The 112,995-nt window shown below is 56.3% G+C and carries 113 protein-coding genes, 1 other RNA gene, 2 pseudogenes and 1 other annotated feature (1 of these 117 only partly in view); of the genes and pseudogenes, 52 read left to right on the top strand and 64 right to left on the bottom strand.

Features of this window, described 5'->3' with window-relative positions:
• A protein-coding gene (gene fdhF / locus AC0TNG_RS16130) for a formate dehydrogenase subunit alpha (protein WP_463726838.1) crosses the window boundary here: on the top strand, positions 1-444 show its 3' end. The gene continues 1,707 nt to the left of window position 1, outside the view; only the last 444 of its 2,151 coding nucleotides appear in the window; its start codon lies beyond the left edge, outside the window; the stop codon is at positions 442-444.
• Between the two features lie 66 nt (positions 445-510).
• Here fdhF and AC0TNG_RS16125 read toward each other — a convergent pair whose 3' ends face one another.
• The 6 genes from AC0TNG_RS16125 to AC0TNG_RS16100 all read right to left on the bottom strand — a co-directional run bounded on the left by AC0TNG_RS16125 (position 511) and on the right by AC0TNG_RS16100 (position 6,547).
• Positions 511-1,152 (bottom strand): helix-turn-helix transcriptional regulator, encoded by a 642-nt coding sequence (locus AC0TNG_RS16125; protein ID WP_473712936.1) that lies wholly within the window; start codon positions 1,150-1,152, stop codon positions 511-513.
• Positions 1,153-1,203: 51 nt separating this feature from the next.
• Positions 1,204-1,722, bottom strand: coding sequence for a fimbrial protein (locus tag AC0TNG_RS16120; protein ID WP_473702398.1), 519 nt, complete (start codon positions 1,720-1,722; stop codon positions 1,204-1,206).
• A gap of 5 nt (positions 1,723-1,727) precedes the next feature.
• Positions 1,728-2,675 carry a fimbrial protein gene (locus tag AC0TNG_RS16115; RefSeq protein WP_048991562.1) on the bottom strand — a complete coding sequence of 316 codons (948 nt, stop codon included), beginning with the start codon at positions 2,673-2,675 and terminating at the stop codon, positions 1,728-1,730.
• Between the two features lie 11 nt (positions 2,676-2,686).
• Positions 2,687-5,215: a fimbria/pilus outer membrane usher protein gene (locus AC0TNG_RS16110; RefSeq protein WP_473712935.1), complete on the bottom strand. Its 2,529-nt coding sequence runs from the start codon at positions 5,213-5,215 to the stop codon at positions 2,687-2,689.
• Between the two features lie 44 nt (positions 5,216-5,259).
• A complete protein-coding gene (locus AC0TNG_RS16105) occupies positions 5,260-5,937 on the bottom strand; it encodes a fimbrial biogenesis chaperone (protein ID WP_032650975.1) in 678 nt (225 codons plus the stop codon).
• A 79-nt stretch (positions 5,938-6,016) separates the two neighbouring features.
• A complete protein-coding gene (locus AC0TNG_RS16100; RefSeq protein WP_024909406.1) occupies positions 6,017-6,547 on the bottom strand; it encodes a fimbrial protein in 531 nt (176 codons plus the stop codon).
• Between the two features lie 417 nt (positions 6,548-6,964).
• On the opposite strand from AC0TNG_RS16100, the gene AC0TNG_RS16095 reads away from it, so the two are divergent.
• A complete protein-coding gene (locus AC0TNG_RS16095; protein WP_090417276.1) occupies positions 6,965-7,624 on the top strand; it encodes a winged helix-turn-helix transcriptional regulator in 660 nt (219 codons plus the stop codon).
• A 69-nt stretch (positions 7,625-7,693) separates the two neighbouring features.
• Positions 7,694-8,323 carry a helix-turn-helix domain-containing protein gene (locus AC0TNG_RS16090; RefSeq protein ID WP_473712755.1) on the top strand — a complete coding sequence of 210 codons (630 nt, stop codon included), beginning with the start codon at positions 7,694-7,696 and terminating at the stop codon, positions 8,321-8,323.
• Between the two features lie 50 nt (positions 8,324-8,373).
• Here the strand turns inward: AC0TNG_RS16090 and AC0TNG_RS16085 are convergent, their stop codons facing one another.
• The 3 genes from AC0TNG_RS16085 to ydiJ all read right to left on the bottom strand — a co-directional run bounded on the left by AC0TNG_RS16085 (position 8,374) and on the right by ydiJ (position 12,117).
• Positions 8,374-8,568 (bottom strand): YdiH family protein, encoded by a 195-nt coding sequence (locus AC0TNG_RS16085; RefSeq protein ID WP_003857766.1) that lies wholly within the window; start codon positions 8,566-8,568, stop codon positions 8,374-8,376.
• Between the two features lie 85 nt (positions 8,569-8,653).
• Positions 8,654-9,064: a 1,4-dihydroxy-2-naphthoyl-CoA hydrolase gene (gene menI, locus AC0TNG_RS16080; RefSeq protein WP_023311321.1), complete on the bottom strand. Its 411-nt coding sequence runs from the start codon at positions 9,062-9,064 to the stop codon at positions 8,654-8,656.
• Positions 9,061-12,117, bottom strand: a complete 3,057-nt coding sequence (gene ydiJ, locus AC0TNG_RS16075; protein WP_473712754.1) for a D-2-hydroxyglutarate dehydrogenase YdiJ — start codon at positions 12,115-12,117, stop codon at positions 9,061-9,063. Before ydiJ ends, menI begins: the two co-directional genes overlap by 4 nt.
• Positions 12,118-12,316: 199 nt before the next feature.
• Here ydiJ and ydiK point away from each other — a divergent pair, with 199 nt between their 5' ends.
• Both ydiK and rprA read left to right on the top strand, forming a co-directional pair.
• Positions 12,317-13,432, top strand: a complete 1,116-nt coding sequence (gene ydiK, locus AC0TNG_RS16070; RefSeq protein ID WP_061715441.1) for an AI-2E family transporter YdiK — start codon at positions 12,317-12,319, stop codon at positions 13,430-13,432.
• Between the two features lie 208 nt (positions 13,433-13,640).
• An RNA gene (gene rprA, locus AC0TNG_RS16065) (antisense sRNA RprA) lies at positions 13,641-13,748 on the top strand.
• A gap of 5 nt (positions 13,749-13,753) precedes the next feature.
• Here the strand turns inward: rprA and AC0TNG_RS16060 are convergent.
• The 3 genes from AC0TNG_RS16060 to ppsA all read right to left on the bottom strand — a co-directional run bounded on the left by AC0TNG_RS16060 (position 13,754) and on the right by ppsA (position 20,147).
• Positions 13,754-16,129: a glycoside hydrolase family 3 N-terminal domain-containing protein gene (locus AC0TNG_RS16060; RefSeq protein ID WP_473712753.1), complete on the bottom strand. Its 2,376-nt coding sequence runs from the start codon at positions 16,127-16,129 to the stop codon at positions 13,754-13,756.
• Positions 16,130-16,132: 3 nt separating this feature from the next.
• On the bottom strand, positions 16,133-17,533 hold the full coding sequence (locus tag AC0TNG_RS16055; protein WP_024909412.1) for an MFS transporter: 1,401 nt from the start codon (positions 17,531-17,533) through the stop codon (positions 16,133-16,135).
• Between the two features lie 235 nt (positions 17,534-17,768).
• Entirely contained in the window at positions 17,769-20,147 is a 2,379-nt protein-coding gene (ppsA, locus tag AC0TNG_RS16050; RefSeq protein ID WP_473712752.1) for a phosphoenolpyruvate synthase, read from the bottom strand.
• A gap of 335 nt (positions 20,148-20,482) precedes the next feature.
• Here ppsA and ppsR point away from each other — a divergent pair, with 335 nt between their 5' ends.
• The 8 genes from ppsR (at position 20,483) to AC0TNG_RS16010 (ending at position 28,575) form a co-directional block, all read left to right on the top strand.
• Positions 20,483-21,316: a posphoenolpyruvate synthetase regulatory kinase/phosphorylase PpsR gene (ppsR, locus tag AC0TNG_RS16045; RefSeq protein ID WP_023311315.1), complete on the top strand. Its 834-nt coding sequence runs from the start codon at positions 20,483-20,485 to the stop codon at positions 21,314-21,316.
• Between the two features lie 152 nt (positions 21,317-21,468).
• Positions 21,469-22,515 (top strand): 3-deoxy-7-phosphoheptulonate synthase AroH, encoded by a 1,047-nt coding sequence (aroH, locus tag AC0TNG_RS16040; RefSeq protein WP_473712751.1) that lies wholly within the window; start codon positions 21,469-21,471, stop codon positions 22,513-22,515.
• Positions 22,516-22,686: 171 nt separating this feature from the next.
• Complete coding sequence (hemP, locus tag AC0TNG_RS16035) at positions 22,687-22,869, top strand: hemin uptake protein HemP (protein WP_024909414.1); 183 nt, start codon at positions 22,687-22,689, stop codon at positions 22,867-22,869.
• 77 nt (positions 22,870-22,946) lie between these two features.
• The gene (locus tag AC0TNG_RS16030; RefSeq protein WP_473712750.1) at positions 22,947-24,929 is read left to right on the top strand and encodes a TonB-dependent hemoglobin/transferrin/lactoferrin family receptor; all 1,983 of its coding nucleotides are present in this window, start codon (positions 22,947-22,949) and stop codon (positions 24,927-24,929) included.
• Between the two features lie 35 nt (positions 24,930-24,964).
• The gene (gene chuS / locus AC0TNG_RS16025) at positions 24,965-25,993 is read left to right on the top strand and encodes a hematinate-forming heme oxygenase ChuS (protein WP_473712749.1); all 1,029 of its coding nucleotides are present in this window, start codon (positions 24,965-24,967) and stop codon (positions 25,991-25,993) included.
• Positions 25,990-26,811, top strand: coding sequence for a heme/hemin ABC transporter substrate-binding protein (locus tag AC0TNG_RS16020; RefSeq protein ID WP_473712748.1), 822 nt, complete (start codon positions 25,990-25,992; stop codon positions 26,809-26,811). Before chuS ends, AC0TNG_RS16020 begins: the two co-directional genes overlap by 4 nt.
• The gene (locus tag AC0TNG_RS16015; protein WP_048991572.1) at positions 26,811-27,803 is read left to right on the top strand and encodes a FecCD family ABC transporter permease; all 993 of its coding nucleotides are present in this window, start codon (positions 26,811-26,813) and stop codon (positions 27,801-27,803) included. The genes AC0TNG_RS16020 and AC0TNG_RS16015 overlap by 1 nt, the downstream gene beginning before the upstream one ends.
• A complete protein-coding gene (locus AC0TNG_RS16010; protein WP_290094787.1) occupies positions 27,796-28,575 on the top strand; it encodes a heme ABC transporter ATP-binding protein in 780 nt (259 codons plus the stop codon). Before AC0TNG_RS16015 ends, AC0TNG_RS16010 begins: the two co-directional genes overlap by 8 nt.
• On the opposite strand, the gene AC0TNG_RS16005 is transcribed toward AC0TNG_RS16010, so the two are convergent.
• Positions 28,572-29,465 (bottom strand): LysR family transcriptional regulator, encoded by an 894-nt coding sequence (locus tag AC0TNG_RS16005; protein ID WP_194266105.1) that lies wholly within the window; start codon positions 29,463-29,465, stop codon positions 28,572-28,574. The two genes, AC0TNG_RS16010 and AC0TNG_RS16005, sit on opposite strands and share 4 nt — an antisense overlap.
• Before the next feature lie 140 nt (positions 29,466-29,605).
• Between AC0TNG_RS16005 and AC0TNG_RS16000 the strand changes: the two genes are divergently transcribed.
• From AC0TNG_RS16000 to AC0TNG_RS15980, 5 genes are read left to right on the top strand one after another with little or no spacing between them, the layout of a single operon-like run.
• The gene (locus AC0TNG_RS16000) at positions 29,606-30,313 is read left to right on the top strand and encodes a CoA transferase subunit A (RefSeq protein ID WP_048991574.1); all 708 of its coding nucleotides are present in this window, start codon (positions 29,606-29,608) and stop codon (positions 30,311-30,313) included.
• Between the two features lie 2 nt (positions 30,314-30,315).
• Positions 30,316-30,972 (top strand): CoA transferase subunit B, encoded by a 657-nt coding sequence (locus tag AC0TNG_RS15995; RefSeq protein WP_048991575.1) that lies wholly within the window; start codon positions 30,316-30,318, stop codon positions 30,970-30,972.
• A 9-nt stretch (positions 30,973-30,981) separates the two neighbouring features.
• Complete coding sequence (locus AC0TNG_RS15990) at positions 30,982-32,163, top strand: acetyl-CoA C-acetyltransferase (RefSeq protein WP_473712747.1); 1,182 nt, start codon at positions 30,982-30,984, stop codon at positions 32,161-32,163.
• 41 nt (positions 32,164-32,204) lie between these two features.
• The gene (locus AC0TNG_RS15985; protein WP_198313996.1) at positions 32,205-33,599 is read left to right on the top strand and encodes a GntP family permease; all 1,395 of its coding nucleotides are present in this window, start codon (positions 32,205-32,207) and stop codon (positions 33,597-33,599) included.
• A 10-nt stretch (positions 33,600-33,609) separates the two neighbouring features.
• Complete coding sequence (locus tag AC0TNG_RS15980; RefSeq protein ID WP_024909425.1) at positions 33,610-34,380, top strand: 3-hydroxybutyrate dehydrogenase; 771 nt, start codon at positions 33,610-33,612, stop codon at positions 34,378-34,380.
• Between the two features lie 43 nt (positions 34,381-34,423).
• On the opposite strand, the gene selO is transcribed toward AC0TNG_RS15980, so the two are convergent.
• From selO to thrS, 14 genes are all read right to left on the bottom strand, one after another.
• Positions 34,424-35,866 (bottom strand): protein adenylyltransferase SelO, encoded by a 1,443-nt coding sequence (gene selO, locus AC0TNG_RS15975; protein ID WP_473712746.1) that lies wholly within the window; start codon positions 35,864-35,866, stop codon positions 34,424-34,426.
• Between the two features lie 61 nt (positions 35,867-35,927).
• Positions 35,928-36,644: an EAL domain-containing protein gene (locus AC0TNG_RS15970; protein ID WP_024909427.1), complete on the bottom strand. Its 717-nt coding sequence runs from the start codon at positions 36,642-36,644 to the stop codon at positions 35,928-35,930.
• 293 nt (positions 36,645-36,937) lie between these two features.
• Positions 36,938-37,402 carry a C40 family peptidase gene (locus AC0TNG_RS15965; protein WP_023335377.1) on the bottom strand — a complete coding sequence of 155 codons (465 nt, stop codon included), beginning with the start codon at positions 37,400-37,402 and terminating at the stop codon, positions 36,938-36,940.
• 74 nt (positions 37,403-37,476) lie between these two features.
• Positions 37,477-38,232 carry a vitamin B12 ABC transporter ATP-binding protein BtuD gene (gene btuD / locus AC0TNG_RS15960; protein ID WP_024909428.1) on the bottom strand — a complete coding sequence of 252 codons (756 nt, stop codon included), beginning with the start codon at positions 38,230-38,232 and terminating at the stop codon, positions 37,477-37,479.
• Positions 38,232-38,783 carry a glutathione peroxidase gene (locus AC0TNG_RS15955; protein WP_024909429.1) on the bottom strand — a complete coding sequence of 184 codons (552 nt, stop codon included), beginning with the start codon at positions 38,781-38,783 and terminating at the stop codon, positions 38,232-38,234. Before AC0TNG_RS15955 ends, btuD begins: the two co-directional genes overlap by 1 nt.
• Before the next feature lie 34 nt (positions 38,784-38,817).
• Positions 38,818-39,798, bottom strand: a complete 981-nt coding sequence (gene btuC / locus AC0TNG_RS15950) for a vitamin B12 ABC transporter permease BtuC (RefSeq protein ID WP_024909430.1) — start codon at positions 39,796-39,798, stop codon at positions 38,818-38,820.
• A gap of 103 nt (positions 39,799-39,901) precedes the next feature.
• Positions 39,902-40,201 carry an integration host factor subunit alpha gene (gene ihfA, locus AC0TNG_RS15945; RefSeq protein ID WP_003857805.1) on the bottom strand — a complete coding sequence of 100 codons (300 nt, stop codon included), beginning with the start codon at positions 40,199-40,201 and terminating at the stop codon, positions 39,902-39,904.
• 4 nt (positions 40,202-40,205) lie between these two features.
• Positions 40,206-42,593 carry a phenylalanine--tRNA ligase subunit beta gene (gene pheT / locus AC0TNG_RS15940; protein WP_473712745.1) on the bottom strand — a complete coding sequence of 796 codons (2,388 nt, stop codon included), beginning with the start codon at positions 42,591-42,593 and terminating at the stop codon, positions 40,206-40,208.
• Positions 42,594-42,608: 15 nt separating this feature from the next.
• Positions 42,609-43,592 carry a phenylalanine--tRNA ligase subunit alpha gene (gene pheS / locus AC0TNG_RS15935; protein ID WP_032650942.1) on the bottom strand — a complete coding sequence of 328 codons (984 nt, stop codon included), beginning with the start codon at positions 43,590-43,592 and terminating at the stop codon, positions 42,609-42,611.
• 62 nt (positions 43,593-43,654) lie between these two features.
• Positions 43,655-43,779, bottom strand: a sequence feature (Phe leader region).
• Positions 43,730-43,774 carry a pheST operon leader peptide PheM gene (gene pheM, locus AC0TNG_RS15930; protein WP_001386830.1) on the bottom strand — a complete coding sequence of 15 codons (45 nt, stop codon included), beginning with the start codon at positions 43,772-43,774 and terminating at the stop codon, positions 43,730-43,732. Its footprint overlaps the feature before it by 45 nt.
• Before the next feature lie 117 nt (positions 43,780-43,896).
• Positions 43,897-44,253, bottom strand: a complete 357-nt coding sequence (gene rplT / locus AC0TNG_RS15925; RefSeq protein WP_000124850.1) for a 50S ribosomal protein L20 — start codon at positions 44,251-44,253, stop codon at positions 43,897-43,899.
• Positions 44,254-44,302: 49 nt separating this feature from the next.
• Entirely contained in the window at positions 44,303-44,500 is a 198-nt protein-coding gene (rpmI, locus tag AC0TNG_RS15920; RefSeq protein ID WP_001124225.1) for a 50S ribosomal protein L35, read from the bottom strand.
• A gap of 97 nt (positions 44,501-44,597) precedes the next feature.
• A complete protein-coding gene (infC, locus tag AC0TNG_RS15915) occupies positions 44,598-45,140 on the bottom strand; it encodes a translation initiation factor IF-3 (protein WP_023616141.1) in 543 nt (180 codons plus the stop codon).
• A gap of 3 nt (positions 45,141-45,143) precedes the next feature.
• The gene (thrS, locus tag AC0TNG_RS15910; protein ID WP_008500657.1) at positions 45,144-47,072 is read right to left on the bottom strand and encodes a threonine--tRNA ligase; all 1,929 of its coding nucleotides are present in this window, start codon (positions 47,070-47,072) and stop codon (positions 45,144-45,146) included.
• A 142-nt stretch (positions 47,073-47,214) separates the two neighbouring features.
• On the opposite strand from thrS, the gene yncL reads away from it, so the two are divergent.
• Both yncL and yniD read left to right on the top strand, forming a co-directional pair.
• Positions 47,215-47,487, top strand: coding sequence for a stress response membrane protein YncL (gene yncL, locus AC0TNG_RS15905; protein ID WP_080350507.1), 273 nt, complete (start codon positions 47,215-47,217; stop codon positions 47,485-47,487).
• Positions 47,488-47,585: 98 nt separating this feature from the next.
• Complete coding sequence (gene yniD / locus AC0TNG_RS15900) at positions 47,586-47,693, top strand: small membrane protein YniD (RefSeq protein WP_008500658.1); 108 nt, start codon at positions 47,586-47,588, stop codon at positions 47,691-47,693.
• Between the two features lie 80 nt (positions 47,694-47,773).
• Here the strand turns inward: yniD and AC0TNG_RS15895 are convergent, their stop codons facing one another.
• Entirely contained in the window at positions 47,774-48,532 is a 759-nt protein-coding gene (locus tag AC0TNG_RS15895) for a DUF481 domain-containing protein (RefSeq protein ID WP_024909432.1), read from the bottom strand.
• 295 nt (positions 48,533-48,827) lie between these two features.
• Here AC0TNG_RS15895 and pfkB point away from each other — a divergent pair, with 295 nt between their 5' ends.
• From pfkB to AC0TNG_RS15880, 3 genes are all read left to right on the top strand, one after another.
• On the top strand, positions 48,828-49,760 hold the full coding sequence (gene pfkB, locus AC0TNG_RS15890; RefSeq protein ID WP_024909433.1) for a 6-phosphofructokinase II: 933 nt from the start codon (positions 48,828-48,830) through the stop codon (positions 49,758-49,760).
• Between the two features lie 105 nt (positions 49,761-49,865).
• Positions 49,866-50,156 (top strand): type V toxin-antitoxin system endoribonuclease antitoxin GhoS, encoded by a 291-nt coding sequence (gene ghoS / locus AC0TNG_RS15885; protein WP_047648044.1) that lies wholly within the window; start codon positions 49,866-49,868, stop codon positions 50,154-50,156.
• A gap of 105 nt (positions 50,157-50,261) precedes the next feature.
• Positions 50,262-51,122, top strand: a complete 861-nt coding sequence (locus tag AC0TNG_RS15880; protein WP_024909435.1) for a fructosamine kinase family protein — start codon at positions 50,262-50,264, stop codon at positions 51,120-51,122.
• 36 nt (positions 51,123-51,158) lie between these two features.
• On the opposite strand, the gene AC0TNG_RS15875 is transcribed toward AC0TNG_RS15880, so the two are convergent.
• On the bottom strand, positions 51,159-51,695 hold the full coding sequence (locus AC0TNG_RS15875) for a YniB family protein (protein WP_023311291.1): 537 nt from the start codon (positions 51,693-51,695) through the stop codon (positions 51,159-51,161).
• Between the two features lie 148 nt (positions 51,696-51,843).
• Between AC0TNG_RS15875 and hxpB the strand changes: the two genes are divergently transcribed.
• The 3 genes from hxpB (at position 51,844) to AC0TNG_RS15860 (ending at position 54,726) form a co-directional block, all read left to right on the top strand.
• The gene (hxpB, locus tag AC0TNG_RS15870) at positions 51,844-52,515 is read left to right on the top strand and encodes a hexitol phosphatase HxpB (RefSeq protein ID WP_032650939.1); all 672 of its coding nucleotides are present in this window, start codon (positions 51,844-51,846) and stop codon (positions 52,513-52,515) included.
• 101 nt (positions 52,516-52,616) lie between these two features.
• On the top strand, positions 52,617-53,207 hold the full coding sequence (locus tag AC0TNG_RS15865) for a metal-dependent hydrolase (RefSeq protein WP_014883483.1): 591 nt from the start codon (positions 52,617-52,619) through the stop codon (positions 53,205-53,207).
• Positions 53,208-53,334: 127 nt separating this feature from the next.
• Positions 53,335-54,726, top strand: coding sequence for an L-cystine transporter (locus AC0TNG_RS15860; RefSeq protein ID WP_267214674.1), 1,392 nt, complete (start codon positions 53,335-53,337; stop codon positions 54,724-54,726).
• Positions 54,727-54,774: 48 nt separating this feature from the next.
• On the opposite strand, the gene cedA is transcribed toward AC0TNG_RS15860, so the two are convergent.
• On the bottom strand, positions 54,775-55,062 hold the full coding sequence (gene cedA / locus AC0TNG_RS15855) for a cell division activator CedA (protein ID WP_370884122.1): 288 nt from the start codon (positions 55,060-55,062) through the stop codon (positions 54,775-54,777).
• 156 nt (positions 55,063-55,218) lie between these two features.
• Between cedA and katE the strand changes: the two genes are divergently transcribed.
• Positions 55,219-57,468: a catalase HPII gene (gene katE, locus AC0TNG_RS15850; RefSeq protein WP_473702386.1), complete on the top strand. Its 2,250-nt coding sequence runs from the start codon at positions 55,219-55,221 to the stop codon at positions 57,466-57,468.
• 88 nt (positions 57,469-57,556) lie between these two features.
• Here the strand turns inward: katE and chbG are convergent, their stop codons facing one another.
• From chbG to osmE, 7 genes and pseudogenes are all read right to left on the bottom strand, one after another.
• Entirely contained in the window at positions 57,557-58,306 is a 750-nt protein-coding gene (gene chbG, locus AC0TNG_RS15845) for a chitin disaccharide deacetylase (protein ID WP_473702385.1), read from the bottom strand.
• Between the two features lie 11 nt (positions 58,307-58,317).
• Positions 58,318-59,673 (bottom strand): 6-phospho-beta-glucosidase, encoded by a 1,356-nt coding sequence (locus AC0TNG_RS15840; protein ID WP_024909441.1) that lies wholly within the window; start codon positions 59,671-59,673, stop codon positions 58,318-58,320.
• Positions 59,674-59,782: 109 nt separating this feature from the next.
• Positions 59,783-60,619 (bottom strand): annotated as a pseudogene (gene chbR, locus AC0TNG_RS15835) (transcriptional regulator ChbR); the annotation flags it as partial.
• An 11-nt stretch (positions 60,620-60,630) separates the two neighbouring features.
• The gene (gene chbA / locus AC0TNG_RS15830) at positions 60,631-60,978 is read right to left on the bottom strand and encodes a PTS N,N'-diacetylchitobiose transporter subunit IIA (protein WP_024909443.1); all 348 of its coding nucleotides are present in this window, start codon (positions 60,976-60,978) and stop codon (positions 60,631-60,633) included.
• Between the two features lie 47 nt (positions 60,979-61,025).
• Positions 61,026-62,384 (bottom strand): PTS N,N'-diacetylchitobiose transporter subunit IIC, encoded by a 1,359-nt coding sequence (chbC, locus tag AC0TNG_RS15825; RefSeq protein ID WP_028017210.1) that lies wholly within the window; start codon positions 62,382-62,384, stop codon positions 61,026-61,028.
• Between the two features lie 79 nt (positions 62,385-62,463).
• Positions 62,464-62,781: a PTS N,N'-diacetylchitobiose transporter subunit IIB gene (gene chbB / locus AC0TNG_RS15820; RefSeq protein ID WP_008500676.1), complete on the bottom strand. Its 318-nt coding sequence runs from the start codon at positions 62,779-62,781 to the stop codon at positions 62,464-62,466.
• A gap of 281 nt (positions 62,782-63,062) precedes the next feature.
• The gene (gene osmE / locus AC0TNG_RS15815; RefSeq protein ID WP_010430142.1) at positions 63,063-63,407 is read right to left on the bottom strand and encodes an osmotically-inducible lipoprotein OsmE; all 345 of its coding nucleotides are present in this window, start codon (positions 63,405-63,407) and stop codon (positions 63,063-63,065) included.
• 232 nt (positions 63,408-63,639) lie between these two features.
• On the opposite strand from osmE, the gene nadE reads away from it, so the two are divergent.
• Together nadE and cho are read left to right on the top strand one after the other, a co-directional pair.
• A complete protein-coding gene (nadE, locus tag AC0TNG_RS15810; RefSeq protein ID WP_473712743.1) occupies positions 63,640-64,464 on the top strand; it encodes an ammonia-dependent NAD(+) synthetase in 825 nt (274 codons plus the stop codon).
• Positions 64,465-64,612: 148 nt separating this feature from the next.
• Entirely contained in the window at positions 64,613-65,491 is an 879-nt protein-coding gene (gene cho, locus AC0TNG_RS15805) for an excinuclease Cho (protein WP_032651203.1), read from the top strand.
• On the opposite strand, the gene ves is transcribed toward cho, so the two are convergent.
• The 7 genes from ves to astC form a co-directional block, all read right to left on the bottom strand.
• Positions 65,469-66,026, bottom strand: coding sequence for an environmental stress-induced protein Ves (ves, locus tag AC0TNG_RS15800; protein ID WP_032650935.1), 558 nt, complete (start codon positions 66,024-66,026; stop codon positions 65,469-65,471). The two genes, cho and ves, sit on opposite strands and share 23 nt — an antisense overlap.
• Positions 66,027-66,323: 297 nt before the next feature.
• On the bottom strand, positions 66,324-66,818 hold the full coding sequence (gene spy, locus AC0TNG_RS15795; protein WP_023311279.1) for an ATP-independent periplasmic protein-refolding chaperone Spy: 495 nt from the start codon (positions 66,816-66,818) through the stop codon (positions 66,324-66,326).
• Positions 66,819-67,156: 338 nt separating this feature from the next.
• Positions 67,157-68,122, bottom strand: coding sequence for a succinylglutamate desuccinylase (gene astE / locus AC0TNG_RS15790; protein ID WP_463726850.1), 966 nt, complete (start codon positions 68,120-68,122; stop codon positions 67,157-67,159).
• Positions 68,123-68,132: 10 nt separating this feature from the next.
• Positions 68,133-69,458 (bottom strand): N-succinylarginine dihydrolase, encoded by a 1,326-nt coding sequence (gene astB, locus AC0TNG_RS15785; protein ID WP_032650932.1) that lies wholly within the window; start codon positions 69,456-69,458, stop codon positions 68,133-68,135.
• Positions 69,445-70,932, bottom strand: a complete 1,488-nt coding sequence (astD, locus tag AC0TNG_RS15780; protein ID WP_248272214.1) for a succinylglutamate-semialdehyde dehydrogenase — start codon at positions 70,930-70,932, stop codon at positions 69,445-69,447. Before astD ends, astB begins: the two co-directional genes overlap by 14 nt.
• On the bottom strand, positions 70,929-71,963 hold the full coding sequence (astA, locus tag AC0TNG_RS15775) for an arginine N-succinyltransferase (RefSeq protein ID WP_061715461.1): 1,035 nt from the start codon (positions 71,961-71,963) through the stop codon (positions 70,929-70,931). The genes astD and astA overlap by 4 nt, the downstream gene beginning before the upstream one ends.
• Positions 71,960-73,180 carry a succinylornithine/acetylornithine transaminase gene (gene astC / locus AC0TNG_RS15770; protein ID WP_048991592.1) on the bottom strand — a complete coding sequence of 407 codons (1,221 nt, stop codon included), beginning with the start codon at positions 73,178-73,180 and terminating at the stop codon, positions 71,960-71,962. The genes astA and astC overlap by 4 nt, the downstream gene beginning before the upstream one ends.
• A gap of 433 nt (positions 73,181-73,613) precedes the next feature.
• On the opposite strand from astC, the gene xthA reads away from it, so the two are divergent.
• The 6 genes from xthA (at position 73,614) to AC0TNG_RS15740 (ending at position 79,789) form a co-directional block, all read left to right on the top strand.
• A complete protein-coding gene (gene xthA, locus AC0TNG_RS15765) occupies positions 73,614-74,420 on the top strand; it encodes an exodeoxyribonuclease III (RefSeq protein ID WP_473712741.1) in 807 nt (268 codons plus the stop codon).
• Between the two features lie 6 nt (positions 74,421-74,426).
• The gene (locus tag AC0TNG_RS15760) at positions 74,427-75,110 is read left to right on the top strand and encodes a TVP38/TMEM64 family protein (RefSeq protein ID WP_090417315.1); all 684 of its coding nucleotides are present in this window, start codon (positions 74,427-74,429) and stop codon (positions 75,108-75,110) included.
• Positions 75,111-75,125: 15 nt separating this feature from the next.
• Positions 75,126-76,286, top strand: coding sequence for an ABC transporter substrate-binding protein (locus tag AC0TNG_RS15755; RefSeq protein WP_473712934.1), 1,161 nt, complete (start codon positions 75,126-75,128; stop codon positions 76,284-76,286).
• The gene (locus tag AC0TNG_RS15750) at positions 76,259-77,788 is read left to right on the top strand and encodes an ABC transporter permease family protein (RefSeq protein WP_473712740.1); all 1,530 of its coding nucleotides are present in this window, start codon (positions 76,259-76,261) and stop codon (positions 77,786-77,788) included. The genes AC0TNG_RS15755 and AC0TNG_RS15750 overlap by 28 nt, the downstream gene beginning before the upstream one ends.
• A complete protein-coding gene (locus AC0TNG_RS15745; RefSeq protein ID WP_024908559.1) occupies positions 77,788-78,408 on the top strand; it encodes an ATP-binding cassette domain-containing protein in 621 nt (206 codons plus the stop codon). Before AC0TNG_RS15750 ends, AC0TNG_RS15745 begins: the two co-directional genes overlap by 1 nt.
• 73 nt (positions 78,409-78,481) lie before the next feature.
• Positions 78,482-79,789: a sulfurtransferase gene (locus AC0TNG_RS15740; protein ID WP_473712739.1), complete on the top strand. Its 1,308-nt coding sequence runs from the start codon at positions 78,482-78,484 to the stop codon at positions 79,787-79,789.
• Here AC0TNG_RS15740 and AC0TNG_RS15735 read toward each other — a convergent pair.
• Together AC0TNG_RS15735 and AC0TNG_RS15730 are read right to left on the bottom strand one after the other, a co-directional pair.
• The gene (locus AC0TNG_RS15735; protein ID WP_024908561.1) at positions 79,786-80,403 is read right to left on the bottom strand and encodes a CDP-alcohol phosphatidyltransferase family protein; all 618 of its coding nucleotides are present in this window, start codon (positions 80,401-80,403) and stop codon (positions 79,786-79,788) included. The two genes, AC0TNG_RS15740 and AC0TNG_RS15735, sit on opposite strands and share 4 nt — an antisense overlap.
• Positions 80,396-80,965 carry a carboxymuconolactone decarboxylase family protein gene (locus AC0TNG_RS15730; protein WP_024908562.1) on the bottom strand — a complete coding sequence of 190 codons (570 nt, stop codon included), beginning with the start codon at positions 80,963-80,965 and terminating at the stop codon, positions 80,396-80,398. The genes AC0TNG_RS15735 and AC0TNG_RS15730 overlap by 8 nt, the downstream gene beginning before the upstream one ends.
• A 75-nt stretch (positions 80,966-81,040) precedes the next feature.
• Here AC0TNG_RS15730 and AC0TNG_RS15725 point away from each other — a divergent pair, with 75 nt between their 5' ends.
• The gene (locus AC0TNG_RS15725; RefSeq protein ID WP_024908563.1) at positions 81,041-81,460 is read left to right on the top strand and encodes a pyrimidine (deoxy)nucleoside triphosphate diphosphatase; all 420 of its coding nucleotides are present in this window, start codon (positions 81,041-81,043) and stop codon (positions 81,458-81,460) included.
• Here the strand turns inward: AC0TNG_RS15725 and AC0TNG_RS15720 are convergent.
• Positions 81,417-81,695 carry a YnjH family protein gene (locus tag AC0TNG_RS15720; RefSeq protein ID WP_024908564.1) on the bottom strand — a complete coding sequence of 93 codons (279 nt, stop codon included), beginning with the start codon at positions 81,693-81,695 and terminating at the stop codon, positions 81,417-81,419. The two genes, AC0TNG_RS15725 and AC0TNG_RS15720, sit on opposite strands and share 44 nt — an antisense overlap.
• Positions 81,696-81,923: 228 nt before the next feature.
• Here AC0TNG_RS15720 and gdhA point away from each other — a divergent pair, with 228 nt between their 5' ends.
• Positions 81,924-83,267 (top strand): NADP-specific glutamate dehydrogenase, encoded by a 1,344-nt coding sequence (gdhA, locus tag AC0TNG_RS15715; RefSeq protein WP_024908565.1) that lies wholly within the window; start codon positions 81,924-81,926, stop codon positions 83,265-83,267.
• Between the two features lie 71 nt (positions 83,268-83,338).
• On the opposite strand, the gene AC0TNG_RS15710 is transcribed toward gdhA, so the two are convergent.
• The 3 genes from AC0TNG_RS15710 to AC0TNG_RS15700 all read right to left on the bottom strand — a co-directional run bounded on the left by AC0TNG_RS15710 (position 83,339) and on the right by AC0TNG_RS15700 (position 86,962).
• Complete coding sequence (locus AC0TNG_RS15710; protein ID WP_024908566.1) at positions 83,339-85,246, bottom strand: DNA topoisomerase III; 1,908 nt, start codon at positions 85,244-85,246, stop codon at positions 83,339-83,341.
• 4 nt (positions 85,247-85,250) lie between these two features.
• On the bottom strand, positions 85,251-86,294 hold the full coding sequence (selD, locus tag AC0TNG_RS15705; RefSeq protein WP_024908567.1) for a selenide, water dikinase SelD: 1,044 nt from the start codon (positions 86,292-86,294) through the stop codon (positions 85,251-85,253).
• A gap of 116 nt (positions 86,295-86,410) precedes the next feature.
• Positions 86,411-86,962 carry an NAD(P)H nitroreductase gene (locus AC0TNG_RS15700; RefSeq protein ID WP_024908568.1) on the bottom strand — a complete coding sequence of 184 codons (552 nt, stop codon included), beginning with the start codon at positions 86,960-86,962 and terminating at the stop codon, positions 86,411-86,413.
• Between the two features lie 167 nt (positions 86,963-87,129).
• Here AC0TNG_RS15700 and sppA point away from each other — a divergent pair, with 167 nt between their 5' ends.
• From sppA to chiD, 4 genes are all read left to right on the top strand, one after another.
• Positions 87,130-88,986 (top strand): signal peptide peptidase SppA, encoded by a 1,857-nt coding sequence (gene sppA, locus AC0TNG_RS15695; RefSeq protein WP_024908569.1) that lies wholly within the window; start codon positions 87,130-87,132, stop codon positions 88,984-88,986.
• Positions 88,987-89,049: 63 nt separating this feature from the next.
• A complete protein-coding gene (ansA, locus tag AC0TNG_RS15690; protein WP_008500705.1) occupies positions 89,050-90,066 on the top strand; it encodes an asparaginase in 1,017 nt (338 codons plus the stop codon).
• 9 nt (positions 90,067-90,075) lie between these two features.
• Positions 90,076-90,717: a bifunctional nicotinamidase/pyrazinamidase gene (gene pncA / locus AC0TNG_RS15685; protein ID WP_061715469.1), complete on the top strand. Its 642-nt coding sequence runs from the start codon at positions 90,076-90,078 to the stop codon at positions 90,715-90,717.
• A 175-nt stretch (positions 90,718-90,892) separates the two neighbouring features.
• On the top strand, positions 90,893-92,149 hold the full coding sequence (chiD, locus tag AC0TNG_RS15680; protein WP_417927230.1) for a chitinase ChiD: 1,257 nt from the start codon (positions 90,893-90,895) through the stop codon (positions 92,147-92,149).
• Positions 92,150-92,209: 60 nt separating this feature from the next.
• On the opposite strand, the gene AC0TNG_RS15675 is transcribed toward chiD, so the two are convergent.
• Together AC0TNG_RS15675 and msrB are read right to left on the bottom strand one after the other, a co-directional pair.
• On the bottom strand, positions 92,210-92,473 hold the full coding sequence (locus tag AC0TNG_RS15675; protein WP_463727032.1) for a YeaC family protein: 264 nt from the start codon (positions 92,471-92,473) through the stop codon (positions 92,210-92,212).
• Between the two features lie 56 nt (positions 92,474-92,529).
• The gene (msrB, locus tag AC0TNG_RS15670; protein ID WP_024908573.1) at positions 92,530-92,943 is read right to left on the bottom strand and encodes a peptide-methionine (R)-S-oxide reductase MsrB; all 414 of its coding nucleotides are present in this window, start codon (positions 92,941-92,943) and stop codon (positions 92,530-92,532) included.
• Between the two features lie 340 nt (positions 92,944-93,283).
• Here msrB and gapA point away from each other — a divergent pair, with 340 nt between their 5' ends.
• Positions 93,284-94,279 carry a glyceraldehyde-3-phosphate dehydrogenase gene (gene gapA / locus AC0TNG_RS15665; protein ID WP_014831506.1) on the top strand — a complete coding sequence of 332 codons (996 nt, stop codon included), beginning with the start codon at positions 93,284-93,286 and terminating at the stop codon, positions 94,277-94,279.
• A gap of 72 nt (positions 94,280-94,351) precedes the next feature.
• On the top strand, positions 94,352-95,236 hold the full coding sequence (locus tag AC0TNG_RS15660) for a D-hexose-6-phosphate mutarotase (protein ID WP_024908574.1): 885 nt from the start codon (positions 94,352-94,354) through the stop codon (positions 95,234-95,236).
• Positions 95,237-95,314: 78 nt separating this feature from the next.
• Here the strand turns inward: AC0TNG_RS15660 and AC0TNG_RS15655 are convergent, their stop codons facing one another.
• Positions 95,315-96,061: a MipA/OmpV family protein gene (locus AC0TNG_RS15655; RefSeq protein WP_024908575.1), complete on the bottom strand. Its 747-nt coding sequence runs from the start codon at positions 96,059-96,061 to the stop codon at positions 95,315-95,317.
• A 430-nt stretch (positions 96,062-96,491) separates the two neighbouring features.
• Here AC0TNG_RS15655 and yeaG point away from each other — a divergent pair, with 430 nt between their 5' ends.
• From yeaG to AC0TNG_RS15640, 3 genes are all read left to right on the top strand, one after another.
• Entirely contained in the window at positions 96,492-98,426 is a 1,935-nt protein-coding gene (gene yeaG, locus AC0TNG_RS15650; protein WP_008500713.1) for a protein kinase YeaG, read from the top strand.
• A gap of 74 nt (positions 98,427-98,500) precedes the next feature.
• Positions 98,501-99,784: a YeaH/YhbH family protein gene (locus tag AC0TNG_RS15645; RefSeq protein WP_024908577.1), complete on the top strand. Its 1,284-nt coding sequence runs from the start codon at positions 98,501-98,503 to the stop codon at positions 99,782-99,784.
• A 97-nt stretch (positions 99,785-99,881) separates the two neighbouring features.
• Positions 99,882-100,382, top strand: coding sequence for a YbaK/prolyl-tRNA synthetase associated domain-containing protein (locus AC0TNG_RS15640; protein WP_047651996.1), 501 nt, complete (start codon positions 99,882-99,884; stop codon positions 100,380-100,382).
• Positions 100,383-100,402: 20 nt separating this feature from the next.
• Here AC0TNG_RS15640 and yoaI read toward each other — a convergent pair whose 3' ends face one another.
• Positions 100,403-100,507 (bottom strand): small membrane protein YoaI, encoded by a 105-nt coding sequence (gene yoaI / locus AC0TNG_RS15635; protein ID WP_010430055.1) that lies wholly within the window; start codon positions 100,505-100,507, stop codon positions 100,403-100,405.
• A 145-nt stretch (positions 100,508-100,652) separates the two neighbouring features.
• Here yoaI and AC0TNG_RS15630 point away from each other — a divergent pair, with 145 nt between their 5' ends.
• The gene (locus tag AC0TNG_RS15630) at positions 100,653-101,099 is read left to right on the top strand and encodes a DUF441 domain-containing protein (protein ID WP_024908579.1); all 447 of its coding nucleotides are present in this window, start codon (positions 100,653-100,655) and stop codon (positions 101,097-101,099) included.
• On the opposite strand, the gene AC0TNG_RS15625 is transcribed toward AC0TNG_RS15630, so the two are convergent.
• Positions 101,083-101,874 carry an AraC family transcriptional regulator gene (locus AC0TNG_RS15625; protein WP_473702374.1) on the bottom strand — a complete coding sequence of 264 codons (792 nt, stop codon included), beginning with the start codon at positions 101,872-101,874 and terminating at the stop codon, positions 101,083-101,085. The genes AC0TNG_RS15630 and AC0TNG_RS15625 overlap by 17 nt on opposite strands.
• 99 nt (positions 101,875-101,973) lie before the next feature.
• Here AC0TNG_RS15625 and AC0TNG_RS15620 point away from each other — a divergent pair, with 99 nt between their 5' ends.
• Entirely contained in the window at positions 101,974-103,161 is a 1,188-nt protein-coding gene (locus tag AC0TNG_RS15620) for a CynX/NimT family MFS transporter (RefSeq protein WP_061715517.1), read from the top strand.
• Between the two features lie 31 nt (positions 103,162-103,192).
• Here the strand turns inward: AC0TNG_RS15620 and AC0TNG_RS15615 are convergent, their stop codons facing one another.
• Entirely contained in the window at positions 103,193-103,900 is a 708-nt protein-coding gene (locus tag AC0TNG_RS15615; RefSeq protein WP_473712738.1) for a CTP synthase C-terminal region-related (seleno)protein, read from the bottom strand.
• Positions 103,901-104,001: 101 nt separating this feature from the next.
• Between AC0TNG_RS15615 and AC0TNG_RS15610 the strand changes: the two genes are divergently transcribed.
• Positions 104,002-104,346, top strand: a complete 345-nt coding sequence (locus AC0TNG_RS15610; RefSeq protein ID WP_248164093.1) for a DUF488 domain-containing protein — start codon at positions 104,002-104,004, stop codon at positions 104,344-104,346.
• Here AC0TNG_RS15610 and AC0TNG_RS15605 read toward each other — a convergent pair whose 3' ends face one another.
• Together AC0TNG_RS15605 and AC0TNG_RS15600 are read right to left on the bottom strand one after the other, a co-directional pair.
• Positions 104,347-104,652, bottom strand: coding sequence for a nuclear transport factor 2 family protein (locus AC0TNG_RS15605; protein WP_024908584.1), 306 nt, complete (start codon positions 104,650-104,652; stop codon positions 104,347-104,349). It lies immediately after the preceding gene.
• Between the two features lie 80 nt (positions 104,653-104,732).
• Positions 104,733-104,987: a putative hemolysin gene (locus AC0TNG_RS15600; protein WP_024908585.1), complete on the bottom strand. Its 255-nt coding sequence runs from the start codon at positions 104,985-104,987 to the stop codon at positions 104,733-104,735.
• Between the two features lie 309 nt (positions 104,988-105,296).
• Between AC0TNG_RS15600 and AC0TNG_RS15595 the strand changes: the two genes are divergently transcribed.
• A complete protein-coding gene (locus AC0TNG_RS15595) occupies positions 105,297-106,325 on the top strand; it encodes a sensor domain-containing diguanylate cyclase (RefSeq protein WP_048990801.1) in 1,029 nt (342 codons plus the stop codon).
• A gap of 45 nt (positions 106,326-106,370) precedes the next feature.
• Positions 106,371-106,469, top strand: coding sequence for a YoaK family small membrane protein (locus tag AC0TNG_RS15590; RefSeq protein ID WP_014883431.1), 99 nt, complete (start codon positions 106,371-106,373; stop codon positions 106,467-106,469).
• 129 nt (positions 106,470-106,598) lie between these two features.
• Here the strand turns inward: AC0TNG_RS15590 and AC0TNG_RS15585 are convergent, their stop codons facing one another.
• The 3 genes from AC0TNG_RS15585 to AC0TNG_RS15575 all read right to left on the bottom strand — a co-directional run bounded on the left by AC0TNG_RS15585 (position 106,599) and on the right by AC0TNG_RS15575 (position 110,079).
• Positions 106,599-106,847, bottom strand: coding sequence for a GlsB/YeaQ/YmgE family stress response membrane protein (locus tag AC0TNG_RS15585; protein ID WP_008500746.1), 249 nt, complete (start codon positions 106,845-106,847; stop codon positions 106,599-106,601).
• 113 nt (positions 106,848-106,960) lie between these two features.
• On the bottom strand, positions 106,961-108,445 hold the full coding sequence (locus AC0TNG_RS15580) for a sensor domain-containing diguanylate cyclase (protein WP_370883857.1): 1,485 nt from the start codon (positions 108,443-108,445) through the stop codon (positions 106,961-106,963).
• A gap of 113 nt (positions 108,446-108,558) precedes the next feature.
• On the bottom strand, positions 108,559-110,079 hold the full coding sequence (locus tag AC0TNG_RS15575; RefSeq protein ID WP_417927228.1) for an EAL domain-containing protein: 1,521 nt from the start codon (positions 110,077-110,079) through the stop codon (positions 108,559-108,561).
• Between the two features lie 235 nt (positions 110,080-110,314).
• Between AC0TNG_RS15575 and AC0TNG_RS15570 the strand changes: the two genes are divergently transcribed.
• Positions 110,315-111,814: an EAL domain-containing protein gene (locus AC0TNG_RS15570; RefSeq protein ID WP_024908589.1), complete on the top strand. Its 1,500-nt coding sequence runs from the start codon at positions 110,315-110,317 to the stop codon at positions 111,812-111,814.
• A 288-nt stretch (positions 111,815-112,102) separates the two neighbouring features.
• Here the strand turns inward: AC0TNG_RS15570 and AC0TNG_RS15565 are convergent, their stop codons facing one another.
• The 3 genes and pseudogenes from AC0TNG_RS15565 to AC0TNG_RS15555 all read right to left on the bottom strand — a co-directional run.
• Positions 112,103-112,348 (bottom strand): DUF2543 family protein, encoded by a 246-nt coding sequence (locus AC0TNG_RS15565; RefSeq protein WP_024908590.1) that lies wholly within the window; start codon positions 112,346-112,348, stop codon positions 112,103-112,105.
• Between the two features lie 74 nt (positions 112,349-112,422).
• Positions 112,423-112,770 (bottom strand): DUF1304 domain-containing protein, encoded by a 348-nt coding sequence (locus tag AC0TNG_RS15560; protein ID WP_032650890.1) that lies wholly within the window; start codon positions 112,768-112,770, stop codon positions 112,423-112,425.
• A 77-nt stretch (positions 112,771-112,847) separates the two neighbouring features.
• Positions 112,848-112,995, bottom strand: a pseudogene (locus tag AC0TNG_RS15555) (NADP-dependent isocitrate dehydrogenase); the annotation flags it as partial.

Genomic DNA, 112,995 nt, shown 5'->3' with positions numbered 1-112,995 from the left:
CCGGATGAAGATTTCCCGCTGGTGCTGTGTACGGTACGCGAGGTGGGACACTACTCCTGCCGCTCGATGACCGGGAACTGCGCTGCGCTGCAGAGCCTGGCCGACGAGCCGGGCCGGGTGCAAATGCACCCTGCCGATGCGGAAAAACTGGGCATCAAGGAGGGTCAACTGGTCTGGGTACGTTCACGTCGCGGCAAAGTGATTACCCGCGCCAGCATCAGCGAGCGTATCAACAAGGGCGCGGTTTATATGACCTATCAGTGGTGGATTGGCGCCTGCAACGAGCTGACCCAGGATAATCTCGATCCCATCTCCAAAACGCCGGAAACGAAGTACTGCGCGGTACAGCTGGAGGCGATTGAGGACCAGCGCTGGGCGGAGGATTTTGCAGCGTCGGCGTATCAGTCCATGAAGTCGCGGCTGATTAGTGCGGTGAATGTCTGAAGAAATGTCGGGTGGCGTCACTGCCACCCGGCAACTAAACGACTACAGTCCCACCGTCTCTTCCGCTCATCCGTCGAAACCGATCAGATGGTCACGCAATTTGTTCGGGTAGGCATTTTTTTCGACCATCCTGTGAATGAGCGCCATAAGCTCATAATCACTGCGCAGATCGAATTTTTGCATCAGCAAATACTTATGCGTAAATATCGTTTTATCACTCGTCCTGAGTACATCAGCAATCTGCCCTACCGAGAATCCTCTGTAAAAATTCACCGTGACGCGGATCTGCTGCGGCGAAAGTATTTTATGCTGGCACTCGAAACAGCCGTTATGCTGCCAGCGATATCCCGGCAGTTGCGTCCGGTACCATGCAATAAAAAGCATCTCGCTAACCTGACCAAGCGGGGCGCGGCGGGAGATAAAAATGATATCCTGAAAACAGGATGTAAAAGCGGAAAAACGCCGCTCATCGTCCACCAGCCCAATCACAATCCCTTTTTTTCGCGCTTTCAATTCAGGAACACTGGTCAGCGTTTCCCCGGGGCATAGAGCGAGAATAATAATATCCGCGGCACTGACGCTGTCATAAGTAAGCTCAGTGTCAAAATGAATGTGATGCCTGAAATTATGCAGGAAAAAATCCACAAGAAAATATTGCAGGCCATTTTTAAAAAAAGAATCCGGTTCTTTAATCAGGATATTCAACATATCAATTACCAACATCTGCATATCAATAAGGACAACCAACGCGCGTGCCGATCAGTTGTATTGCATCGTCATGACCACGACGGCACTGATGCTCCCCGGCGTCGCACCGCCGGTGACAGATTTGACTGATGCCTGCATGACCATCGTCGCGGTTCTGTCTGACGCAATAGTCTGCGTAATGCTTGTCCCTGTGCCCTTTAACGCACCGGTTGCGCCCTCGCTCATCGCAATCGCGACGTTCGTGGCCGAACCGCTGTTCATGTAGTAACTCGCCCCCGAGACGGGATCGGGGTTGCCGGTAAAGGAGACCGTAACGCTGCGCGTGCCTGCCGGACACTGGGTAAACGGCAGGCTAAAAAACACAGGATCGGATGTCGCCCCCGGCGTGGCCATATTGGATGCCTGAATATTGCCGAGGTTAATATCCAGACTGGTATTGCCCCCATTGAATACGCAGGGAGAGGCGATAATATTGCCGGCGACGCTGACGTTAACGCTATCCGCTGCAATAACATTGCCGCTTATTACTGCCGCGATGAACGCTGCCGTGCGCATTATATGCATCGTCATCCCCTTTACTGGTAGGTCAAATTTAAGGTTGCTGACGCATTTGCGGTACCGGGTTCTACCGTTGTTTGCGTCTGGTAATAACGCGCCGTTAATGGGAACGCTTCCTGCCCCCCTGCCGCAAGCTTCAGCGGCAAACGCGCATTGAGGGTGAGCGGTGTACCGTTATAGAGCAACTGAACGCCAACCCCTTTCGCCGTACCGGTATTACCCTGCCCCGTAAGCGCGAGCACGCTGGGTGTTGCAACGTCAGGATTCTGAATGCCGCTGAGTGATACGTTGACGTTAGCCCCCGCATCGCAGTTAAGCCCGAGATTTTGCGTATTTTGAGCGCCAGCCGGTGTGGTGCCTATCGTTGAGCCAAAAAGCGCGGCAGAAATATCGCCTATCGGAAATGTCAGTTGCGGTGTTGTAATATTGCAGGCCAGTACATTAATGGTTCCGCCCAGCAGGGTGGTCGTCAGGCCATCACGGTAAACGCCGTCACTGCCCTGCAGCATCACTACCCCCAGCACGCCCGGCGTCAGCGACCCCGACGAGACCGGTCCGGTAACGATAAGTTCTATTTTACCGCCCCACCATTCGACATAACTTGCCTGAGCATTATAGGAAAAGGTATTGGCCGGGTTTTCAAAATAATTACCCGACGAAAAACGCACGCCTATACCGTTTACATTCGTGTCATAAACATGATTACCGTAAGCACTCGGTGTCGCATTCAAATACCGCATGCTAAAACCCAGCATTAATGGATTGGCACACCCCGTTAAATAGGAACCGGTTATTGTCGCGTTTCGCGAAAATAATACGGTTCCAACTGCCACGTCACGTTGAACCGTAATTGTGCCGATGGACAAAGTTGATTCCTGCGGCGTAATCGTCGTGCAGGTTCCTGCATGAGCACTGTTCCAGCCTGCTGCGATACACAGCAGGAATATGATGTTAATTAAGCGCATGTTAAAAAACCCTAAAGACAATTGACGTTAATTTCGGTAATTCCCCCCGCCGACGGCTGCGGGGAAAGCACGTAAAGTGCGCGGCATTGCCGTTCGCTTTCCGCTCCCCACGTGACGAAGACGGTTCCCTGAGTATCCAGGCCGGTGAGATAAGCCTGGCCTTTATCGCCAACAATAACGCTGCTGCCGTCGGCGCCCTTCAGGCTTGCCATCGCGCCAAAGGGAACAAACTGGCCGTTATGCAGTAAATTAAATAACACCCGCCGCCCCACCTTCGCCTTATAGTCGGCCAAAACGATCGCGCCACGCGTCGGCGTCACCGTCCGGGTATTAATATCCAGCTCAACATCATCCGGCAGACTTTCCGGGGCAAGGGTGATGTCATTTTTACGGTATACGGAGAGATTGCTGACCACCGTATATCCGCGGTAATCCGTTTTAACGCCCGCCTGATTGCGGATATCGACACCGTGTGCGCCCGGCGCGCTAATCAAAACATTGGTCTCGCCCAGGGGTTGCGAAAGCGTGATCCCCTCTCTGTGAGCAAGAATGCCCCCTTGCAGGCCGTAGTTAAGGCGCTCGCTGTTTTTATCGTAGCTGTAGCCCGCCGTCGCTTCGCCGTAGGTTCCCTTATAATCACCGTTCAGATTGCCCGTGTAGCCGACGCCGTCCGACCCAAAGCCTTGCTGCACGTTCCAGTTCAGGGCGTGGTTTTCCAGCGCTACGCCGTTCAGGCCGATGTTGTGGGTGGTGCCGTTATTCTTGCTGGCGCTCACGCCATAGTTAGCCCAGGTCTGCGGTAAAAACTTCTCCAGCGGGATACTGACGTTAAAGGCCAGCAGCTGATCTTTGTCATACCGTTTATTGTTATCATATGAACCCGCACTGCCATTTTTACTGTAGGTCCAGGTGAGTCCGTAACTGATGTTGTGCCAGTAGTTGTTGTAGCCCAGGCTGTATGACGCCATCGTTTTACCCGAATTCCAGTAGTCTTCACGGGCCGCGCTCAGCGTCAGCGAGCCAAGATTACCGCCCAGCGTCTGGCTCATCGTGAGTTCGGCCCGGTTGCGGCGTCGGTCCTGAAGCGCGGAGCTGTCACCGTACGAATCAAGGATCTCCTGCATGCCGTAGTAACCGCTGGTCGAGTAGCGGTAACCCGCAATCGAGAAATGGGTTCCGGTCCCCACAATGTTTTTGCTGTATCGCGCACGCCAGGACTGGCCGTTGGATTTCTCACCGCCCTGCGGGGTGGACCAGGCCTGGGTTATGTCCGCAGAAATGGCGCCGAAATCACCCATGTTTTTTCCAAGCCCGGTGGCGATCGACTGATATTTACTCGACTCCTGCAGCCCGCCATACAGCGTTAGCCCATACGGCAGACCATAGATCCCGGTGATTTGCCCGAAAGGTGTCTTATCGACGCTGCCGTTATAAGAACGGTATTGCCCTCCGGTCACTGCATACTTGAGCCGTCCTTCGCGCTGTAAAACCGGTAATGACGCGTACGGGAGGGTGAAATGTTGCTCACTGCCATCAGCCTCTTTAACGGTGACGTCCAGATCCCCGGCGCCGCCCGTGGGGTACATATCGGTAATCTCAAAAGCGCCTGGCGCCACGTAGGTCTGATAAATCTGATAGCCGTTCTGCCGCACCACCACCTGGGCATTGGTGCGCGCGATCCCCCGCACCACGGGTGCATAGCCTTTCAGCGAATCCGGGAGCATGTCATCATCCGAAGCCAGCTGTCCGCCGCGAAACGGCATACTGTCGAACACGTCGGCTGGCGCGGAGCTATCCCCCAGGGTGAGCTGCGCTTTGAGCGGAATAATGGCCCGCTGCGCATAGGTGTAGACGGTATCCCATTTGTCCTGACCGGTTTCATCCCGCGACCAGGTGGTATAATTTCGCAGTCGCCACGGTCCAACGTTGAGACCCGGGCGCAGGTTGGCATATTGACTGTTGCTGTTTTTACTGCCGTTTTGTTTTGCCCGGCTGTTTGCGCCACTCAGGCTGTAATTCAACATGGCGGCGGCGATCCCTTCATCCCATAGCGCTGGCGAGACATACCCGCGTGCCGGCATATCAATGGCGGCCTGAGGAATGCTGACGATCAGTCGCTGCGCGGCAAACTGAAAATCCGTGCTGGCGTGAGGAATAGCCTGAAGGTTGACACAGGACGCGTCCTTACTGGCTAAGTCGGGAAAAAGCGCGGTTTTGACGCCCCATCTGTTGAGCTGTTCAATACTCAGACAAGGCTTAAGGCTATCGCCCTCTTCCCCACTTTTTACTGCGGTAAAATCAATATCGCTGGTCTCGATGAGTTGGTCGTCAAGGATGATGTCAACGTGGTATTTCCCTGGTGCCTGCGAACCTGATTCAAAAGCAGATAAATCAGCTTTACCCGTGCCCGGGTTGTCCAGTTCAACCAGTTCGGCGTTGAACGAATCACGGGCATAAACAGTCTGCATTGCATTTACCAGCGCAAAGGCGATACAGATCGCCAGACGCGCAGGCTGCATTTTTTTAGTTTTCGTTGCCATCATCATTAACCTGACCTGATATGAGGATCGCCGCTTTTGATGAATTAAAAGCTGGCCTGATACATTCTTCCGGGGCTGCCGTAATCATTAATGACTTTGAATGTAATGTGGTTACCATTGGCACCTGCGGGTAAGCTAAATACCGCCGTTGCACCAGGTGCCACCCAGGAGACCTCATCCAGTTTTTTATCACCGACGCTTATTTCATTAAAGTTGATGACATATTGCGTTGGATTGGTGACCATGAGCTTATTCCCGCTACGCGACCAGGTTAATTTATTCGCTTGTTCTTCCGGCGTTGATCCCTTCAGACCTGACGGGCGATAAATAAGCTTGATGCGCGTTTTGACAGCAATTTGCAGTGAGTTTTCCTGTTTTGAGGCAGACGGTATGGCTTTAATATTCAGCCAGAAAAGACTTTCTTTATCCTGGGGTAGTGAACCAGAGAGTAAAATACGTTCAATGTTTTGCTGCCCGCCATCCAGTCGATATAAAGGCGGTGTTACAATAAAAGGTGCTTTATTAGCATTACCCTCTGGCATGTCAACCCAGGACTGGATTAAATAAGGCACGCTATCAGCATTATTGATACTGATTGATGCCTCTTTTTTCCCACCATCAAAAATAACGCGGGTACCGCCAATAATGACCCCGGCATAAGCGTTCGAAAACGATGCTGTCAGGGCGGCCGATATGAGCAGGGCCTTGCTAATAAAATGCATGTTACACCTCTTGAAACACGGGGGCAGAGACTGCCCCCACGCAGAACGTCATGGAACCGACTCGTGTTCTGCTTAATGACTAGTTATAAACAACGGAGAAATTTGCCACGGAGTTTGCAGGACCGGCCGTCACCGATGCAGCCGTTGAAATATACTGCGCGTAGAAATTCAGCGTATTATCGGCGGTGCTGCTTAACACATAGCTATAGCTGTTACTGCCGTGCAACGGCAGATCCGCTTTATCAGCGGTCATCAAATTAATAGCAACACCCGTTGCCGCACCGGCGACGGAGGTATCAATAGCAAGCAGATCGGCGTTAGTCAGATCGGGCGTACCGTCAAAACGGACTTTGGCACTGTTGACCGTAACCGGGCAGTTCTTCAGGACGATGTCGAATTTCGTTGCCGCAGTACGGGAGCCTGTTGCCGGAAATTCTGTTTTATTGTAATCGCCTAATACCACCACCTGATTTTGAGAAGCAACCGCGACATCGCAGGCAGAATCCAGGATGTTACCGTTAAAATTAACGGTTCCTGCAGCAGCGAGTGCATTGCTCATCATTAAGGCAGAACCTGTCGCAACCATCGCTAAAATAATGTTCTTTTTCATAAGCTTCATTTTCCTGTTTACGGGATAACTTTATTTATTATTAAAACGTACGCAGCAGAAAGTTGATAAATAAATCTCAGTGGATTCATCTTCTTTTTAATTAACGCTATAAGGTCTTTCTGACTGGCTGATTAAAATTTATATAATCATTTTGGTGAATACAACTTTTTGATGGTCTAGCTGTAGACTCTGATTTAACGTAATTTCAACATTTCTTTCAGGATACGCTTACGTCTTATTTCCTGGTCTATTAGTAGACTTGATCGTCTTTATGTTTTCATTCAAGGGGTTAGATATCAGATGCTCAACGGTCTACTTTTGGACCTTGCCGAAATATTCCCTGACTCCTTCATTTTTAAGATAATTCTCCAGGCAGATCAAAAAACGATCAGACCCGTAGTCGCTGTGAGGTATCTTATGAATACGCGTTTAACCACGCCATTGAATAACCACGAATCAACCGTTCTGGGTTTAAAACCGTTTATCCATATAGATACCCTGATTAAATCAGTGCTACCTGCTGCGGACAGAATGGTCATCTGTCGGGGAGAAACCGTACATTATTATAAAGATGATGTGCGCCAGTGTTTTTTACTTCTCCAGGGAAGCGTGGCGCTTCATCGTCGCGGCGACGGCATTGTTTTAAACTCTGAATCAGCGCCTTTTATTCTTGGCGTCAGCAGTCAATTTTCTTCGGAGCATCTCTATGTCAGGGCCCTGGAGACGGCAGAAATCGCCCGCGTGTCGCTGGAGACGTTTAATCAGATTGTTGCGCAGCAGGATTTATGGGAGCACTTTTCAAAGCTGCTGATTTATACGGCCTCACGGGTGTATGAGCACTGCGCGCAAATATCGCAAATGTCTGCCTACGACATCATTCGCTTCCAGCTTGTTGAACTCATGCAGGAGCCCGATGCCATACGGAAAAATACGACGGCCGCCGCGTACATCAAAAGCAGGACCTATCTTTCACGTAGCGGAATTATGCGTATTCTGGCAGAACTGCGGACCGGGAAGTACATCACCATGGAACGTGGGGTGCTGCTTGACATTCATCATCTGCCGCGAAAATATTGATAGCCAGCGTGCCTGTACCCGGGAGAAGCGCTATAATTAGCCAGGTTATTTTTAAGGTTGTCGGCTGCCATGTCCCTTCCAGAAAAGTCTCAACGGGGTTCTCCCTACGCGCAAGAGCTTATTTCACACCTGTTGCCTGATTGCACAACGCGACATACCGCCCGCGGCGTACGACTGGACCTGCAAATTAACGGTCAGGGCATGTGCTATTTAATTCTCGAAGGAACCATCGCCATCTACAGAAGAAGCGATGACATGATGCTGTCTACGGCTCGCAGTCCGGCCGTGTTCGGCCTCGCCAACCTGACCGACATCTATTTCAATGATTATATTAAGACCGTCAGCCCTTGTCTGATAGGGACGCTCACCACCGAGCGGGTGAATGAAATTATCAAAGAGAAGGCGCTATGGGGACTGCTTTCTAAACAGCTCATCTTTGTGTATAGCCGTCTTTATAACAACGTGATGCCGCAGGGCGCGCCGACGGCGTATGAGATGATTCGCCAGCAGCTGGTCAAGCTGATGGAGGAAGATGAGAGTTATCGGCTCAGCGTGACGGCGGAAAGGTATATCAGAGAGAAAACTCAGCTCTCCCGCAGCGGCGTGATGCGCATTCTGGCGGATTTAAAAACCGGCGGATTCATCGAAATGGAAGAAGGCAGGCTCATCAAAATCAATAAACTCCCCGCCCGATACTGAACGTCAGACACAAAAAAGGCCGCATTCGCGGCCCTTTTATTCTCATGTACTCAATGGACGTGAACGCCCAACCGCCAGGCAAAGTAGATCTCTTCTTTCAGCTCATTTGAAGAGAGCGCCAGCAAATCTGTAAATTCCAGCTCAAGCTGTTTCAGCTTTTTCAGGTACTGCGCCGGAGACAGGTTGCTCTTATCGCGACGTAAATATTCAATTGCCAGCTGTGTTGGGGTTATTTCAGTATCCATGATGTCCTCGCTTATGTACAAAACCTGACCAGTATACCACAACGCGCTGGCTAGTTTTTGACCAAAGGCAAGACATCTGAAAACTTTACACAACCGCCGTGGTCAGCCGCGACGAGCAGCACAGGCGATCCTGCTCATCGAGAATATCTATTTGCCACACCTGATGGCGGCTTCCGGCGTGCAGCGCGCGGCAAACACCGCGCACGCGTCCGCTGCGCACCGAGCGAATATGGTTAGCATTCACCTCAAGTCCGACAACCTTCTGCTCCCCTTCGGTGCAGAGATACCCCGCCACCGAGCCCAGCGTTTCGGCCAGCACGACGGACGCTCCGCCGTGCAATAAACCAAACGGCTGGTGGGTGCGGCTATCGACGGGCATGGTGGCCTCAATCTCATCGTCGCCAATGCGGATAAACTGGATATCCAGCAGTCCCACCATATTCCCCTCGCCCATGGCGTTCAGCGCCTGCAGCGTCACGGCACGTTTCCAGATCATCCAATTATCTCCAGTAAAGCCTGCAATGGGTGACGTACACCGTTGCCTTCTACCCGTTTTACCTGGCTGCGGCAGGAGTAACCCGTCGCCAGACAGCGGTTTCGCGGCAAGCGCTGCATCGCCTGATGCCAGGACAGCTCATAGATGCCGAGCGAGTTGGCGTGGTTTTTCACTTCGTGTCCGTAGGTGCCGGCCATCCCGCAGCAGCCTACGTTGACGCTCTCCAGCTTCGCACCGAAGCGGGCAAAAACAGACGCCCACTGCGCGGGGGCACCCGGCAGCGCGGTCACTTCCGTACAGTGACCGAACAGATACCACGGTTCACCGCTGACATCCTGAACAGCCTTATCTTCCAGCGCCATCGGCAGCCACTCGTGCACCAGCATCACGTTGAAGTCGCCGCGCTTATCGCCCAGGGTCTGCTTGTATTCATCGCGATAGCACAGCACCAGCGCCGGATCGACGCCGACCATCGGTATCCCGAGTTGCGCCACGCGATTCAGGAAGTCAGACGTTTTCTGCGCGGTCTTCGCAAAGCGGTTCAGGAAACCTTTAATATGCTGCGCCTTGCCATTCGGGGAGAACGGCAGCACAACCGGCTGGTAACCCACTTTCTCCGCCAGACGGACGAAATCGGCCACAACCTGCGCATCGTAGTAGCTGGTAAACGGATCCTGCACCACCAGCACCACCTTCGCTTTTTGCTCAGGCGTGAGTGCCTCCAGCTGCTCCAGGGTCATGTTCGCCGAGCGATGCCCGACGAGCTGGCGCTGCAGAGACGGCACCGACAGCAGCGGCAGATCGACCATGCCGATATGTTTTTCGGAGAGCTTGCGCACCAGCGGCTGGTTGATAAAGAAGTTGAACGTCTTCGGCGCGCGCGCCATCAGCGGCGCGTAGCTTTCCACCGTCGCCACCAGATGGTCGCGCACCGGGCGGAGGTAGCGGGTGTGATACAGCTGCAGGAAGCGCGAGCGGAATTCCGGCACGTCGATTTTAATCGGGCACTGGGTGGAGCAGGCTTTACAGGCCAGACAGCCGGACATCGCCTCTTTCACCTCATGGGAGAAATCATACTCGCCCTTGTTGGCATGCCAGCTGTTGCGGGTGCGCTCAATCAGCGAGCGCAGGCTGGCCCGTTTTTCCGGCAGCTCCTGCTCCAGCCTGAGCGGATCCACCCCGCGGTCGGCCAGCAGCCGCAGCCACTCGCGCACCAGCGTCGCCCGCCCTTTTGGCGAGTGGATACGGTTGCTGGTGATTTTCATCGACGGGCACATCGGGCTTTTCACATCAAAGTTAAAGCACAGGCCGTTGCCGTTGCACTCCATCGCGCCGCGCCAGGAGGAGCGCACCGCAATCGGGATCTGTCTGTCGTAGGTGCCGCGCTTGACGGCATCCACCTGCAGCATTGGCGCGTCCACGCCTTCAGGCGGGCAGATTTTACCCGGGTTGAGGCGGTTATGCGGGTCGAAAGCCGCTTTCACCTTGCGCAGCTCCGCGTAGAGCTGTTCGCCGAAGAATGCCGGGCTGTATTCCGCGCGGAACCCTTTCCCGTGCTCTCCCCAGAGCAGACCGCCGTATTTGGCGGTTAAGGCCACCACGTCGTCGGAGATCTGCTTCATCAGGATCTCCTGCTGCGGGTCGCACATATCCAGCGCAGGACGCACGTGCAGTACCCCGGCATCGACATGGCCGAACATGCCATAGCTCAGGCCGTGGCTGTCCAGCAGGGCGCGAAACTCGACGATATAATCCGCCAGATGTTCAGGCGGCACGCAGGTATCTTCGGCAAAGGGAATGGGCTTCGCCGCCCCTTTTGCATTGCCGAGCAGGCCCACGGCTTTTTTACGCATCGCATAGATACGCTCAATCCCGGCCAGATCGTTACAGAGCTGCCAGCCGATCACGCCGCCCAGGCCCTGCGCAATCAGCTCATCCAGACGCTGGCAGAGCGTGGTGACCTGGCGCTCAATCAGCTCCGCATCATCGCCGGCAAACTCCACGATATTGAGACCGAGCATCTCTTTATCCGGCACGTCGGTAATCAGCTCGCTGACGGAGTGCCAGACAATGTCTTCCCTGGCCAGATTAAGCACTTTGGAGTCGACCGTTTCCACCGACAGCGCTTTCGCTTCCACCATAAACGGTGCATTGCGCAGCGCGGAGTCGAAGGAGTCATATTTCACGTTCACCAGACGACGCACTTTCGGCAAGCGGGTGATATCCAGCCGCGCCTCGGTGATAAACGCCAGCGTCCCTTCGGAACCGGTCAGCACGCGGGTTAAATCAAACTGAGTCAGGTCGTCGTTAAAGACGTGACGCAGGTCGTACCCGGTCAGGAAGCGGTTTAGTTTGGGGAACTTATCGAGAATAAGCTGGCGGTTGTCGCGGCAGCGCTCCAGTACGGTACGATAAATGCGTCCGCTGGCGGTGTTATCTTTACCCAGCGTTTCCGCCAGTTCGACCGGCATCGGCTGGGTATCGAGGATATCACCGCCCAGCAGAACGGCGCGCACGCCCAGCACGTGATCGGAGGTTTTACCATAGACCAGCGAGCCCTGACCGGAGGCATCCGTGTTGATCATCCCGCCAAGGGTCGCACGGTTACTGGTGGAAAGCTCCGGGGCAAAAAAGTAGCCGTAAGGCTTGAGATACTGATTAAGCTGATCTTTGATAACGCCCGCTTCGACCCGCACCCACCCCTCTTCCGGGTTGATCTCAATGATGCGGTTCATATAGCGCGACATATCAACAATGATGCCCTGGTTCAGCGCCTGACCATTGGTCCCGGTGCCGCCGCCGCGCGGCGTAAAGACCAGTGAAGCAAAGCGCTCCTGCGTCGCCAGCCGGGCGATAAGCGCCACGTCGGCCGTTGAACGAGGGAAAACCACGGCATCGGGAAGAAGCTGGTAAATACTGTTATCGGTCGCCATCGTCAGCCTGTCGGCATAGTTCGTGGCGGTATCACCTGTAAAACCCTGTTGCTCCAGTGCTTGCAAAAAATTAAGCACCAGCTGAACGACGCCAGGTGCCTGAGAAATCTGTGGGATCATGACTGTCGACCCTAATTAGAGTTGTATGAAATCGTTTGCGTGTATCTTAAAAGTTTTATCACATTTTTTTCTTATAATCTCTGCTGAATTACAGGCAAAATCCGCCTGTCAAAAACCGCCGAGATCATCAATGATTAGAGAGACGCGGTTTTCCGTTCCCGCCAGTCGTACTGGCGTTCTTTTAAGGAAAGTTTCATTTATGGTCAATCTTCGCCAGCCCAGGGATGTTGCGCAAATTTTACTGTCGGTGCTGTTTCTGGCCCTCATGATTATTGCGTGTCTGTGGATTGTTCAACCCTTTATTCTCGGCTTCGCCTGGGCCGCGACCGTGGTCGTGGCCACGTGGCCTCTGCTGCTGCGCTTGCAGAAGCTGCTGTTCGGCCGTCGCGGGTTAGCCGTGCTGGTCATGACGCTCCTGCTGTTCCTGCTGTTTATTATTCCGATTGCCCTGCTGGTGAATAGCCTGGTGGATTCCAGTGGCCCGGTTATTCGTGCCATTAGCAGCGGTGACCTGACGCTGCCGGATCTGGCCTGGCTGAACAGCATTCCGGTGGTGGGCGCCAAGCTCTACAGCGGCTGGCATAGCCTGCTGGAGATGGGCGGCAGCGCGCTGATGGCAAAAGTCCGCCCGTACATTGGCACCACAACCACCTGGTTTGTCGGTCAGGCGGCACATATCGGCCGGTTTATGATGCACTGTACCCTGATGCTGCTCTTCAGCGCCCTGCTCTACTGGCGCGGCGAGCAGGTCGCTTTAGGCGTTCGTCACTTTGCCACCCGCCTGGCGGGCAAGCGCGGTGATGCTGCGGTACTGCTGGCTGCGCAGGCCGTGCGCGCGGTTGCGCTGGGCGTGGTGGTCACCGCGCTGGTGCAGGCGGTGCTGGGCGGTATCGGTCTGGCGATTTCCGGCGTACCGTACGCCACCGTATTTACCGTTGTCATGCTGATGACCTGTCTTGCGCAACTGGGGCCGCTGCTGGTGCTGGTTCCCTGCATTATCTGGCTGTACTGGACGGGTGACACCACGTGGGGAACGGTGCTGCTGGTCTGGAGCTGCGTAGTCGGCACCATGGATAACGTCATTCGTCCGATCCTCATCCGTATGGGTGCTGACCTGCCGCTGATCCTGATCCTCTCCGGCGTCATTGGCGGTCTGATTGCCTTTGGCATGATTGGCCTGTTTATTGGCCCGGTGCTGCTCGCCGTTACCTGGCGCCTGTTCTCCGCCTGGGTGCATGAAATTCCACCTCCGGGAACAGACCCGGACGTGATTCTGAGCGAACTGGAAGAGCTGGAAGAGAAGAACACGCATTAAGTTTTTTGCCGGGTGGCGCTAACGCTTACCCGGCCTACATTCCCCCTCACAATACTTTAATGCTGCTAAAGTATTTATTCGTTGCACACTGGTCAGACCCGCCGTTTCTGCATTAAACCCGCGATTAACCTCAAGAAATCTTTACGCCTCTTTAACTATTGAGACGAATCTGATCGACGCTAAAGATCACAATGCCTACTATTAGCTCACGGTTATAAATCAACACCTTGATTTATAAGCATGGAAATCCCCTGAGTGAAACAACGAATTGCTGTGTGTAGTCTTTGCCCATCTCCCACGATGGGCTTTTTTTTATCCTGACTACGCGCGTGTCACCTTACAGGTACTGAGCATCCGCCACTCGGCGGGCAGCACGCGGGTTTCCCCGGTCACCCTGACCGTCACCCTCTCGCGGATATCCGCCGACGATGCGCCAACCTGCAGTTCAAACTCGCCCGGCTCAACGATGCGTTTCCCGTCCCGGCGGGTAAAGTTGAACATCTCAACCGGTAGCGTAAAGCTGAGCGCGGCGGTTTCGCCCGGCGAGAGCGTGACGCGCTGGAAGGCCTTCAGCTCCTGGAGCGGCCGAACCTGGGTGGCGACCTTATCCCTGACGTAAACCTGCACCACCTCGCTGCCGCTGCGCTCTCCGGTATTGGTGATATCCACGCTCAGCGTCACCTCGCCTTCAACCGGCACGCTGGTTTCAGCTACGCGGACAGCCCCCCAGCTAAACGTCGTCCAGCCGAGGCCGAAGCCAAACGGGTAACGCGAACCAAAGTGGAACGCAAACGGCGTGCCGCCGCTTTTGAGCTTGTGATTGTAGTAATACGGCATTGCCCCGGCGCTTTTCGGCACGCTCACCACCAGACGCCCCTGCGGCTCCGCACGCCCGGTTAACACATCCGCAATCGCCCAGCCCCCTTCCTGCCCCGGCGCCCACGCCATTATTAGCGCCGCGACCTTACCTTCCAGCCCCTGAAGGTTGTACGGACGGCCGCCGGTCATCACGACAATCACCGGTTTGCCCGTCGCTACAAGCGCCTCCAGCAGCTGTTGCTGCACGCCCGGCAGATTCAGGGAGTCGGTGTCGGAACCTTCCCCCACGGTACCGCTCTGGAACAGCCCGGCGAGATCGCCCACGCAGGCGACCACCACGTCACTCTCCTGCGCCGCGTTCACGGCCTCGGGGATCAATGCGGTGCTTTGCGAGACCGGCGACTGCTGCATCGGTTTGCTGCCGCTGTCGCCAGGGAAGACCGGCGCGCCCGCCATCCGTTTTTCGATGATGTGACACCCTTTGGCATAGCGGACGTTCGATGCCCCGAGATACTGCTCCAGCGCCGCGCGCGGGGTCGTGACCTGCGAGGTCTCTTCCACCATATCGCTGATGATCAGATGCACCGGGAAGCTGTAGCCGCTGAGTAACGCCAGCGGATCGTCTGCCGTCGGCCCCACTACCGCCACGCGGGGTTTGCCGCCGAGCGGTAAAATGCCGTTGTTTTCCAGCAGCGTGACCGATTTTGTCGCCACTTCCCGCGCGGCCTGGCGGGTCAAATCATTTTGCAGATCGATACCGTTTTCATCCGCGTACGGCTTTTCAAACAGCCCCAGGCGGAATTTTTCCGTCAGCACGCGCGCCACGATCTCATCGACTTTCGCCATAGAGATCAGCCCGCGCTCTACCGCTTCCGCCAGATGGCGCGCGCAGTCGTCTTTCGGCAGCTCAACGTCTAGCCCGGCGTTGAACGCCAGCGCGGCGGATTCGGCCGCATCGTGAGACACACCGTGATGCTGGTGCAGCAGGCTGACGCCGCCGTAGTCCGCCACAATAATCCCGTCGAATCCCCACTGTTCGCGCAGGACGGTAGTCAGCAGGAAGCTGTCGCTGTGCCCCGGCTGATTGTCGATATCGTGATAGGCCGGCATGACCGACCCGGCGTTTGCCAGCTTGACCGCCATTTCAAACGGCAGCAGGAAGGTATCGTTCAGCTCGCTGAACCCAAGGTGCACCGGTGCGTGGTTGCGCGCCCCTTCGCTAAACGAGTGGCCAACGTAATGCTTCAGGGTCGCCAGCAGGTCGCGTTTATCGCCCTGTAAGCCCTTCACGTAGGCGGTCGCCATCACGCCCACCAGCCACGGATCCTCGCCGAAAGTCTCTTCGGTCCGCCCCCAGCGCACGTCGCGGGACACGTCCAGCACCGGGGCCAGCCCCTGCTGGCAGCCGACGGACCGTGCCTCTTTACCGATCTGCTCTGCCGCGCGCTGCACCAGTTCCGGATCCCAGGTAGAGCCGTAGTTCAGCGATGACGGGAACAGGGTGGCGTCTTTACACAGCAGCCCCACCAGACACTCCTCATGGAACAGCGCCGGGATGCCGAGGCGCGTCTCTTCCATCATCATGCGCTGCAGGCGGTTCGCGGCACGCACGCCGGTTTTCGCATCAACGATGTGGGTGCCCAGCGGACGGGTGATCTGCCCGACGCCCAGCTTCAGCCGTTCGCTCAGCGCGGCCTGCTCGCTCACGCCGGCGAATTCATCGCTGAGGTCGCTGCGCTCGCGGTGGTTGCCGTTTTCATCGAGGATCAGCCAGTACGCATGCATCTGGGCGAACTTCTCTTCCGGGGTCATACGCGCCAGTAAATCGGCGACGCGCTCGTGCACGGGACGTCCCGCGTCCTTATAGATAGCAGTCATATTTTACTCCTGTAGTGCGGAAGGGGTTGCCGGGCTGAGCTGCCCCGCGTCGGGTCTCACCTCACGCTTGCTGGCCAGCTCCCGGGCGATGGAATCCACCAGCCGGCTGTTGAGCTTGTAGATGGCAAGCAGCGCGACCATGCAGAGGAACAGCGCGCACGGGATAAGGGTGAACAGCGCGTTAATCGTTGAGAGTACGTGGGGTGCCTGAGTTGCCTGTCCCGGGGCGTAATCCACCATGCCAAGCACCCAGCCGACCACTGCCCCACCCAGCGCCAGGCCGAATTTGATGGCAAACAGCGCGGTGGAGAAGACCAGCCCGTCCAGACGGCGGCCACTGCGGTGCTCTTCGTAGTCGACCACATCGGAGAACATGGTCCACTGCAGCGGCGTGGTCAGGTTTTGCACAAAGCTAAAGACGATGTTGAGGCCAAAAATCAGCCACACCTGTGAAGGCGGCAGGAAGAAAATCAGCGCGCCGAAAATGACGAAGGAAATAATGGTCCACTGATAGGCGCGTACGCGATCAAATTTCCCCAGCAGCCGTTCAGATAATAAAGCGCCGCTTAAGGAGGCGACCATTCCGGAAACAATAAAGGCAAAAACCAGATCCGGACGCAACAGCACATAGTTCACGTAATACATCGTGGCGGAACCGCGCGTTACCACCGCCGTTAACAGCAAAATATTAAACAGGAAAACAATGCGCCACTGGCTGTTACCGGCCAGCAGTTTTAAATCGGTCAGCATGGAGCCGGAGGTATCATTGCGCGGCGAATAGCGCTCTCGGGTCATCAGGAAACAGCAGAAAAAGAGCACAATGCCCAGCAGCCCCATCAGGCTCATGGCATAGAAATAGCCTTTCTGCACGTTGCCCTGGCCTAACAATGAAACCAGCGGCAGGGCGATGACCGTCACAATCAACCCGCCGATAAACGACAGGCCAAAGCGCCACGACTGCAGGGAGTGACGCTCGCGCGGGTCTAATGTCAACGCGCCGGGCATAGCGCAGTAAGGCACGTTAATGGCGGAGTAAATCAGGCTTAAGATCGCGTAGGTCAGGCAGGCATAAACGATTTTCGCCGTCGGTCCCACGTCCGGTACATAGAATGTGATAAGGCAGCTTACGCCAAACGGAATGGCGAACCACAGCAGCCAGGGACGGAAACGACCGTGACGCGTCTGGGTGCGATCCACCAGTGCGCCAATGCACGGGTCGACAAACGCATCAACCACGCGCACCACTAAAAACATGGTGCCCATAATCGCGGCGGGCAGCCCAAAAACGTCCGTATAGAAATAGGCGAGAAATAACGTTGCCGTTTGCCAGACCAGCGCGCTGGCCATATCACCTAAGCCATAACCTATTTTATCTTTGGTACGCAATACAGAGGAGAGTGTCATTGTTATTTGCCTTTTTATCAGGTTAAAACGTATTTCAACCAGTTGCGCATCATCTGAAGGGAAATGCGCATGTAAGGCTCAAGTATTAGCAACGGTTTGCGCGCTAACAATTGTCTAAATTGACAGGCAAATTATGATATTTGGTTTTTTACTTTATTTGTGATGGGGAGCAAATAAGAGGGGGAAATAAAAAAGGCGAGGAATAATATCCTCGCCTTTTCGGGTCAGCGCGGCGTTACTTGTTCAGTTCCGCCAGGCTCAGCCAGGTTTGCACCACGGTGTCCGGGTTCAGGGACAGGCTATCAATCCCCTCTTCCATCAGCCATGCGGCAAAGTCATCATGGTCGGATGGACCCTGACCACAAATCCCAACGTATTTACCCTGCTTCTTCGCCGCGCGGATGGACATGGAGAGCAGCGCTTTCACCGCCTCGTTACGCTCGTCGAACAGCTCGGAGACCACGCCGGAATCGCGGTCCAGACCCAGCGTCAGCTGCGTCATGTCGTTCGAACCGATAGAGAAGCCGTCGAAGTGCTCCAGGAACTGCTCGGCCAGCAGGGCGTTGGACGGAATTTCACACATCATGATGATCTTCAGCCCGTTCTCGCCGCGCTTCAGCCCCTGACGCGCCAGCTCGTCCACAACCGCTTTCGCCTGATCTACGGTACGTACGAACGGGATCATGATCTCCACGTTGGTCAGCCCCATGTCGTTGCGCACGCGCTTCACTGCCTCACACTCCAGCGCGAAGCAGTCGCGGAAGCTGTCGGACACGTAGCGTCCGGCCCCGCGGAAGCCCAGCATCGGGTTCTCTTCTTCCGGCTCGTAGCGCTCGCCGCCGACCAGGTTGGCGTATTCGTTAGACTTAAAGTCAGACAGACGCACGATCACGCGTTTCGGATAGAAGGCGGCGCCCAGCGTCGCGATCCCTTCGGTCAGACGGCCGACGTAGAACTCTTTCGGCGAGTCGTAGCCTTTCATCATCTCGCGGATTTCGTTCTGCAGCTTCGGATCCTGATCGTCAAACTCCAGCAGCGCACGCGGGTGAACGCCGATCATACGGTTGATGATAAATTCCAGACGCGCCAGACCAACGCCTTCGTTCGGCAGGCAGGCGAAGTCAAACGCGCGGTCCGGGTTACCGACGTTCATCATGATCTTCAGCGGCAGGTCCGGCATGGTATCCACGCTTGAGCTCTTCACGCTGAAGTCGAGGATATCGGCGTACACGTAGCCGGTATCGCCCTCGGCACAGGAGACGGTCACGTTCTGTCCGTCCTTCATGCGCTCGGTGGCGTCACCGCAGCCGACAACCGCAGGGATACCCAGCTCGCGGGCAATGATCGCCGCGTGACAGGTACGACCGCCGCGGTTGGTGACGATAGCCGCCGCTTTCTTCATGATCGGTTCCCAGTCCGGGTCGGTCATGTCGGTCACCAGCACGTCGCCTGGCTCAATACGGTTCATCTCACTGATGTCGTGGATCACTTTGACCGGACCGGCACCGATGCGGTGACCGATGGCACGGCCTTCCGCCACGATTTTGCCCTGGGCGTGCAGCGTATAACGCTCCATCACCTGACCGCGTGAGCGGACGGTTTCCGGACGCGCCTGCACGATAAACAGCTTGCCGGTGTTCCCGTCTTTCGCCCATTCGATATCCATCGGACGGCCGTAGTGTTTTTCAATCTGCACCGCCTGCTTCGCCAGCTCCTGCACTTCGGCGTCGGTCAGGGAGAAGCGGTCGCGCTGCTCCTGCGGTACATCTTCAATTTTAACCTGCTTGCCATGCTCCTGGGTCGGGGCATAGATCATGCGGATTTTTTTCGAGCCCATGGTGCGGCGCACCACCGACGGACGGCCAGCGGCCAGCGTAGGCTTGTGGACATAGAATTCGTCAGGGTTTACCGCGCCCTGCACGACCATCTCACCCAGACCCCACGCGGAGGTGATAAACACCACCTGGTCGAAGCCGGATTCGGTATCAATGGAGAACATCACGCCGGATGAGCCCACGTCCGAGCGCACCATGCGCTGCACGCCAGCGGAGAGCGCGACGCCGCGATGGTCGTAGCCCTGGTGCACGCGATAGGAGATGGCGCGGTCGTTGAACAGGGAAGCAAACACGTGCTTCACCGCCACCAGCACCGCATCGTAACCCTGGACGTTCAGGAAGGTTTCCTGCTGCCCGGCAAACGAGGCGTCCGGCATATCTTCTGCGGTTGCAGAGGAACGCACGGCAAAGGAGGCCTGCGCATCGTCAGCAGAGAGCTGGTTGTACGCGTCGTGAATGGCTTTTTCCAGTTCCGGCTGGAAAGGTGTGTCGATGATCCACTGGCGGATCTGCGCCCCGGCCTTGGCAAGCTCGGTAACGTCATCAATATCCGTTTTATCCAGCAGGTCGTAAATGCGCTGGTTAACACCGCTCTGGTCTAAAAACAGGTTAAAGGCATCGGCGGTGGTGGCAAACCCGTTCGGTACGGAGACACCCATACCCGACAGATTTGTAATCATTTCACCCAGGGAGGCATTTTTGCCCCCAACTCTGTCTACATCATTCATGCCGAGTTGGTTATACCAAAGCACCAGCGGTGACGAGCCATTGTTGGACATCGAAACAATCCTTTTGTGATATTTGATCGGAGTAAGTAACACCTGACTACGTATTTATACTGGCATATTTATTAGCGCTAAAAAAACGGTGAATCGTGTAAGCAATTTAAAATTTCAACTTTTCGGATACTTTCCCACCAGGCATTAACCCGATGATTCCTATATTTTCAGCCAGAAACCCCAAAAATAAAGTCGCTATTTGAAAAATGAAATCCACTTTTCAGGAAAATCAAAAACGCCGTTTCATTTATAATTAAGATAAGTTCTTTGCTGTGTAATTTACTTTTTTAATTTATGCTTTCAGACAATTAGGTCTGATATTCAGGGTGAGTAAAATGGATAGTGCTGTCGATCGCCACGTTTTTTATATTTCTGATGGTACGGCGATCACCGCCGAGGTCCTGGGCCACGCGGTGATGTCGCAGTTTCCCGTTTCGATAAACAGCATCACGCTGCCGTTTGTCGAAAACGAGAGCCGCGCCAAAGCGGTGAAGGACCAGATTGACGCCATCTACCAGCAGACCGGCGTCCGCCCGCTGGTGTTCTACTCGATCGTGATCCCCGAGATTCGCTCCATCATTCTGCAAAGTGAAGGCTTCTGCCAGGATATCGTGCAGGCGCTGGTGGCTCCGCTGCAAAGCGAACTTAAGCTCGATCCGACGCCTATCGCCCACCGCACCCACGGGCTGAACCCCGGCAACCTGACCAAGTACGACGCGCGTATCGCCGCCATTGACTACACCCTTGCACATGATGACGGTATCTCTCTGCGTAATCTCGACCAGGCGCAGGTGATCCTGCTTGGCGTGTCGCGCTGCGGCAAAACCCCGACCAGCCTCTATCTGGCGATGCAGTTTGGCATTCGCGCCGCAAACTACCCGTTTATCGCTGATGACATGGATAACCTGGTGCTGCCTGCCGCCCTTAAGCCGCTGCAGCACAAGCTGTTCGGCCTGACGATCAACCCGGAACGCCTTGCGGCCATCCGCGAAGAGCGCCGCGAGAACAGCCGCTACGCCTCTATGCGCCAGTGCCGTATGGAGGTCTCCGAAGTGGAAGCGCTGTACCGCAAAAACCAGATCCCGTGGCTGAACAGCACCAACTATTCGGTTGAAGAAATTGCCACCAAAATTCTCGACATCATGGGGCTTAATCGCCGCATGTACTAATATGCTAGTACATTAACTCAGATTCAGGTATCATCATCTGCAACCACGGGGCGGTGTCGCCCCGAACTTGAAATCAGCAGGGATTGGTTTAAGGTGATGCCCATCACTTCCCGGTAGTCTGCCGATGAAGCAAAAATTTTCTGAGACATTCCATGAATAAAACCGATGAACTCCGCACTGCGCGCATTGACAGCCTTGTCACGCCGGCTGAACTGGCCCAGCGGCATCCTGTTTCCGCCGCCGTCGCGGAACACGTGACGGCTTCCCGCCGCCGCATTGAAAAAATCCTGAATGGTGAAGACAAACGTCTTCTGGTGGTGATTGGGCCTTGCTCCATCCACGATCTGGATGCCGCGATGGATTATGCAAAACGACTTCAGGGACTGCGGGATAAGTACCAGCATCGCCTTGAGATCGTCATGCGCACCTACTTTGAAAAACCGCGCACCGTGGTGGGCTGGAAAGGGCTGATTTCCGATCCTGACCTCAACGGCAGCTATCGCGTTAACCACGGTATCGAGCTGGCGCGGAAGCTGCTTTTACAGGTCAACGAGCTGGGCGTGCCGACGGCGACCGAGTTTCTCGATATGGTGACCGGGCAGTTTATCGCCGATCTGATCAGCTGGGGCGCGATTGGCGCACGCACCACCGAAAGCCAGATCCACCGTGAGATGGCCTCCGCCCTATCCTGTCCGGTCGGCTTTAAAAACGGGACCGATGGCAACACCCGTATCGCGGTTGATGCCATCCGCGCAGCCCGTGCCAGCCACATGTTCCTGTCGCCGGATAAAAGCGGTCATATGACCATCTACCAGACCAGCGGTAACCCGTACGGGCACATCATTATGCGCGGCGGGAAGAAACCCAATTACCATGCACAAGATATTGCGGCGGCCTGTGAAACGCTGGCCGAGTTCGACCTGCCGGAACATCTGGTGGTGGATTTCAGCCACGGCAACTGCCAGAAGCAGCATCGCCGCCAGCTCGACGTATGCGACGAGATCTGCCAGCAGATCTGCAGCGGTTCAACCGCCGTTGCAGGGATTATGGCCGAGAGTTTTATCAAAGAAGGCACGCAGAAAATCGTTGCCGGACAGCAGATGGTGTACGGCCAGTCGATCACCGACCCGTGCCTGAGCTGGGAAGACAGCGAGCTGCTGCTGGAGAAGCTGGCGTCTGCCGTGGACACCCGTTTTTAAAATCCAGTCCTTCTCCCTCTCCCTGTGGGAGAGGGTCGGGGTGAGGGCATCAGACCGCATCTCACCCCAAATTTGATCCCCTCACCCTTTTTTCACAAAAATGCTTGCCGTGAATTTGCAGTTTATTGATAATGATTATCATTGTTACATTGATTGCTATTTATAAACATTATGTCACGTACGGATAACAGCGCGGCAACGCCAGCAAAAACAGACACAGCACCAGCCCCTACCGAGCGTCGGATTGACAGCAAAACCCTGCTCGGCGATGAGGGCCGGGTCATTATCGAGCATGACGGCCAGCGCTATCTGCTGCGTCAGACCCATGCCGGAAAACTGATCCTCACAAAATAAACAACACAAAAAACTTCGCCAGCCACCCAGGTAACCCCCAGGCAGCCAGCGCTTTTCACTTCTTATGGAGAGTTGCTATGCCACACCTGCCTTCCGCATCTTTACGTCCGTCACTTCTGGCGCTGGCGATTGTCAGCACCCTGCCGGGCGTCGCGTTCGCCGCCACAGACGACATTACCGTCACCGCCACGGGCAACGCCCGCAGCGCCTTTGAAGCCCCCATGATGGTGAGCGTGATTGACGCCACCGCGCCAGAGAAACAGACCGCCAGCTCGGCGGCCGACCTGCTGCGTAACGTCCCCGGTCTGACGCTGGACGGCACCGGGCGCACCAACGGGCAGGACGTCAACCTGCGCGGCTATGACCGTCGCGGCGTGCTGGTGCTGGTTGACGGCGTTCGCCAGGGGACCGATACCGGCCACCTGAACAGCACCTTCCTCGATCCGGCGCTGATTAAACGTATCGAAGTGGTTCGCGGCCCGTCGGCCCTGCTGTACGGCAGCGGCGCGCTGGGCGGCGTGATTTCCTATGACACCGCCGACGCCAACGATCTGCTCGAACCGGGTAAAAACAGCGGCTACCGCGTGTTTGGAACGGGCGCGACGGGCGATCACAGCCTCGGGATGGGGGCCAGCGCCTACGGCCGCACCGACACCCTGGACGGTCTGGTGGCCTGGTCCAGCCGGGATCGCGGCGATATCCGCCAGAGCGACGGAGCAACCGCCCCTAACGACGAATCCATCAACAACATGCTGGCGAAAGGCAGCTGGAAACTCGACCCGGCCCAGACCCTGAGCGGCTCCCTGCGCTACTACAATAACGCCGCTCAGGAGCCGAAAAACCCGCAAACCACCGGGGCGGACAGCAGCAACCCGATGACCGATCGCTCCACCATTCAGCGTGACGCGCAGGTGGGCTACCGCATCGCCCCGGAAGGTAACGACTGGCTGAACGCCGACGCGAAGGTCTACTGGTCCGAAGCGCGCATTAATGCCCAGGATATCGACAACAGCGGCGAGTTCCGCAAGCAGACCACCAAAGGCGGCAAGGTGGAAAACCGCACCCGCCTGTTCAGCGACACCGTTGCAGCACACCTTCTGACCTACGGCGGAGAATACTATCGTCAGGAGCAGCATCCGGGCGGGGCAACCACCGGCTTCCCGGACGCGAAAATCGACTTCAGCTCCGGCTGGTTGCAGGATGAGATCACCCTGCGCGATCTGCCTGTTACCCTGCAGGGCGGCACGCGCTATGACAACTACCGCGGCAGCAGCGACGGCTACAACGATGTGGATGCCGATAAGTGGTCATCCCGCGCCGGGTTAACCGTCAGCCCGACCGACTGGCTGATGCTGTTTGGCTCTTACGCGCAGGCCTTCCGTGCGCCGACCATGGGCGAGATGTATAACGACGCCAAACACTTCTCTATTGGCCGCTTCTATACCAACTACTGGGTGCCCAACCCGAACCTGCGACCGGAAACCAACGAAACGCAGGAGTTTGGTTTTGGCCTGCGCTTTGACGATCTGATGCTTGCCAACGATGCGCTGGAGTTTAAAGCCAGCTATTTCGATACCAAAGCCAAAGACTATATCTCCACCACCGTCGATTTCGCGGCGGCAACCACCATGTCTTATAACGTCCCGAACGCCAAAATCTGGGGCTGGGACATGATGGCAAAATACTCGGCCGACCTCTTCAGCCTCGACCTGGCCTATAACCGCACGCGCGGGAAAGACACCGATACGGGCGAGTACATCTCCAGCATCAACCCGGATACCGTCACCAGCAAGCTGGACGTTCCGGTGGCGCAAAGCGGGTTCTCCGTCGGCTGGATTGGGACCTTTGTCGATCGCTCAACGCATATCAGCAGCAGCTACAGCGAGCAGCCGGGCTATGCGGTCAACGACTTCTATGTCAGCTACAAAGGCCAGGAGCGACTCAAAGGCGTGACCACGACGCTGGTACTCGGCAACGCCTTCGACAAAGCATACTGGTCACCTCAGGGCATTCCGCAGGACGGTCGTAACGGCAAGATTTTCGTAAGCTATCAGTGGTAATTCCCTTCGGGGCAACTTTTCAGAAGGAAGAGACAATGAATCACTACACTCGCTGGCTTGAGCTAAAAGAAGCCAATCCGGGTAAGTACGCGCGCGACGTCGCGGGGTTAATGAACATCAGTGAAGCAGAACTGACCTTTGCCCGCGTGGGTCACGACGCCTGGCGACTGCGCGGTGACATCCGCGAGATCCTGGGCGCGCTGGAGGCGGTGGGCGAAACCAAATGTATCTGCCGCAATGACTACGCCGTTCACGAACAGGTCGGGAACTTCACCAACCAGCACCTGAACGGCCACGCCGGGCTGGTGCTGAACCCGCGCGCGCTGGATCTGCGCCTGTTCCTCAACCAGTGGGCGAGCGCGTTTCACATCAGTGAAGCCACCGCCCGCGGCGAGCGGCAGAGCATTCAGTTCTTCGACCACCAGGGCGATGCCCTGCTGAAGGTCTACGCCACGGATAACACCGACGTTTCCGCCTGGGGCGACGTGCTGACCCGCTTTATCTTTGCCGACAACCCGCCGCTGGCATTGAAGGTCCCCGATGCGCCTGCTCACGCGGAAAATGCGGAGGCTGCTCTCGTGGATAACGAGTGGCGCGCCATGACCGACGTTCATCAGTTCTTCAGCCTGCTCAAGCGCCATAACCTCAGCCGCCAGCAGGCGTTTCGCCTGGTGGGTGACGATCTGGCCTGCCGGGTAGAAAACACCGCGCTGGCGCAGCTGCTGGAAACGGCGCGCCGGGACGGTAACGAAATCATGGTCTTCGTAGGCAACCGCGGCTGCGTGCAGATTTTCACCGGCGCGGTGGAAAAGCTGACGCCGATGAAAGGCTGGCTGAACATCTTTAACCCAACCTTTACCCTGCACCTGCTGGAAGACGCCATTGCGGAGACGTGGGTCACGCGCAAGCCGACGGCTGACGGGCATGTCACCAGCCTGGAGCTGTTTGCCGCCGATGGAACGCAGATCGCCCAGCTGTACGGCCAGCGTACGGAAGGCGAACCGGAGCAGAACCAGTGGCGCAGCCAGATTGACGCCTTAACGGCGAAAGGGCTGGCGGCATGAAACGGTGGCTTGCCCTGCTCAGCGCCCTGCCCCTGCTGGCGTCTGCTGCGCCGCAGGAGAAAATCGTTACCCTCGGCGGCGACGTCACCGAGATCGTCTACGCCCTCGGCGCGGCGTCTTCGCTGGTGGCCCGCGACAGCACCAGCCAGTGGCCGCAGGCGGCGAACGACCTGCCTGACGTGGGCTATCTGCGCCAGCTCAATGCGGAGGGGATTTTGTCCATGCGCCCCACGCTGGTGCTGGCCAGCGCCCAGGCGCAGCCGTCTCTGGCGCTAAAGCAGGTTGAGCAAAGCCACGTCCGGGTCATCGCTATTCCTGCCGGTAACGACCTGAACGTCATTGATGAAAAGGTGCGGATCGTCGCTGAAGCGACGCACCGAGAGGCCGAGGGAGAGGTCCTGCGCAGCACGCTGCGCCAGGCGCTGTCGGCGCTTCCCGCGTCATCGCTCAATAAGCGGGTGCTGTTTATTCTTAACCACGGCGGGATGACCGCCATGGCTGCCGGACAACAAACCGGCGCGGACGCGGCCATTCGTGCGGCGGGCCTGCAGAACGCCATGCAGGGGTTCACCCGCTATCAGCCGCTGTCTCAGGAGGGCACAATCGCCAGCCAGCCTGACCTTGTGGTAATTTCGCAGGACGGGATCAACGCCCTTGGCGGTGAAGCGAATCTGTGGAAACTGCCCGGTCTGGCGCAAACCCCGGCAGGACGGAACAGGCAGGTGCTGGCAATTGACGATATGGCGCTGCTGGGCTTCAGCGTGCGAACGCCGGAAGCCATCCGGCAGCTACGTGCCAAAGCGGAGCAACTGCCCTGATGTCCCGGCGGATAGCCTTATCGTTATGGATGCTGACCGCGATCCTGACCGTCATGACGCTCGCAGCGACCGGGGTTGGGGCATTACACCTGCCGGCCAGCCTGCTGTGGGACGGCAGCGACGAGGCGCTGCGCCAGATCTGGCTGACGATCCGCCTGCCTCGCGTGCTGCTGGCGCTGGCGATCGGCGGTTCACTGGCGCTGGCAGGCTGCGTGATGCAGGGGCTGTTCCGCAACCCGCTGGCGGACCCGGGCCTGCTCGGCATCAGCAGCGGCGCGGCGCTCGCCGTTGCGCTATGGGTGGTGCTTCCGCTCTCGCTGCCTGCCCTGGTGATGCTGTATGCCCCGATGCTGGCGGCGTTTCTCGGTGCGCTGGCCGCCACCTTCGTGATTTTCCTGCTCAGCCGGCAGCGTGACGCTTCCCTGTCGCGCCTGCTGCTGGTAGGGATTGCCATCAACGCCCTGTGCGGCGCCGCCGTCGGCGTGCTGTCATGGCTCAGCAATGATGCCCAGCTTCGCCAGCTTTCCCTCTGGGGAATGGGCAGTCTCGGCCAGGCGCAGTGGTCGACGCTGCTGGCCGTCGCGTCTCTGATGATCCCCACCCTGCTGGCGATCTGGCGTCTGGCAGGGCCCCTCAACCTGCTGCAGCTGGGCGATGAAGAGGCGCACTACCTCGGCGTGGAGGTTGCCGCCGTGCAGCGGATCCTGCTGCTGTGCAGCGCCCTGCTGGTGGCCGCCGCCGTGGCGGTCAGCGGCGTGATCGGCTTTGTCGGCCTGGTGGTGCCGCACCTGGTGCGCATGTGGCTGGGGGCCGACCATCGGGCCGTGCTCCCCGGCTCGGTGCTGGCCGGTGCGCTACTCCTGCTGGTGGCCGATACGCTGGCGCGCAGCCTCGTCGCCCCGGCGGAAATGCCGGTTGGCTTATTGACCAGCCTTCTCGGCGCGCCGTGGTTCCTGTGGCTTATCTTTCGTCGCGGAGGTGCGCATGGCTGAGCGCTACTGTGCAGAAAACCTTGTTTTTCGCGCCGGACAACGCACGCTGATTAACGACGTGTCGCTGACCTTATCTCAGGGCGAGCTGGTGGCGCTGATTGGCCCCAACGGCGCCGGAAAATCGACGCTATTGCGGCTGCTGACCGGCTACCTTAAACCTGCGGGCGGACGGTGCAGCCTGGCGGGCACACCGCTTGCGGCCTGGCAGCCGGACAGGCTCTCCCGCTACCGGGCGGTGATGCGCCAGAACACGCAGCTCGGATTTGACTGGCCGGCTGAGGCGGTGGTCGGTATGGGGCGAGCGCCCTGGACCCGCACGCCAGAAGCGTCGGTTGTTGAGGAGGTTATGGCCATCACCGGCTGTTTACCGCTGGCGGGCAGGCAGTTTGCCGCACTCTCCGGCGGCGAGCAGCAGCGCATTCAGCTCGCCCGCGCGCTGGCTCAGCTCTGGTGCGACGGTGCCCCGCGCGGCTGGCTGTTCCTTGATGAACCCACCTCTGCGCTGGATCTCTATCACCAGCAGCATCTCCTGCGCCTGCTGAAATCCCTGACCAGCCGGGGACATCTGCACGTGTGCGCGGTGCTGCACGACCTCAACCTGGCGGCGCTGTGGGCGGACCGCATCCTGCTGCTGCATGGCGGCACAATCGTGTCCCAGGGAGCACCGGAAACCGTTTTGCAGGCCGATGCGCTGGCGCGCTGGTACGGCGCACAGGTTCACGTCGGCAGGCACCCGGCTCACGCCGCGCCGCAGGTGTTTCTCGCCCCTTAATCGGGCTGGTAAAAATCCTTCAGCGTTTCCAGCAGGGCATGCGCCGCTTTTGAAAGCTGCGTGTGCCCGGGATGGATCACTCCGATACACTTTTCAATGGGCGGACTGTCCAGCGGAATACAGACCGCGCCCAGCGACGCCATCTGCGTCTTGCACAGCGCCGGTACGGCGCTGCCGCCCAGCCCGCTTGCGACCATCCGCCCGACCGTCACCAGCTGATGGCTCTCCAGCGCGACGTCCAGCTTTCTGCCGCTTCGCGCCAGCTCCTCTTCCATCATCAGACGCACCGCCGACGGGCGCTGCAGGGTGATGAAATCCAGCGTCAGCAGCGCTTCCCATGTCAGGCGTTTTTTGCCCGCCAGCGGGGAATCTTTCGGCACAATGGCCACAAACTGGTCGAGGCCCAGCGGGGTAAACAGCAGGTTGTGCGTGGGCGCGGGCTCAAAGGCGATGCCCATCTCGACCCGCCCTTCCCGCACCATCTCAATCACCTGCTCGTTAATCACGTCATGCACGGTGACGTTGATCCCGGCATGGCGATCGCGAAACGCTTTTAGCACCTCGGGCAGAACATTCGCGGCAAACGACGGCATCGCCGCGACCGAGATTTTACCGCGCTGCAGGGTAAAGCACTGGTGCATCGCCTCTTCGACGTTATCCCAGTCGGCAAGCAGCTGCCGCGCCATCGGCAAAAACGTCTCGCCCTCCTGCGTCAGCGCGACCTTGCGCGTGCTCCGCTGCAGCAGCGGTCCGCCCAGCGCATCCTCCAGCGCTTTAATCGTCAGGCTCAGGGCCGGCTGGGAGAGATTCAGCCGTTCGCTGGCGTGGGCGAAATTCAGAGTGTGAGCTACCGCTAAAAACGCGCGTAACTGTTTGACACTCATTCTCATTTTTCATCCTGTTAACTAATTGAAAAAATTTAGTTAACAGGAAATTAATAAAAAAACCAAATGAGTGGGTCACAAATTCAAAATTAACAAATGAGTCGCCGCCCCTAATGATACCGCCACGGTTAAGAGGAGGAATGACGATGGCGGGACTGGATAAGCGCGTCGACAGCTATGCGCAGGCGCTGGATGGGCTGACGGACGGGATGACTTTGCTGGCGGGCGGCTTCGGCCTGTGCGGGATTCCGGAGAACCTGATTGCAGAGGTCAGACGCCGTCAGGTGAAAGATCTGACGGTGGTATCAAACAACTGCGGCGTGGACGGTTTCGGTCTCGGGCTCCTGCTCGAAACGCGGCAGGTTCGCAAAGTGGTGGCCTCTTACGTCGGCGAGAATGCGCTGTTCGAGCGGCAGGTGCTGAGCGGTGAACTGGAGATTGAACTCACGCCTCAGGGCACGCTGGCGGAAAAGGTGCGCGCGGGCGGCGCGGGCATTCCGGCATTTTACACGGCCACCGGCTATGGCACGCCCGTGGCTGCCGGCAAAGACGTGCGCCAGTTTGCCGGTAAGCATTACATCCTTGAAGAGGCCATTACCGGTGATTTCGCGCTGATCAAGGGCTGGAAAGCGGACTGGTACGGCAACGTCGTCTACCGGCATACCGCGCAAAACTTTAATCCGCTGATGGCAACGGCGGGCAGGATAACGGTCGTCGAGGTGGAAGAGATTGTTCCCCCGGGCGAGCTGCCCCCGTCGGCCATTCATACCCCGGGCATTTACGTCGACAGGCTGATTGTCGGCCAGTTTGAAAAACGCATTGAACAGCGCACGCTGCGCGCGGAAGGAGTGTGACGATGTTAACCCGTGAACAGATGGCCATGCGCGTCGCCCGCGAGCTGCGCGACGGGTATTACGTCAACCTGGGGATTGGTATCCCTACCCTGGTGGCGAACTACATTCCGGAAGGAATGGACGTGATGCTCCAGTCGGAAAACGGACTGCTGGGGATGGGGGCTTTTCCTGACGAGCAGAGCCTCGACGCCGACATGATCAACGCCGGTAAACAGACCGTGACCGCACGGACGGGCGCGGCCATTTTCGACTCGGCCCAGTCGTTTGCCATGATCCGCGGTGGCCATGTTGACCTGACCGTGCTGGGCGCGTTTGAGGTGGACGTCGAGGGCAATATCGCCTCGTGGATGATCCCCGGAAAGATGGTGAAGGGCATGGGCGGCGCGATGGATCTCGTCGCCGGGGCGCAGAACATCATTGTGGTAATGACCCACGCGTCAAAAAGCGGTGAATCAAAGCTGCTGTCGCGCTGCACGCTGCCGCTCACGGGCGCGGGCTGCATCCGCCGGGTCTTAACCGACCTCGCGCTGCTCGAGATCGCGGACGGCGCGTTCATCCTGCGGGAATACGCCCCCGGCGTCAGTATCGACGACATTGCGGCTAAGACCGCCGGAAAATTAATTGTGGCGGACGACGTTCGCGAGATGCGCTTCAGCTGAGGACTTACGATGAAAGAGGTCATGATTGTCGGGGCAACGCGAACCCCCATTGGCAGTTTTCGCGGATCGCTATCTTCCCTTTCAGCGGTTGAGCTGGGGGCCATAGCGGTGAGTCATCTGCTGGAGAACAGCGGTCTTCCAGCTGAGACGATAGATGAGGTGATTTTCGGTCAGGTGCTGACGGCGGGATGCGGACAAAACCCTGCGCGCCAGACGGCCATCAACGCCGGATTGCCCGTCCGTACTCCAGCGACAACGGTCAACCTGGTCTGCGGTGCGGGCTTGAAAGCGGTGCAGCTCGCCGCGCAGGCGATCCGCTGCGGCGACGCGGATGTGGTTATCGCTGGCGGTCAGGAGAGCATGAGCAATGCCCCTTATCTGCTGGACGGCGCACGTTCAGGGCTGCGTTTTGGCCATACGGGCCTGCAGGACAGCATGATTACCGACGGTCTGTGGGACGCGTTCAACGATTACCACATGGGGAGCACCGCTGAAAACGTCGCCCGTGAGAATGACATTTCCCGCGAGCAGCAGGACGCCTTTGCCGCCCGGTCGCAGCAAAAAGCGGCCGCCGCCATCGAAGCGGGTCGCTTTGACACCGAGATAGCGCCGGTGACGGTGAAACAGGGTAAAAAACCGCCGCTTATCGTCAGCCGTGACGAACAGCCCCGGCCAGGGACCAGCGCTGAGCAGCTTGCGCAGCTGCGCCCCGCCTTTTTGCAGGAGGAAGGCACGGTCACGGCGGGAAATGCCTCCACGCTCAACGACGGCGCCGCTGCGGTGCTGCTGATGAGTGGTGAAAAGGCGCGGGAGAGCGGGTTGCCGATCCTCGGTCGCATCGTGAGCTATGCCGTGACGGGCGTTGACCCGTCGGTGATGGGCATCGCTCCGGTCAGCGCCTGTCAGACCGCGCTGGCGCGGGCGGGCTGGACGCTCGATGACGTGGACCTCATTGAAGCCAATGAAGCCTTTGCCGCCCAGGCGCTGGCGGTGGGCAAGCAGCTCGGCTGGGATGCGCAAAAGGTGAACGTTAACGGCGGCGCTATCGCCCTCGGTCATCCGATTGGCGCCTCCGGCTGCCGTATCCTCGTGACGCTGCTGCACGAAATGCAGCGCCGTGACGTTAACAAAGGGCTCGTCACCCTGTGCGTAGGCGGCGGGCAAGGCATTGCCCTGACCGTTGAGCGTTAAACATCTCGTTGGTACCCGAATAATAATGACAGTGAGGAGTCGTGATGAGTGTATTAATTGCCCTGGCGGCGCTGGCGCTGCTGATGCTGGCGGCCTATCGCGGATACAGCGTGATTTTGTTTGCGCCGATTGCGGCGCTCGGCGCCGTGCTGCTGACCGACCCGGGCGCCGTCGGCCCGACGTTTACCGGCCTGTTTATGGAAAAAATGGTCGGCTTCGTCAAGCTCTACTTCCCGGTGTTCCTGCTGGGAGCGGTGTTTGGCAAACTGATTGAGCTTTCCGGTTTCTCACGGTCCATCGTCGCTGCGGCGATTCAGATCCTCGGCCGTCGCCACGCGATCCCGGTAATTGTTCTCGTGTGCGCGCTGTTAACCTACGGCGGCGTGTCGCTGTTCGTGGTGGCGTTTGCGGTTTATCCGTTCGCCGCGGAACTGTTCCGCCAGAGCGGCATTCCTAAACGGCTGATACCGGCCACCGTGGCGCTGGGGGCATTTTCGTTTACCATGGATGCCCTGCCCGGCACGCCGCAGATCCAGAACATTATCCCCACCAGCTTCTTTGGTACCAACGCCTGGGCCGCGCCGTGGCTGGGGCTGATTGGCTCGCTGTTTATTATCTTTTTTGGCCTGCTCTGGCTGGAGCGCCAGCGTCGTAAGGCGCTCAGCAACAACGAGGGTTACGGCACGGAACTGAAAAATGAACCGGAGACGCCGGACAACATTAATCTCCCTCACCCGCTGATTGCTATCTCCCCGCTGCTGGTAGTGGGCATACTGAATCTGCTGTTTACCCGCTGGATCCCCGGCTGGTACGGCACGACCCACGAGCTTACGCTGCCAGGTCTGGCGAAACCGATTGTGACCGAGGTGAGCAAGATCACCGCCATCTGGGCCGTGGAAGCGGCACTGATCTCAGGTATCGTGCTGGTGCTGATTTTTGGCTTTCGCAATATCCGGGGGCGTCTGGCTGAAGGCAGCCGGACCGCGGTGAGCGGTGCCATTCTGGCGGCGATGAATACCGCCTCGGAATACGGTTTCGGCGCGGTTATCGCCGCCCTGCCCGGTTTTCTGGTGTTATCCCACGCGCTAGCGGCCATTCCGAATCCGCTGCTGAATGAAGCCATCAGCGTGACGGTGCTTGCGGGGATCACCGGCTCGGCATCCGGCGGGATGAGTATTGCCCTCGCCGCCATGGCCGACTCGTTTGTCGCCGCCGCCCACGCCGCCAATATCCCGCTTGAGGTGCTGCACCGCGTGGCCTCAATGGCGAGCGGCGGTATGGATACGCTGCCCCATAACGGCGCGGTGATTACCCTGCTGGCGATTACCGGCCTGAGCCATCGCCAGGCCTACGGCGGCATTTTCGCTATCACCATCATTAAAAGTCTGGCAGTGCTTTTTGTCATTGCCGTGTTCTATCTGACCGGCATTGTGTAAGGAGAGAAAGATGAATCTGAACGGTAAGACCGTACTGGTGACAGGCTCGACCAGCGGCATTGGTCTGGGGATCGCCCGCGTGCTGGCGAAGGCCGGGGCGCAGCTGATCCTCAACGGTTTCGGCGACAGCGAATCAGCACGAGAAGAGATTGCGCAACTGGGCAAAAAGCCGGGCTATCACGATGCAGACCTGCGTGACGTGCTGCAAATTGAAGCCATGATGCGCTACGCCGAATCGCAGTTTGGCGGCGTGGACATTCTTGTCAACAATGCCGGGATACAGTATGTCGCCCCGGTTGACGCGTTTCCGGTGGAGAAATGGAACGACATTATCGCCATTAATCTCTCCTCGGTGTTTCATACCAGCCGGCTGGCGCTGCCCGCCATGCGCGAGAAAAACTGGGGGCGCATCATTAATATCGCCTCCGTTCACGGACTGGTCGCGTCAAAAGAGAAGTCGGCCTACGTGGCCGCCAAGCATGGCGTAGTGGGCTTTACGAAATCGCTGGCGCTGGAAACCGCGCGCACCGGCATTACCGCCAATACGATCTGTCCCGGCTGGGTGCTGACGCCTCTGGTGCAGCAGCAGATCGACAAACGTATCGCTGAGGGCGTACCGCCGGAGCAGGCTCGCGATCTGCTCCTTGCAGAAAAACAGCCTTCGGGCGAGTTTGTCACCCCGGAGCAGCTGGGCGAACTGGCGCTGTTTTTGTGTAGCGACATCGCCGTGAACGTTCGCGGCGCCGCGTGGAATATGGATGGCGGCTGGGTCGCGCAGTGATGTTCAGGCCGGGTTAGGCGACGCCGCCGCCCGGCAAAAATCGCTAGCTTGAGCAGCTGACCTCCAGCCGCTTGCCCCAGTCAGGCGGGCGGCTGACGTAGTCGTCGTCCCGATCGGCAAACGGCGTGCGCAACGCCACGTGCAGACGGTGTAACTCGTCGTACTCGCCCTGCTCTGCCTGCTCAATCGCCCGCTGCGCCAGCCAGTTGCGCAACACCATCGCGGGGTTCGTCGCGTTCATCTGCGTCTGGCGGGCGGCGTCATCCACCTGCTCCTGCTGCAGCCGCGTGCGGTAGGATGCAAACCAGTCGTCAAACGCCGGTCTGTCAATAAACTCATCGCGCAGCGGCGAGGCGGCGCTGTACTGCTCCGTCTGCCCCAGCATCCGGAAGGTGCGCGTGTAATCGCTGCCCTCGCGCGCCATCAGGGCAAACAGGCCATTGAGGATGTCGTTATCGCCCTTCTCCTGCGTCACCAGCCCCAGCTTGTTGCGCATCAGCGTGCCATATTCCCGCAGCAAGATCTCCTGATAGCTGTCGAGGGCATCATTCAGGGCATCAACGTCGATAAACGGCGACAGGGTTTGTGCAAGCCGCTGCAGGTTCCACAGGCCCACCGCGGGCTGATTGTCAAAACTGTAGCGCCCCTGATAGTCGGAGTGGTTGCAGATGTACCCAGGCTGATAATCATCCAGGAAGCCAAAAGGACCGTAGTCAAAGGTCAACCCGAGAAGCGACATGTTGTCCGTATTCATCACGCCATGGGCAAAGCCTACCGTTTGCCAGCGGGCAATCAGGGTTGCGGTACGAGCCACCACGTCCCTGAACCAGAGAACGTATTTATCCGCCTCGTCCTGCAAATGTGCCCAGTGGTGACGAATGGCAAAGTCAGCCAGCTGGCGCACCTTTTCCGGCTCGCGACGATAGTAAAAATGCTCAAAATGACCGAAGCGCAAATGGCTTTGCGCGATACGCATTAGCATTGCGCCCTTTTCCACGGTTTCACGCACAACCGGGGTATCGCTGGTAACGATCGACAGCGCGCGGGTGGTGGGAATACCCAGGGCATGCATCGCCTCGGAGCCCAGGCACTCGCGAATCGTTGAACGCAGTACCGCGCGCCCGTCGCCCATCCGCGAATAGGGAGTCAGGCCCGCGCCTTTCAGGTGCCAGTCAACCGTCTCCCCGTTGGGAAGCTGTTGTTCGCCGAGCAGGATCCCCCTGCCGTCGCCCAGCTGTCCCGCCCAGACGCCAAACTGATGTCCGCTATAGACCTGAGCCAGAGGCTGCATACCGGCAAGAAGCGTTTCACCGCCCCAGACGCCAGCGCCCTCTGAACGCTGAAACAGCTCAGGCGGAATAGCCAGTTTTTCAGCCAGCAAATCGTTATGCCAGATAAGGCGTGAATTGTGTAACGGTGTAGGTTTGAGTGCGGTGTAAAAGCCAGGCAACTCGTCATGCCAGTGAGCAGTAAAAGACAGGGTCATAAGTCCTCCTGCTTTTAGTGTAGAGGGTTTACCCGGACTTAAACACGGGCGAAAGCAAGGGTTATCGCTGCTGAACCAGCGTAGTGACGTGTTCTGCAGAGACGGCTGGCCAGAGAGCCCCCTGCATTGCACCAAAATTGAAGGACAAAACGCGCTGCAACAGGCCGTGGTCGTCAATGCCCGAGACAATCACTGACTGGCAGTGAGGCGTGATTTGCCAGAGGATGGCGCGCATAAAAGGCTCAAAAGAGAGCTCCGGGGCACGCTGCTGAATGAATCCTTTATCAAGGATGACCCGTTTAAATAATCCGTCATAGACCGCTTTGAGCGAGGCGGCGCCTGCACCAAAGTTTGCCAGGACCAACGGGAAATGGATTGCCATTCTCGCCAGCTGCAGGTCGTCCTTTCCGTTATTTAAACCTGGATAATTCTCATTAACAGTAAACTCAAGAAACGGATAACGCTCAAGGATTGAAACAGCGTTTCCATTACTTAATAAAAATTCAACTATTGCAGGTGTAATATTGATCCATGCAATTAACTGATGCTGAATAAAAAACAGTTTACAGGTATCAAGCAATTGCAGTTTTTCGTCAAACAGCGCTAACTCTTCAGCCGCTGAAAGCCGAGGGATAACAAGCTCAGTGGGGATCCGCACATTGCTGCCGACGCCAGTAAAGTTAACCAGAATTTCTAAACCTTTCAGCTCACCTGCGCTATTACGGGCAGGCAGAAGCAGCAGTTCAGACTGGTAAGCATTATCTAGCGTAATAATCATTGCACTCGCCCCGCATTAAAGATGAGAGAGGACATCCTGGAGCAATTGCCGACACAATTCCACTGTCTTGATTTTAATAAGATTAATTTCATTAGTTCCGTATTAATTTTCAGATTTATCCCTGAATCTAAAATAATTTTATCCTGGTTGCAGAATAATAGCCAGTTTTAGATAAAACAGACACATGCAGGATTCGCTAATTTTAGGTAAATTTAACTTTAAGCATCTTATTTGAGAAAAAACGGCATGATTTATTCTTATCATGCCGTCATAAGAGAAGTATCCGACAAAGACTATATACGTCGTGCCTGCCAGAAATTTTTACGCCAGTAAACATTATCAAGAGAGGAGCGCATCACCCCGCGACTGGTCGAGGCGTGAATGAACTGATTGTCTGTATCATATATGCCCACGTGAAGACCGCTTTCACCCGAACCAGTTTTGAAGAAAACTAGGTCTCCGGGGAGAAGATCGTCTTTATCAATTTCAGTGCCGATTTCTGCCTGCTTGCGCGTTTCTCGCGGAAGCTGTAAATCAAACTTATCGCGAAACGTCATCAGAACGAAGCCGGAGCAATCCACACCGCCGCGGCTCATGCCGCCGTAACGATAAGGCGTGCCGCGCCAGTTGCTCAGCTGATCGTTAAGGCTGGCAATAACGGTGATCGAATCTGAAAGCCGTGGGTTAGGCGGCGGCGCACGATGGCTACTGCATCCCGCAAGAAAGAGTGTGGCCATCAGGAGAAACCAGAATCGCATTTTCAGACGAATCCTCTGCTTTTATTGTTCTTTTCGTAATTTAGCGTGCAATTGTGCTCACAGGCAAGAAACGGTTACGCCTGCCCGGTAGAAATCAGCATCTTATGTCCTTCTATATCCAGCCTGCGGAACGACATGTTGTATGCGCGGGCAAGATGGGGTGGCGTAAGAACCTGATCCCGCGCACCGCTGGCGATCATCTTTCCCTTCGAGAGCAGCCATACCCGGTGGGCATGACGCAGGGTGTGGTTGAGGTCATGGCTGCTCATCACCACGGCAATGCCTTTTCGGCTCAGGGTGCTTAACAGCGTATCCAGTGCCGCCTGCTGCGCCACGTCCAGACCGCTCATGGGCTCATCGAGAAGCAGCATCCGCCCGTGAGGATTGCCGGCCGGGTGGATTTGAAGGATGACAGCCGCCAGGCGAACCCGCTGCCACTCTCCGCCGGAAAGCTGGCTGGCGTGCCGGGACAGTTTATCTTCCAGCCCCAGAGCCGCGGCCACGTCCGTCAGTAGTGACGTTTGTTGTTTGTCGTGCAAATGCAGCATCAGATAGTGCCAGACCGGCATCGCAAAGGGCGGCATCTGCTGCTGCACGAGGTAACTGCGCCGATGCGCCAGCGAGACCGGCGACCAGTCGGCGAGCGTATGCTCCAGCAGCGTTATCTGCCCTTCTCCGTCGGTCATGCCTGCCATCCGTGCCAGCAGCGTACTCTTCCCCGCACCGTTTGGCCCGACGAGATGCAGAATTTCTCCCGCATTGACGGCACCGGATATCGCCTCCAGACGCCCCTTCTCGGCAACGTCCGTGAGCTGCATCAGCAATGACATTATTTCGCCAGCGCCAGCTTGATAGATTCCATGACGATCGGATCCTCAGGGGTCATATCCGGTGAAAAACGCTGAACGACCTGGCCGTCGCGACCAATCAGGAATTTTTCAAAATTCCACAGGATATCGTCCGGGTAAAGCGGCGCGCGGCCTTTGCTGGCCATGCGTTCATAAAAACCGCTTCCTTCCGGCGCAACGGCCTTCGGCGCGGCAGCAATAAGCTTCGCATACAGCGGATGGCGGTCTTCACCGTTGACATCGATTTTGCTGAACATCGGGAACGTCACGCCATAGGTGGTGCTGCAGAAGGTTTTGATCTCCTCTTCGCTGCCCGGCTCCTGGCCGAGGAACTGGTTGCACGGGAAGCCCAGTACGGTGAAACCGTCTTTCTCCCAGGCCTTCTGAATGTTTTCCAGCTGCTCGTACTGCGGCGTCAGGCCACATTTGGATGCCACGTTGACGACAAGCAACACGTTGCCTTTGTAGCCTTCCAGCGTGGTTTTCTCGCCGTCAATGGTGGTCACTTCAGTATTCAGGATAGTTGACTGCATAGCATTCCCTCAGGTTGTCTTACGGCTAGTTGATTTAACGTCCAGCTTTTAATAGTAGCCAGATAAAGACCGGCGCGCCCAGCGTGGCGGTCACCACGCCAATCGGCAGCTCTGCGGCCGTCAGGGCTAGCCGGGCGATGATATCGGCCACCAGCAGCGTGACGGCCCCGGCGACCGCCGAGGCCGGAAGCAGAGTCCTATGGTCCGTGAGGCCCCACAGACGCAGCATGTGCGGAATAACCAGCCCGATAAAACCGATCGCGCCCGCCAGAGCCACGCTGACGCCAACCAGCCAGCCAATGACGATCACCAGCACATTACGCCAGAACCCAATCGGCATGCCGAGCTGGCGGGCAGAGGTTTCACCCAGCGCGAGCATATTCAACGGCTGCGCCTGCAGGGCAGCCCACACGATGGCCGGTACCAGCAGCGCCATCAGCCAGCCCTGGTGCCAGTCAACGCCCCCAAAGCCGCCCATCATCCAGTACATCAGCTGACGCAGGTCAAAGGATGTTGAGAAGTAGACCGCCCAGGTCATCAACGCGCTACAGATGATCCCCAGCGCCACGCCGGCAAGCAGCAGACGGCTGGTCGATAAGTGCCGTCTGGCGAAGCGAAGAAGGATCGCTGTGATCAGTAATGCGCCGAGAATAGCGCTCAGGCTAATACTCCATCCGGAGAGTTCTCCCCCGCCCAGCATCACCGCCGCAATCAGCCCCACGCCTGCCCCGTTCGACACGCCAAGCAGCCCGGGCTCCGCCAGCGGATTATCGAACAACGCCTGCATAATGGTGCCGCACAGCGCCAGCGCGGCCCCCACCAGAACCACCGCGACGGTGCGCGGCAGGCGAATTTGCCAGACGAAGAGCTGCCCGTCCGGCCCCCACCAGCTTTCAGGCCCTATCCATCGGTCTCCGGCACAGAGGCTCACGGCCGCGGCGATAATGAGCAATAGCACCAGCAAAAGCAGGCGACGCTTATCGGAACGGTGCTGGCGATGGGCATAATCAAGCATGTGTACGGTTTTAGTAGCGTGAGATGTAATTGATTTTACGGCGGGTTTGCCGGAGAGCGCAAAGAAAAAAGGCCGCGTGGGCGGCCTTTTTAGTTAGTTCATATTACTCTGCTTTGGGCGTTGCGTTTTCGACACGGCTTTTTAACTTCTGGCCGGGTCTGAAGGTCACCACGCGGCGGGCTGTAATGGGAATATCTTCCCCCGTCTTCGGGTTGCGGCCCGGACGTTGGTTTTTGTCTCGCAAATCAAAATTGCCAAAACCGGAGAGTTTTACCTGCTCACCATTTTCCAGAGCACGACGGATCTCTTCGAAAAACAGCTCTACCAGCTCTTTGGCATCCCGTTTGCTAAGCCCAAGCTTATCAAACAGATATTCTGACATTTCAGCTTTTGTAAGCGCCATAGGTTCAATCCCTCAATGATGCCTGGAATCGCTCTTTTAATGCCTCTACACATTTGGCGACGGTAGCGGCAATCTCCTCTTCTTCGAGTGTACGGCTGGTATCCTGAAGGATAAGGCTAATAGCGAGGCTCTTGAAACCTTCTGCTACGCCCTTGCCGCGGTACACGTCAAATAAGTTTACGCCAACTACCTGATTTACGCCAACTTTCTTACATTCGGCCAAAATATCTGCTGCGGGCACATTTTCCGCGACCACAACCGCGATATCACGGCGGTTTGCCGGGAAGCGGGAGACGTCCTGAGCCTGAGGAATAACGCGGTCAGCCACCGGGTTCCATTCCAGCTCAAACACGATGGTACGGCCGTTCAGGTCCAGCTTGCGCTCCAGCTCAGGGTGAACAACCCCAATAAAACCAACGCGTTTGCCGTCTAAATAGATAGCTGCGCTCTGGCCCGGATGCAGTGCCGGGATGGCTTCTGCGCGGAATTCAATTTCAGATAATTTACCGGTCAGACCCAGAATTGCTTCCAGATCGCCCTTCATATCGTAGAAATCAACCGTGCCTTTTGCCAGGTCCCAGTGCTCTTCATAGCGGTTGCCGCTGATGGCGCCAGCCAGCATGAGATCCTGACGGATGCCTAAATTTGCCTGATTATCCGGTACAAAGCGCAAACCGCTTTCGAAAATTCGCACGCGGTTTTGCTGACGATTCTGGTTATAAACGACAGTGCCCAGCAGGCCCGTCCACAGAGACAGACGCATCGCGGACATTTCGCTGGAGATTGGGCTTGGCAGGATCAGCGCCTCCTGGCCCGGGTGGATCAGCTGCTGCAGCTTTGGATCCACAAAGCTGTAGGTGATCACTTCCTGGTAGCCTTTGTCATTCAGCATGGTTTTCACACGCTTCAGGGACAGGTCGGCTTCACGGTGGGTGCCCATCACCAGACCTGCCTGGACAGGCTCATCAGGGATGTTGTTATAGCCGTAAACGCGGGCCACTTCTTCCACCAGATCTTCTTCAATTTCCATGTCGAAACGCCATGATGGCGCAACGGCTTTCCACTCGTCCTGGCCTTCGGTCACTTCGCAACCCAGACGCGTCAGGATATCGGTCACCTGCGCATCGGCAACGTGGTGACCAATCAGGCGATCCAGCTTGCTGCGGCGCAGGGTAATGGTGGCACGCTTCGGCAGGGTCGCTTCGTGGGTGACGTCGATAACCGGGCCCGCTTCACCGCCGCAGATATCGATCAGCAGGCGAGTCGCACGTTCCATCGCTTTATACTGCAGCGCCGGGTCAACGCCACGCTCGTAGCGGTGAGAGGCATCGGTATGCAGGCCGTGACGGCGTGCGCGACCGGTGATGGAGAGCGGGCTGAAGAACGCGCATTCCAGCAGGACGTTTTGCGTCTCGTCGTTCACGCCTGAATGCTCGCCCCCGAAGATACCGCCCATTGCCAGCGCTTTGCTGTGGTCAGCAATCACCAGGGTGTCGGCGTTCAGTTTCGCTTCGCTGCCGTCCAGCAGAACCAGGGTTTCACCCTCTTTCGCCATGCGCACAACGATGCCGCCGTCGATACGATCTTTATCGAACGCGTGCATTGGCTGGCCCAGCTCCAGCAGAACGTAGTTAGTCACGTCAACCACGGCGTCGATAGAGCGGATACCGCAGCGGCGCAGCTTCTCTTTCATCCACAGCGGGGTTGGCGCTTTTACGTTAATGCCTTTCACCACGCGACCGAGGTAGCGCGGGCAGGCATCCGCAGCGTCAACCTGAATAGGCAGCACGTCACTGATGGTCGCTTCAACCGGCGCAATGTCCGGCGCGTTCAGTTCGGTCTGGTTCAGCACGGCCACATCGCGCGCCACGCCGATGATACCTAAGCAGTCGGCACGGTTTGGCGTGACGCTGATTTCGATGGTGTTGTCATCAAGCTTCAGGTACTCACGGATATCGGTGCCAATTGGCGCATCCAGCGGCAGCTCAATGATGCCGTTGTGGTCGTCGGAAATACCCAGCTCGGAGAAGGAGCACAGCATGCCTTCAGACGGCTCGCCGCGCAGCTTAGCCGCTTTAATTTTGAAATCGCCCGGCAGCACCGCACCGACGGTCGCCACCGCCACCTTCAGGCCCTGGCGGCAGTTTGGCGCACCGCAGACGATATCCAGCAGACGGTCACCGCCCACGTTCACTTTTGTTACACGCAGTTTGTCAGCGTTAGGGTGCTGACCGCACTCTACCACTTCGCCAACGACCACGCCGTTGAATGCACCTGAAACCGGCTCAACGCCGTCCACTTCCAGACCCGCCATGGTGATCTGGTTAGAAAGCGCTTCGCTGTCCAGCGTGGTGTTCACCCACTCGCGTAACCACAGTTCACTGAATTTCATTGTTCTGTCCTGCCCTTATTTAAACTGTTTGAGGAAACGCAGATCGTTTTCGAAGAATGCACGTAAGTCTGTCACGCCGTAACGCAGCATAGTCAGACGCTCCATGCCCATGCCGAAGGCAAAGCCGGAGTAAACTTCCGGATCGATACCCACGTTGCGCAGCACGTTTGGATGCACCATGCCGCAGCCCAGCACTTCCAGCCATTTGCCGTTTTTACCCATCACGTCAACTTCTGCAGACGGTTCGGTGAACGGGAAGTAGGACGGACGGAAACGAACCTGCAGATCTTCCTCAAAGAAGTTGTTCAGGAAATCGTGCAGCGTGCCCTTCAGGTTGGTAAAGCTGATGTTTTTATCAACGATCAGACCTTCCATCTGGTGGAACATTGGGGTGTGGGTCTGATCGTAGTCGTTACGATAGACGCGGCCCGGCGCGATAATGCGGATTGGCGGCTCCTGATCCTTCATGGTACGGATCTGAACGCCGGAGGTCTGGGTACGCAGCAGACGCGTAGCGTCGAACCAGAAAGTGTCGTGGTCAGCGCGTGCCGGATGATGGCCAGGAATGTTCAGGGCGTCGAAGTTATGGTAATCATCTTCGATTTCCGGGCCAGTCGCCACGGTAAAGCCGAGCTCACCGAAGAAACTTTCAATGCGATCGATGGTGCGGGTAACCGGGTGCAGACCGCCGTTTTCGATGCGGCGACCCGGCAGAGAAACGTCAATCGTCTCTGCGGCCAGACGCGCATTCAGCACCGCGCTTTCCAGCTCGGATTTGCGCGCGTTCAGCGCCTGCTGTACCTGCTCTTTGGCTTCGTTAATCACCGCACCCGCAGCCGGGCGTTCTTCTGGCGGCAGCTCACGCAGGGTTGTCATTTGAAGGGTCAGGTGCCCTTTCTTCCCAAGATATTCGACGCGGACATTGTCTAACGCGGCAACATCTGAGGCCTGATTAATGGCGGCTGTTGCACTGGCAACCAGCTCTGCGAGATGTGACATGATTTTCCTCATTATGTCGGTGCAGACACCGATTTGGTGGAGTTATTCTCTCAAATTCAGGCACAAAAAAAGCCTCCATCGGGAGGCTTATCTGGCGCTGTTTTTCGTTTCATCTTTCACGCGCTAGCCTCCTGAAATCAGGTGCTAAAGTAAAAGAAGAAGCGGAAAATAGCAGCATTCATGCTTGCGTTACCTTGTCTGGTAAAAACCGTTAAGACCTTATTGAAAAGCCTGGACGGATAAATGTCAATCTTCTGATGGTGTTAAATGAAAAGAGGGAGCAAAGCCCCCTCTTTCAACTGGCTTATGCCAGTGCTGCTTTCGCTTTTTCGACCAGAGCGGTGAACGCTACTTTGTCGAATACTGCGATGTCAGCCAGGATCTTACGGTCGATTTCAACAGAGGCTTTTTTCAGGCCGTTGATGAATTTGCTGTAAGAAATACCGTTCTGACGTGCTGCTGCGTTGATACGCGCAATCCACAGTTGACGGAACTGACGCTTACGCTGACGACGGTCACGGTAAGCGTACTGACCTGCTTTGATAACAGCCTGGAAGGCAACGCGGTATACGCGTGAACGCGCACCGTAGTAGCCTTTAGCTTGTTTCAAAATTTTCTTGTGACGTGCACGTGCAATTACACCACGTTTTACGCGAGCCATGTGTGCTCTCCTGTATCTATTCTAAGTTAAAAAAGTTAAACGAAACGACTTATGCGTACGGCAGGCACGCGATGACCAGGCCCAGATCGCCTTTAGAAACCATGGCTTTTGGACGCAGGTGACGTTTACGCTTGGTAGCTTTCTTAGTCAGAATGTGACGCAGGTTAGCGTGCTTGTGCTTAAAACCACCTTTACCGGTTTTTTTGAAGCGCTTAGCAGCACCGCGTACGGTCTTAATTTTTGGCATTTTAATAACTTCCACTTCGCATTGTTAAATAAACGAAACATAGGCGAACAAAACCTATGAAACCCGAAGGCTCCACAGATTTTGCTGCTTGAAGGCCTTACTGTTTCTTCTTAGGAGCGAGCACCATGATCATCTGGCGGCCTTCGATCTTCGTAGGGAAGGATTCGACTACTGCCAGTTCACTCAGATCGTCACGGACGCGGTTAAGCACTTCCATACCAATCTGTTGGTGGGCCATCTCACGACCGCGGAAACGCAGTGTGATCTTGGCCTTATCGCCATCTTCCAGAAAGCGAATCAGGCTGCGGAGTTTTACCTGATAATCGCCATCGTCGGTACCAGGACGGAATTTGATTTCCTTAACCTGGATAACTTTTTGCTTCTTCTTCTGTTCCTTAGAAGACTTACTCTTTTCATAAAGGAACTTGCCGTAGTCCATGATACGACAAACTGGCGGTTCGGCGTTAGGGCTGATTTCAACTAAATCTACTCCAGCTTCTTCAGCCTTTTCGATTGCTTCTCTCAGACTCACAATCCCCAGCTGCTCGCCTTCCAGACCTGTTAAGCGAACTTCCTGGGCGCGAATCTCGCCATTGATACGATTCGGACGTGCCGTTTGAACTCGTTTTCCGCCTTTAATACCTTATTCCTCCAGTTGTTGAAGACTGCGGCTGCGAATCTCTTGTTGCAGCTTCTCAATCACTTCACTTACGTCCAGGCTGCCCAGGTCTTTACCACGGCGGGTGCGAACGGCAACTTTGCCTGCTTCCACCTCTTTATCACCACAGACCAACATATACGGGACACGACGTAAAGTGTGCTCGCGGATTTTAAAGCCAATCTTCTCATTTCTCAAGTCTGCTTTTACGCGAATGCCCGCATTTTGTAGTTTCTGCGTCAATTCTTTAACGTAATCCGCCTGAGAATCGGTAATGTTCATCACCACTACCTGCACTGGCGCAAGCCAGGTTGGGAAGAAGCCAGCGAACTCTTCGGTCAGGATGCCGATGAAGCGCTCCAGAGAGCCGAGAATGGCACGGTGAATCATTACCGGTACCTGACGCTCGTTGTCTTCGCCAACATAAGAGGCGCTTAAACGCTGCGGCAGGGAGAAGTCCAGCTGTACAGTACCGCACTGCCATGCGCGATCGAGGCAGTCATACAGGGTAAATTCAATTTTCGGGCCGTAGAATGCGCCCTCGCCCAGCTGGTATTCGAACGGAATACCGTTCTCTTCCAGCGCCACGGCGAGATCCGCTTCTGCGCGATCCCAGGTCTCATCGCTACCGATACGTTTTTCCGGACGCGTTGAGAGTTTGACCACGATCTTCTCGAAGCCAAAGGTGCTGTACATATCGTAGACCATACGAATACAGGCGTTAACTTCGTCACGGACCTGATCTTCAGTACAGAAGATATGCGCATCATCCTGCGTAAAGCCACGAACACGCATCAGACCGTGCAGCGCACCTGATGGCTCGTTACGGTGGCAGCTACCGAACTCCGCCATACGCAGCGGCAGGTCGCGGTAGGATTTCAGACCCTGGTTGAAGATCTGAACGTGGCCCGGGCAGTTCATTGGCTTGATGCAGTATTCACGGTTCTCAGACGAGGTGGTGAACATCGCATCTTTGTAGTTGTCCCAGTGGCCGGTTTTTTCCCACAGCACACGGTCCATCATGAACGGGCCTTTCACTTCCTGATACTGGTACTCTTTCAGCTTGGAGCGTACGAAAGTTTCCAGTTCACGGAAGATAGTCCACCCGTCGTTATGCCAGAACACCATACCCGGCGCTTCTTCCTGCATGTGGTACAGGTCAAGCTGCTTGCCGATTTTACGGTGGTCACGCTTCGCCGCCTCTTCCAGACGAAGCAGGTACGCGTTCAGGGCTTTTTTATCGGCCCACGCGGTACCATAAATACGCTGCAACATCTTGTTGTTGCTGTCGCCACGCCAGTAGGCGCCTGCGATCTTCATCAGCTTAAAGTGATGACAGAAGCGCATGTTCGGCACGTGCGGTCCACGGCACATGTCGACATATTCTTCGTGATGGTACAAGCCAGGCTTGTCATCATGCGAAATGTTTTCGTCAAGAATAGAGACCTTGTAGCTCTCGCCGCGCTTCACGAAGGTTTCACGCGCTTCGTGCCAGCTGACTTTCTTCTTGATGACGTCATAGTTGGTTTCGGCGAGCTCGTGCATGCGTTTTTCGAGCGCGTCGATATCTTCCTGAGTCAGGGTGTGGTCGAGGTCAACGTCGTAGTAGAAACCGTTGTCGATAACCGGACCGATCGCCATTTTGGTGTTTGGCCACAGCTGTTTGATGGCATGGCCTAACAGGTGCGCGCAGGAGTGACGAATGATCTCCAGACCTTCTTCGTCTTTCGCGGTGATGATGGCAAGCGTCGCATCGTTTTCGATCAGATCGGAGGCATCCACCAGCTCACCGTTCACACGGCCAGCGATAGTCGCTTTCGCGAGACCAGGACCAATGTCCAGGGCAACATCCATTGGGCTAACAGCACGGTCGAAATGGCGTTGACTGCCATCAGGAAGAGTAATTACAGGCATTTTATATCCTTATTTGCAGTGATGCCCCACACATAAGAGCATATACAAAGAAAATAATCGTGATTTGACAATAGATTACGACACCATCTGACCAACAATCGTCAAATTGGTTCGTCATCATTCACCTGCCGAATTCAGATTAATGTGGATTTACGGCAAGCGACGTAATGTTAACACTAACGCAAAGGAGATTGCACCCTCTGCGGCCAGATTGATGGGCTGGCACTTTCGTACGAATTTGCGGGTTGCTTCTCCCCTGCGCTCGCATTTCGAAGATGCTGAGCTACTCTTGAACAGGTCCTTAAACCCAAAGGTGCATACCATGAACGTATCCAGCAGAACGGTTGTGATATTGAATGTCCTTTCCGCCACAGGTTTATTGTTGATTCTCGCCGAACGATTCCACTGGTTCTGAGCCGTACCCTATGCTGGCATAACCCAATCGATCCCGAGAAGGGGCATATTTCGGCCCTGTTTGGTAGACTGTGGGTATCAACGAACAAGGATTAGGTTATGCCAACAAAACGATTTGCCGTAAAACACTGGAAAATGGTGCTGGTGCTGATTGCCATCTGCGGCGCAATGCTGCTACTCCGTTGGGCGGCAATGATTTGGGGCTAGGGGCGAAGACAGGTCATCAGAAGGGACGTCAAATAGCCACAGACAATAAACGGGCCGACATCAACATCGGCCCGCTTTTATTACATTCTGTAACCCAGTGAAACCGTGGTTCTGCGGTCGGTATGATCCGGCGCAGTTTCTGGTGGTGAAGAGTTCCAGGTCACGTTGTAGGCCACTTTCAGACCAAAGTGTTCGTTGATAGCCACGTTCAGCGCCGTCTCAGAGTTCAGCGTCGTGTCGTCGGCACCAAATACGGAAACACCCTGGGTAAATTTGGTGTTGTCAGTCATCTGCCAGGCATAGGTACCGGAAGCGTAACCGAGCGGTTGGGTTTTGGTATCGCCATTGGTGTACTCGTCATAACGCACACCCGGACCGAATTCAAAACGGAGGCTGTGTACCGGACCGTTCAGGAACTGGCGACCATAACCGGCGGTGAACACATCACGCTGGCGATAACCGTTGTAACGGTCGGTTAACCAGCTTGCCTGTCCAAACAGGTAGTCATAGTCGGTCATGTTGTAACGGCTACGTCCGCCTACCGCATATTTCTCGGAAGAACGTTCGTCATTTGCGGAAGTGTTGCTGGCATTACCCCACAGAGACCAGGCGGTGGTGTTGCCGTACCAGGTGAGCGTACTGTCCGCCGTCAGAGAAGAGCTTTTCGTGTTACCGGATTGTGCCAGGTACCCGGCGTTGAGGTTACCTTCAAACGGTTTTTTCGCGGTGGAAGGATCGTCCATGACAGTAAAAACGGTATCATCAGCGGTCGCGTTCATAGCCGCAAACACGCCACCCGCCAGCATCAGTGCAGCGGGCACTGTCTTTAAAAGCTTCATTTTATTAAGGAGTCCGTACAACAAAAAAAGAGACCACACGGTCCCGGAATCTTTCTTGAGGATCAATGACAAGGCGTCCAGAGAAAGGTAACAAATTATAAAAAGCCGCAAATAACATAGCAATGTTTTCTTATTTCATTTTTTGAATAAGAACGATCTCAAAAAGCGTTTTATTTTATATATCCCCCGCCTCACTTTTTGTCAGTATTCATATTTAAAATCATACTGTTATTTACATTGCCTTCCTGTCAAATGGTGCCAGGCTAATAAGAACCCATACTAAAAGGAGGTAATGATGGTTTCTATCTATACCCTGACGCTCTCCCCTTCCCTGGATTCCGCCACCCTGACGCCGCAGATTTACCCGGAAGGTAAATTGCGCTGTAGCGCCCCGGTCTTTGAGCCCGGCGGCGGCGGGATCAACGTGGCGCGCGCTATTACCCACCTCGGCGGCAAAGCCACGGCAATTTTCCCCGCAGGCGGTGCCACCGGTGAACACCTGGTCTCTCTGCTGGCAGATGAACAGGTAGCCGTAGAGACCGTCGAGGCCAAAGACTGGACGCGGCAAAACCTGCATGTCCACGTGGAGTCCAGCGGCGAGCAGTACCGTTTTGTCATGCCGGGTGCGAAACTTAGCGATGACGAGTTTCGTCAGCTTGAAGAGAAAGTGCTGACGATAGAGAGCGGCGCGCTGCTGGTGGTAAGCGGCAGCCTGCCGCCCGGCGTCAGCACGGAAAAATTAACGGCGCTGATTCAGGCGGTACAGAAACGCGGCATCCGCTGCATCGTTGACAGCAGCGGCGAGGCCCTGCAGGCGGCCCTGGTGCCGGGCAATCTGGAGCTGGTCAAACCCAACCAGAAAGAGTTAAGCGCGCTGGTCAACCGCGAACTGACGCAGCCTGATGATGTTCGCACCGCCGCGCAGGAGCTGGTACGCAGCGGCAAAGCGCGACGCGTAGTCGTTTCCCTTGGTCCTCAGGGGGCGCTGGCCGTCGATGAAACGTCGTCCGTTCAGGTTGTCCCACCGCCGATGAAGAGCCAGAGCACGGTTGGTGCGGGCGATAGCATGGTGGGCGCGATGACGCTAAAACTGGCGCAGGGCGCGTCTCTGCTGGAAATGACGCGCTACGGCGTGGCGGCGGGTAGCGCCGCAACTATCAATCAGGGCACGCGTCTCTGCTCACTTGCCGATACGCAAAAAATCGTCGATTACCTGTCCCGAAATTAACGCCTTTCCCCTTCGTCTTTACGGAGGGGAATGTCCGCTCTGAGTCGCCAAACGCAAACTATCGACTATGCTAAGAAAACTTCCATGATAACAATGAGGTGAATTATGAGCAGTGGTGACATCACACGTTACGTCGTGACCATCAACCTTCATGAAGCATCGCTGACCGAGCTGAATGAGCTCAACAACGCCTTCACCCGGGCTAATTTTCTCCTCACGCTCACGGATGACGAGGGCAATATTCATGATTTAGGCACCCTGGCATTTGGTCTCATCGGCGCCCTGAGCCAGGAAGAGGTTCATGCGCTGGCCGCCAGTCTGGTAGAGAGCGTGACCGACAAGCCTGCCGAAATTGACGTGGATACCTGGGAAAGCTGGCGAAAAAAAGAACAATAAGTGCGCTGCATGAATTTAAACCGCTCAGGTGTGCGTTAGTTCGTATTTTTTTACCGCAATTATGCGCTAACTTTATGATCTGGCAGACAACATGGGAGAGACAACATGTGGCAGGCTATCAGTCATCTTTTACGTGAGCAGCTGGGTGAAGGTGAAATTGAACTGCGTAACGAACTGCCAGGCGGTGAGATCCACGCCGCGTGGCATTTACGCTACGCAGGACGCGATCTTTTCGTTAAGTGCGATGAGCGAGAACTGCTTCCGATATTTACCGCCGAAGCCGACCAGCTGGAGCTGTTGTCGCGCAGTAAAACGGTGACGGTCCCGCAGGTGCTGGCCGTCGGTAGCGACCGCGATTACAGTTTTCTGGTCATGGAATATCTCCCCGCCCGACCGCTGGATGCCCATAATGCGTTTATCCTCGGCCAACAGCTAGCGCGCCTGCATCAATGGAGCGACCAGCCGCAGTTTGGTCTCGATTTTGATAACGATCTCTCCACCACGCCACAGCCCAATGCCTGGCAGCGTCGCTGGTCGACATTTTTTGCCGAGCAGCGCATTGGCTGGCAGCTTGAGTTGGCCGCCGAGAAAGGGCTGGAATTTGGCAATATTGATGCCATCGTCGAACACGTTCAACAGCGTCTGGCCTCCCACCAGCCCCAGGCGTCTCTGCTTCACGGCGATTTGTGGTCCGATAACTGCGCGCTGGGTCCCAACGGCCCCTACATCTTCGACCCGGCCTGCTACTGGGGTGACAGAGAGTGCGATCTTGCCATGCTGCCGCTTCATCCGGAGCAGCCACCGCAAATCTACGACGGATACCAGTCTGTTTCCCCCCTGCCGCCCGGTTTCCTCGACCGCCAGCCGGTGTATCAGCTTTATACGCTGATGAACCGTGCCATTCTTTTTGGCGGAGAACACCTGGTTAACGCCCAGCGGGCACTCGAGCGTATGCTTGCCGCCTGAGACGCGAACGGGTGGCCTTGCCGCCACCCTTATCGCTTACAGAAAACCGAGCAGTGAGAAGAAGAAGTATCCCGCCACAATGATGATCACGGGAAGGATATAGAGCGGGAAAATTTGCAGGAAAATGGTGTGACGCGGCACAACAATGCGGGATTCGATCTGCTCCCGACTCATGCCTTCCGGGCCTTTGGCCTGCTCCAGAATCAACTGATCCTCAACGCCTTCGCGTAAAAAGCGCGTCTGGCGGCTCATCCTCGCGCCAGAGGCCTGCAGTGCCAGCGCAACAAAGATCAGGGCGTATATCACCCAAAAGCCGATATTCAGCTGTTGATGAAAATCCGGGGTGGGTGAGTTAAACCAGAAGACATTCAAAAATGGCGTATTAAAACGCATCATCTCAATCATGACATGAGCGAAATCAAGCATTACCGCATTGATACCCGGCTGTTTTTCGCTGTGATCGTACATAAATTTGAGTACAGAAATCAGCGTAGAAATGACGGCAGGAATAAAAATCACCCAGCCAGCAATACGTTTTAAGACCGCAATGCGTCCAGCTTGTTGATACGTCATCAGTTCCTCTTCATAAAGACGCGTTATTTGTGCCTAAGTCTACCTGCTGGCCATCAATTTCGCCCGCTCTTTAAAAGCAATATGCTAAATTGCAGATTGTGCTTAGCACGTATCGTCTGTCGAACACCCTGGATAAGGAGACGTTGTGATGTCGACACCGCGCCAAATTCTTGCCGCAATTTTTGACATGGATGGATTACTGATCGATTCCGAACCGCTGTGGGATCGCGCCGAACTAGATGTAATGGCCAGTCTGGGCGTCGATATCAGCCGCCGTAATGAACTACCCGATACGCTGGGCCTGCGCATCGATATGGTGGTTGACCTGTGGTTTGCCCAACAGCCGTGGGTGGGTCCCGATCGCAATGAGGTGACCGCACGCATTATCAGCCGCGCCATTTCTCTGGTGGAAGAGAGCCGGCCGCTGCTGCCCGGCGTACGTGAGGCTGTCGCGCTGTGTAAAGCCCAGGGGCTGAAGGTTGGCCTGGCTTCCGCTTCACCGCTGCATATGCTGGAAAAAGTGCTCACGATGTTTGAACTGCGCGACAGTTTTGACGCGCTGGCGTCCGCTGAAAAATTGCCTTACAGCAAGCCGCACCCGCAGGTCTATCTGGACTGTGCCGCTAAGCTCGGCCTGGATCCCCTCAGCTGCGTTGCGTTGGAAGATTCCGTTAACGGCATGGTGGCCTCTAAAGCCGCGCGGATGCGCTCCATTGTGGTGCCTGCGGAAGAAGGCCGCCACGATCCCCGGTTTGCGCTTGCCGACGTGAAGCTACATTCACTGGCAGAACTGACGGCGCGCCACCTGCAGGGCGGTTAACGCCCTCCTCCGGTTTGTGACAAACAGTTACACCGTCACCTCTTCCGCCTACTGTATAAAAACCCTATACTGTATGAATTGACAGTTTCGTGGGTTTTATCATGACGGCGGAAGGCCACCTGCTTTTTTCTATTGCATGCGCAGTATTTGCCAAAAACGCTGAACTTACCCCCGTGCTGGCACAGGGGGACTGGTGGCATATTGTCCCTTCCGCCGTATTGACCTGTCTGCTGCCCGACATCGACCATCCCAAATCCTTCCTCGGACAGCGTCTGAAATGGGTGTCGAAACCCATCGCCCGCGCGTTCGGCCACCGGGGGTTTACGCACAGCCTGCTGGCCGTGTTTGGCCTGCTGACGCTGTTCTATTTAAAAGTGCCTGAAAGCTGGATAGTCCCCGCCGATGCCATCCAGGGGATGGTGCTGGGCTATTTAAGCCATATTCTGGCCGATATGCTGACGCCTGCGGGCGTGCCGCTGCTATGGCCCTGCCGCTGGCGTTTCCGTTTTCCCATCCTCGCACCGCAGAAAGGTAACCAGCTTGAGCGGGTATTGTGCATGGCGCTGTTTGCTTACGCCGTCTGGATGCCGCAAACCTTGCCCGAAAACAGTGCAGTTCGCTGGTCATCCCAGATGATTAATTCGCTGCAATTTCAGTTTAATCGCTTTATTCATCACCAGATTGAACAGTAAACCGACAAAATTATCCCATTTGTCATAACCCATTCCATTTGGATATAAGCGCTACATCACACTTCTGCTAACCTTCCGCCAACAGGATCGGTAAAAACCGACCCAATAATAAATCAGGAGAACGGGGATGAATTTTCCACTCATCGCGAACGTCGTTGTGTTCGTTATATTGCTATTGCTTCTCGCGCAGGCGCGCCACAAACAGTGGAGCCTGGCGAAAAAGGTGCTGGTTGGTCTGGCCATGGGTGTCGTATTTGGTCTGGCATTACAGGCAATTTATGGCTCCGATAATCCAGTTCTGAAAGATTCCATTCAGTGGTTCAACATTGTCGGTAACGGCTATGTCCAGCTGCTGCAGATGATCGTTATGCCGCTGGTGTTCGCCTCTATTCTGAGCGCCGTGGCCCGCCTGCATAACGCCACTCAGCTAGGAAAAATCAGTTTCCTGACCATTGGTACGCTGCTGTTCACCACGCTGATTGCCGCGCTGGTGGGTGTGCTGGTCACCAACCTGTTTGGCCTGACCGCAGAAGGTCTGGTTCAGGGTACCGCTGAAACGGCACGTCTTACCGCAATTCAGACCAACTATGTGGGTAAAGTAGCTGACCTGACCGTGCCGCAGATGGTGCTCTCCTTCATTCCGAAGAACCCGTTTGCTGACCTGACCGGTGCGAGCCCAACCTCGATCATCAGCGTGGTTATTTTCGCCGCGTTCCTGGGCGTCGCGGCGCTGAAGCTGCTGAAAGACGACGCGCCAAAAGGCGAACGCGTTCTGACCGCGATTGACACCCTGCAAAGCTGGGTGATGAAACTGGTTCGTCTGGTTATGCAGCTCACCCCTTACGGCGTGCTGGCGCTGATGACCAAAGTGGTTGCCGGCTCTAACCTGCAGGACATCATTAAGCTGGGCAGCTTCGTTGTCGCCTCTTATCTGGGCCTGGGCATTATGTTCGTGGTGCACGGCATCCTGCTGGGCGTGAACGGCGTCAGCCCGCTGAAATACTTCCGTAAAGTCTGGCCGGTACTGACCTTTGCCTTCACCAGCCGTTCCAGCGCCGCGTCTATTCCGCTGAACGTTGAAGCGCAAACCCGTCGTCTGGGCGTGCCTGAATCCATCGCCAGCTTCTCTGCCTCCTTTGGTGCCACCATTGGTCAGAACGGCTGTGCGGGTCTGTACCCGGCGATGCTGGCCGTGATGGTCGCGCCGACGGTGGGTATCAACCCGCTGGATCCGGTATGGATCGCCACGCTGGTCGGGATTGTTACCGTAAGCTCCGCAGGCGTTGCGGGTGTTGGCGGTGGCGCAACCTTCGCCGCGCTGATTGTGCTGCCTGCGCTGGGTCTGCCCGTAACGCTGGTCGCCCTGCTGATCTCCGTTGAGCCGCTGATCGACATGGGTCGTACCGCGCTGAACGTGAGCGGCTCCATGACCGCCGGTACGCTGACCAGCCAGTGGCTGAAGCAGACCGACAAAACGATTCTGGAAAGTGAAGACGACGCCGAGCTGGCGCACCGTTAATCACGGTAGAAATAAAAAAACCGCCATCAGGCGGTTTTTTTATGGCTGTTATTCTTCAACCTCTTCATCCTGGCGGATCTGCATCGCCCACCGCTGTGCGGACTCCGGCACCGTAAACGTGGGAGAGCGACGGAAATGTTCGCCGATCAGCACAAAGGCCACGTATTTCCCCCGCAGCAGCCAGACATCACGAAAGCCCTCCACTTTCAGGGCATGGTCAGGCGGCGCGGGCTCAACGCGGGGCACATAGCTAATAACCTGGCGGTTTTGTTGACGAAGAGGTTTCATAAGCGACGGATTCACTAAAGCAAAATTCTTGAAGCAGGAAAATTCTATGATAGCCGATCCTGCTGCCTTCCGTCGCGCTCCGAGTGGGTGAGATGGCTCCTTTCGCTAATCACGGCATATGAAAACTCTTAGTTCGCGAACCATGTCGCGACATTGTTCTATCCTTAATAGGGTTTTTAGCAATGGATAAAGGAGAAGCGTGCAATGTCGAACAAAGATAAAACACATCAATCACCGATTCATGGCACTGAAGAATCTCAACCGGGTATGGACTCTCTCGCCCCTGCAGACGGCTCTCACCGCCCCTCCCCTGGCCCCTCAGCACCGGGCGAACAGCCTACCGCACCGGGAAGCATGAAATCGCCGGACACGGGAAACGAGAAGCTGAAATCTCTTGAGCCACACCGTAAAGGCGGCGAGGGTTTTGCGCTCACAACCAATCAGGGCGTGCGTATTGCTGACGATCAGAACTCCCTTCGCGCAGACGTGCGCGGCCCAACCCTGCTGGAAGACTTTATCCTGCGGGAAAAAATCACCCATTTTGACCACGAGCGGATACCGGAACGCATCGTCCACGCACGCGGTTCCGCTGCGCACGGCTACTTCCAGCCCTATAAGAGTCTGAAAGCGATCACCAAAGCGGATTTCCTCTCCGACCCGGATAAAATCACCCCGGTGTTTGTGCGTTTCTCCACCGTGCAGGGCGGCGCGGGGTCGGCAGATACCGTCCGGGATATCCGCGGCTTTGCCACCAAGTTTTATACCGAAGAGGGTATTTTCGATCTGGTCGGCAATAACACGCCGGTGTTCTTCATTCAGGACGCGCATAAATTTCCTGACTTTGTCCATGCGGTAAAACCGGAGCCCCACTGGGCCATACCGCAGGGACAAAGTGCGCACGACACCTTCTGGGACTATGTTTCCCTGCAGCCTGAAACCTTACACAACGTGATGTGGGCGATGTCAGACCGCGGCATTCCGCGCAGCTATCGCACCATGGAGGGGTTTGGCATCCACACCTTCCGTCTGATCAACGCCGAGGGTAAGGCCACGTTTGTCCGCTTCCACTGGAAGCCTGTCGCGGGTAAAGCCTCGCTGGTGTGGGACGAGGCGCAAAAGCTGACGGGACGCGATCCGGACTTCCATCGCCGCGAGCTGTGGGAATCCATTGAAGCGGGCGACTTCCCGGAATACGAACTGGGCCTGCAACTCATACCGGAAGAGGACGAATTTAAGTTCGATTTCGACCTTCTGGACCCGACGAAGCTGATCCCGGAAGAGCTGGTGCCGGTGCAGCTGGTGGGTAAAATGGTGCTCAACCGCAACCCGGATAATTTCTTTGCCGAAAACGAGCAGGCCGCGTTCCACCCGGGGCATATCGTGCCGGGGCTGGACTTCACCAACGATCCGCTCCTGCAGGGACGTCTGTTCTCCTATACCGATACGCAGATCAGCCGTCTGGGCGGGCCGAACTTCCACGAAATCCCGATTAACCGCCCAACCTGCCCGTATCACAATTTCCAGCGCGACGGGATGCACCGTCAGGATATTGATACCAACCCGGCGAACTATGAGCCGAACTCCATTAACGATAACTGGCCGCGTGAAACGCCTCCCGGACCGAAACGCGGTGGATTCGAATCGTATCAGGAGCGTATCGATGGCAATAAAATTCGCGAGCGCAGCCCCTCGTTCGGTGAGTATTACGCCCACCCTCGCCTGTTCTGGAACAGCCAGACGCCGATTGAGCAACAGCACATCATCGGCGGCTTCAGCTTTGAGCTGAGTAAAGTGGTGCGCACCTACATTCGCGAGCGCGTGGTCGATCAGCTGGCGCATATTGATATTCAGCTTGCCCAGAGCGTCGCGGATAACCTGGGCATTACGCTGACCGACGAGCAGCGCAACCTTGCTCCGCCGAAAGAGGTTAACGGCGTGAAGAAAGATCCGTCGCTGAGCCTGTATGCCGTGCCGGGCGGCTCGATTAAAGGCCGCGTGGTCGCCATTCTGCTGAATGACAAAACCCGCGCCAGCGACGTGCTGGGGATTATGCAGGCGCTGAAAACTCAGGGCGTGCATGCCAAACTGCTCTATTCCCGCATGGGTGAAGTGACGGCTGACGATGGCTCAGTGCTGCCGGTGGCCGCAACCTTTGCCGGGGCGCCATCGCTGACCGTCGATGCGGTGATTGTGCCGTGCGGGGATATTGCCAGCCTGCTGACCAACGGGGACGCCGTCTATTATCTGCTGGAAGCCTATAAGCACCTGAAACCGATCGCGCTGTCCGGCGACGCGCGACAATTTAAAGCGCAGCTGAAGGTGACCGATCAGGGTGAAGACGGCATTGTCGAGGGAGATAACGTTGACGATGCCTTTATGACGAAGCTGTTTGATTTGCTCGCCGCGCACCGCGTCTGGTCGCGCAGCAGCAAGATCGATCAGATTCCGGCGTAAGAAAAGCCGGGTGGCGCTTGCGCTTACCCGGCCTACATTCGATTGGTTTTGTAGGCCCGGTAAGGCGAAGCCGCCACCGGGCTTTATCTCAAAGATCCCCAAACGTCCCCAACCGATACCCGCGCTCGGCAATCGCATACTTCAGCGACGCCGACGTCAGCACGTCCAGCTCCGCCAGGCGCGGCCAGCAGTAGGCGCTTTTCCGCACGGTGTTATCGACAAAAGCCGGATGCGCCATCACTTCTACCGACTTTTCCCCCCGCGCGGCGGAATCGTCCAGCACCTTCAGGAACAGCACTTCGTCGATCTCGTCGCCGTAAAATGCGCTGCTGAACCCCTCAGTGGTTGTCACGTCGCAGTCGGGCACGCCGCGCGCCTCCCTATCCACGCGCATCGCCACGCCTTTGCGCTGGGCAAACCCGGCGACAATCGGGAAAATCGCCGGGATCATATGCACGTGGTGATGGCTGTCGATATGCGTCGGCGCCTGACCAAACACATCAACGAAGCGGTTGAACTGACAGTCCAGCTCGCGGACAATCTCTTCGAGCGGCAGAGCATCCTGCTCCGCCAGTTCCCAAATCCACTTTCCAAGCTGTCCGTCGCGCGTCAGGCCCGGCATTGGCGAAAGCGGCATCCCGAGCGTCAGCACAAAATGCATGCCGACGCCCAGCGCCGGCACCTCGCGGCTCAGCTGCGCCGCGTGTTCAACCGCCTCACCATTCACCAGTGCCGTGGTAGAGGTCACAACCCCCCGGCGACAGGCTTCAATAATGCCGTAGTTCTGGCCTTTCGAGAGACCAAAGTCATCAGCATTAACGATCAGCAGGTTTTCCATTGTGCGTCCTCTTAGTGGTGTTTGAACTTCAGCTTCTCGATCGTGGCGGCAAAATTCGGCAACCATTTTTCATGTGCCAGGATCATCTCGCTGGCCAGCTGCTCCGCATCGCGGTCTGAATGCACCAGCGGGCTGAGGTTCAGCGCCAGCAGAACATCATTGAGCTCGCCGCTCAGCGCCGCGTTGCTTGCCGCCACTTCAAAGCCCTTAATGGTGTGGATCAGGCCCATGACCTTATCATCGAAGTGGGTGATGCGTGGATGCGGTTTAGCGCCCTCGCGCCCCAGGATGCAGGTCATCTCGACGGCCCAGTCCGCCGGGATATTGTCGATATGACCGTGATGCGGCACGTTGACATAGTGTTCCGCCTGCTTGTCGTTGTAGATGGCGTTGATCACTTCACACGCCGCATCGGAGTAGTAGGCCCCGCCGCGCTGCTCCAGTTCTTTCGGTTTGACGTTCAGGTTCGGGTCTTTATACAAATCGAACAGCTGCTTCTCGACCTTCTGAACGATCTGCGCGCGCGCGCCGCCCTTATAGTACTCGCCCATTTCGATGGCCAGCATCTCTTTCTGCTTGAAGTAGTAAAGCAGGTACGAGCACGGGAGCAGGTTCAGCGAGCGGATCAGCCCTTCGCTGAACGGCAGGTCAAAGATGTTTTTCACGGATGCCGCCGTCAGGCGACCGGAAGCTACGCCGTCGAGGAGCTCGGCAAAGCGCGATTTTCCGTTCACGATGACATCTTTAATAAACACCATGTGGTTCAGGCCGAACAGATCGATGGAGAGATCGTCGCTGTCGGTCAGCGCCAGCACGTCGCGGATAAACATCTTCATGCCGATCGGAATGTTGCAGACGCCGATAAAACGTTTGAAGCCGGTATGACGATAGACCGCTTCAGTGACCATCCCGGCCGGATTGGTGAAGTTAATCACCCACGCGTTCGGGCAGATCTCCTGCACGTCTTTGACGATGTCGAAAATGACCGGGATGGTACGCAGACCTTTAAACAGGCCGCCTGCGCCGTTGGTCTCCTGCCCCAGATAGCCGTGGCTCAGCGGAATACGCTCGTCCAGCTCGCGCGCCTTCAGCTGGCCAACGCGCAGCTGGGTAGTGACGAAATCCGCATCTTTCAGCGCCAGACGACGGTCCAGGGTTTTATGCACGGTCAAAGGCACGCCCGCTTTTTCCACCATGCGCTTGCACAGGTCGAAAATAATATTCAGCTTCTCCTGACCTTCCTCAACGTCCACCAGCCATAATTCGCTGACCGGTAATTCATGATAACGTTTCAGGAAACCTTCAAGTAATTCCGGGGTATAGCTGCTGCCGCCACCAATGGTTACGACTTTTAATTTCTTCTGCATAATATCTCCCTTAGCGTATCAGGTTAATCGCCTGCAAGGTATAGCGTACTATTCCCGCTATTTGGGCAAGCCATTAAAGCAATATTTGTGGCGGATAATCCGCCGAAAGTTAATTCATTACCGTTAAATTCTTCCGGTAACTGTTCGGTGTGAATGACGTCAATTTCTTAAAGGTCTTAATAAACAGACTGGGACTGCTGTATCCTGACTCGTACGCAATATCGGTGACAGAATAGTTGGTAATTTCCAGCTGTTTTTTGGCAAAGTTAATGCGGATTTCATTAATAATTTGCACGGGCGTTTTACGATAATAGCGCTGCGTTGCACGGGTCAGATATTCCTGGGATTTGCCCGACAGCGACACCATATTTTCCAGCGCATTTTCGCTGAACTGGCCTTTATCGTGCATCAGCTCAACGGTGCCGCGCAGCCATTGCGGAATATCATCCGTCACCTGCTGCTCTTCACGATGATGGCGCAGCCGGTTCATCACGTAGAAGGTCACCGTTTCAATAAACTCATCAAATTCATTGTCGCGGAAGTTAAGCGAAGCGATAACCGTCTCAATCCAGGTCATGAACTCGTTTTTGACCCGATAGACCTGGGAGGCAACGAAGCAGAACGGCACCAGCGGCAGATAGTGCTTCTCGAAGAAACGTCTGCTGACGCCCACATTCAGAATGCGGGTGGCACCAAATTCGTAAAAGCTCTGGTGATAAGACCCCATCGGCAGGAAGACAAAATCCCCTCGCTCAAGCAGGACGCGCTTACCGTTGATCTCCTGGTAGTAGCGACCGGTCAGAACAATCGTGAACTCGTAGTAGTCATGCTGGTGCAGACCACTGGCGCTCTCCGTTTTGTTGTAGATAACCACATGAAAATTTTTGCCATTAAACAGCTGCTGTTCAAGTGCGGTTTTAATTTCCATCGTGCTGACCTCCTGCTGCTCAGTCTGACTTACTGCATCTTCTCGTGAAGCTCAATGAGCTCCGCCACCAGCTCACGCGCCAGCATCGAGGTCATCAGGTGATCCTGCGCGTGGACCAGCACCAGGCTGACCTTCATCTTCCCTTCGCCCTGATCGCTTTCAATCAGCTTTGTCTGCACCAGGTGCGCTTCATTCAGCGCCGTGCGGGACTGTTCCATCATGGTTTTCGCGGCGGCGAAATCCCCCTGCTTGGCCTGCTTCAGTGCGGCATAGGCCAGGCTGCGGGCCTGTCCGGAGTTGATGATAAGCCCCATCACCACTTCTTCAAGATCGTTCTCGGCGGCTTCGTCTGCGACAATACTATCCAAATCTAACATGTTTAAGCTCCTTGTGGCTGGCGCGGGCTTCCCCGCGCCGGTCAATCTTAGAATTTCAGTGAGAGGGCAATATCCTCTTCGCTCTCTTCTTCATCAATGATGGTGGCGGCTTTGTTGGCAATCGCCACGAACGGCATGTACAGCAGGGTGGCAATCCCGAGGTTGAATATCGCCAGCAGGAAGGCTGCGACGCTGCCGTTGGTGTTGAAGAAGGCGCCCAGACCTGCTGGCATGGTCCACGGTGCAATGTTGGTAATCGGTGGAATGATGCCCATGTAATACGCCGTCAGGGTGATAGCGGCCAGCAGCGGCTGAATCAGGATGAACGGAATGAACATGACCGGGTTCATGATGATTGGCAGACCGAACAGAATCGGTTCGTTAATCTGGAAGATGCCTGATGGCAGCGCCAGCTTCGCGACCTGACGGTAATCAGCACGACGAGAGACAATAAAGACCGCGATGATCAGACCCAAAGTCGCCCCGGTACCGCCCAGGAAGATATAGGAGTCAAGCATCGGCTTCGCCCACACATGGAAGGTTTTACCGGCTGCCAGCGCCGCGTCAACGGAGCCGTACTGCTGGTAAAGCGCAACGTTTTCCAGTGCCCAGGGGGTCATAATCCCGCTGTCCAGCGCGGCCAGTGCCAGTGAACCATGCACGCCAAAGAACCACAGCAGAGAGGTGAAAATCACATACGCCCAACCGACCACGCCACCCATCGACGCCAGTGGCGTAGAGATAGAGTCCATGATGATCTGGTGGAAGTTTGTGCCCCAGTGGGAGAGCGCCCAGGCGATAATCCCCATGATAGAGAGAATAATGAAGCCCGGAATCAACGCGGAAAATGAACGGGAAACGGAAGCCGGTACGCTATCCGGCAGGCGGATAACCCAGTTGCGACGGATAATAAAGGTGAACATTTCTGCCACCACCAGACCGATAACAATACCGGAGATAATGTTGGCCCCACCCAGCCAGTTGGCACCGACGGCATAGGCTTCACCCACGCTGTAAGGCGTGACGGTCATAAAGGCAGCAACGGATAATAACCCGGCAGCCAGCGGATCGACTTTACGCTCTTCTGCCAGTGCCATCCCAATAAAGAAAGGCGCCATCAGCGACATAATCCCCAACGTACCGTTATAGACGTTGCCGCCGATGGCTTTAAAACCATTAAGGGTTTCAATAGTGGAAGCGTCTAACCTAATTCCTAATGAATAAAAGAAGGAACCTTCACCAAAGCTCAGAAAAACGTTGTTAATTAAAACGAACATGGCCCCGGCCAGCGTCAACGGCATTAATTTAATAAAACCGTTTTTGATGGCATTAACGTGAGGCTGCTTTCCTATTTTAACAGCAAAAGGAAGGAGTACCTTTTCAAGTGAAGCGATGACTTTACTCATAGGAAAATACCCTTAAATGCCGTAACGCATGTTACGGCGTATTGTGTGTGAAATAACTCTTTGACGGGAAAAATAAAAATTAATTAGCAGCTTTTTTAATTGCTGCCACAGCAGCTTTAAGAACACCTAAACCATCAATCTTGCCGTACAGCCCCGAGTCGATCACTTCGACAGGTTTATTCGGTAACAGTCGTTGAATTTCGGGCAACATATAGGCAATTTGCGGCCCCAGTAAAACGACATCGGCTGTCTGGCCTTTTTCGCCCGCCAGCGTCTCTGGAAACGCTTCAATCACCACAGGGACTTCATACTTTTCAGCCTGCGCACGCATCTTTGACACCAGAAGCGAGGTTGACATGCCCGCTGAGCAGAACAGGTAGATATGTTTCTTTTCCATCGTGTTTTCCCTCTTGTATGACTACCTGCCATCGCGCTATCACTCGACTCGCTGTCCCGGCAGACAGGTAGCTTGCGTACTGTTGTTTATCGTTGGAGTGAGTATACGCAATGGTACAGACAGGGGATAATTCTGGATAGACTCAAATTGTCTCTCATTGACCTGGCTTGTTGACTCCCTTCACATTTCGGGCAAATAATTCGCGCAAAGAAATAAGATTTACGTATGCATAAAAAAACCGGCCCCTGGGCCGGTTTGTTAACATCCTCAGGCAAGGAGGGTTACTGCGCCTTAGGTGCCTGCGGATCGGTGTCGTATTCAGCACAGGTCTGATAGCCGGAGTTGATCACATGACCGGTATCATCCAGCGCGACAAAGTAGGTTTCTGCCTTACCATCACGTTGACCCAGGATATAGGTCTGGCAGGTCCCTTTCGCATGAATCATGGTCACTTCAGAAGAAGGTTTACCGGCAATCGCGGCCACCTGCGAACGGGTCATCCCTTTTTTAACGTCTTTTACTACGGGCTGCGTAAACTGATCCTTGGTGCGATCGTAAGCTGTACACCCTGCCAGCATAGTCAGTACCGCCGCTGCGCTAAGAATTCCTGCTACGTTCTTGTTCATATTCCGTCCTCTTGTTTATCAGCGTGTTATATAAGCATGGGATAAAAAGTACTATTGTTCAACTTTGTGAGTTACGCCAGACGAATTTCGGAAAATTCTAATAAAACAACGATAACCTGCTAAATCGGCGCAAATTAGCGCACTCGAAACTGTGATCCTTGTCGTTTCTCGCCCAAAGGGTTAGTTTTAACAGCTAACACAATCTGTTTATGTACTGCATATGGAGGGCGTGATGGCTCTGCAACAAGAGATTATTCAGGCACTGGGCGCGAAGCCCACGGTAGATGCACATGAAGAGATCCGCCGCAGCGTGGATTTTTTAAAATCGTACTTAAAAAAGAACGCTTTCCTGAAATCCCTGGTGCTGGGCATCAGTGGCGGCCAGGACTCTACCCTGACCGGTAAACTCTGCCAGATGGCGATTTCAGAGCTTCGCGAAGAGACGGGCGATGAGACGCTGCAGTTTATCGCGGTGCGTCTTCCTTATGGCGTGCAGGCGGACGAGCAGGATTGCCAGGATGCCATTACCTTCATTCAGCCTGACCGCGTGCTGACCGTGAATATTAAGGGCTCGGTGCTGGCAAGCGAGCAGGCGCTTCGCGAAGCGGGCATTGAGCTGAGCGATTTTGTTCGCGGCAATGAAAAAGCCCGCGAGCGCATGAAAGCGCAGTACAGCATCGCCGGGATGACCAAAGGCGTCGTCGTCGGCACCGACCATGCGGCAGAAGCGATCAACGGTTTCTTCACCAAATACGGCGACGGCGGCACCGACATTAACCCGATCTTCCGTTTGAACAAGCGTCAGGGTAAGCAGCTGCTGGCCGCGCTGGGCTGTCCTGAGCATCTGTATAAGAAAGCGCCGACAGCGGACCTTGAGGACGATCGCCCTTCCCTGCCGGATGAAGCGGCCCTTGGCGTCACCTATGACAACATTGATGATTATCTGGAAGGCAAAAAGCTGGATGAAGGTACCGCGAAAATCATCGAAGGCTGGTACCTGAAAACCGAGCACAAGCGCCACACGCCAATTACGGTGTTTGACGATTTCTGGAAATAAACGTTTCTCCGCAAATTTATGCAAGCAGAGGACAATCCCCTCTCCCCTATGGGGAGAGGGTTAGGGTGAGGGGCAGCCGCCACCCGGCTCTTTTTTAACCACCACACTCCTGCTACACTGTATACCTGAACAGTATATGGAGCAGTATGTGAGCAGGCGTCAATCCGCCCCGCGTCTTGAGTTTGAAGCGGCGGCTATCTACGAATATCCCGAGCACCTTCGCCCCTGGCTTGAAGCATTGCCTAAACAGCCGGGCGTGTACATCTTTCACGGCGAAAGCGACACCCTGCCGCTCTACATCGGCAAGAGCGTTAACATCCGCAGTCGGGTGTTATCCCATCTTCGCACCCCGGACGAGGCCGCCATGCTGCGCCAGTCGCGACGCATTACCTGGTTCCAGACGGCCGGAGAAATGGGCGCGCTGTTGCTGGAGGCGCGGTTGATAAAAGAACAGCAGCCGCTGTTCAACAAGCGTCTGCGCCGCAACCGTCAGCTCTGCTCCCTGCAGATCAGCGAGGGCAAGCCGCAAGTCGTCTACGCGCGCGACGTCGATTTTTCTCATGCCCCGAATCTCTATGGGCTGTTCGCCAATAAACGTGCCGCACTTCAGGCGCTGCAGACGCTGGCGGACGAGCTCCAGCTTTGCTACAGCCTTTTGGGCCTGGAGGCAACCACCCGCGGACGCGCCTGTTTTCGATCCGCGCTGAAGCGCTGCGCCGGTGCCTGCTGCGGGAAAGAGAGCGTTGAGGCGCATCACGCCCGGCTCCTCAGCGGTCTGGCGGCCATCAGCGTGAACTGCTGGCCGTGGGAAAGCGCCGTTGCGCTAAAAGAGGTGGGCGAGACAATGACCCAGTATCACATCGTCAACAACTGGCTCTGGCTGGGCGCCGTCGACGACATCAACGACGCGGCAACCCTGCTGCGCACGCCCGCCGGATTTGACCACGATGGCTACAAAATTCTCTGTAAACCGGTCCTGGCCGGTAAGTTTGAGATCATTGAACTCAATGGCCTGGCAGCCATGTGATTTCGCTGAACAATAAGGTACCCTGAGCCTCCAGCAGACGCAGCGTATGGGTACCCTCCTCCCAGCTGGCGCCCTGATCGGCCGTCAGCAACTTATCACCCAGCTGCCACGCCCCGCTTAACACAAACACCACGCCCCCGCGTGAGCCAAAGGTAGTAAAGGTACGGTCAGCGACGCGCACCTTCGCCTGGCAGCAGTCGCGCCGGGTCATGATGTTAAAGTCCATCGCCATCCGCCCATCACTCAGCAGCGCTTTCACCGGCAAATCGCCGGCAAAACTGTAGGGCTGATGGTGCTTCAGGGTATGGAAGAACGCCTGACCAGCATCCAGCGTCACCTCTCCCCCTTCCAGCAAGGTGATCACCCGATCGACGCCGGGAAACGAGGAGAATTCGCCGTTGCTGGCAATAGTCGCGATACTGGCACGCCAGTGAAAATCCCGCGTCGCGGGAGGGAAGCAGCAAATCTCACGCGTCTCGCCAGCGCCATTGCGCCACAGGCTGACCGGCATCTTACGGATATCAAAGAACTCCATCACCACTCCTGAATGGCACAACCCGTGCCAGGGCAAGGATATCGCTATCGTTGCTGTCTTGTTTGTTATCGTTGGGTATTCACAGAAACAGTATCGGCAGCAGAGCGGGCAGGCCTTAGCGCGACGTTAATAAAAATGCTAACGCCATGACTCTACAAACATTCTCTGAAGCGACTACAGGAGGATACCGCGCTGGCGGCGGCAGGCAAGAGGGCAGGAAAGAAAAACCGCCGGTCCTGTCCACAGCGATTGCGCTTTTGTGGACAGGATCCCGGCGGTCTTAAGAGTGTGAACCGATTATTCGGTTGGTGCTGGCATTTTACCTTCCATCGCCGGACGTTCTGTCAGACGCTTCTCAAAATTCGCATTAAATTGTTTTTTCTGTTCCGGGGTCAGAATGTTGTAGATCTTGTTCTGGGTTTCCATGTGAGCCAGCATGCGGGCTTTGTGCTGCTCGGCCATTTTGTCGATCTGCGCTTCGGCTTTCGCCTTGTCGAAGCTGTCGCTGGCGATGATGTCATGCATCGCACGACGCTCTTCCAGCGGAGGACGTTTCATCTGGTCGCGTTCGCCTTTACGGATATCGCGGATCTGCTGTTTCTGCGCATCCGTCAGGTTGAGATCCTTAAACATCATCATCTCGTTGTGCATACCCGGACCTTTATGATGCATCATCATTTTGCCTTCAGCAGGCGCGGCAGTGGTGGTGGTCGCAGTATCTGCGGCGAACGCCATGCTGGTAGCGCCCAGAGCCAGGGTAGAAGCAACAAACAGTGCAGTAAACTTACGCATAATTTATTTCCTTTCTTTCAGTTATTCTTCGGCGCTATGCCGTGCTGACGAGATTAACTTTACGGGGTTTATCGTCAATTAGTCAGAGCAACGGTAAAACAATGAAAGTGTAAAAAACAAATTTTCGCCAAATGTGGAGGAAATAAGGATAAAGCGTGGAGAGTTGCAACAAAAAATATTCAATACGATGATTTTAAAGCGATTTAGCAGAATTATAACGGAGTGAGGGCGAATAATAAAGCAATTCACCAGGAATATTCTGCAAAACAAGCGCAAGCGCTTTAATCGTTAAGAAAAGTTTTTTACTTCCCCCTCCCGAATGATGAGAGGGGAAAGGTTCAGGATATTTTTTCCAGCATCAGCCCGGCCCGCAGGCCAAACGCGACGGTGGGGTTAGGGAATAAAACATACTCGGTGGTTTTCTGCACCTCGTAACGCTCCTCACCATCCTCGGCCAGCAGCGCCCCTTTGCGAAACGGGGTGAAGTTCAGAGTATGTGCGGCCATGTGGAGCAGGAAGGCATCGCTGCGGCGCGTGATCTGCTGTACGACACGGTACCGCTCAACGGGCTGATGCGCGTGCTCGGGAGCCTTTCCTCCCAGCAGCGCCCGAAGGGCGAGATGCGTAGGCGCAAAGCGGGTGAGATCGTTCTGGCCAAACGGCAGCGCTTTCCCCAGCTCCAGCGTACAGGACAACGCACCAAAGTTCTCACAGGTGAAGTGCGTAAAGGTTCCGCCCGGCGACTGGTGAAAGACCAGCGCCTCAAGCCCGGCGTCTCCCAGCCAGCTCAGGAAATCTTCCTCCCACGGCTGATTGCGCTGCGGCAGCACGCCGAAGCGAACATGGTAGGACGCGCGGATGGCCGTATGCAGATCCAGATGCCAGCGCGCCGGTCCCGCAGCGGCAAAAAACGTGGTCACCACGCTCTCCAGCCACGCTGCCCGCGCCGTTTCGTCACTCTGCGGAAACTGCGCCCAGCGCCCGCCGAACATGCGGTTAATGTCGCTGACCAGGTACCGTTTGTTTTGCGCCAGCGCAGGCGGATTGCCGAGCACCACCAGCACGCGGCACGTCAGGGCGATCTCACCGCGATACAGCGCGCGCAGCAGCAGATCGACAATCTCAACGGGTGCCGTTTCATTCCCGTGAATGCCCGTTGAAAGCAGCAGCGAGAGATCGCTTTTTGCGGTCGGCGTCAGCTCAAGCACCCCGCGCCCCAGCCACCGCCAGCGAAATGAGGGGCCGTCCCCCTCTTTCTGTTCCGGCGTCTCATTGGCCAGGGTCAGCGCCAGTAAATTTTCCATATCCACTCCTTTAGCGCTGGAACGGGTAAACCGATCCCAGCTGCAGGATTGTCGATAATGCGTCCAGCGCCTCGCGTCCTTCACGCAGAAGCTGCGGGTCAACCAGATCCGCCTGCGTTAGCCGATCGCGATAGTAGCGATCGACCCAGTCATTCAGACGGGTAAAGAGCGTATCGTTCATCATGACCGCCGGGTTAACCGCCTGCATTTCGTCCTGGGTCAAGACCACGCGCAGACGTAAACAGGCTGGGCCACCGCCGTTAGCCATGCTTTCGCGCAGATCAAACACGCGCAGTTCGTCAATCGGGTTATCGGCCTTCACCAGCTCGGTCAGGTAGCGCCACACGCCCTGATGATCCCGGGACTCCTGCGGCAGGACCAGCATCATGCTGCCGTCATCGCGGCTGAGCAGCTGGCTATTGAACAGATACGTTTCGACCGCATCCTGCACACTCACCGCCTCCGTTGGCACCTGAATTGGCGTGAAGCCGCGCACGCGCTCATGCAGCGTGGCGAGCAGCTTCTCCTGATGGGCAAACGCCTGCTCGTGGCAGAACAGCACCTGGCGGTTGGAAACGGCAATCACGTCGTTGTGGAACACGCCCTGATCGATCACATGCGGGTTTTGCTGGGCAAAAATCACCTGGGAAGGATTGACCTGGTTCAGGCGGGCAACCGCCTGGCTGGCTGCCAGCGTCTGACGCGCAGGATAACGGGTTGGCGCGGCGTGGCCCCCCTCTTCTCGCCCGTAGATAAACAGCTGCAGGCCCGGGTCGCCATAATCGCCCCCCAGGCGGTTATGGTTAGCCGCGCCTTCGTCGCCAAACATCGCCACCTGCGGCAGAGCCTGATGCACCTCAAAATGGGCGTCATGGTTGAAAATGGCGCGCAGCACGCGCTCGGTGGTTTCCGCTTCGGTGGCGCGGTGGAATTTATTGTTCAGGTTCGCCACCGTCAGATGAACTTTGCCATCCAGCGTATCGGCTGACGGCGCGACGGTCGCGGCGTTGGCCACCCACATCGAAGAGGCCGAGCTTGCCGCCGAGAGGAGGTGCGGCGTCTGCGTACCCGCTTTTTCAACCACCTGCTCATCGGTGCCGCTAAAGCCGAGCTGACGCAGCACCGCCACGTTCGGACGCTCCTGCGGCGGGATCACCGCCTGCGGGAAACCGGCATCAGCCAGCGCCTTCATTTTTAGCAGCCCCTGCTTCGCCGCCAGCTTCGGGTTCGAGACCTGAAAGCGATGCTTCGTCGAGGCTTCATTACCAAAAGAGAGACCGGCATAGTGGTGCGTCAGCCCCACCAGCCCGTCAAAGTTAACTTCACGCGCTTTCATGACGATCCCCTCCGGTAAAATCCAGCCCCGGATTAAGCGTCTCCGGCAGCGTCAACGCCGGGGTTTCCAGGCTCGCCATCGGCCACGCGCAGTAATCGGCGGCATACCACGCGCTGGCGCGATGGTTGCCCGACGCGCCCACGCCGCCGAACGGCGCGGTGCTCGCGGCCCCGGTCAGCGGTTTATTCCAGTTCACAATACCGGCGCGCGCTTCCAGCAGCAGTTGTTCAAACTTCTCGCGATGCGGTGAAATCAGCCCGCTCGACAGGCCGTAGCGGGTGTTATTCGCCATCGCAATCGCCGCATCGAAATCGTCATAGCGCCAGACGCACAGCAGCGGGCCAAAGACCTCTTCATCCGGCACGTTGCTCGCGCCGCTCATCTCAACGATGCCCGGCGTCAGCAGCGAGGTGCCCGGCTGAACCTGCTTTGGCTCGAGCAGGGTTTTCGCGCCGCGCGCGACGTGGTCATGCCAGGCCTTCAGTACGTTCAGCGCGGCCTGTTCGGAAATCAGCCCGCCGATAAACGGCTGCGGATCGGCATCCCACGCGGCAGGTACCAGCCGCGCGCTCACTTCTACCAGACGCTTCAGGAAGGCATCGCCCTGCGCACCGCGCTTGACCAGCAGGCGGCGGGCGCAGGTGCAGCGCTGTCCGGCGGTAATAAAGGCGGACTGAATCGTCAGGTGCACCGCGGCGTCGATATCATCAGGATCTTCCACAATCAGCGGGTTGTTGCCGCCCATCTCCAGCGCCAGAATTTTTTCCGGCTGCCCCGCCAGCTGGCGGTGCAGCTGATAGCCCGTCCCGGCGCTGCCGGTAAACAGCAGGCCGTCGATATCGCTCAGCGCGCTCAGCGCCTGGCCGGTTTCACGTCCGCCCTGCACCAGGTTCAGCACGCCCGGCGGCAGGCCGGCCTGTTCCCACAGCTTAACCACCGCCTCGCCGGTTAATGGCGTGAGCTCGCTCGGTTTGAAAATAACGGTATTGCCCGCCAGCAGCGCGGGCACAATGTGGCCATTCGGCAGATGCCCCGGGAAGTTGTACGGACCAAACACCGCCAGCACGCCGTGCGGACGGTGGCGCAGCGTGGCCGCGCCGTCCGGCATGTCGGTGCGCTGTTCGCCGGTACGGGTATGGTACGCCTTGACCGAAATGGCGATTTTATTGATCATCGCCGTCACTTCGGTTGTCGCTTCCCAGCGCGGTTTACTGGTTTCAGACGCGATGATGCGCGTCAGTTCAGCCTTGTTTGCCTCCAGCAGCCCGGCAAACTTTTCAACAATTGCCTGGCGCACGGCGAAAGGCTGTTTTGCCCACGCCGGAAACGCACGGCGAGCGGCATGGCAGGCCTGATCTACCTGCGCGGCGCTGGCGTCATGCCCCTTCCAGAGCACCTCTTTTCCAACCGGATTGGTCTTTACGCGCTGTTCGCCTTCACCCGTGACCCAGTCACCGTTAATCCATAATGTCATGCTGTTTTCTCCTCAGGGCAGAGACGCACCAGGCGAACCGTATCGCCGGCGTTACATTTCAGGGCATCGAGCTCAGCAGCCGTCAGCACCAGACGTTCACATTTCGGGTTGGTTCGCACCAGCATGGCGCGGAAGTTGGCGTAATTTTCGTTCGCCACCAGGCATGCGGGCCAGTCGCCCGGCGCGGGCTGGCCTTCAGAGACCTCAACCAGCCGGCTCTTACGGATCGCGCGCACGCGGTCGATATCGCACTCAAGCGTAGGCCCGCCGTCAAAGATGTCGACATAGTTGCGGTAGCGGAAGCCTTCTTTCTCCAGCACCGCGCGGGCGGGCGCGGTTTGCGGATGCACTTCGCCGATCACCGCCTGCGCTTCCGGACTGAGGAAATGGGTATAGATAGGATGCTTCGGCATCAGTTCGGCAATAAAGGCTTTCTGGCCGGTGCCGCAAAGATAGTCCGCCCGGCTGAACTCCATCGAAAAGAAGCGCTCGCCCAGGCTCTCCCAGAACGGCGAGTAGCCGGTGTCGTCGATCACGCCGCGCATCTCTGCGACCACTTTTTCGTTAAAGCGATCGCGGAAGGCGGCCATAAACATAAAGCGCGATTTGGAGAGCAGATAGCCGTTGCCCTCTTTGCGCCACGCCGGATCGAGGAACAGCGTGCACAGCTCGCTGGCCCCCGTGTGGTCATTGCAGAGAAACAGCGTGGGCAGCGCGTTATAGACGTTCAGCTCTTTCGAGGCGTGAACCATGGTGCCGACGCGGTAGTTGTACCACGGGTCGTTAAGCCCGACGGCCACTTCAATGGCGCAGATCCCGGCCACGGTTCCCGTGTCGGTGTCTTCCAGCACGAACACATACCCCTGCTCGCTTTTTGGCAACGTCCCCTGCCAGGTATGCAGGGCGCGCTCGATGCGCGCCGACAGCGTTTTTTCATCGGCCGGAAGCGAGGTCAGCCCGCCTCCCGTCTTACCGGCAAGCTGCATGAGCCCGGCGAGATCGCCACGCTCAACGGGACGGATGACCATCATGATGACACCCCGGATTTCACTTTTTCACACGCCAGCGCAAAACGGTCCAGACCGGTTTGCACCTCTTCCTCGCTGACGATCAGCGCAGGCGCAAAACGCACCACGTTGGCACCGGCAATCAGCACCATTACGCCCACTTTTGCCGCTTCCTGTGAAATAAGTTTAGCTTTCCCGGCAAACTCAGCGGTGAGCTCGCAGCCGATTAACAGCCCCAGACCGCGAATTTCTTTAAACAGCCCCGTTTTGCTGTTGATGGCATTCAGACGCTCGACAAACCAGTCGTGACGCTGCTTAACGCCTTTCAGCACCTCAGGAGTGTTAATGATATCGAGAACCTGTCCGGCAACGGCGGTAGCCAGCGGGTTGCCGCCGTAGGTGGTGCCGTGGGTGCCCACGGTCATTACGCTGGCGAATTTATCTGTGGTCAGCATCGCCCCAATCGGGAAGCCGCCGCCCAGCGCTTTGGCGGTCGAAAGCACGTCCGGCGTCACGCCGTAGTGCATATAGGCATACAGCTCGCCGGTGCGGCCCACGCCGGTCTGCACTTCGTCGAAAATCAGGACCGCATCGTGACGATCGCACAGCTCGCGCAGCCCCTGCAGGAAGGCTTTTTGCGCCGGAAGCACGCCGCCTTCGCCCTGCATCGGCTCGACGATCACCGCGCAGGTGGTGTCGTTAATCAGCTCGCTGGCGGACTGCAGATCGTTATAAATACCGTGACGAATATCCGGCGGCAGCGGCGCGAAATCCTGCGAATAGGAAGGCTGACCGCCCGCGCTGACGGTAAAGAGCGTGCGTCCGTGGAAGGCATTTTTAAACGCCACGATACCGCTCTTGTGGGTTCCAAATTTATCGTGCGCATATTTGCGCGCCAGCTTCAGCGCCGCCTCGTTGGCTTCCGCCCCCGAGTTACAGAAAAAGACCTTCTCCGCAAACGTCGCGTCGATCAGTTTTTTGGCCAGGCGCAGCGCAGGCTCGTTGGTGAAGCCGTTGCCGGTATGCCAGAACTTCGCCGCCTGGTCGTTCAGCGCCTGACGCAGCGCCGGGTGCGCATGACCCAGCGCGTTGACCGCAATCCCACCTGCAAAGTCGATGTACTCTTTACCCTGCTGATCCCACAGGCGCGAGCCTTCCCCACGAACCGGAATAAAAGCCGCCGGAGCGTAAACCGGCATCATCCATTCATCGAAATTTTCACGCGTAATTGACAGAGACATAGCGACCTCATCCGGTAAATAAAAGGTTATTTGAATGTTAAATAATTGAGTGTTTGCACTGTGAATGTAGATTGCAGCCTTCGTGCCAGCCAGCGATAAAAATGCATAAACGGGTTGAGGTAACAGAATATCAACAAGTTACAACATGGAGTTATTCACTGTTAGTGCATAAAAAGTGAATATTTTTACGACAAGCGGCGCTTTGCCGCATGAAAATCAGAAAGAGTATGCACAGGCCAAATATAATTCTGGAATTGTGATCGCTCGCGAAATTTATTGGTCATTTACGCCCTGTTTGGGGGCGAAGCGCGTCAGAATGGTGCAAATATTGCACCACCGGCATTATCTGTCGCAGTTATTGGTCGAACCCGGTAACAGTTGACGCAAATTCTGCTACCATCCATGCACTATTCACCTTGCACTGGCAGCGACTATGAAATTTGTCTCTTTTAATATCAACGGCCTGCGTGCCCGTCCTCATCAGCTTGAAGCTATCGTTGAGCAACATCAGCCAGATGTGATCGGCCTGCAGGAGACAAAGGTTCACGACGACATGTTCCCCCTCGAAGAGGTGGCGAAACTCGGCTACAACGTCTTCTATCACGGTCAGAAAGGACACTATGGGGTCGCGCTGCTCACCAAAGCGCCGCCGGTTTCCGTGCGTCGCGGCTTCCCTAGCGACGGTGAAGAAGCGCAGCGTCGCATCATCATGGCGGAAGTGCCTTCTGCGCTCGGGAATATCACGGTCATTAACGGGTATTTCCCGCAGGGTGAAAGCCGTGACCATGAAACCAAATTCCCGGCCAAAGCGAAGTTTTATCAGGATCTGCAGGACTTCCTGACAACTGAACTCAAAAAAGAGAATCCGGTGCTGATCATGGGCGACATGAACATTAGCCCGACGGATCTCGATATCGGTATTGGCGAAGAGAACCGCAAACGCTGGCTGCGTACCGGCAAATGCTCCTTCCTGCCGGAAGAGCGTGAGTGGATGGAGCGCCTGCTGGGCTGGGGCCTGGTGGATACCTTCCGCAATGCCAACCCGGAAACGCAGGATCGCTTCTCCTGGTTTGACTACCGCTCAAAAGGCTTTGACGACAACCGTGGCCTGCGTATAGACCTGCTGCTGGCCAGTTCGCCGCTGGCCGAGCGCTGCATCGAAACCGGGATCGACTACGATATCCGCAGCATGGAAAAACCGTCCGACCACGCGCCGGTGTGGGCTAAATTCAAGCTGTAATGACGCGTGAACATTCGAAAAATCGCTTTCCTGTGCGCCCTTCTGGGCGCATTTATTCTGACGTTTGTCATGCTTCCCCCGGGAACCCTCTCCCTGGAAGGGATTAAAACTCACCAGCAGGCATTACTTTCCCATGTCGACCACGCGCCGCTGCGCAGCGCGCTGATCTTTTTTGCGCTCTATGTCGCGGTCTCCGCCCTGTCGATACCCGGCGCGGCGATCCTCACCCTGCTGGGCGGGGCGTTATTTCCCCTGTGGGAAGGCACCGCGCTGGTCTCGTTCGCCTCCACGCTCGGGGCCACGCTGGCCATGCTCGCCAGTCGTTATCTGCTGCGCGACGGGGTCCAGCGGCGGTTTGCTCAGCAGATGAAAACGGTGAACGCCGGTATGTCGCATGACGGCGCGGGCTATCTTTTTGCCCTGCGCCTGATGCCGCTGTTCCCGTTTTTTCTGGTGAATTTGCTGATGGGGCTGACCCGGATTGGCGTATTTCGCTACTGGTGGGTCAGCCAGGTCGCCATGCTGCCCGCGACGGTTGTCTTTCTGAACGCCGGGCGCGAGCTGGGAAAAGTGACCTCGCTGCGCGATATTTTGTCGCCGGGCATGATATTCGCCTTTACACTACTGGGGTTATTACCGCTGGTCACCCGCCGGCTGTTTTCCCGTTATCTCCCGTCTGCTAAAAAGTGAGGCATTATGCGCCGTGTGCGTTTTTGCGCGTTCCTGATCGGTCTGCTGCTGGCAGCCCCCCTCTCTGCCGCCGAAAGCTGGCACGCTATCCAACAACAGGCCAAAGGCCAGACCGTCTGGTTTAACGCCTGGGGCGGCGATCCGGCGGTCAACCGCTACCTTGAGTGGGTCAGCGGTGAGATGCAAACGCACTATGCCATTACCCTCAAAATCGTCCCGCTGGCGGATGCCGCCGACGCGGTAAAACGTATTCAGACCGAAGCCGCCGCGGGGCGTAAGGCCAACGGCTCGGTTGACCTGCTGTGGGTCAACGGCGAAAACTTCCGCATGTTAAAAGAAGCGAACCTGCTGCAAACCGGATGGGCGCAGACGCTGCCAAACTGGCGCTATGTCGATACCCGCAAGCCCGTTACGGAGGATTTTGCAATTCCTACAGACGGCGCGGAATCCCCGTGGGGCGGTGCGCAGCTGACCTTTATCGCCCGCAAAGCCAGCATGCCGACGCCGCCGGAGGATCCTCAGGCGCTGCTGGCTTACGCGCAGCAGCACCCGGGCAAGGTCAGCTATCCTCGCCCGCCCGATTTTACCGGCACGGCATTTCTTGAGCAGTTGCTTCTGACCCTCACCGATCGTCCTGAGGCGTTACAAAAAGCACCCGATGAAACGTTTGACCACGTTACCGCGCCGCTCTGGGCCTACCTCGATAAGCTGCACCCGCTGCTGTGGCGCGAAGGCAAAGACTTCCCCCCTTCGCCCGCGCGCATGGACACCCTGCTTGCCCGCGGCAGTCTGAACCTGTCGCTGACCTTTAACCCGGCCCATGTGCAGCAGAAAGTGGCGAGCAGCGAACTGCCCGCCGACAGCTACAGCTTTGGTTTCCAGGGCGGGATGCTCGGCAACGTCCATTTTGTGGCGATTCCGGCCAATGCCAGCGCGAGCGCGGGGGCGAAAGTGGTCGCTAATTTCCTACTGTCACCGCGGGCGCAAATCCGCAAGGCAGACCCGACCGTCTGGGGAGACCCAAGCGTACTGGATGCGAAAACGCTGCCCGAAGGTGAAGCGAAACAGCTGCTCGCCCACACGCCGCAGGGGCTGCCGAAGGTGCTTGCAGAGCCGCAGTCCGCCTGGGTGAACGCGCTGGAGCAGGAATGGCTGCGTCGTTACGGCACCCGCTGAGCGGGCTTGTCTGGCTGGCGATGGCGGTGATTTATCTGCCGGTCCTGCCCGCCGGCGCCATGCTGCTTGCCCCGGCGTTTTCGGTGACAAACTGGCAGCGGCTGCTAAACGATCCGCAGCTACCTCAGGCGACCGTCGCCACGCTGGTCTCAACGCTCATCGCCACGCTGGGGGCGTTGCTGATTGCCCTTTTCCTCGTCAGCCTTCTGTGGCCTGGTAAGCGCTGGCGACGTCTCACGACCCGCCTGCCGTGGCTGCTGGCGATCCCCCATGTGGCGTTCGCCACCGGCGCGTTACTGCTGTTTGCCGAGGGCGGTCTGTATTATCAGATCTGCACCGTCTGTTCTCCGCCGTTTGACCGCTACGGCGTCGGTCTGGGCCTGACGCTCGCGGTCAAAGAGAGCGCGTTTGTCCTGTGGGCCATTTACGCCGTCCTGCCGGAAAAACGGCTCGCACTGCAGAAGATCGTCCTGCAAACCTTTGGCTATGGGCGTTTTCAGACGCTCAGCTGGCTGATCCTTCCGGCGATTGCGCCCGTTCTCGGCGCGGTGATGCTGGCGGTGCTGGCGTGGTCGCTGTCGGTCGTGGACGTGGCGATCGTGCTCGGGCCCGGCAACCCGCCTACCCTGGCCGTGCTGGCCTGGCAGTGGCTGAGCCAGGGCGACGCGCAGCAGCAGGCAAAAGGGACGCTGCTGTGCCTGCTACTCCTCGTGCTGCTAGCCGCGCTTGCCGCACTTGGGTACGGTTTATGGAAGGCATGGCGCCGCAGGGTTCCTGACCTCAGCGGGACACGCCGCAGGTCTGAGCGCGTTCTGCCTGTACGTACACTCAGCGGCTTTCTGCCCGCGTGTGGCATCCTGTGCGCCGCGGTGCTGCTGATGCTGGCGCAGCGGGACGACGTAGGTCCCGTGGGGACCAGCCTTTCCTTCGGGCTGCTTTCGAGCCTGATCGCCCTGCTCATCAGCGTTCTCTGGCTGGAATGGGGCCCGCAGCGCGGGGCGGTGTGGGTGTGGTCACCGCTCGCCCTTCCGGCGCTGCCGCTCGTCACCGGCCAGTATGCAATTGCGTTGCACCTGGGACTCGACGGGCGCTACGCCGCCGTACTCTGGAGCCATCTGCTGTGGGTATTACCGTGGACGCTGCTGGTGCTGCAACCCGCCTGGCGGCGGATCGATCCCCGACTTGTTCTTACCGCCAGAACGCTCGGCTGGCGACGGGAAAAAATATTCTTGCTGCTGAAATGCCCCCTGCTGGTGCGCCCTGCGCTGCTGGCCTTTGCCACCGGCTTTTCCGTCAGCATGGCACAATACATGCCGACGTTGTGGCTGGGCGCGGGGCGTTTCGCCACGCTGACCACCGAAACCGTCGCGCTCAGCAGCGGAGGCAGCATCCCGATTCTCGCTAACCGGGCGCTGGGATTACTGCTGGTCACGGGCACGGTGTTTGGTCTTGCCGCCCTGTTATCCCGGCTCGTGGGCCGCTACCGTCAAGGATTACGATAATGCTGAAGGTAAAAGATCTCACCATCGAACCGCTTTTCCGCGAGGTCAGTTTTTGCGTGCCCCGCGGGGAGATCGTCACCCTGATGGGGCCGTCCGGCAGCGGAAAATCGACCCTATTTGCGTGGATGGTCGGCGCGCTGTCAGACGATTTCCAGGCACGGGGCGAACTGTGGCTCGACGCGCGTCGCTGCGACGGACTTCCCGTGGAGTCCCGCGGGCTGGGTATTCTCTTTCAGGACGCGCTGCTGTTCGACCCGTTCAGCGTCGGGCAAAATTTGCTGCTGGCGCTGCCTGAACGGATCGCCGGGCGCGCGCGTCGGGAAGCGGTCGAACAGGCGCTGGATTCCGCCGGGCTGAGCGGTCATTACGCCAGCGATCCGGCCACTCTTTCCGGCGGGGAGCGCGCCCGGGTCAGCCTGCTGCGGGCCCTGCTCGCGGAGCCGCAGGCGCTGCTGCTGGACGAACCGTTCAGCCGCCTCGATAAAGCGTTGCGGGCCTCATTTCGGGCATGGGTGTTTGATGCCGTCCGCGCGCGCAATATTCCGGTGGTGCTGGTCACGCACGATGAAGACGATATTCCGCCCGGCGGCGAGCTGATTGAGATTTCTCGCTGGCAATAATGTGCTAACGCAATGTTTTCCGATTCGGGAGAGACGACAATGCCCCCCTCTTTTACTGACGTCAGGTTATTCGATGAAACGTGTTTCTCAACTGACCGCGCTGGCCCTGCTCTGCGGCCTCGCTTCTTTTTCCTCGCTGGCGGCTGATATGCCCAACGCCATCACGCTGTCTCAGCTTCAGGCGCAGCACGGCACGCCTGTCGACACCCGCGCCAGCACCTTCTATAACGGCTGGCCGCAGACGCTCAGCGGCCCCTCCGGGCATGAACCCACCGCACTCAACCTTGCTGCCGCCTGGCTTAGCGCCATGAGCGACGAGCAGATTGCGCTGTGGGCCAAACAGCATCAGCTTACCCCTGCGACGGCCATCGCGCTGTACGGCGACGAAAACGATAACCAGGCGGTGAAAGCCCGCCTGGAGAAAGCCGGTTACCGCCACGTTTCGCTGCTCAGCGATGCACTGCAGACCCCAGACCGCCTTCAGCGTCTGCCCCACTTTGAACAGCTGGTTTACCCGCAGTGGATCCACCGGCTCCAGCAGGGTAAACCCGTGACCGCCGCGCCGTCGGGTGACTGGAAAGTGATCGAAGCCGCCTGGGGCGCGCCGAAGTTTTACCTGCTGAACCACATTCCCGGCGCGGGCTATATCGACACCAACGAGGTGGAAAGCGAACCGCTGTGGAATAAAGTCTCCGACGACAAGCTGAAAGCGATGCTGGCGAAGCACGGGATCCGTCACGACACCACCGTCATCTTGTATGGCCGCGACGTATACGCCGCCGCGCGCGTGGCGCAGATTATGCTTTATGCGGGCGTGAAGGATGTGCGTATTCTCGACGGCGGCTGGAAGGCGTGGTCAGATGCAGGCCTGCCGGTTGAGCGCGGCACGCCCGGTAAAGTAATGCCAGCCCCCGATTTTGGCGCGCCGATCCCCGGTCAGCCGCAGCTGATGGTGGATATGGAACAGGCGCGCGGCATGCTGCACCGTCAGGATGCCTCCCTGGTCAGCATTCGCTCGTGGCCGGAGTTCATCGGCGAAACCAGCGGCTACAGCTACATCAAGCCAAAAGGTGAAATTGCCGGTGCCCGCTGGGGTCACGCGGGCAGCGATGCTACCCATATGGAGGATTTCCATAACCCGGATGGCACCATGCGCAGCGCTGACGACATCGCCGCCCAGTGGAAGCGCTGGAATATTCTGCCGGAACAGCACGTCGCGTTTTACTGCGGCACCGGCTGGCGGGCGTCCGAAACCTTTATGTACGCCCGGGCGATGGGCTGGAAGAATATCGCCGTCTATGACGGCGGCTGGTACGAATGGAGCAGTCACCCGCAGAACCCGGTGACGACCGGTGAGCGCGGGCCTGAAAGCGCGCTCTAAGGGTTAAGTGACTTCAGCGTCACGTAGCCGCTCCAGATGCGCGTTGTGGTGGTCAGCCAGCACAGCGCGCCAAATACCCACGCGAAGAGCATAAAGTGCGCCGGAAAGAGGCAGCACAGCACAAACAGCGCGAGGGTCTCCGTCCCTTCCGTTAACCCTCCGATGTAATAAAACGACTTGTGCGCATAGCCGGGGTTATCGATCTCGTGCTTCGCGGCCAGCGCCGCAAACGCCAGAAAACTGCTGCCGGTCCCGATAAACGCAAACAACAGCCAGGCCGCGGCCAGCGCATTCTCAACGGGTGCTGCCAGCGCAAAGCCAAACGGCACCAGGGCGTAGAACAGAAAATCGAGCGCAATATCGAGAAATCCCCCCGCATCGGTCAGCCCTCTGCGGCGCGCCAGCGCCCCATCCAGACCGTCCAGCAGGCGGTTCAGCACGATGACGACCAGCGCCGCCGGATACCAGCCAAGGGCCAGAAACGGCAGCGCCAGCACGCCGATGGCAAACCCGGTCAGGGTTAATCCGTCGGGCGTTATTCCCGGTCGGTCCAGCACGGAGACCAGACGATTCAGCGCCGGTTTTATCCGCGGATGAAGGTGGCGATCAAGCATGAGGCGTCTCGTTAAAGGTGGCGCACAGCCCCTGCGCCGGAATATCCAGCGCAGCGTTAAAGCGGGCAGAGAGATTCTGAAAGGCAATGAGCGCCGTCATCTCGGTGATAGCGTCATCCGTAAAGTGGCGCTTCAGCGCCGCTCTGATGGCCTCATCCGCCCGGGGCGGCGTGGCGGTCACCGCCTCGGCGTAGGCCAGCGCCGCGCGCTCCTGCTCCGTGAACAAGGCGGAACCCTGCCAGTCGCTCACGGCCTGCACCTTATCCAGCGCCCCGCAGCGCTCGGCCAGCCGCAGGCTGTTGGCATCAATACAAAAAGCGCAGTGGCAGAGCTGGGACACCCGCGTCATGAGCAGCGAACGAAGCACGGGCGTCAGGCGCGCGCGACGACGCTCCAGAAAACCGACGAACAGCGCTACCAGCCAGAACAGACGCGGCATGCGCCCCCACCAGCGCGTGGGATTCAGCACGGCGCCAAAATGCTTTTTCTGCATCACGGCAATGGGTTTAAGGCTGGCGGGAAGGGATTCGATAGGGGCAACCCAGGCGGTAGTCTCTTTCACCTGATTCTCCTGATAGCTGGACTCTGAGAAAGGGCACGATAATATGTCTTTTTTCGCTATCAATTATTGACGACCATGCTGAAAACACTCGATGTCGTTGCCGCCATCATCGAAAAAGACGACAAAATTTTACTTGCGCAGCGCCCTGCCCACGCCGACCAGCCGGGCATGTGGGAATTTGCAGGCGGTAAAGTCGAGGCCGGAGAAACCCAGCCCGAGGCGCTTATCCGCGAGCTGCGTGAAGAGTTGGGTATTGAAGCGCTGCCTGCGCAATATGTAGCAAGCCACCAGCGCGAAGTCTCGCAGCGGTTAATCAACCTGCACGCCTGGCACGTTCCTGCGTTTAGCGGCGAGCTCACGGCGCACTACCACAGCGCGCTGGCGTGGTGTACGCCGGAAGAGGCGTTTGGCTACGCCCTGGCCCCCGCGGATATTCCGCTGCTGGAAGCGTTTATTGTTTTACGCGACGCCAGACCAGCGGGTTCGTGCCGATAACGCGCTCGTCGCGCTGGCACTGCAACAGCACGCCGTCCGCTTTCACCACGGCCCCTTCCGAGTAGTTCTGATTCTGATAGATACAGCACTGATTGCAGGGCTGCACCGTTTGATTCTGACCGCTGGAGCTAAACACTTCCGGCGGCACATTCACTTCCACATCCGGACGAATGCGGTCAGCCTGCGCGCCAGCAGTGAAGATCAGACATAACGCGGTGAGTAGATAACGGTTCATAGACACATCTTCCTGTTGTTCCTTGATAATGACTATAACGGTAAACCAGAGCGGAACCTTTAATTTATCTCTTCATCGCTTTTGGTTATGACGCCTGCGCTCTCATTAATTTCCCTTTCGCCCTACATTTCTGCTTGCCACACAAAGCGGTACGGGTGATATAGTCAAAAAAACAACACAAATCGCATAAGTAATACACATAAAATACAATAAGAGGTTCTTATATCTATGGATCAGACACGCTCTCTGGAAAGTTTCCTTGCCCATGTTCAGCAGCGCGACCCGCACCAGAGCGAGTTCGCGCAGGCCGTGCGTGAAGTGATGACCACCCTGTGGCCCTTCCTTGAACAAAACCCGCGCTATCGCCAGATGTCTCTGCTTGAACGCCTTGTCGAGCCAGAGCGCGTGATCCAGTTCCGCGTGACGTGGGTGGACGATCGCAATCAGGTGCAGGTCAACCGCGCGTGGCGCGTGCAGTTTAACTCGGCCATTGGCCCGTTTAAGGGTGGCATGCGCTTCCACCCGTCCGTAAACCTGTCAATTCTGAAGTTCCTCGGCTTCGAGCAGACCTTTAAAAACGCCCTCACCACGCTCCCGATGGGCGGCGGGAAAGGCGGAAGCGATTTCGATCCGAAAGGCAAAAGCGAAGGCGAAGTGATGCGCTTCTGCCAGGCGCTGATGACCGAGCTCTACCGTCACCTCGGCCCGGATACCGACGTACCTGCCGGTGATATCGGCGTCGGCGGACGTGAAGTAGGCTTTATGGCCGGGATGATGAAAAAGCTCTCCAACAACAGCGCCTGCGTCTTTACCGGTAAAGGGCTGTCGTTTGGCGGGAGCCTGATCCGCCCGGAAGCGACCGGGTACGGCCTGGTTTACTTCACCGAAGCCATGCTCAAGCGCCACGGTTTAGGCTTTGAAGGCATGCGCGTCGCGGTGTCCGGCTCCGGTAACGTGGCGCAGTACGCGATTGAGAAAGCAATGCAGTTTGGCGCTCGCGTGGTAACCGCCTCTGACTCCAGCGGCACGGTGGTGGATGAAGCGGGCTTCACGGCAGAGAAGCTCGCGCGCCTGTGTGAAATCAAAGCCAGCCGCGATGGACGCGTGGCGGATTACGCCCGGGAGTTTGGCCTGACATACCTGGAAGGAAAACAGCCGTGGGGCGTGCCGGTGGATATCGCCCTGCCGTGCGCCACGCAGAACGAGCTGGACGTTGAAGCCGCGCGCACGTTGATTAGCAACGGCGTAAAAGCGGTGGCCGAAGGGGCGAACATGCCGACCACCATCGACGCCACGAACCTGTTCCTTGAGGCAGGCGTGCTGTTTGCACCGGGCAAGGCCGCTAACGCCGGTGGCGTGGCAACCTCCGGCCTCGAGATGGCACAAAACGCCGCGCGTCTCGGCTGGAAGGCAGAAAAAGTGGATGCGCGCCTGCACCATATCATGCTGGATATTCACCACGCCTGCGTGGAGTACGGCGGCGAGGCATCGCAAACCAACTACGTACGCGGGGCGAATATCGCCGGATTCGTGAAGGTGGCAGATGCCATGATCGGGCAGGGTGTGATTTAAGGTTTATATCGTGCGGCCGGGTGCCCTCACCCCGGCCCTCTCCCACAGGGAGAGGGAGAAAACCGGGCGTATCAGGCCGCGCTTTTCTTCTTTTTAAACGGTTTCTTAGCCCCCGCGCCTGGTGCAACCATCCCTCTGAAGCGCTTCACCGGCGTGCTGCGCGCCTGATCGATCAGCTGGTAAAGCGTCCCCACCAGCGGCTGCATAAAGTCCTGATAGCGGCACTGCTTCTCGCTGATCTGCGTCAGCACCGATTCCCAGTGCGCGGTCATGTCCGGCCTGGCGGCCAGCTCCGGCAGGGAATGAATCAGCGCGCGGCCCGGCTCGGTCGAATGGATATAGCGCCCCTTTTTCTCAAGAAAACCGCGCTTAAAGAGCAGCTCGATGATCCCCGCGCGGGTTGCTTCCGTACCCAGACCGTCGGTGGCGCGCAGGATCTTCTTCAGATCTTTATCCTGCACAAAGCGGGCGATCCCGGTCATCGCCGACAGCAGCGTCGCATCGGTGAAATGGCGCGGCGGCTGGGTCTGACGCTCAACCACTTCGCCCTTCTCGCACAGCAGTTCGTCATCTTTAGCAACCACCGGCAGCGGCGTGCCGTCGTTCTCCTCGTCACGCTCTTTGTTCCCCAGCAGCGTGCGCCAGCCTGCTTCTGCAAGGAAACGGGCTTTAGCAATAAATTTCCCTTTCGCGATTTCCAGTTCGATTACGCATTTGCGGAACACCGCGTCCGGGCAGAACTGCATCAGGTACTGACGGGCGATCAGGTTATAGACCTTCGCTTCGTTGTCGGTCAGGTTGACGCTGCTGGCACGCGCCGTCGGGATAATCGCGTGGTGGGCGTCCACCTTTTTATCGTCCCAGCAGCGGTTATGGGTGTCCGGGTTCACCACCGGCTGCGGCAGGAGATCCGGCGCGTGCACGCTAATGGCGTTCATCACCGAATGGCGTCCGGCAAAGTGCTCTTCCGGCAGATAACGGCTATCCGAACGCGGATAGGTGATGAGCTTATGGGTTTCATAGAGCTTCTGGCAGATATCCAGCACGTTCTGCGCGCTGAGGCCAAAGCGCTTCGCGGCCTCAATCTGCAGGGCCGACAGCGAGAACGGCAGCGGCGCGGGTTCTGATTCCCGTTTATCGTTATAGCTGGTGACGATAGCGGGCTGCCCGGTAATGCGGTTAACCACATGATCGGCCAGCGGACGATGGAGCAGGCGCCCCTCTTCATCCTGATATGACTCGCAGGCATCGCTCGGCTGCCAGACGGCGGTAAAGCGTTCGTCTTTAGGCGTGACGATATGCGCTTTCACTTCAAAAAAATCTTTGGCGACGAAGTTCTCAATCTCTTCGTCACGACGCACGACCAGCCCCAGCACCGGCGTCTGCACGCGCCCCACTGAAAGTACGCCCTGATAGCCCGCGTTGCGCCCAAGAATGGTGTAGGCGCGGGTCATGTTGATGCCGTACAGCCAGTCGGCACGGGCGCGGGCCAAAGCCGAGACGCACAGCGGAATAAACTCGCTGTTGGCGCGCAGGCGCGAAATGGCTCGCTCCACCGCCTGCGGGTTGAGGTCGTTGATCAGGCAGCGCTGCACCTGCTGGCGCTTTTCCGGCGCCAGCTCCAGATAGTCCAGCACCTCATCGACCAGCAGCTGCCCTTCCCTGTCCGGGTCACCCGCGTGCACGATTTCAGCGGCTTCATGCAGGAAGCGCTTGATAACGTTCAGCTGTTTGGTGACCGAAGGCCGGGGCTGCAGGCGCCATTTTTCCGGCACGATGGGCAGATCGTTTAAATTCCAGCGGGCGTAGCGGCTGTCATAGACATCCGGCTGCGCCTGCTCAAGCAGGTGACCGATACACCAGGTGACCACCTGCCCGTTACCGCATTCGATAAAGCCGTCGCCTTTGCGATGCGGCTTAGGCAGCACGTCGGCGATGGCACGGGCCAGGCTCGGCTTTTCGGCAATAAACAACCGCATCGAATTAACGGATCTCAATCATCGGTCGGCCACCGCGCGCGGTCACCAGCTCGCCGATCGCCGTCAGGGTGATGCCGAACTCGGCGGCGGTCGCCTGAACGTCAGCTTCTGACTCCGGCGTCACCGCCAGCAGCAGGCCGCCGGAGGTTTGCGGATCGCACAGCAGGTTGCGCCACTCCTCAGGCATTTCGCCCATCAGGTGACCGTAGCTGGCGAAGTTGCGCTGGGTACCGCCCGGGACCGCGCCCTGAGCAATATACTCTTCCACGCCCGGCAGCTTCGGCACGTCCTGATACCAGATCTGCGCCTGCACGCCCGCGCCCTGACAGACCTCAGAGAGGTGTCCCAGCAGACCAAAACCGGTGACGTCGGTCATCGCCTTCACGCCGTCGATATTGGCGAATGCCGCACCGGCGAGGTTCATCTGGCACATCACTTCCGTTGCCAGACCTTTGTGCTCCGGTTTCAGCAGGGACTTTTTCTCGGCGGTGGTCAACACGCCAATGCCCAGCGGCTTGGTGAGGAACAGCTTGCAGCCCGCCTGCGCGGTGCTGTTGCGCTTCACGCGTTCGGTCGGGACCACGCCGGTGACGGCCAGGCCGAAGATCGGTTCAGGTGCATCAATAGAGTGACCACCGGCCAGCGCAATCCCCGCCTGCTGGCAGGCAAAACGGCCGCCATCAATCACTTCACGTGCCACTTCCGGCGGGATGGTGTTGATCGGCCAGCCCAGAATGGCAATCGCCATGATCGGCTTCCCCCCCATGGCGAAGATATCGCTGATGGCGTTGGTGGCCGCAATGCGACCGAAGTCGAACGGGTTGTCGACAATCGGCATAAAGAAGTCGGTGGTGCTGATAATGCTGGTGCCGTTACCTAAGTCATAAACTGCAGCATCGTCACGCGTTTCGTTGCCGACAAGCAGGTTCGGGTCGACAAACTTCGCCTGTTCACTGTGCAGGATGGTCTCCAGCACTTTCGGGGAAATTTTACAACCGCAACCGGCTCCGTGGCTGTACTGCGTTAAACGAATGGTTTGCTCGCTCATGGACGTCTCCTGTCATCTCAATCGCGCTATGGTAGCGCTCATTCCATAAAGAGGTAAGTATGACTGTCTGAATTCTGCGGCAGATGCTCAGAATCCAGACAGTTTAGCGTGCGTTATCAGAAACGGCTGACGAAAGGCGTGGTGTCCGGCACGCTGATGGTGCTGGAGGCTTTAAGCTGCGGGGTGCCGAGGTAGAGGAAGCCGACAATTTTGTCATGCTCACCGCAGCCAAAACCGTCACGGACCGCCGGGCTTTCGGTCAGCGGGCCGGTGCGCCAGATACCGTTGAAGCCTTGTGCTACGGCGGCCATTTGCATCGCCATCACCGCACAGCCTGCGGACATTTCCTGCTCCCAGACCGGCACCTTATGGTCGGCCTGGCATTTTGCCACGACGGTGACGATCATCGGCGCGCGGAACGGAGCATTGCGCGCCTTGTCGATCCCTTTCTCATCCTGCCCGGCTGCCACCGCCCCCTGCTCCAGCAGCTGACTGAAGCGATCGCGGCCTTCGCCTTCAATTACAAAGAAGTGCCATGGCTGCAGTGTGCCATGATCGGGGGCACGCATGCCGGCACGCAGAATGTTCTCCAGCTGCTCGCCTGCCGGGGCAGGTTCGGCCAGACGGGAAGCGCTACGGCGGTTAACAAGCAGTTCGAGTGCGTCCATTGGTTAACTCCTTTCTTGAAATTTACTCACAAAATTAACACGGCGGCAGATTTTGTTACAGCCTGGCAGGCGATTCCTGCTGACAAGTGGCGGTTGGGTCATTACGATAACCCAACATTACCGTCCAGTGGCGACGGAAACAGTCATTTTCTGGTTAGGGAGAATACATGCGAACCCTTTGGCGAATCATTGCCGGTTTCTTTAAATGGACGTGGAGACTGCTCAACTTCGTCCGCAACCTGGTGATGAACATCTTCTTCATCTTCCTGGTTCTGGTTTGCGCGGGCATCTGGATGCATATCAGTAACGCGAATCAGGCGCAGCATTCAACGCGCGGCGCGCTATTACTCGATATCACCGGCGTTATCGTTGATAAGCCGTCCACCAGCAGTCGCCTGAGCGTGATTGGTCGCCAGCTGTTTGGCGCAACCTCAGATCGTCTGCAGGAAAACTCCCTGTTTGATATTGTCGATACCATCCGCCAGGCCAAAAACGACCGTAACATCACCGGGATCGTGCTGGATCTGAAAGATTTTGCCGGAGGCGATCAGCCTTCAATGCAGTACATCGGTAAAGCGCTGCGCGAATTCCGCGACAGCGGCAAGCCGGTGATTGCCGTGGGCGACAGCTACAGCCAGGGGCAATATTATCTGGCGAGCTTCGCCAATAAGATCTGGCTCTCCCCGCAGGGTACGGTGGATCTGCACGGCTTTGCCACCAACGGCCTGTACTACAAATCGCTGCTCGACAAGCTGAAGGTCACCACCCACGTCTTCCGCGTCGGTACCTATAAATCCGCCGTTGAGCCGTTTATCCGCGACGATATGTCCCCTGCCGCCCGCGAAGCGGACAGCCGCTGGATTGGCGAGCTGTGGCAGAACTATCTGGGCACCGTTGCCGCGAACCGTCAGATTACGCCTGAGCAGGCGTTCCCTGGCGCGCAGGGCGTGCTGGAAGGCCTGCGTAAGGTTGACGGCGATACCGCGAAATATGCGCTGGATAACAAACTGGTTGATGCCCTGGGCACCAGCGCCGAGATTGAAAAATCCCTGAGCAAGCAGTTTGGCTGGAGCAAAGAGGATAAAAACTACAGCGCCATCAGCATGTATGATTACTCGACGAAAAAGCCGGATGACAGCGGTGACAGCGTCGCGGTGGTCTTTGCCAACGGTGCGATCATGGACGGTCAGGAGACCCCGGGGAACGTGGGCGGCGATACTACCGCGTCACAAATCCGCGATGCGCGCCTCGATCCAAAAGTGAAGGCGATTGTCCTGCGGGTCAACAGCCCTGGCGGTAGCGTCAGCGCCTCCGAGGTGATCCGCGCTGAACTGGCCGCGGCGCGCGCCGCCGGCAAGCCGGTCGTCGTCTCAATGGGCGGAATGGCCGCCTCCGGAGGTTACTGGATCTCCACGCCAGCCAACTACATCGTGGCTAACCCAAGCACGCTGACCGGTTCGATTGGCATCTTCGGGGTGATCAACACCGTAGAGAACAGCCTGGATTCCCTGGGCGTGCATACCGATGGCGTAGCGACCTCTCCGCTGGCGGATGTGTCGGTGACCAAATCTCTGCCGCCGGAAGTCTCTGAGATGATGCAGCTCAGCATTGAGAACGGCTATAAACGCTTTATCACCCTGGTCGCAGACTCGCGTAAAAAGACGCCTGAGCAGATCGACCAGATTGCGCAGGGCCACGTCTGGACCGGTCAGGATGCGAAGAGCAACGGACTGGTGGACAGCCTGGGTGACTTCGATGACGCGGTGAAGAAAGCCGCCGAACTGGCGAAGCTGAAGCAGTGGCATATCGAGTATTACCAGGACGAACCGTCGTTCTTCGATATGGTCATGGACAGCATGTCCGGCTCGGTACGCGCCATGCTGCCGGAGGCGCTGCAGGCTTACCTGCCTGCGCCAGTCGCCACGGCGGCAAAAGCGATGAAGGCAGAAAGCGATAAGCTTGCGGCCTTTAACGATCCACAGAGTCGTTACGCGTTTTGCCTGACCTGCGCTAACGTCCGTTAAAAACCGTCCCCTCTTCCCGCGAAGAGGGGATTTTTTTCTTTTGAAGAACAAGAACTCACTACCATGCAGAAGAAATCGATTTATGTAGCCTACACTGGCGGTACCATCGGTATGCAGCGCTCCGAAAACGGCTATATCCCCGTCTCCGGCCACCTTCAGCGTCAGCTTGCGCTGATGCCAGAATTCCACCGTCCGGAAATGCCTGACTTTACTATCCACGAATACGAGCCGCTGATGGACTCCTCCGACATGACGCCGGAAGACTGGCAGCACATCGCGGATGACATTAAAGCCCATTACGACCAGTACGACGGCTTCGTGATCCTGCACGGTACCGACACCATGGCGTTTACCGCCTCGGCGCTCTCCTTCATGCTGGAGAACCTGAGCAAGCCGGTTATCGTCACCGGGTCGCAAATCCCGCTGGCGGAGCTGCGCTCCGACGGGCAGATCAACCTGCTGAACTCCCTGTACGTGGCGGCGAATTACCCGATCAACGAAGTGTCGCTGTTCTTTAATAACCGTCTGTATCGCGGCAACCGCACCACCAAAGCCCACGCAGACGGCTTTGACGCCTTTGCCTCCCCTAACCTGCAGCCGCTGCTGGAGGCCGGTATTCATATCCGTCGTCTGGGAACCCCTCCGGCGCCGAACACCGCCGGCGAGCTGATTGTGCATCCGATTACTCCGCAACCGATTGGCGTGGTCACCATCTATCCGGGTATCTCTGCGGACGTGGTGCGTAACTTCCTGCGCCAGCCGGTAAAAGCGCTGATCCTGCGCTCCTACGGCGTAGGCAATGCGCCGCAGAACGGTGAATTCCTGAAAGAGCTTCAGGAAGCCAGCGAGCGCGGAATTGTGGTGGTGAACCTGACCCAGTGCATGTCAGGTAAAGTGAATATGGGCGGCTATGCCACCGGCAACGCGCTGGCGCATGCGGGGGTCATCAGCGGCTTCGATATGACCGTTGAGGCAACGCTGACTAAACTTCACTATTTACTGAGTCAGGATCTGGACATTCAGTCCATTCGCAGCGCGATGATGCAAAACCTGCGCGGCGAGCTGACCCCGGACGAATAAGGAGTGCTCATGAAGCAACGCGCCCTGCTACTGGTCGATTTGCAAAATGATTTCTGCGCGGGCGGTGCGCTGGCCGTCGCCGAAGGTGACAGCACCGTTGACGTGGCCAACACGCTGATAGACTGGTGCAAAGCCCGCAGCGAAGCGGTTGTCGCAAGCCAGGACTGGCACCCGGCGAACCACGGCAGCTTTGCCAGCCAGCATAACGTCGAGCCTTTCACTCAGGGAGAGCTCGACGGGCTGGCGCAAACCTTCTGGCCGGATCACTGCGTACAGCAGACGGAAGGCGCGGCGCTGCATCCGCTCCTGAATCAGAGAGCCATCGACGCGGTGTTCCATAAAGGTGAAAACCCGGCTATCGACAGCTATAGCGCGTTTTTTGATAACGGGCATCGCCAGAAAACGGCGCTGGACGCGTGGTTACGTCATCACGAAATCACGGAGCTGATTGTGCTGGGGCTGGCGACGGACTACTGCGTGAAGTTCACCGTGCTGGATGCGCTCCAGTTAGGTTATACCGTCAGCGTCATCACCGACGGCTGCCGCGGGGTGAACATTCACCCGCAGGACAGCGCTCAGGCGTTTATGGATATGGCTGCGGAAGGCGCGACGCTGTATACGCTCGAAGACTGGCTGGAGACGCAGGCGTAAGCCTTTTAAGCCGGGTGGCGCTGACGCTTACCCGGCAATCCCCCCTCTCCGATCCCCCATAAAGTGAACTCCCTCGCATCCTCAGCGAAGCGGCAATGCTATTCTCTTTAGGCTGTTTTTTCGCCACGCCTTTTCCGTGGCGTGGTTAATTTTATTAAGTCAAAGAGGAACTTGTATGAAACGTTTGCCCTTGCTGGCAGCATTACCCTTGCTTTGCGCGTCAGTTGCCTCCGCCAGTTCCATGATGTCCGTGGGCTACTTTAACGGGGGTGGCGATGTCACCGCCGGACCGGGTGGCGATATCAATAAACTGGACGTTCGCCAGATCACCCATCTGAACTACTCGTTTGGTCTGGTCTATAACGACGAAAAAGACGAAACCAATGCCGCGCTGAAAGATCCGGCGAAGCTGCATCAAATCTGGCTATCGCCAAAAGTGGCGTCCGATCTGGCCTTAATCCCCACTCTGCGTAAGCAAAACCCGAACCTCAAAGTGCTGCTTTCCATCGGCGGCTGGGGGGGGCGCGGCTTCTCCGGCGCAGCGGCAACCCAAGAGACGCGCGCGGTGTTTATCCGCTCCGCGCAGGAGATTGTCGACAAATACGGCCTGGACGGGATCGATCTTGACTGGGAGTATCCGGTCAACGGCGCCTGGGGGCTGGTGGCAAGCCAGCCTGCCGACCGGGGTAACTTTACCGCCCTGCTGAAAGAGTTGCGCGACGCGTTCGGGCATAAAAAGCTGGTCACCATTGCGGTAGGCGCGAATGCGGAAAGTCCGAAAAGCTGGGTGGATGTGAAAGCCATTGCGCCCCTGCTCGACTACATCAACCTGATGACCTACGACATGGCGTACGGTACGCAGTATTTTAACGCCAACCTGTATGACTCCAGCACCTGGCCGACGGTGGCCGCCGCGGACAAATACAGCGTGGACTTTGTGGTGAACAACTATCTGGCCGCCGGGCTGAAGCCGCAGCAGATGAATCTCGGGATTGGTTTCTATGGCCGCGTACCCAAACGCGCCGTAGAGCCGGGGATCGACTGGACCAAACCGGATGCGCAAAAAAATCCGGTTACCCAGCCCTACTTCGGGCCGCAGGAGATCGGGTTGTTCAAGTCACTCGGCTATGACCTGACCAAAGATACCTACGTGAAGTACAACGATATCGTGAAAAAGCTGTTGAACGATCCGCAGAAGCGCTTTACCGAGCACTGGGACGACCAGGCAAAGGTGCCGTGGCTCTCGGTGAAGGGTGCCGATGGCAACGCGCTGTTTGCGATTTCGTATGAGAACCCACGATCCGTGGCGATCAAAGCGGACTACATCAAAGAGAAAGGTCTTGCCGGGGCGATGTTCTGGGAGTACGGGGCTGATGACAACAATCAGTTAGCGAAACAGCTGGCGGAGTCGCTCGGGATCCCGCATAAGTAGTAAGACAATCAAGCCCTCTCCCCGTGGGAGAGGGTTGGGTGAGGGCATCAACCCGCACCGTTATTGCATTTTAATCGTCGCAATCGGCTTCGGCGTGATGCCAAAGTCTTCTTTCAGCTCACGCTTGCTCTTCATCACCATCTGGCCACGGGTGTCGATCGTCATGTGCTGTGCGTCGGTGTTATTGCGCGCCTGCCACAGCATCACCAGCTGCAGGCTGTTCTCTTTTTGCTCCGGGGTCAGCGCGACGCCATCGGGCCATTTTCCCAGCTCTACGGCGGTCACCAGACGCTGATAAATCTCCGGCGTCATACCGCTAATCATGTCATCAATATTCACAATCCCGCCCTTTTAAAGGAATAATTTGCTGAATCGTTTTTTCAACCCTTCACCTGGTCGCCGTTTTCGTCGTCAGTGAAGCTCATTGAGGCTGAATTCACGCAGAAACGCTCGCCCGTGGGCTGAGGGCCATCCGGGAAGACGTGCCCAAGGTGCGCATCGCAGTTGCCGCAGCGAATTTCCGTGCGCACCATGCCGTGCGACGAGTCGGTCAGGTAGCGGATGGCCTCATCGCTCACCGGCTCGTAAAAGCTCGGCCAGCCGCAGCCAGAATCAAATTTCGTTTGTGAATTAAACAGCGGCGCATCACAGACCAGGCAGTGGTAGACGCCGTCCCGCTTGTTGTGCAGTAAACGCCCGGTGAACGGCGGTTCCGTCCCGTGATTCTGCGTCACGTAAAACTGCATTTCTGTGAGGTTTTTTTTCAAATCTTCAGGGTTACGTTGGTTCGACATATGCTTACATCTCGCTGTAGAAACAGACATCTTTTAACCCGGATTCTAACAAAACATTAACACCCTTGCGTGCACTTTTGATCTAAACTTATGTGTCGCGAAAAGGCGGTCAGGCAATTGTGACCATGCTCACATTTTTATCCTGCGAGGCCTTTAAAATCCCGGCGCAGCCCCCATATGGGTGCAAGCTCAAAGGGAAAGTGAGGCGAGTCAGTCGCACAAACGTTAGTCACAGGATTGATTTGTCGCAATGATTGACACGATTCCGCTTGACGCTGCGTAAGGTTTTTGTAATTTTACAGGCAACCTTTTATTCACTAACAAATAGCTGGTGGAATATATGACTATCAAAGTAGGTATCAACGGTTTTGGCCGTATCGGCCGTATTGTTTTCCGTGCTGCTCAGAAACGTTCTGACATCGAAATCGTTGGTATCAACGATCTCCTGGACGCTGAATACATGGCGTACATGCTGAAGTACGACTCAACTCACGGTCGTTTCGACGGCACCGTTGAAGTGAAAGACGGCCACCTGGTTGTTAATGGCAAAACCATCCGCGTTACTGCTGAAAAAGACCCAGCTAACCTGAAATGGAACGAAATCGGTGTTGACGTTGTTGCTGAAGCAACCGGTATCTTCCTGACCGACGAAACTGCACGTAAACACATCACTGCGGGTGCGAAGAAAGTTGTTCTGACTGGTCCTTCCAAAGACAACACCCCAATGTTCGTTCGTGGTGCAAACTTCGAAACTTACGCTGGCCAGGATATCGTGTCTAACGCATCCTGCACCACCAACTGCCTGGCACCGCTGGCTAAAGTTATCAACGACAACTTCGGCATCATCGAAGGTCTGATGACTACCGTTCACGCAACCACCGCTACTCAGAAAACCGTTGATGGCCCGTCTCACAAAGACTGGCGCGGCGGCCGTGGCGCGGCTCAGAACATCATCCCATCCTCTACCGGTGCTGCTAAAGCTGTAGGTAAAGTACTGCCAGAACTGAATGGCAAACTGACTGGTATGGCGTTCCGCGTTCCAACTCCTAACGTATCCGTTGTTGACCTGACCGTTCGTCTGGAAAAAGCTGCTTCTTATGAAGAAATTAAGAAAGCAATCAAAGCTGCTTCTGAAGGCGCAATGAAAGGCGTTCTGGGCTACACCGAAGACGACGTTGTATCTACCGATTTCAACGGTGAAGTGTGCACTTCCGTGTTCGATGCTAAAGCGGGTATCGCACTGAACGACAACTTCGTTAAACTGGTATCCTGGTACGACAACGAAACTGGCTACTCTAACAAAGTACTGGACCTGATCGCTCACATCTCTAAATAAGTTGAGATGAGTGCTTGATCCAAAAAGGCGACTTCGGTCGCCTTTTTTATTTATAAGACAGAGGATTGCTTAATGATTAATAAAATTTTTGCACTTCCGGTAGTCGAACAACTTACCCCTGTGCTTTCCCGCCGTCAGATTGACGGTGCCGACGTTATCGTCGTTGACCATCCACGCGTTAAAGCCTCCGTGGCGCTGAACGGCGCCCACCTGCTCTCCTGGAAACCCGAAGGTGAAGCAGAGGGATTGTGGCTGAGCGATGCGACCTCCTTCAAAAAAGGGGCGGCTATTCGCGGTGGCGTACCGATCTGCTGGCCGTGGTTCGGCCCGTCCGCCCAGCAGGGTTTGCCTTCTCACGGTTTTGCCCGTAACCAGCAGTGGACGCTGAAAGCGCACAACGAAGATGACAACGGCGCCGTGCTGACCTTTGAGCTGCAGGCTAATGATGAAACCCGCGCCCTCTGGCCGCATGATTTCACCCTGTATGCCCGCTTTAAGCTTGGTAAAACCTGTGAAATCGAACTGGAAGCCCACGGTGAGTTTGAAACCACCGCAGCCCTGCACACCTACTTCAACGTAGGTGATATCGGCGCAGTGAAGGTGAGCGGTCTTGGCGATACCTTTATCGACAAAGTGGATAACGCCAAAGAAGGTAAACTGAGCGACGGTATACAGACATTCCCTGACCGTACCGACCGCGTCTACCTGCACCCGGAAGCGTGCAGCGTGATCCACGACGGCGCGCTGAACCGCGGAATTGAAGTGGTCCATCATCATCACAGCGACGTGGTGGGCTGGAACCCGGGCCCGGCGCTGTCCGTCAGCATGGCCGACATGACGGATGAAGGGTATAAAACGTTTGTCTGCGTGGAAACCGCCTGCGTGAGCACCCCGCAAAAAGCGAGCGACGAAAAACCGTCTCGTTTAGGGCAGACGATCCGCATTGTTAAGCGATAATTTTTCTGCACCACATCAAAGCAAACGGGGCGCGCGCGCCCCGTTTTAATGCATCAATTGCACAATATTAGTGCGCAATCAGAACTTGTAGCTCACGCCGACAGAGAAAATACCTGCCCATGACTTGTCGACCATCGGGCTGTCCTTCACTTCGTCGCTCAGACGCTCATAGCGGCCGGTACCGTACACGCTCCAGTCGCCGAGGAAGTTATAGCTCGCGGTCAGCTCCAGGTACGGATCCCAGCCGTCATCTGCGCTGTAGCTCTTCAGACCACTGCGGCGGGACTCGTTTTTAGACACGCCATAGTAATAGTCGTTGTAGTTCTCGCTGTTGTACTGCACACCAATACCCGGCGTCAGGGTCAGACCACCGTTGGTATAACGGTACAGCCACGCCAGATCCCAGATAAAGCCGTTGCTGTTATCCAGCGTATCGCCCGCCAGGGCCGTACGCAGGAAGCCATACTGGGTGTTATGCACGTATGAGAGGCCGGCCATCATCGAGCTTTTGCGCTTGTCGAGCTGGCGAAGCGCGTGGCTGTCGCTGTCACCCGGCTTGAAGTGCGTCGGATCATAGTAGGCCATGATGGAGAGCTTATCGGCCGTATCGTTCCAGAGATAGTAGCCGCCGCCGAGCCCGCGGAACCAGACGTTATCGCCTTCATAGGTGATAACGGGAACAGGATAAACGTCACGGTCATACTGTTTGTACGGGCTGTTAATGACGCCAACACCCGCGCCAACCGTCCACTGACTTTCCGCCTGTGCGGTGTTCACTGCGGTCGCGGCAAGGATGCCTAATGCCAGAAGTTTGAGTTTGGTCACAATCCATTCTTTCCTGTAGTCAAATAATCAGCGGATGAAGTGTAACCGCCATTCCCGTACATCCCAAAATTTTTTGCCTGCTAATCAGCCTGATTAACCCATTATTTTTAACTTATCAGATGACAGCCTGCTTTCATTTATATGACCACTGAATGAAAAACGTGCATTTGTCTTATAACGACAGTGGAAATTTTTGGATGAGTTATTGATATGTCATTGAAAGTAGATTTTCTGGGCATGCAAGTTTTGCAAATGCCATCTACGCTTTAATTTAAGAAGAGTTTTCCTGAACACCTGCGGTTCTTAGCGTCTGACCTGGCACACAGGTTGCTGCTTTGGTAGTGAGGTGCGAGAGATTCTCTTCCGGGAGCCTCCACTACTCATACGAACGGCTCTTATCCTGTGCTAAAAAACGAAAGGACGGCATGCCATGAATATATTCGATCACTATCGCCAGCGCTATGAAGCTGCCAAGGACGAAGAGTTCACACTGCAGGAGTTTCTTACCATCTGTCGGCAAGATCGCAGTGCCTATGCCAATGCGGCAGAACGGCTATTGATGGCTATTGGTGAGCCAAACATGGTTGACACTGCCCTGGAGCCTCGGCTTTCCCGTCTCTTTTCGAATCGGGTGGTCGCCCGATATCCGGCGTTTGAAGAGTTCTATGGTATGGAAGATGCCATCGAACAGATTGTCTCCTATCTGAAGCATGCCGCTCAGGGTCTGGAAGAGAAGAAACAGATCCTCTATTTACTCGGCCCCGTGGGCGGCGGTAAATCCTCGCTGGCGGAACGCCTGAAGTCGTTGATGCAGCGCGTGCCTATCTATGTGCTGAGCGCCAACGGTGAACGCAGCCCGGTGAACGACCATCCGCTGTGCCTGTTCAATCCGCAGGAAGATGCGCAGATTCTGGACAAAGAGTATGGCATCCCGCGTCGCTATCTCGGCACCATCATGTCGCCGTGGGCGGCAAAACGCCTGCACGAGTTTGGTGGCGATATCACCAAATTCCGCGTGGTGAAAGTCTGGCCGTCTATCCTTGAACAGATCGCCATCGCCAAAACGGAACCTGGCGATGAGAACAACCAGGACATCTCGGCGCTGGTGGGTAAAGTCGACATCCGTAAGCTGGAAAACTTCGCGCAAAACGATCCGGATGCCTACGGTTACTCGGGCGCGCTGTGCCGCGCGAACCAGGGGATTATGGAGTTCGTCGAGATGTTTAAAGCGCCAATCAAGGTGCTGCATCCGCTGCTGACGGCGACTCAGGAAGGCAACTACAACGGGACGGAAGGTATCTCCGCCCTGCCGTTTAACGGGATTATTCTCGCCCACTCGAACGAATCTGAATGGGTGACCTTCCGTAATAACAAAAACAATGAGGCCTTCCTTGACCGCGTGTACATCGTCAAGGTGCCTTATTGCCTGCGGATCTCCGAAGAGATCAAAATTTACGAGAAACTGCTTAACCACAGTGAGCTGGTGCATGCCCCCTGCGCGCCCGGCACGCTGGAAACGCTGTCACGCTTCTCCATCCTTTCGCGTCTGAAAGAGCCGGAAAACTCCAGCATCTATTCGAAAATGCGCGTCTATGACGGTGAAAGCCTGAAAGATACCGACCCGAAAGCGAAGTCGTATCAGGAATACCGCGACTATGCCGGGGTTGATGAGGGGATGAACGGTCTGTCTACGCGTTTCGCGTTTAAGATCCTCTCCCGCGTCTTTAACTTCGACCATGCGGAAGTGGCGGCCAACCCGGTTCATCTGTTCTACGTGCTGGAGCAGCAAATCGAGCGCGAGCAGTTCCCGCAGGAGCAGGCCGAACGCTACCTTGAGTTCCTCAAAGGTTACCTGATCCCGAAATACGCCGAGTTCATTGGCAAAGAGATCCAGACGGCCTACCTGGAATCCTATTCAGAGTACGGGCAGAACATTTTCGACCGTTATGTCACCTACGCTGACTTCTGGATCCAGGATCAGGAGTACCGCGACCCGGATACCGGCCAGCTGTTTGACCGTGAATCCCTGAACGCGGAGCTGGAAAAAATCGAGAAGCCTGCCGGGATCAGCAACCCGAAAGACTTCCGTAACGAGATTGTGAACTTCGTCCTGCGCGCCAGAGCGCATAACAACGGGCGCAATCCGAACTGGACCAGCTACGAGAAACTGCGCACGGTCATTGAGAAGAAAATGTTCTCCAATACCGAAGAGCTGCTGCCGGTGATCTCGTTTAACGCCAAAACCTCAACCGATGAACAGAAAAAACACGACGATTTTGTCGACCGTATGATGGAAAAAGGCTACACCCGCAAACAGGTCCGCCTGCTCTGCGAATGGTACCTGCGCGTGCGTAAATCGTCTTAAAACAAGTGCCCGGCGGCGTTTAGCGCCTGCCGGGCCTACAAAATGCAAGTTGGCAAATGCAGTACGGGGGGTATATGACCTGGTTTATTGACCGGCGTCTTAACGGCAAAAACAAGAGCACGGTGAACCGCCAGCGCTTCTTGCGTCGTTATAAAGCGCAAATTAAACAGTCTATCTCCGAGGCCATCAACAAACGCTCGGTGACCGACGTCGACAGCGGCGAGTCTGTCTCCATCCCCACCGATGACATCAGCGAACCGATGTTTCATCAGGGGCGAGGCGGCCTGCGCCATCGCGTACACCCAGGTAATGACCATTTCGTTCAGAACGACAGAATTGAGCGCCCTCAGGGCGGCGGCGGTGGTTCAGGAAGCGGTCAGGGACAGGCCAGCCAGGACGGTGAAGGCCAGGACGAATTTGTCTTCCAGATTTCGAAAGATGAATATCTCGACCTGCTGTTTGAAGACCTGGCGCTGCCGAATCTGAAAAAGAATCAGCATCGTCAGCTTAATGAATATAAAACCCATCGCGCGGGCTATACCGCCAACGGCGTGCCCGCCAACATCAGCGTCGTGCGTTCGTTGCAGAACTCGCTGGCGCGACGCACGGCCATGACGGCAGGCAAGCGTCGCGAACTGCGCGAGCTGGAGAGCAGCCTGAAGGTGGTGGAAAACACGGAACCGGCGCAACTGCTGGAAGAGGAGCGCCTGCGTAAAGAGATTGCAGAGCTGAGGGCGAAGATCGAACGGGTACCGTTTATCGACACCTTCGACCTGCGCTACAAGAACTACGAAAAACGCCCTGAGCCCTCCAGCCAGGCGGTGATGTTCTGTCTGATGGACGTGTCCGGCTCGATGGATCAGGCAACCAAGGATATGGCGAAGCGTTTTTATATTCTGCTCTATCTGTTCCTGAGCAGAACCTATAAGAACGTGGAGGTGGTCTATATCCGCCACCACACTCAGGCGAAAGAAGTGGATGAGCATGAGTTCTTCTACTCGCAGGAGACCGGCGGGACCATCGTCTCAAGCGCCCTGAAGCTGATGGATGAAGTGGTGAAAGAGCGTTACGACCCGTCGCAGTGGAATATTTATGCCGCGCAGGCGTCGGACGGCGATAACTGGGCCGACGACTCACCGCTGTGTCACGAAATCCTGGCGAAGAAAATTCTGCCGGTGGTGCGTTACTACAGCTATATCGAAATCACCCGCCGTGCACACCAGACCCTGTGGCGGGAGTATGAACATCTGCAATCGATGTTCGATAATTTTGCCATGCAGCATATCCGTGACCAGGATGATATTTATCCTGTGTTCAGGGAGCTGTTCCACAAGCAATCTTCTACCAGCAACGCATAATCAAACAGCCAGCGAAAGCGCTGGCTGTTTTCTTTCGACCCCGTTCATCCCGTGCTAATGTAGAACGCTGCATACTGGATTATCACCGGGAAATCGTATGACTGACGACGTTATTGGGGCAGGAACCCACCAGCAACTGATTACCTTACTCACCGAGCAGGGCGCGCGGTTTCGCGTCATGGAGCACGAGGCGGTCGGGAAATGTGAAGCGGTAAGTGAAATTCGCGGAACCGATCTGCGGCAAGGCGCCAAAGCCCTGGTCTGCAAGGTGAAGGGAAACGGCGTAAAAAAACACGTTCTGGCGATCCTCGCCGCCGATCTGCAGGCTGACCTGAGCCAGCTTGCCAGTCATTTTGGCGGGCTAAAGGCCTCCCTCGCCAGCCCGGCCGAGGTCGATACCCTGACCGCCTGCGTTTTCGGCGCTATCCCGCCCTTTAGCTTCCATCCTGATTTGGCGCTGGTTGCCGACCCGCTGCTGTTCGAGCGTTTTGACGAAATCGCGTTTAACGCTGGCCTGCTGGAGAAATCCGTGATTATGGATACCCAGGATTACCTGCGCATCGCCCGTCCTGAGCTGGTAACTTTCCATAAAGCGTAACTACAATGGCTGACGCCCTGTCAGCCTTTTCGTTCCAGGAACAGCACGGAGGCGACGAGAATAACGGCAATAGCGAAAAACGATGAGGAGATAATCAGCGTTTCCACAAACATGTGATCGTTCATGATGGCGACCCCTTTTGCGATATCTGCCTCCGTTTTAATCCGCGTAAATGACAAGGTTATGACAACAATAAAATCTTTTTAAAACTGTCCTGCGTCGCGTTTGCGCGTACAGTAAGCAGGTTAATTATTCTGGCAAGGATTCCCTATGTTTGACCCTACTCTGCTCATTCTTCTGGCACTCGCCGCGCTCGGCTTTGTCAGCCATAACACCACCGTCGCCATCTCGATTCTGGTGCTTATTATTGTTCGCGTGACCCCGTTAAATACCTTTTTCCCGTGGATAGAAAAACAAGGCCTCACCATCGGGATAATCATTTTAACCATCGGGGTAATGGCGCCCATCGCCAGCGGTACGCTTCCTGCATCAACCCTGCTGCACTCGTTCGTAAACTGGAAATCGCTGGTGGCGATCGCGGTGGGGATTTTTGTGTCGTGGCTGGGCGGACGCGGCGTCACGCTAATGAGCAGCCAGCCCTCGCTGGTGGCGGGTCTGCTGGTGGGCACCGTGCTGGGCGTGGCGCTCTTCCGCGGCGTGCCGGTCGGCCCGCTGATTGCGGCAGGCCTTGTCTCGCTGTTTATCGGGAAGTCGTAGTCAGGCTGGCCATATAACGCGCCGGCGTCTGGCCCAGCCCCTTCCTGAACATGGTGATAAACGCGGTGGTCGAGTCATAGCCCAGTGACTGGGCCACCTGCTGTACCGATTTCCCACTAATCAAATGCTGTAACGCCACGATCAGCTGCAGCTGGTGACGCCAGCGGCGAAAGCTTAAACCGGTCTCTTTCACCACCAGCCGCGCCAGGCTGCGTTCGCTCATGGCAAAATGGCTCGCCCACTGCGCCAGCGTCTGCCAGGCGGCGGGCTCTTCCGCCATCTTCTCGCTCATCAGTCGAATTTTAGGATGGGGCGAGACGGGCAGCTGCAGGTGCTCCTGTCGCTGGAGCGGCAGCTCGTCAAACAGCACGTCCACCAGGCGCGACGTGGTCGCAAGAGGAAGCTGCTCACGCGATTTTTCCGCCAGGGATAAAATCAGCTCCCGCACCAGAGGAGAGATTTTCAGGGTACAGCAGCGTCCGGGCAAGCTTGCCGCCCCCGGCTCAATAAATAAAAAGCAGAGCTGCGCGCCCGGCGTGGCTCTGTTGCTGTGCGGCATCTGGCCGGGGATCCAGACTGCGTACTGGGGCGGAACCATCAGCATCGCATTTTCCACTTCGCAGGTGATTGCGCCGCCAAGGGCCAGAATCAGCTGCCCCTTACGGTGATGATGCCGGGGAATATATTGTTCCTCCGCCACCACCTGAATACGAAATGCGACGGCCGCATCGTACTGGCTATCAGGATCGTAGCCCTCCAGTCCCAGACCAATCATCAGTTTGTCCGATATTAGCGATAAACTGTCATTTTAGCCTGATTTCAACCGCTGAGAAAATCGGTATTGTGTGCCCTCGCTTGAACGTATGAGAACATAATGACTACTGCTATTCGCACCTCAGGAAAACACGGCGCGCTGTTGATTGCAGGCATCCTGATGATTGCCACTACGCTTCGCGTCACCTTTACCGGCGCAGCGCCGCTGCTCGACACTATTCGTCTTGATTATGGCTTAAGCACGGCGCAAACCGGTCTGCTGACCACCCTGCCTCTGCTGGCTTTCGCCCTTATCTCGCCGCTCGCCGCAGGCGTTGCCCGACGTATCGGCATGGAGCGCAGCCTGTTTATCGCCCTGCTGCTGATTTGCGCCGGAATTGCGGTTCGCTCTCTGCCTTCCGCCGCGCTGCTGTTCATCGGTACGGCAGTCATTGGCTGCGGTATTGCGCTCGGGAACGTGCTGTTACCCGGATTAATTAAGCGTGACTTTCCGGGCCAGGTGGCGAAGCTCACCGGTGCTTATTCCCTGACGATGGGCGTCTCGGCGGCGTTTGGTTCAGCGATGATTGTTCCCCTGGCGCAGGGGAACGCGGGCTGGCATGGCGCCCTGCTGATGCTGATGGCGTTTCCGCTGGTCGCGCTGCTGCTCTGGTTACCCCAGTGGCGTCAGAAACACGTTGCAGCGGTAACGGGCGCTGGCGCGCTGCATAATCGCGCCATCTGGCGCTCGGCGCTCGCCTGGCAGGTGACGCTCTTTTTAGGGATTAACTCGCTGATTTACTACGTCATCATCGGCTGGCTGCCGGCGATACTGCTGAGCCACGGCTACAGCGAAGCGCAGGCCGGCTCGGTGCACGGGCTGCTGCAGCTGGCCACGGCCGTGCCGGGGCTTGCCGTTCCGCTGATCCTCCACCGTCTGAAAGATCAGCGGGCCATTGCAGGCGCAGTGGCGCTGCTGTGTGCGATAAGCGCGGCGGGATTATGGTTTATGCCAGGCATGGCGGTGATGTGGACGCTGGTGTTTGGCTTTGGCACAGGAGCAACGATGATCCTCGGCCTGACGTTCATCGGTCTGCGCGCCAGCTCCGCGCACCAGGCTGCGGCGCTGTCCGGCATGGCGCAGTCGATTGGCTATCTGCTCGCCGCCTGCGGCCCTCCGCTGATGGGGAAAATTCATGATAGCGCAGGAGACTGGCGGATCCCGCTTCTGGGCTGCGCCCTGGCCGCGGTGATAATGGCCCTCTGCGGCATCTTAGCCGGGCGAGACCGGGAGATCGCGCCCCGTTAAACAGTGTGGCAGACCCTCGGGTCTGCCTTTTTTAACCGCGGGCCGCGCGCAGCATCGCCTCCACCAGCACGACCGGACGTCCTTCCAGCGCAGCACGCTCATGCTGGAATAAGGTGATCACGAAGAACGGGTGCGTGACCAGCTCCGCGGCGCGAACTTCTCCCTGGTCGTCCCAGCCCGTAACATGCATATCACCGCTTTCCAGCGCCTGTGCAAACGCCGGCGACACGCCATAGTTACAGTGATACCCCTCTTCAATTTCCGGCTTGCCGTACGCTTTGGCGATCAGCGTATTTTTGCGCAGTTCAATCGCATCGGTTTTTTCCACCAGCGAGCAGGTCAGCGGCGCAATCACCATGGTGCCTTCGGTATCCGTCTCAGCGTGTGCCGCATCAGCCCAGCCCAGCACGTTTCGGGCATACTCAATCAGCGCATGCTGGAACCCACCGCAGGTGCCCAGGAACGGGATGCTGTTTTCACGGGCATAGCGCGCGGCGATAAAAGCGGCCTCGGTGTTTTTATAGGGGCTGGCGGGTACCAGCCAGATGGCATCGTAGCCCACCAGATCTTCAGGGCTTGTCAGCTCCGTGGTGGCAAGCCAGTCGTAATCGGCGGTGAGGTCAAGCACTGCGGCGGCGTCGTCAATGGCCAGCGGGATCGCCTGATGCGCAATTACACTGGGATTGTAATCGCCAACCAGCGCAATGCGCAGCGTCGTTTTAACCGGGAGGTGTTCCATGAAAGGTTCCTTATGCCAGAGTATTATCAGATAACATAAGGAACCTCAGACTACCGATCTTTTGCAATTATCACAATACCTTAAATTGGGAGGGTGGAATCATGATTCAATGCAAACGCGTGTACGAACAGGCAGGCCCTGACGACGGCTATCGGGTACTGGTGGACAGGCTGTGGCCGCGCGGTGTTAAGAAAACGGACCTCGCGTATGACGAATGGTGTAAAGCGCTCACGCCCTCAACTGAACTACGCAAGGCCTTTCATAGCGAAACCATTGATTTCGCCGCCTTCAGTCAGGCCTATCGGGAAGAGCTGGTGCAGCATGCTGACGAGGGCGTGCGTCTGGCAACGCTGGCGCACAGGCAGACCGTCACCCTGCTCTTTGCTGCCAAAAACACGGAGCAAAATCACGCCCTGGTCTTAGCCGACTGGCTGCGCCATCTGTGATCAGCCGATCGCCAGCTCATCGTGGATTTGCGGTGCTTCATCGGGGGTGAGCGGCATCAGATGTTCGGCGCGGACAAACGCAAAACCGTGCTGATTGTCAAAGGCGTAGACATCCCCCGTCACCAGCCAGAGCGCGCGATCGGCGGTGGTCGGTAATTGCGTCATCACGCCGTTGACCGGGTTAACGAAGCGCAGGCCAGGCTGGCACAGGCCAAACAGCTCAACAGATTTACCAATATTGCGACGGCCTGACGCCGTGCGGGCACCCACGATCATCGCCATGCTGCCCGGTTTTAGCTGAAACATACTTCTCTCGCGGAAACGAACGCCAGAAACTGGCTAAGATTAATCCTAAAGAGAAGTGTATCGCAGGCGGTATCCGTCTGTCACCTGGTGGGTTGCGGATGATCGCGACGATAGAGCGTCCATTCATCGATCACTTCGCCGCCCGGTAATTTGCACTCGGTGCGAACGCCCTGCGGACTTTGAACCGGGATCTGTTCCCCGCCTTTCTCCAGGCAGTAGACGGAGGCCGGGTTCGCCATACCGATAACGTGCGGCGGTTTCGGTGCATCGGGTGGCGTGGTTTTTGCGGTGCAGGCGGCCAGGGGAAGCGCCAGCGCCAGAAGCAGAAATCTCATCTCATTGATCCTTGTGACATCATGACAGCCTAAGGGTAACGGGTCATCGCCGCGTTCTCCATGATTTCTCCATTTTAACTGCACTTTTCAGCACTATAGTGTGGCATGTTCTCGATATGACCAGAGAACATCATTCCGTAATCAAGATGTCTTTGCCCCGGTCTCAACAACGGGGCTTTTTTTCTATCCAGCTGCCCGCTCCCTGCATATATTAAATTTTCTGTATTCATGTTTTACTATGCCTGAAGCCTAAAAACTCAGCATAACATGCAGATGCAGACGTCTTCTGCCTGGGAGTCATTCTACGTCATGTCGGATCTTATCCTCGCTCGCGTTTCAGAAACCCTTGCCACCGAGCAATCCCTTGAAAGCCTCGTTCGCCAGCTGCTGGAGATGCTGGAGATTGTCACCGACATGGAGTCGACCTACCTGACGAAGGTGGATATCGAGGCGCGGCTGCAGCACATCCTCTATGCCCGCAACAGCAAACAGATGACGATCCCGGAGGGGCTGAGCGTCCCATGGGATGAGACGCTGTGCAAACGCGCGCTGGACAGTGACACGATGTTCAGCAATGACGTGCCCGAACGCTGGCCCGAGTGTGAAGCTGCAAAAGCGCTTGGCATTACCACCTACATGAGTATTCCAGTCCATCTTGCGGATGGTTCACTTTACGGAACGCTCTGCGCCACCAGCACGGCCAGAAAGCCGCTGAGCGAGCGCGGTGAACAGGTTCTGAAGCTCTTCGCCGGGCTGATTGCCCAGTCCATTCAGAAAGAGTCGCTGGTGACCCAGCTTCGCGAAGCCAATGCGGCCCTCATCGCGCACTCCTATACGGATGCCCTTACCGGTTTACCCAACCGTCGCGCCATTTTTGAAGATCTGACCACCCTCTTTTCTCTGGCCCGGCACCTGAAGCGTAACGCCATCATCGCATTTATCGATCTGGATGATTTCAAGCTGATTAACGATCGTTACGGCCACGAGGCTGGCGACCAGTTCCTGATAGAAGTGGGCAAGCGTTTGACCGAAGAGAAACAGCAGGACGATATTATCGGTCGTCTGGGGGGTGATGAATTTCTGGTCGCGTCGCTGAGCCAGCCCCACCAGGATGGGGATAACGCGCAGCTTACGTTGCTCAAAACGCGCCTCAGCGCCTGCATCGCTGGCGAATACTGGCTGGGCAGCGTTCATATTATTTATCCGGGCGCCAGCTTCGGCGTTATCGAAGTGGACCCTGCCGCAACCGATCCTGACAGCGCGTTACGCGCCGCGGATGTGGCGATGTATCAGGATAAGAAAGGAAAAAGCAAAACACGCTTTCTCACTATGGATTAACCCCGTACACTCTACGGCGTTATTGAAACCGAAACAGGTGATGGTATGAGAATAGGGATCCTTTTCCCGGTCGTTATATTTATAACGGCGGTGGTTTTTTTAGCGTGGTTTTTTGTCGGCGGCTACGCGGCTCCGGGAGCATAAATGCGGAAGACAACCGTCATTATGCTGATCGTTGCCATTGCGGCGTTTGCCGGCACGCAGCTTGGCTGGTGGTAAACCCGATACGTAAAAAGGCCGCCATCCGGCAGCCTTTTTCATCGCTTTCAGAACTTAGCTTTTGATCTTTCTGTAGATAAACAGAACAACCAGCGCACCGATCACCGCGACGGCGAAACTGCCGAAGTTAAAGCCATCGACCTTGCCAAAACCGAACAGCGTACTGATCCAGCCGCCGACTACCGCGCCGACAATACCCAGTATTACGGTGACGATAAATCCACCGCCATCTTTGCCCGGCATGATCCACTTCGCCAGAATACCCGCAATAAGCCCAAAGATAATCCAGGATAAAATTCCCATAACTTTCCTCTCTGTATGGTTTTTGTCATTAAATCAACGACACAAAAAAGAATAGCACAGGATCTGAGAAAGGAAATTTGTGATAAGCATCACTCTATGTGGTTTTTCTCCTGTCATACCCCAACAAACGCGTACCGGTTACGTCCCGCGCGTTTTGCCTGATAGAGCGCCTGGTCAGCGGCGATAATGATATTCTGCTGGCTGCCCGCGATGTCGACGGCACGTGCGGTAGAAATTCCGACGCTGACCGTTACCCGCCCAAAGGGGCTAAAGGCATGGGCGATTTGCAGCGAGAACACGTTGCGAATAATCGTCTGGGCCAGACGAAGCGCTTCCTGGATGTCCGTATCAGGTAATATCAGCGCAAACTCCTCTCCGCCGTAGCGCGCCACGATCTGATTACCACGAGTAAGACTCTCCCTGAGACTGTTTCCCAGCAGCGCCAGACAGCGGTCCCCTTCCGGATGGCCGTAGTTATCGTTGTATTTTTTGAAGAAGTCCACGTCCACAATCAGTATCGAAATCGGTGCATCATGCGCGGCACAAAGCGCGATTTCCGAGAGGATTTTTTCATCAAAAATGCGACGGTTGTAAAGCCCGGTCAGCGCATCCTCAGAGGCGATAATCTTCAGCGCCTTGTTATCTCTGGTTTTTCTGGATAAGTCGGAATACAGGAAGTATGACGCGACGATGAGTATCGCCGTGAACACGAAAATGAGCACCGCCAGTTGAATCGCCTGCTTGCGCCAGGGCGCAAGGGCCTCATCAATGCTGACGGCCACGGTGGTGACCAGCCCGTAGCGTCTGTTTTTCTCATAGGCATAAATGCGTTCGATTTTATCAAACCGCGAAATGGAACTGGCTATCCCGGTATTTTGTACCTTGAGGTATTTCCTGAAGAGCGGTGAATCGGAAACAATCGTGCCAATATAGGTATTTTTAAAAGGATAACGGACCAGCAGCACGCCTGACTCTGTTGTTAAGCCAATGACGCCCGCGTGACCAATATTAATCTGCCCGTAGAGCGCGAGAAAATTCTCGATACCCAGGGTCACCACTACGACACCGTTAAATGCCCCGGTGTGGGTTTCAAGGCGCCGACTAATGGTGATGACCCATTTACCATTGGTTCTGCTGACTACGGGCTCGCCAATAAAAATCTGCTGATTTTTATTTTCCTTGTGATAGATAAAAAATGACCTGTCCGATCCTTTGCGTGGGCCCGTAAAAGTTTCGTGTAACGCGGTAAAGATATCGCCCTGAGCATCGTAAACAACCACATTATTAATCTGGGTAAGAAGATTATCCTGATTATTTATCATCCGCTGAATATGGGTCGCCTGCTGCGGGGTCATACCATAAATTTCGATTATGTCGGAAACGGTAGTAATTAACATTTCACTCTGGCGCATGATCCCCTCGGTGTAGACATCAAGGGTATGGCTCAGGTTAGCGACGCTGGTATTAATTTGCTGGATTGACTGCTGTCTGGACGTGGCAATTTGGACGGCAAGCGACAGCGAGATGATCAACGAGACAATGATGACGGTAATGGTTGTTGTGTAAAAAGTATTTTTCACATGCACGAGCTTTTCCACCTTATCACGCCTGACATCCCTGGCTGACAACTCTTGTCACTGTAACAAAGCTCAGGATAAGAGGAAAATGAATTGCACTTAAGCATGCAACAGAAGCTCGTCGTAATTTCGTTTTACAAACTTACCGTCTCCCGGGGCTTAGATAAAATGACTTTAATAAAATCGATATAGGAGACGGGCTTACCAAAATAATAACCCTGCAACAGCGTAATCTCATTACGGTTGAGATACTCCAGCTGCGCTTTCGTTTCTACGCCTTCAGCCACAATGCGTAATGAGAGTTTTTTCGCCAGGTCAATGACGCAGTCCAGCAGGATCGTTGAGTCTTTTTCATCTGAAACCCGGTTCACAAAGCTTTTATCAATTTTAATATAATCAATGGCAAGCGCATTAAGGCATGAAAGACCTGAATAGCCGGTACCAAAATCATCCAGTGCAATGACAAAACCGGCGTTATGCAGCATGTTAAGGTTTTCCACCAGGTGAGGATTATCGATCAGCGGCTCACGCTCGGTCACCTCGAGAACCAGTTTGACTTCTTTACCCTGGAACCCCTTCCCGAAGACGCGACAGTCACCGATGAAGGATGGCGCATTGATATGTCTGGCGCTGATGTTCACCCCGATATGAAACCCGTCCGGGAGCTTAGGCAAAAGCGGCTTAAGCTGCATCACCACTTTCGCCATCAACCCTTTGGTTAGCGGAATAATCAAACCGCTACGTTCGGCAATCGGAATAAAGACATCCGGTGGAATAAAGCCTGACTTTGGATGCTTCCATCTTGCCAGGACTTCAACGCCATACAGCCCGCCGGTATCACCGTTCACGATCGGCTGGTAATACGGCACGATCTCCCCCTGCAAAATGGCCTTACGTAAGTCGTCTTCAAATGAGGTGCTTTTCCCCTTGTAACGGCGGATCAAAATGCCCACCGCCACCGATAGCACGAGAATCAGTAATATCAGGCTCCATCCCTGTTGCAGTAGCCGCGTCAGGCTAAAAAAGGCAGGCGGTTGCCAGGCCAGACTAAAGGGGAATTGTGTAGATGCCGTAAGTAACCCCGTCCACGAGGCCGCTTTCCAGCCGGTGACATCACCGTTGCGCCCAAGCATGCTATTGCCGACAACCAACCCCAGATCAACGCCGTTTGATGCGTTCGCGATGACGTCCTGCAAATGTGCATCACTGACGCTGACGGTGACACGCCCTCCCGCGATGGGCATCTGGAAGACAAGCACCGGGACGCCGTTCACCAGTCGATTGCCGGGCAGCAGCATTAATTTATGTTCAGGTAACGTCTCCGGATGCACAATCAATACGCCATTCCCGGGAAGGGAAGTACAGATGATTTTACCCTGCTGCTGGATCATGATGGCGCGCAGATGTGGTTTTAGCGCGGCTTCTGTCCCCAGCGCCAGCTGTCCGCTGCTGGTACACCCCTGCTCCGCAACGCGCTTCGCCGTGCTGGCCGCACTGACTGCTTCCGCCAGGATATTTTCTATTTTCTGGGTGCTTGCCATGGCGGTATGACTATTATTAGCCTTCGCCATCTGCCATAGCTGCCAGTTAATAATCAGAATACCGCTCAGAAAAAGAAACAAGGCACTCAGAATAGGGATCATCACGTTGCGCACGATGTTTTCCTTAATAGAAAAAACAAGCATGGATGTTCTGGAAGAAGAGCCTGTACTTACCCGGTATTGCTTATAACAATGAAAATAGCTTAGCTGAGAATTGTCTTAAAAAACTGATACTTTCGTATGAGTTCACCTGCCCGAATTTGATCACCTGACGTGATTATCAGGCTTGTGCCTTGCCCTGGCTGTGTTAAGATTTGTCAAATCAGGGAGCAGACAGGATAACTGGAAAATGAAAAAACTCGTTGCCGTTGCGATCGTTTCAACGCTCCTGGTCATCCTGTCTCTTTATGCGGTCAATGCTGTTATCGTGGGGCAGCAGAAGAGCAAACAGCGTGAGATATCCCTTACCCTATTACATTATTCGGAAGACCTGTCCCAAAGCATAGCGCTGGCCCTTAAAAGCATTACTACGCAGGGATGTGATAAAACCAGTCTTGATAGTTACAGACAAATAACGCTGAATAACTATTATTTCGACGATATTGGTTTTATCGAGAAGGGAAAAATAGTCTGTACTGCTTTTTGGGGTAAACTTGCAACGCCCGTAGCGCTTCCTGCGGAACTGCATAAAACGCCGAGAGGCTTTCTTCTGGCGCAGTTTTCCAGAAAAGATTTTTTCACGGGCAATGCGGCAATTTATAATAATATTATTATCTTCACCACTCGCTATGCTTACGATAAATTCACCCCGGTTACGGCAAGCTATTCCCTGAGTACCACCACCAAAGACTTCGGCAGAACCTTTTTTACGACCTCCCCTGAGCTAACACAGCAGAGCTGGCTGCATTCGTCGTTGTTTACCCTGACCCTGACGCAGTGCAGCGCCTTCTGGGACCTGTGCGTCATCGTGAAGCATCACGATGCAGGGCTGGCCTCGTTACCCCTGTTTATCTTTTCGTTTCTCACGGTCATACTCTTTTTTATCTGGGTCGCGATAACGTTATTTATCTTCCGTATCTATGAAGACCGTTTTTCTCTGGAACGTACGCTGATCAAGGCCGTCCTGACCAATACCATCAGCGTTAACTACCAGCCTATTATCCGCATTCACGATCAAAAAATCGTGGGTGTAGAAGTTCTGTCGCGATGGCGCGACCAAAAGCATGGGGACGTCTCTCCGGAGCTGTTTATCCCATTAATAAAAAAAATCGGTCTGTATAAAAAATATTATAATAATATTATCGAAAAATCCCTCTCAGAAATTGCCCCGCTGGCGATTAAACATCAGCTGATCGTCTCCATTAACGTTGGGCGGAAGGAAATTGAAGATGGGCAGTTCATTAACATTTTGCGTCGAGCGTGTTTAGCCAATCACTTTCCCCTTTCTCTGATGAAGGTCGAGCTTTCTGAGAAAGCCGTTTCCACGGCAGATATCCTCGAGGGGTTCTGTCAGGAGCTCAAGTCGCTCGGCGTTAAAATATCAATAGATGATTTTGGCGTGCAAAATTCAAACCTCGCCCGCCTGTCGTTGCTTGAATATGATGAGATTAAAATCGATAAGTCACTGGTGGATGGCATCAGCGAACATTATAAGCAAAACATCTTTGCTATCTTCAGCGATGCCCTCGCGAAGTTGAATAAAACGCTTGTTTTCGAGGGCGTGGAAAATGAAGTTCAGTATCGCTTTATTGCGAGCAGATATCCCGATGCGCTGATTCAGGGATGGTATTTTTCAAAAGCACTCACCCGGAGCGAGCTGGCGAAACGACTCACCGGTGTTGCACCGTAACCAGAAGCCTGGCATGACCTTTTTTTAGATTTGGCGTTTCCATTTTTTACGCAAAAACATATAGTCGTCACAATCAGATGGTAGATTCCCCGGAAACACACTCTTATTTTGGTTAAAAACGTGAAATTATCCTTACTTTTTCCAGTGGTACTCTTTTTTCTGACCGTGATTTTCGTGCTGTTTATCGACAAACCTGCTTCGCATATTCTGCGGAAAAAATGCATGTGGTCCGATAGCGTGATGCTGAGCTGTATCGCAAAGCATCAGCATAACGGTTTTTAAAGCAGACTATTCATTTCCCCATTGATTAAGGAAATTCGCAATATCATCAATACGACCCGCACGGATCCCGGCCTCAGCGGCCATCTCCTGCTGAGCCTCCTCACTGATCTCCTCATTATTCGATAAACGGGTGAGCAGCAGCTGGAAATAATGTGCCAGCGCGTCGAGTTCTGACTCCGCGACTTGCTCTGCGGCTTCCGTCGCATACTCCTCGGCAATGTCATAATATTTCAGTGGGATATCGTTATTCATAACAGTCTCGTCTCTGGCCTTTAAGGGTAACGTCACGAGTATATCGGACGCGTTATCTCAACCAAAGCATTGCTTCAGATAAGTAACGCAAGCAGCGCAGCGAGTGCGGGCACGGCCTGTACATACAAAATTTTTCGACTGGCGGTGGCCGCGCCAAAAAGTCCGGCAATCAACACGCAGGCCAGGAAGAAGATAGCCACCTGAATCCCCTTTTCGCCGAGCCAGAGGCTCCAGAGCAGGCCGGCCGCCAGAAAACCGTTATACAGCCCCTGATTTGCAGCCAGCACGCGGGTGTCGCGCGCAAAGTCGGGACGCAGATTAAAGGCCTTGTGCCCTGTTTTGGTATTCCACAGGAACATTTCCAGCACAAGAATGTAGAGATGGATGAGTGCAACGACAGCGATAAGGACAGTAGCTAGCATCGTGTTGTCTCCCGCAGGCAGAGGCAAAAAAAACGGGAACCCTCAGGCCCCCGCTCTTGTTTAACCCAGAAACTGGATTACATGTTCGCGATAATCGCGTCGCCAAACTCTGAACATTTCAGCAGCTTAGCGCCTTCCATCAGACGTTCGAAATCGTAAGTTACGGTTTTCGCGTTGATCGCGCCTTCCATACCTTTAACGATCAGGTCTGCGGCTTCGAACCAT

It is taken from the genome of Enterobacter sp. PL_is514, from assembly GCF_055816715.1.
The sequence above is the reverse complement of the archived record's forward strand: the minus strand, read 5'-3'. Positions and strand labels throughout refer to the sequence as shown.

Coding starts and splice junctions, on each gene's coding strand:
- AC0TNG_RS16125 (WP_473712936.1), bottom strand. CDS start 1,152: ATGTTGAATATCCTGATTAAAGAACCGGATTCTTTTTTTAAAAATGGC.
- AC0TNG_RS16120 (WP_473702398.1), bottom strand. CDS start 1,722: ATGACGATGCATATAATGCGCACGGCAGCGTTCATCGCGGCAGTAATA.
- AC0TNG_RS16115 (WP_048991562.1), bottom strand. CDS start 2,675: ATGCGCTTAATTAACATCATATTCCTGCTGTGTATCGCAGCAGGCTGG.
- AC0TNG_RS16110 (WP_473712935.1), bottom strand. CDS start 5,215: ATGGCAACGAAAACTAAAAAAATGCAGCCTGCGCGTCTGGCGATCTGT.
- AC0TNG_RS16105 (WP_032650975.1), bottom strand. CDS start 5,937: ATGCATTTTATTAGCAAGGCCCTGCTCATATCGGCCGCCCTGACAGCA.
- AC0TNG_RS16100 (WP_024909406.1), bottom strand. CDS start 6,547: ATGAAAAAGAACATTATTTTAGCGATGGTTGCGACAGGTTCTGCCTTA.
- AC0TNG_RS16095 (WP_090417276.1), top strand. CDS start 6,965: ATGAATACGCGTTTAACCACGCCATTGAATAACCACGAATCAACCGTT.
- AC0TNG_RS16090 (WP_473712755.1), top strand. CDS start 7,694: ATGTCCCTTCCAGAAAAGTCTCAACGGGGTTCTCCCTACGCGCAAGAG.
- AC0TNG_RS16085 (WP_003857766.1), bottom strand. CDS start 8,568: ATGGATACTGAAATAACCCCAACACAGCTGGCAATTGAATATTTACGT.
- menI (WP_023311321.1), bottom strand. CDS start 9,064: ATGATCTGGAAACGTGCCGTGACGCTGCAGGCGCTGAACGCCATGGGC.
- ydiJ (WP_473712754.1), bottom strand. CDS start 12,117: ATGATCCCACAGATTTCTCAGGCACCTGGCGTCGTTCAGCTGGTGCTT.
- ydiK (WP_061715441.1), top strand. CDS start 12,317: ATGGTCAATCTTCGCCAGCCCAGGGATGTTGCGCAAATTTTACTGTCG.
- AC0TNG_RS16060 (WP_473712753.1), bottom strand. CDS start 16,129: ATGACTGCTATCTATAAGGACGCGGGACGTCCCGTGCACGAGCGCGTC.
- AC0TNG_RS16055 (WP_024909412.1), bottom strand. CDS start 17,533: ATGACACTCTCCTCTGTATTGCGTACCAAAGATAAAATAGGTTATGGC.
- ppsA (WP_473712752.1), bottom strand. CDS start 20,147: ATGTCCAACAATGGCTCGTCACCGCTGGTGCTTTGGTATAACCAACTC.
- ppsR (WP_023311315.1), top strand. CDS start 20,483: ATGGATAGTGCTGTCGATCGCCACGTTTTTTATATTTCTGATGGTACG.
- aroH (WP_473712751.1), top strand. CDS start 21,469: ATGAATAAAACCGATGAACTCCGCACTGCGCGCATTGACAGCCTTGTC.
- hemP (WP_024909414.1), top strand. CDS start 22,687: ATGTCACGTACGGATAACAGCGCGGCAACGCCAGCAAAAACAGACACA.
- AC0TNG_RS16030 (WP_473712750.1), top strand. CDS start 22,947: ATGCCACACCTGCCTTCCGCATCTTTACGTCCGTCACTTCTGGCGCTG.
- chuS (WP_473712749.1), top strand. CDS start 24,965: ATGAATCACTACACTCGCTGGCTTGAGCTAAAAGAAGCCAATCCGGGT.
- AC0TNG_RS16020 (WP_473712748.1), top strand. CDS start 25,990: ATGAAACGGTGGCTTGCCCTGCTCAGCGCCCTGCCCCTGCTGGCGTCT.
- AC0TNG_RS16015 (WP_048991572.1), top strand. CDS start 26,811: ATGTCCCGGCGGATAGCCTTATCGTTATGGATGCTGACCGCGATCCTG.
- AC0TNG_RS16010 (WP_290094787.1), top strand. CDS start 27,796: ATGGCTGAGCGCTACTGTGCAGAAAACCTTGTTTTTCGCGCCGGACAA.
- AC0TNG_RS16005 (WP_194266105.1), bottom strand. CDS start 29,465: ATGAGAATGAGTGTCAAACAGTTACGCGCGTTTTTAGCGGTAGCTCAC.
- AC0TNG_RS16000 (WP_048991574.1), top strand. CDS start 29,606: ATGGCGGGACTGGATAAGCGCGTCGACAGCTATGCGCAGGCGCTGGAT.
- AC0TNG_RS15995 (WP_048991575.1), top strand. CDS start 30,316: ATGTTAACCCGTGAACAGATGGCCATGCGCGTCGCCCGCGAGCTGCGC.
- AC0TNG_RS15990 (WP_473712747.1), top strand. CDS start 30,982: ATGAAAGAGGTCATGATTGTCGGGGCAACGCGAACCCCCATTGGCAGT.
- AC0TNG_RS15980 (WP_024909425.1), top strand. CDS start 33,610: ATGAATCTGAACGGTAAGACCGTACTGGTGACAGGCTCGACCAGCGGC.
- selO (WP_473712746.1), bottom strand. CDS start 35,866: ATGACCCTGTCTTTTACTGCTCACTGGCATGACGAGTTGCCTGGCTTT.
- AC0TNG_RS15970 (WP_024909427.1), bottom strand. CDS start 36,644: ATGATTATTACGCTAGATAATGCTTACCAGTCTGAACTGCTGCTTCTG.
- AC0TNG_RS15965 (WP_023335377.1), bottom strand. CDS start 37,402: ATGCGATTCTGGTTTCTCCTGATGGCCACACTCTTTCTTGCGGGATGC.
- btuD (WP_024909428.1), bottom strand. CDS start 38,232: ATGTCATTGCTGATGCAGCTCACGGACGTTGCCGAGAAGGGGCGTCTG.
- AC0TNG_RS15955 (WP_024909429.1), bottom strand. CDS start 38,783: ATGCAGTCAACTATCCTGAATACTGAAGTGACCACCATTGACGGCGAG.
- btuC (WP_024909430.1), bottom strand. CDS start 39,798: ATGCTTGATTATGCCCATCGCCAGCACCGTTCCGATAAGCGTCGCCTG.
- ihfA (WP_003857805.1), bottom strand. CDS start 40,201: ATGGCGCTTACAAAAGCTGAAATGTCAGAATATCTGTTTGATAAGCTT.
- pheT (WP_473712745.1), bottom strand. CDS start 42,593: ATGAAATTCAGTGAACTGTGGTTACGCGAGTGGGTGAACACCACGCTG.
- pheS (WP_032650942.1), bottom strand. CDS start 43,592: ATGTCACATCTCGCAGAGCTGGTTGCCAGTGCAACAGCCGCCATTAAT.
- rplT (WP_000124850.1), bottom strand. CDS start 44,253: ATGGCTCGCGTAAAACGTGGTGTAATTGCACGTGCACGTCACAAGAAA.
- rpmI (WP_001124225.1), bottom strand. CDS start 44,500: ATGCCAAAAATTAAGACCGTACGCGGTGCTGCTAAGCGCTTCAAAAAA.
- thrS (WP_008500657.1), bottom strand. CDS start 47,072: ATGCCTGTAATTACTCTTCCTGATGGCAGTCAACGCCATTTCGACCGT.
- yncL (WP_080350507.1), top strand. CDS start 47,215: ATGTGGATTTACGGCAAGCGACGTAATGTTAACACTAACGCAAAGGAG.
- yniD (WP_008500658.1), top strand. CDS start 47,586: ATGCCAACAAAACGATTTGCCGTAAAACACTGGAAAATGGTGCTGGTG.
- AC0TNG_RS15895 (WP_024909432.1), bottom strand. CDS start 48,532: ATGAAGCTTTTAAAGACAGTGCCCGCTGCACTGATGCTGGCGGGTGGC.
- pfkB (WP_024909433.1), top strand. CDS start 48,828: ATGGTTTCTATCTATACCCTGACGCTCTCCCCTTCCCTGGATTCCGCC.
- ghoS (WP_047648044.1), top strand. CDS start 49,866: ATGAGCAGTGGTGACATCACACGTTACGTCGTGACCATCAACCTTCAT.
- AC0TNG_RS15880 (WP_024909435.1), top strand. CDS start 50,262: ATGTGGCAGGCTATCAGTCATCTTTTACGTGAGCAGCTGGGTGAAGGT.
- AC0TNG_RS15875 (WP_023311291.1), bottom strand. CDS start 51,695: ATGACGTATCAACAAGCTGGACGCATTGCGGTCTTAAAACGTATTGCT.
- hxpB (WP_032650939.1), top strand. CDS start 51,844: ATGTCGACACCGCGCCAAATTCTTGCCGCAATTTTTGACATGGATGGA.
- AC0TNG_RS15865 (WP_014883483.1), top strand. CDS start 52,617: ATGACGGCGGAAGGCCACCTGCTTTTTTCTATTGCATGCGCAGTATTT.
- AC0TNG_RS15860 (WP_267214674.1), top strand. CDS start 53,335: ATGAATTTTCCACTCATCGCGAACGTCGTTGTGTTCGTTATATTGCTA.
- katE (WP_473702386.1), top strand. CDS start 55,219: ATGTCGAACAAAGATAAAACACATCAATCACCGATTCATGGCACTGAA.
- chbG (WP_473702385.1), bottom strand. CDS start 58,306: ATGGAAAACCTGCTGATCGTTAATGCTGATGACTTTGGTCTCTCGAAA.
- AC0TNG_RS15840 (WP_024909441.1), bottom strand. CDS start 59,673: ATGCAGAAGAAATTAAAAGTCGTAACCATTGGTGGCGGCAGCAGCTAT.
- chbA (WP_024909443.1), bottom strand. CDS start 60,978: ATGTTAGATTTGGATAGTATTGTCGCAGACGAAGCCGCCGAGAACGAT.
- chbC (WP_028017210.1), bottom strand. CDS start 62,384: ATGAGTAAAGTCATCGCTTCACTTGAAAAGGTACTCCTTCCTTTTGCT.
- chbB (WP_008500676.1), bottom strand. CDS start 62,781: ATGGAAAAGAAACATATCTACCTGTTCTGCTCAGCGGGCATGTCAACC.
- osmE (WP_010430142.1), bottom strand. CDS start 63,407: ATGAACAAGAACGTAGCAGGAATTCTTAGCGCAGCGGCGGTACTGACT.
- nadE (WP_473712743.1), top strand. CDS start 63,640: ATGGCTCTGCAACAAGAGATTATTCAGGCACTGGGCGCGAAGCCCACG.
- ves (WP_032650935.1), bottom strand. CDS start 66,026: ATGGAGTTCTTTGATATCCGTAAGATGCCGGTCAGCCTGTGGCGCAAT.
- spy (WP_023311279.1), bottom strand. CDS start 66,818: ATGCGTAAGTTTACTGCACTGTTTGTTGCTTCTACCCTGGCTCTGGGC.
- astE (WP_463726850.1), bottom strand. CDS start 68,122: ATGGAAAATTTACTGGCGCTGACCCTGGCCAATGAGACGCCGGAACAG.
- astB (WP_032650932.1), bottom strand. CDS start 69,458: ATGAAAGCGCGTGAAGTTAACTTTGACGGGCTGGTGGGGCTGACGCAC.
- astD (WP_248272214.1), bottom strand. CDS start 70,932: ATGACATTATGGATTAACGGTGACTGGGTCACGGGTGAAGGCGAACAG.
- astA (WP_061715461.1), bottom strand. CDS start 71,963: ATGATGGTCATCCGTCCCGTTGAGCGTGGCGATCTCGCCGGGCTCATG.
- astC (WP_048991592.1), bottom strand. CDS start 73,180: ATGTCTCTGTCAATTACGCGTGAAAATTTCGATGAATGGATGATGCCG.
- xthA (WP_473712741.1), top strand. CDS start 73,614: ATGAAATTTGTCTCTTTTAATATCAACGGCCTGCGTGCCCGTCCTCAT.
- AC0TNG_RS15750 (WP_473712740.1), top strand. CDS start 76,259: ATGGCTGCGTCGTTACGGCACCCGCTGAGCGGGCTTGTCTGGCTGGCG.
- AC0TNG_RS15745 (WP_024908559.1), top strand. CDS start 77,788: ATGCTGAAGGTAAAAGATCTCACCATCGAACCGCTTTTCCGCGAGGTC.
- AC0TNG_RS15740 (WP_473712739.1), top strand. CDS start 78,482: ATGAAACGTGTTTCTCAACTGACCGCGCTGGCCCTGCTCTGCGGCCTC.
- AC0TNG_RS15735 (WP_024908561.1), bottom strand. CDS start 80,403: ATGCTTGATCGCCACCTTCATCCGCGGATAAAACCGGCGCTGAATCGT.
- AC0TNG_RS15725 (WP_024908563.1), top strand. CDS start 81,041: ATGCTGAAAACACTCGATGTCGTTGCCGCCATCATCGAAAAAGACGAC.
- AC0TNG_RS15720 (WP_024908564.1), bottom strand. CDS start 81,695: ATGAACCGTTATCTACTCACCGCGTTATGTCTGATCTTCACTGCTGGC.
- gdhA (WP_024908565.1), top strand. CDS start 81,924: ATGGATCAGACACGCTCTCTGGAAAGTTTCCTTGCCCATGTTCAGCAG.
- AC0TNG_RS15710 (WP_024908566.1), bottom strand. CDS start 85,246: ATGCGGTTGTTTATTGCCGAAAAGCCGAGCCTGGCCCGTGCCATCGCC.
- selD (WP_024908567.1), bottom strand. CDS start 86,294: ATGAGCGAGCAAACCATTCGTTTAACGCAGTACAGCCACGGAGCCGGT.
- AC0TNG_RS15700 (WP_024908568.1), bottom strand. CDS start 86,962: ATGGACGCACTCGAACTGCTTGTTAACCGCCGTAGCGCTTCCCGTCTG.
- sppA (WP_024908569.1), top strand. CDS start 87,130: ATGCGAACCCTTTGGCGAATCATTGCCGGTTTCTTTAAATGGACGTGG.
- ansA (WP_008500705.1), top strand. CDS start 89,050: ATGCAGAAGAAATCGATTTATGTAGCCTACACTGGCGGTACCATCGGT.
- pncA (WP_061715469.1), top strand. CDS start 90,076: ATGAAGCAACGCGCCCTGCTACTGGTCGATTTGCAAAATGATTTCTGC.
- chiD (WP_417927230.1), top strand. CDS start 90,893: ATGAAACGTTTGCCCTTGCTGGCAGCATTACCCTTGCTTTGCGCGTCA.
- AC0TNG_RS15675 (WP_463727032.1), bottom strand. CDS start 92,473: ATGATTAGCGGTATGACGCCGGAGATTTATCAGCGTCTGGTGACCGCC.
- msrB (WP_024908573.1), bottom strand. CDS start 92,943: ATGTCGAACCAACGTAACCCTGAAGATTTGAAAAAAAACCTCACAGAA.
- gapA (WP_014831506.1), top strand. CDS start 93,284: ATGACTATCAAAGTAGGTATCAACGGTTTTGGCCGTATCGGCCGTATT.
- AC0TNG_RS15660 (WP_024908574.1), top strand. CDS start 94,352: ATGATTAATAAAATTTTTGCACTTCCGGTAGTCGAACAACTTACCCCT.
- yeaG (WP_008500713.1), top strand. CDS start 96,492: ATGAATATATTCGATCACTATCGCCAGCGCTATGAAGCTGCCAAGGAC.
- AC0TNG_RS15645 (WP_024908577.1), top strand. CDS start 98,501: ATGACCTGGTTTATTGACCGGCGTCTTAACGGCAAAAACAAGAGCACG.
- AC0TNG_RS15640 (WP_047651996.1), top strand. CDS start 99,882: ATGACTGACGACGTTATTGGGGCAGGAACCCACCAGCAACTGATTACC.
- yoaI (WP_010430055.1), bottom strand. CDS start 100,507: ATGAACGATCACATGTTTGTGGAAACGCTGATTATCTCCTCATCGTTT.
- AC0TNG_RS15630 (WP_024908579.1), top strand. CDS start 100,653: ATGTTTGACCCTACTCTGCTCATTCTTCTGGCACTCGCCGCGCTCGGC.
- AC0TNG_RS15625 (WP_473702374.1), bottom strand. CDS start 101,874: ATGATTGGTCTGGGACTGGAGGGCTACGATCCTGATAGCCAGTACGAT.
- AC0TNG_RS15620 (WP_061715517.1), top strand. CDS start 101,974: ATGACTACTGCTATTCGCACCTCAGGAAAACACGGCGCGCTGTTGATT.
- AC0TNG_RS15615 (WP_473712738.1), bottom strand. CDS start 103,900: ATGGAACACCTCCCGGTTAAAACGACGCTGCGCATTGCGCTGGTTGGC.
- AC0TNG_RS15610 (WP_248164093.1), top strand. CDS start 104,002: ATGATTCAATGCAAACGCGTGTACGAACAGGCAGGCCCTGACGACGGC.
- AC0TNG_RS15605 (WP_024908584.1), bottom strand. CDS start 104,652: ATGTTTCAGCTAAAACCGGGCAGCATGGCGATGATCGTGGGTGCCCGC.
- AC0TNG_RS15600 (WP_024908585.1), bottom strand. CDS start 104,987: ATGAGATTTCTGCTTCTGGCGCTGGCGCTTCCCCTGGCCGCCTGCACC.
- AC0TNG_RS15595 (WP_048990801.1), top strand. CDS start 105,297: ATGTCGGATCTTATCCTCGCTCGCGTTTCAGAAACCCTTGCCACCGAG.
- AC0TNG_RS15590 (WP_014883431.1), top strand. CDS start 106,371: ATGAGAATAGGGATCCTTTTCCCGGTCGTTATATTTATAACGGCGGTG.
- AC0TNG_RS15585 (WP_008500746.1), bottom strand. CDS start 106,847: ATGGGAATTTTATCCTGGATTATCTTTGGGCTTATTGCGGGTATTCTG.
- AC0TNG_RS15570 (WP_024908589.1), top strand. CDS start 110,315: ATGAAAAAACTCGTTGCCGTTGCGATCGTTTCAACGCTCCTGGTCATC.
- AC0TNG_RS15565 (WP_024908590.1), bottom strand. CDS start 112,348: ATGAATAACGATATCCCACTGAAATATTATGACATTGCCGAGGAGTAT.
- AC0TNG_RS15560 (WP_032650890.1), bottom strand. CDS start 112,770: ATGCTAGCTACTGTCCTTATCGCTGTCGTTGCACTCATCCATCTCTAC.